A 115,343-nucleotide genomic window follows, 5' to 3' on the forward strand; every position below is an offset into this window, starting at 1 on the left:
TATTTTCCGGAACAGATCGTTCAGGTCAATAACGGCGGGCTTGTTATGTGTGTTCTTTTCATTCATAAGGTGGCATCATTTACTGAGAATAACAATAGTGGTGATCAATGAAATGGTGGAGAGGATAGCCGGCAAAAGCTGCAGGAGCCTGGACGTGGGAAACAGCTTGCCGGGGCCGGGCTTTACATAGATCACATCATTATTAACCAGGTAGTAATAAGGTGAGGAAAGCATTTTGCTATCATTCAGATTAATGGAGGTATAATTTTTTACACCATTCACTTCCCGTATGATCATAATGTCGTCTCTTTTGGCGGTCACATTCAGGTCGCCTGCCATACTCAGCGCATCCAGCACAGAGGCCCGCTCAGCGCCTATCCTGAAGGAACCGGGGCGGGCCACATCGCCCAGCACCGATACCTGGAAATTAACCAGCCGGGTAGATACATAGGCGTTCTTAATTGTTTTTTCCAGCTCCCGCGCTACCTGGTCATTAATTTCGGCAGTAGTTTTACCCTGCACATTCAGCTTACCGGCCATGGGTAAGCTGATATTGCCGGCGCTATCTACCAGGTATCCCTGTTCCATGCCATTGCCGGAAATGCCGGGCGTGCTTACCTGGTTAGGGTTCAGCAGCATGGATACCTCTTTATCATACGTTGCAATGGTGATCTGTAAAACATCGCCGGGTTGTATGCGCATTTGCGGCAGGCGGCTTGCAGCATCGGTTCCGGTGGCAGCTGCAATGTCATTAAAATAGGTAAGCTTCCTGTTTGTACTACAGGCGGACAATATTACAATACATAATATAGCCAGTGCCATGTTCAATTGTAATCTCATAGATTAATCTATCAATGCTGTTAAAGTTGGTATTATTGGCTTATGATCGCTGGTTCTGCTATGCTAATGGGTTGTTTTGCCTTTCTGAAAAGCCGGCTCCTCAGTTTTTCCTGAACAGGATATTCAAAACCATAGTGTGCGGCAACGCTTAAGGGCAACAGTATGGTAAAAAATAACAGTATGGTGTATGGAGAGTGGTAGACGGTTCGGCTGATACCATAGTAATCCGTGATGAGCACAAAAGTTATTTGCAGGGGAAAATGCAGTAAGTACATGGCGTAGCTGCTACTGCCCAGCCATGCCCATCTTTTCCCGGACCCCTTGCTGCCGGCGCCCCACAAGACCAGGGTTAATATAATGAGGGGAGCTATGATGCTTCGGAAAAAAACCCGGCCTGCAATAACAGGTGCAGAAAGGTAGAATGCTTCATCACGGCCGGGGGCTACCTGTTGCAACAAGCGTATTACTATTTGCGAAAGGGGAGAAAAATTACCGGTCACCAGCAATCCCGTAAATAATAATATAGTAACGGCAGCTATCCACGGCAGCTGCTGCCGGATCCTGTTCTCTTCCACAATCCACTTATAGGCATAATACACCAGCGCCCCCTCGAAGAAAGAAAAAATACCTTTGCCCAGCAGATCATAAAAGCAATAGACCAGCAAACCGGCCGGCATCAGCAATGCCAGTACACCCAGCCTGCGCTGCAAATGCAAACGGCAGGTAGTAAAAAAGATGATATAGAGGAATACCTCTACTGATGCGGACCAGGAAGGACCGTTAAAAGAAGGACCTTTTTCCAGGCCCCAGTTTTGCATAAATAAAAGGTTCAGGAAGAAATGGTATACATCATTATACTGGATAATGAAGTAATGGCCTGCGTTACGCAGCATGAGGAACTGCAGCAGGGCTACCAGGAGCAAACTAACAAAATGAATTGGATAGAGGCGGGTAATGCGGAACCACATGAACTTGCCAAAGCTTATCTTACCGCTGCTAACCTTTTCCGCATACAGCCAGAAGAATATAAACCCTGATAGCAGGAAGAAAAGATCCACCACCACCATTGAATGGTCATAAATAAGAGACAGCCATTGGTACCCGGGTAAAGCTGCAGGATCATATCCGTTCTTTGTATATACATCATTCGTATAATAAAAGAATTGCCAATGAGCAAATATTACTATAAAGGCTGAAACAGCTCTGATAATGTCTAATGTGTAAAGATATACAGGCTGCGTTTTCACGGGGTGCAGGCTTAGCGTTTTCATCATATTGGATCTGCGAAACCGTTATTTAGGGCGTTCGTTCAACAGCAGCCAATTTAGATATAATAACAAAGTGATAACAAAACTGCATCAGGAATGAATAAAATGGATAAGATGATTTAAAATAAATAAAAAGACAGGGTGCATCCTTATACGGACACACCCTGCATTACCTGTGTTATAGATGATACTTATTTGCGATAAATGAACTACCTGGCAGCGGCTTCTTCCAGCGCTTTAATGTCCAGCTTTTTCATTTTCATTACTGCGGCCATTACCTTATCTGCCTTAGGGCCTCCCATCAGATCGGCCAGCGCCCGCGGCACTATCTGCCAGGATAAACCAAACTGGTCTTTAAGCCAGCCGCAGATCTGTGCTTTTTCATCACCACCGGCTGAAAGCTTTTCCCAGTAATAATCCAATTCCTCCTGGTCATCACAATACACCACAAAGGAAACGGCTTCGTTGAACGTAAAGACCGGACCTGCATTCAATGCTAAAAAGGGCTGCCCGTCCAGCTCAAACTCCATGGTCAGTACCGTACCTTCCGGCAGGCTATGCTCATCATCCGATTTGCCGTAATGCGTAACACGGCCGGTTTTGGAGTTCTTAAAAACGCCGGTGTAAAATTGAACGGCTTTTTCTGCGTTCCCACCGAACCATAAGCAGGGTCCGATCTTTTGTGCTACTATTTTGTTTGCCATAAAATGAAATTTTTGTTGTTGCTTTTATTACTTCAAAGGTAGGTGGCTGGGTGTTATGCCAGCGTGTGTGAAAGCGACATATTAAAGGGGGAAAAGCGTCATCCTAAAAAAATAAGGGCCGCTCTGTGCAGAGCAGCCCTTTATCATGATTTTATAATATACTTACTTAACTAACCTCATTTTATCGCGCAGCGTTTTCATATAATAACCGCCCACTACGCTACGGGCCTGGAAGCCTACCATTTTACCATCCTTGGTCTCATGCCAGTCAGATAAGGGCACGCGGGAAGGTGTTTCCTTTGCGTATTTGTATACGGGCGCCAGCAGGGCATCAAAATCGCTCTTGTTATCGGCCATGGCAGCGGTCCACAGGATCCAGTCGGATTTAGTGTAGGTTTTACGGCTATCCAGCGGCAGGCCATATTCATTCTGGTGCGACAGGTAATATTTTATTTCCGTGTCGTACACCTTTTGCGGGAACAGGTTTAAGTGCAGCACTTTATCCCATACCATATTATACTTCTGGCTCCAGGTATTTTTATCATCAAACACCAGGGCGTAATGGTCGCCTGCATCATCTTTAGCTACCCATTTCTGCGCCATATCAGCAGCCATTGCTTTATACTTAATGGCGGCCTTACCAATAGCAGTAACGGGCTTGCCCAGCTGCTCCGCCATCTGCGCATAAGCGCCAATAGCTACAATGGCTTTTACAGACAGGTTGGCGTTGTGCGCCAGGTGGCCTGCAAAATCATCCGTGCAAAGCTGGTTACCGGGATCAAAACCGGCCTGCGCCAGGTAGTCTGTCCAGATGGTGAGCGTTTTCCAATGCTTTTTAGCATAGGCCGGGTTGTTCTCTGCTTTTACAATAGCAGCGGTGAGTATGATCATGTTACCGCATTCTTCCACCGGCATATCCTCCCCGTAGGTTTGGCCATTGGCCAGCGGATAAGTGCCTAAGTCATGCGCAGCAAAAGGCTTTTGCCATTTACCGCTTTCACTGTAATAGAAGATGCCATTCAGCATACCTTTTAACAGCTGGGGATTATAGGCCAGGTATAAAGGTGCGGAAGGGTATGTTACATCCACCGTATTAATAGAGCCGTTGCTGAAGTTCTCTTTGGAAAGCCACAACAGGTCGCCCTCCGGGCTTTTTACCAGCTGGTGGGCGGCTATGCTCTGGCGGTAAGCCATTACGCACAGCTTAGCATAATCTTCACCACCTGACCTAACGCCATCTGCATAGATCTGCTGATCTGTTTTGCTGCATACGGCCATCACCGGCTCATAGTTGTTGGCGGCATTTTCCAGGATGCCTTCTATGGTTGCACCGGCCGTGTTACGCCACCAGGGCCGCAGGTTGGTACCAAAGTATTGAATGGAATAAATATCATCATACCCTATCATCAGGTATTTAGACTGCGGTGTGCTGCTTACGCTGCCAAGGGGAATAATGCTGTTCAGCATCAGCGACTTACCGGTAACGCCGGTATCGCCTTTTTGCCCCTGCATAAAAGCGCTGATGGCGTTTGCTTCTGTGGTAATATACTGCTGTATGCCGGTGGGCGCCGGCGCGGCTGCATATACATAGCCCCAGTCTATACGCAGGTTATCCCCTTTCTTTTGCAGCACCGGCTGCTCTGTAGTACCGGCCCGCAGCACCTGCTGGCCGTTCTTCAGGTACGCGGATGCATGTACTTCCTGTGTGGGCTGGTTCACTGCCACGTTGGATGATACCCCCTGGTAAACGATTACGTTGTGGGGCTTTCCATCAGCAGATGTAGCTTTATACGTAATGTAGGATACCGGTGTAGCCAGCAGCGCCAGGTCAGTAAGCACCAGCGGGGAGGTAAAGGTCACTTCCAGGTTCACCGCACCGCAGGTAAAGCTGTACATGGTTTGTGTAGCCGTTACCTTTAGGTTGGTTTGCGATGCTATTTTTAAACCGGCTTCGCTGTTATTCACCAGCTGTTCTGTTATACCGGCATCTATCCAGGTGCCGCCGCCGGTATTGTTACAATGCACGGCCAGCACATTCTCCCCTGCTACCAGCTTTGAGCGGATGTCATCTGACAGCGGTATCAATTCATAATCGCCATTAGCGCCGCCCTGTTCTGTGATCTTTTGCCCGTTCAGGTACACTTCTGCACCATCGTCATGAAACAGGCGCAAAGCCAGCTTGCCGGTGGGTATGGTTGCCAGCTTAAATTTGCGGCGCATCCAGATGTCTTTGCCGGTCCATTTGGTGCCTGCTTTAGCGCGGTCGTCGCCAAAGGGTGCTGCGCCGGTCTTCCAGGCATTATCATTAAACTTTGCCTTTTCCCAGCCTGCTGCCGGCGCGGTTTCCATCAGGTACTTACAGCTGTAGGCCTGCTCATCGCCGGCCGGTAATACCGCTTTATATTCAGGGGTGGTTTGCCCCATAAAACGGTAATAATCTCCATCTACTTTCAGGATGCCCAGTAAAGCCTGTTCCTTACCGGTCCAGTGCCGGGTAGCGGATGATGTGAGCGTATCTGTGTTGGACCAGATACTGAAATACGGGTTGTGCGTGATTAACGGATAGGCAGGCATTTTTTCCTGCGCGTAAAGATTGGTTCCAATTGCCATTACGGATAGCATACCATGGGTACAGATCCTTTTAAACAGTCCATTCATGAGCGTGAAGTTATTTGCGCTTTTTATGTAAACAATGTGGTTCGTCTACTTTTGTTTTTTACCGGGCTTCGGAAATACCTTATGTGTGCTGGCCCACTGTTGCCACAGGGTTTGCAGCTCGCGTACCTTAGCGGGGTACTGCGCTGCCAGATCCATGGTTTCTGTTCTGTCAGTGGCCAGGTTATACAAATGCCAGGTACTGTCGTTGCTTAAAGATACCAGCTTCCACGTGCCCTGCCTTGCATAGCGGGCGCCAAAATGTTCGTTGAACAACGCTTCGTGACCGGGTGTTTGCAGGTTGCTGAAAGAGGGCACCAGGCTAATACCAATAGTAGGCTGCACCGGGCGTCCGTTATACACTTCAGGGTATTCCGCACCTGCTAAATCGATAAAGGTACGCATGAAATCCATAACATGTCCTACGTGGCCGTTAAAACTTCCTTTTTTAGCGGTAATGCCTTTGGGCCAGAAAGCGATCATGGGGGTGTGGATACCGCCTTCATAAGATTCTGCCTTCCAGTACTGGTAGGGTGTATTGGCTACATTGGCCCAGCGCTGCCCAATGGAGGAGTAAGTGGTTTCCGGGCCGGGCATGGCTTGTTTTTTAGTGGCATATACAATTTCGCGCCCATCGCGGGTTTCATTGGGCCGGTCAAATCCGGGGCCGTAGGCGGCACAATTCTCCGGGCTGGCGCCATTGTCCGACAGGAATAAGATCAATGTATTATCCAGCTGCCCGTTCTTTTTCAGGGCGTTAATAATGCGGCCAATGCCCTGGTCCATCCGGTCTATCATAGCGGCATGCACGGCCATGGCAGCAGCATCCCATACGGTATCCGGGTTGTTCTTCCATTCCAGGTCTGCTTTCCAGCGGGCGGGAAGTTTGGTTTTTGCCGGGTCTATAAGGCCGATTTCCACCATTCTTTTATACCGCGCTTCGCGGATGGCCTGCCAGCCGGCCTTATAGGTGTTCTTATATTTGGCAATATCTTCCGGCAGCGCATGCAAAGGCCAGTGCGGCGCATTTTCCGCTACGTATAAAAAGAAGGGTTTGTCTGACCCCGCGTAACCGTTAATGTAAGCTACGGCCGTATCATTAATTGCATCTGTATGGTAATAATTCGCCGGCACCTCTTTTATAGGTTCCGTACCATTTACCAGGCTAAAGGGATCAAAAAAATCCACCACCCCCCAGATAGTGCCGAAGAATTTTTCAAAACCCCTGCTTGTGGGGTACTGACTGATGGGCGAAAACTCATTATACACTTTGTGGTGATTGAGCCAGTTCAGCTGCTCCTGCGGAGTGGCCTGTCCGTTAGTGTTGGACACATGCCACTTGCCCGACATAGCGGTGTGATACCCGGCGGATTTTAGTACTTCCGCCAGGGTTACTGCGCTATCTGTCAGGTGGCCCAGGTAGCCCGGCTCGTCCTCCGCATCCGTCATTTTACCAATGCCGGCCTGCTGGTTGTATAAGCCGGTAAGCAGGGAAGCCCTGGTGGGGCAGCAACGGGAGGTATTATAAAACTGCGTATAACGGAGACCGTTATGCGCCAGGAAGTCTATATTAGGCGTATGAATTTCCCCGCCATAACAGCCCAGGTCTGAAAAACCCATATCATCGGCCAGGATCACTATAATGTTGGGCCGTTTGGCCTTTGCCGGCGGGTTTTCCGGGCTCTTATCCTTTTTAAACGCGCTGAGTGTCAGCAGCGATGTTGTGCTCAGCAATGCCAATCCAATTCCGATATAAACGGCTCTCTTTTTCATCTGCATAATTGTTGTGTTTAAAGCTATGGTCCGCGGATAGTGATCTGCGGACCACTTATAAAATGCTTACCAGTTAGGATTTTGCACCAGGTTCTTATTTAAGATGATCTCCTGCTGTGGAATAGGCCACAGGTAATCACGCTGGGGGTTGAACGAACGGATAAAGCTGCTGTTCACCACCGTTGTTAACACCCCGCCTTTTACATACGTGATGCCTTTGATAGGGCCGGGATAAATAGTTTCGGCTGTTTTCCAGCGGCGGATGTCAAAGGTGTGCAGGCCTTCAAACTCCAGCTCCACTGTACGCTCATGCCGCACGGCTGCACGTAGCTGTGCCTGTGACTGGCCGGCTGCTATAGGCGGCATATTTACATCCGGGCGGGCACGCACCTGGTTAATCGCATCATACACGCTTTGGTCCAGCTGGTTCAGCTCAATCTTTGCTTCAGCATAGGTAAGCAGCACTTCGGGGTAGCGGATAATAATAATGTTGATGCCGGAGTTGCCGGGGGCCGACAGATCCTCCGGGTTAATGTATTTACGTACATTATAACCCGTGGTGGTGGCATACAGGTTACCACCGCCAATAGCATCTGCCGTACCGCTGCCGGGTATAGGATTGTATACCTTGCCATTCACCAGCGTATCGCCCGGCGTATAAATGCTGTAATGCAGTCGGGGATCACGGTTGTCGTATGGGTGGTACGGATCAAAACCGCTGGCAGGGTCTGTAATGGCTTTACCGTTGGCCATTTCAAATTCATCGGCCCCCTGTTTGGTAGGCACTACCTGTGCCACGGACGAGGCCAGGGAAGCGGCGGCCATGGAGCTGAAAATGTTATTGGAATAAATGTCCTTTACAAACTGCTTATCCATGATCACTTCACTGTTATTCTCTGCGGCATAGGTAAACAATTGTTTGTAGGCCGGGTACAGGGAATATACATTCAGGTCCATTACGGCTTTGGCTGCAGCGGCAGCTTCGGTATAACGGCCGGCATACAGCATGGCCCTTGCTTTAAGCGCCAGTGCAGCGCCTTTGGTAATGCGGCCCTTATCTGTTTGCGTATTGGGTAGCAGGGTGGCTGCAGTATCCAGCTCCTTACCAATATAGTCGTAAATAGTGGCTACGTCTGTACGCGTTAGCTGGGTGCCTTCATCAATAGTAATGTTGCTGGTTACCAGGGGCACAGCGCCAAACCAGCCTGCCAGCTTTAAATAAAAGTAGGCGCGCAGCGCTCTGACCTCGCCCCGGCGGCTATTCACCAGCGTGGCATTGGTAACGGTTATACGGTCTACATTCGCCATAAAATTATTTACGGCATTAATGCCTTTGTAGCAAGTGGTGTACTGTGCGGCAAACTCCCCGTTCTGCGCATCGGCCACACCCTGGTCTATGGGTGCAAAAGCAGCGCCGGTAGTATTAAAGTGCCCAATGTCCGACAGGCCATCCCAGAAAACCAGGTTCACACCATCCATATACGTGTATACAGCATTAGCTGCATTGGTGGCATCTACATCTGTTTTCCAGTAAATGCCGGTTGAGATCCTGTCTGTTGGTACGGTTACCAGCAGGTCTTTACGGCAGGCGGCCAGGCTTATAATACCTGTTATAAGAAAAGCCGCTTTGTATATATGTTTAGTATTCACTGCATCCATCATTTAAGCGTTAAAAATTAATATTGGCGCCCAGGGTGTACACCTTTGTTTGCGGGTAATAGTTAGCCCGGCCGGTAGGGAACTCAGGATCAATGCCCCATTCATTGGCTTTTGAGAAGGTGAGCAGGTTAGTGCCGCTCAGGTATACCCGCGCTTTTTTAATCTTTATCCTGTCTGTTAAGGATTTGGGAAGATTGTAACCCAGCTGCAGGGCTTTTACGCGTACATATCCCATGTGTATCACCCAGAAATCGGAGATCTGTGCATTCTTGTCTGTAAACTTCTGCGGGCGGGCAAAACGGGCATCTGTATTCTCAGGTGTCCAGTAATCATTTTCAATATCTATTACAAAGCCCTGGTTGTTGCCGGCATCTGCAAAAGCGCCGGAGATACGCGCATCCTGCTTTACAGCGCCCTGGAAAAATATGTACAGGTCAAAATCACCATAGTTGAAATTGGAGGTAAGGCCAAAGGTGTAGTGCGGGAACGGGTCGCCGATCATGGTGCGGTCATCTGCCGTGATCTTACCATCGCCCGTCAGGTCCACATACTTAATATCACCAGGAAAAGTATTGGTGTCGTACTTGGGCGATTTGGCTACGTCATCTGCATCCTTATAAAACCCGTTTGTTTTAAAGCCCCATAGCACCCCAATAGGCAGGCCCGCCTGGTTAGCATACAAACCATCGTTGGTGGAGCCGGTGATGTAAGGGCCGGTGCCTTTCAGGTCCACGATGCGGTTAATGTTGTTGGAGATATTAAAGTTAAGAGAGTAATGCAGCTTGTGCGACATATCCCTATAGTTCAAACCCAGCTCCCAGCCCTTGTTGGATACTACGCCTGCATTCTGCACCGGTGCATTTAAGCCAATGGCGCCGGGTATGGCCAGGCTGAGTAAGATGCCGGAGGTACGTTTGTTATAATAGTCAAACGTTACATCCAGCTTATCATTTAAAACAGTGGCATCCAGGCCAAGGTCCAGCTGTTTGGTGGTTTCCCATTTAATGGCGGTATTGGCGTAGTTCAGCAAAGCATAACCAGTGGCCGCGCCGCCGCCAAATGTATAATTGAGGGTATTCAGCGCTTCATAAAAACTATAAGCGCCTACGGTTTGATTACCCGTGGAACCATAAGAGCCGCGCAGCTTAAACTCAGGTATAATGGCTGTTAACGGCTGCCAGAAATTTTCGCGGGATACGCGCCAGCCTGCAGAGAAGGATGGAAAAAAGCTGTACAGGTTATCGCCGGTGAAGTTGGAGGAACCGTCATAGCGGCCGTTTATTTCCAGTAAATATTTATCGGCAAAATTATAGTTGAAACGCCCGAAATAAGAGCGCAGACCGGATTCCAGGTCCCTGCCGCTATTATCTTTAGAGCTGGCTGCGCCGGCGGTAAGGGCCTGTATATCGTTATTATAAAAAGTGTTGCGGAAACCGGTTAAGGTATCGCCACGGGAGTAGATCTGCGAATAACCGCCCAGTACACCAAAGTTATGCTTACCCAGCTGCAGGCGGTATTCCAGCAGGCTGTTAATGGTTTCCTGGTAGTTATTAAAGCGGTTCTCATTCAGCTGGTTGGTGGCCTGTGTTTTAGTGCGGGAGGGGTTGTTCTCATCTACTACCGCATAGGTGTTGCGGAATATCTTTACTTTTTCCGCATTGCTTACAATTGCGTACTGGGTTGAGAATTTTAAACCTTTTATGATATTCCATTCCGCGCGCAGGTTAACGGAAAACGTGTTAAACCAGTCGTGGTTATAACCGGACAGGTCGCGGCTAATGAGCGGGCTGTTACCCTGCGTGCTTACGCCATAGCCGCCATCCGGGTAGCGGGGCGTTACAAACTGTGCGCCGTGCAGCGTGTTGTAAAATACGTTATCCGCATCCTGCGGGGCGGTAGTGTACAGCTGCCGGTAGTTTACATCTGCGCCGAACTTCACTTTATCAGAAGGCGTGAAGTCAGTATTGATCCTTACTTCCCGCGCATCGTTGCTGAAGTTATCCGTAATACCTTCCTGTTTCATATACCGTACACTGGCCAGCGCTTTAAACTGTTTGCTGCCGCCGCTTACCGTCAAGTTATTATTAAACTGCGGGGCTGTTTTATACAGTATATTGTACCAGTCATTCGCCAGCGGGTATTTGATCTTATCCGGGCTGTTTACGTACATGTTAATGTAATCTTCAGTATAAGGCGCAGCTTGACCTGCATTCACATAAGCTACATTTTGCTGGCGCATATATTGCTCTGTGCTCATGCTTTTGGGATGATTGCCTATTTGCTGTAAAGCGGCATACCCGCTGTAGCTTACATTCAGCTGCCCTTCCTTAGCGCGTTTGGTGGTAATAAGTATAACGCCGGTGGCGGCACGGGAGCCGTAAATAGAAGTGGCGGCGGCATCTTTGAGCACTGATACGTTCTCAATATCTTCCGGGTTAATATTGTTAATACCCTGCTCAATACCATCTACCAGCACTAAAGGATTGTTACCACTTAAAGTGGTGATGCCGCGTATACGTGCTGTTACATTAGCACGGCCCGGGGCGCCGCCCTGGTCCAGGATGGTAAAGCCCGGGGATAAGCCCTGGAAGGCCTGCACGGAGTTGTTCACCGGCCGGCGGGCAATATCATCTGCCTGAATTACGCTTACGGCACTGGTAAGGCTTACCTTTTTCTGGGTGCCGTAACCTACTACCACTACCATATCCTTCAGGGTTTTAATATCATCCTGCAGGGTAATGTTAAAAGTGGTTTGCCCGTTCAGTGGCACCTCCTGTGTTACGTAACCGGAATAGGAAATGATGAGCACTGCATTATCTTCTATTCCCTGTAAGGTAAAGTTGCCGTTTGCATCAGACTGGGTGCCTTTTTGCGCATCCTTTACCCGGATGGTGGCGCCAATAAGCCCCTGCCCTTTGGCATCTGTGATCTTACCTTTAACGTTCACCGGCGGGTTGCCCGCCGCTTTGGGCGCATCGTCCAGGGAGGTGATGGTGATCACCTTATCTTTTATTTCATACCCCAGCTGCTGTTTGCTGCAGATGTTAGTTAGTACGGTGGTTAGCTCCTCGTTTGTTGCATCAATAGTAACCGGCTTTGCTTTCTGCAAAGCATCTTTATCAAAAATGAAGTAATAGCCGGTTTGTTTCCTGATGGCGTTCAGCACCGTTTTCAGATCACTGTTCTGCTGGTGGATGGTTACCTTTTGTGCATAGGAAGCAGCGCTTACCTGCAATATTGCTACGAGTAATATGAGCCCTGTTATTTTCATGACCAGGAAAAAATTTCGGATGGATCTTGGTAGCTGACGGATAGCATTGCCGCTACCACCGTGCATAGCAGTAGCTTTACAAAGTACCTTTTGTTTCATACATTTGTATTGTTTATTGGTTAGGATAAATCTGGTACCATTGGTACCGTGTGGAATTTTCCTGCATAACCAGAACATATAACTTACCGGCCGCAATCCGGTAAGTTTTTCTTTTTATGAGGAAGTGTGTTGTAGCAGTGTTTTAATTTTTCATAACATTTACTTGTGTTGTTTTTTTGGTTAATTACGCTGTTTAGCTTTTTGTACCGTAATAATATCCCCCTTTACGGTAAAGGAAACCCGCCTGGTGGATGCGAGCATATTCAGGACTGTATTTACATCCGTGCTGCGTGGTAATACGCCGGTAAAGGCTACATCCGGCTGAGGGCCGTTGTAGATAATGGTGGCATTGTACCAGCGTTTTATATCGTTCATAGCGCTTTCAATATTGGTATTGTCAAACAGGAACAGCCCTTCTTTCCAGGCCATTACTGCATCTATATTTGCCTGTTTAACCTGGATGGCGGCGCCGGTGCTGTTTAACACGCTGGCCTGCTGGCCGGGTGTTATCTTTTGTGTTTGTGCGCCGTGCGTTACCTGTACCGCGCCTTCCAGCAGGGTAGTTTCCTGGTTAGGTGCATCGGGGTAAGCCATTACATTAAAATGGGTGCCCAGCACTTCAACTACCGACCCGTTTGTGCTTACAAAAAAAGGCATACGGCTGTTATTGCGGCTCACTTTTGTTACTTCAAAATAGGCTTCGCCGCTTAGCTGCACGCGCCGCTCCTGCCCGGAGAATACAGTTGGGAAAGTAATGGAGGATGCGGCATTGAGCCATACTTTGGTACCATCCGGCAGTGTGATCTGGAATTGCCCGCCCGGCGGTGTGGTGAGTGTATTAAAAGTATTGCCGGCTTGTTGGGCTGCGGCGCCGGGCTCATATACCAGCTCCCCTGCTGCTGTTTTTTTAATTTGTGTGCTGCCCTGCATAGCTACTACACCGTTGGCTGCCTGGTTTAATACAATAGTTTGCCCATTGGCCAGCTTCAATAATGCTTTATTGCCACCGGGCTGTAATACCGGCGCGGTTTGTTGTGCCCTCTGTGCGGGCGGCTGCTGTACGTGCGTATTGGGCAGGTTAAAGTAGATCATGCTGCTGACAACTAACACCGCTACAGTGGCTGCCACGGCTATCCAGGCATGGATGGCGCGCACTTTTGGCCGCTGCTGCGGGAGCGTATCCATTGTTTTTAATAAGCGTTGCAGCATTTTTTCTTCTACCTGTTCCTTTATGCCCATGAGCTGTTCATCCCAATCCTGTGCGGCCGGAAAGCTTTCCAGGAATTGCATGACCTGCTGCTCTTCTTCCAAAGAAGCAGTGCCAGCGAGGTATTTATTAACCAGCTGTAAAAATTCGTGTTTCTCCACGATGAGGGTGGTGTTTAGTGGTAAGAGTAAAAAGCGGGGGGTATCCCCTATGTCCGGGAAAAATATTTTACTTATTCAGCCAGGATAACATTACCAATGTAATGGTAAACAGCTGCGACAGGGATACGCGTAAAAAGCCCAGGGCTTTGGTGAGATGGTTCTCTACTGTTTTGGGAGAGATGTTTAAGCGGTGGGCGATCTGCTTATGACTGAGCTGGGCTTCGCGGCTCAGCTTATACACTTCTTTACACTTTTCCGGCAGGCGCTCTACAATGGCTACTACGCGGGATTGCAGCTCCCTGTATTCTATTTCTTCCAGGGCGGGCGCCGCCGGCACCTGTTCTTCCATATGCTGCAGGATGGCCTCATTTACACGGCCGGCCTTGATCTGCCGCAGCATTTCATACCGTACGGAGGCAAACAGATAAGCGTTGAGTGATACTTTTACCTGCAGCTGCTGCCGGTTGGTCCATAGCTGCAGGAACAGCTCCTGGATGATATCCTCACAGGCCTGGGCATTTTTTAACAGCCCAAATGCGTGTAAGTACAGTTTTTGCCAGTATTTGCGGTAGATGAGTGTCAATGCGGATTTGTCCCCTTCTTTCATACGGGCCAGCAGTTCTGTATCTTCATCGTGGCTGTGCGGGCGCATTTGGTTTTGATTGACGGGACTAATATAGAGCGTTTGTGGAATAAGTCAAAACATTTTCTCCCCTCACTCTGCCCTTAAACTCTTTAACGGGTTGGCCAGCGCTGCTTTGAAAGCCTGCAGGCTTACGGTGATGAGCGTGATCATTAATGAGGCCACACCCGCCAGGGCAAAGATCCACCAGGGAATAACCGTACGGTATTCATAATGCTGCAGCCAGCTATGCATGGCCCACCAGGCCAGCGGAAATGCAATAGCACAGGCTATTGCTACCAGCTGCACAAAATCCCTGGATAATAAACCGGCCAGCCCGTTTGCAGAGGCGCCCAGTATTTTACGGATGCCAATTTCCTTGGTACGCCGTTCTACCGTGTAGGCGGCCAGGCCAAACAATCCCAGGCAGGATATAAAAATGGCCAGTGCGGCAAAGAGGCCTGCCAGCTTACCTATCAGCGTTTCAGTAATGAACAGCTTATTGAAATCATCATCCACAAACCGGAACTCAAAGGGAAAGCCGGGGTTATTAGCCTGGATAACGGCGCCCGTCTTTTCCAATGCTTTTGCCAGGTTAACACCAGGTTTAAAACGTATAGACATTAAAGTGGCGCCGCCCGGTGTACAAAAGAGCAATGCCGGCATGTTAGAGCCATACATATTGTTATATACAAAATCCTTAACCACCCCTGCTACCTGCAGGTGAAATGTATCCACCTGCAGCATGCCGCCGGGCTTTCCTTCCTTACCCATTATTCTGGCCATGCTTTCATTGATAATAACCTCATGCTGGCTCAAACGGGCATCGCTATAAAAATCCCTTCCGCTAACCAGCTGCATATGCATGGTGGAAACATATTCCGGGCTTACTGCATTGGAGTGAATAAATTCTTTGTCGCTAAGATCTTTACCTGCCCAAGTATAGCTGTCAGAGGAGCTGTACAGGTGCAAAGGATCATGCAGGCTTAAAGCGGCGTTTTCTACCACGCCTGTTGCCAGCAGCTGCTCTTTTACAGCTGCAAAATGTTCTTTCAGGCCGCTTTGCAGGTTTATGATCACCAGGTTGTTCTTATTAAAACCCAGGTTACGGTGTTTGATATGCCGGATCTGAAGATAAATGATAGCAGTGCAGATAATAAGGGTAATGGAAACTGCAAACTGGGTGATGACTAATCCCTTGCGGATGAAGATAACACCGCCTGCCGTTCTTATTTTCACGCCTTTAAGCACGCTAACCGGGTTAAAGGACGACAGGTAAAAAGCAGGATAGCTGCCGGCTACTAAACCTGCTGCAAAGCCAATACCCAGTAAATAACCCAGGTGTGAAAAGCTGAACAGGTCCGGGGACAGATATTTACCCACCAGTAAATTATAAGCTGGCAGTAAAATGCACACCATAGCTATTGCCAGCAGCACGGCTAAGAACGACATGGACATGGATTCCCCGATAAACTGGCTGATCAACCGGCCCTTGCCTGCACCCATTACCTTTCTTACGCCTACTTCGCGGGCGCGCTGTTCTGAACGCGCGGTAGACAGGTTCATGAAATTAATACAGGCGATCAGCAGGATGATACCTGCGATCAGTGAAAACAGCTTTACATATTTTATATTGCCGCCGTCTGGTTTTCCATCCGTAAAATGATCGCGCAGGTGCCAGTCGTTCATGGAAAAAATAAAACAGTCCGGCGCAGCTGCATCACCGGTTTTAGCGCGGAGATAACCTGCCAGCTTTTTATTGACCATAGCCGGATCAGCGGCCGGATCCAGCTCTGCCAGCGTTTCCGTAAGGTTGTTGCTCCAGGGCTTCAGCCAGGTGTTCTTATCTTCAAATACAATGTAAGGCGAGATCCATTGGCAGGCGCTGTAGGAAGCATTGGCCGGCAGGTTCTTAAAAACGCCTGTGACCATGAAAGAACCATCTACACTATAACTTTCCTGTGCATTCATTTTAATTATTTTGCCCACCGGATCACTGTTACCAAATAATTTTGCTGCCAGGGTTTCATTGATCACTACTGACTGTGGTTCTTTAAACGCAGTGGCGGGGTTTCCATATATAAAATGAAACGTAAGCATGGAAAAGATGGCAGGATCGGCATAGATGCCCTGCTCCTTTACAGACTTTTCGCCCAGCACCATTACCTGGTCCATATTCCAGCTCAGGCGGGCGGTATTTTTCACGCCCGGTATATCTGCTTTCATGGCCTGCGCCAATGGACCCGGCGTGCTGCCGGAGGTGGAGATCGTTCCTTTATCCACCGCATTTTTCATTACCCGGTATAGCTGATCCCTTTTTGTAAAATTGTGGTTGAAGGTAAGCTCGTCTTCTACCCAAAGAAAAATAAATGCCGAACAGGCAATACCAATTGCCAGACCGGCTATGTTGAGGAAACTAAAGACCTTGTTTTTCCAGAGATTGCGGAACGTGGTTTTGAGATAAGTCCTGAACATGACAGCTCTTTAAAAGGGAACGCCAAAAGAAGTGCCATCTCTCAGAGCAGTTATAAATCAATAATTTATATAAGAGGGCGGTATGAAAATGTCCGGTTATGATACAACCGGTGTGCGCTTATAATACATGCTGCTTACGGTAAGCGGTAGGGTTTTGCCCCTTGTATTTTTTAAAAATACGGTTCAGGTGACTTTCATCCGTAAAACCAAATTCATATGCAATATCGCCAATACGGTTATCCGTAAAACGCAGGCGGGTTTCTATAAGCTTTAGCCTGTAAGTGGTAATGTATTGCTGCAGCCCCTCTCCTGTTATTTTTTTAAAATATTCGCTGATATAGTTGGGTGAAATGTTGAAGTGCGCGGCCATCTTCTCTGCCTTTAATCTTTCCGGGTCATAGATATGTTCATGAATATAATTCAGCAGGGGCAAAGCGGGGCCGGGTATTTGTTTTTGAGCAGCGGCGTTTCCCTGCAGGGTAATGTTGCGGGCCGCCAGCGTAATGATGGTATTCACCAGCTGCGCCATTACGAAACTACGCTGCGGGTGCTCACTACCGGTTTCCCGTATCAAAGCCTCTATTATAGCACGCACCAGCGGCTTATCGGTAATTGTTTTAAGGATGCAGCCGGGCAAATGGTTATGGGTATGGAAAATGAACTCCATTTTCTTTATCCATTCAACAGACTGGCTTTTCAGGTAACTATCATTGAAGCGGATAAAAAAGAAACGCGTGGTTTCCTGCACCTCAAATCTGTGCAGATCCTCCGGGAACATCAGGAACAGCTTGTCAGGCGAATAGGGCAGCTGGTGCTGGTTAATGTGCTGTATGCCTTTACCTTCCAGGATGAACGCCATTTCAAAGAAGGTTTTTTTATATGCCCTGGCAGGATAGCTGCCGGTTTCCAGCAGCTCCAGCTCATACAGCTGATAAAGGTTCCTGATCTCCATATCCTGTAAAGATACAGATCATACCCTTAAATGTACAGGACGGGGAATCTGCTGATCATGACCTTTGCACTACCAAAAAAATAACACCTTATGAACACGGTCTCTTTCTTATTACTGCGTTTGGCTATTGGCGCCAGCTTTTTCGGACATGGGCTGGTACGGCTGCCCAAGCTGGCGGCTTTCAGCGGCTGGATGACAGGCACCTTTAAAAAGTCTATGCTGCCGGAAATGCTGGTAATTCCTTTCAGCTATGCGCTGCCGGTTGCTGAATTTATAATAGGGCTGCTGCTGCTCAGCGGCCTGTTTACCAAAGCGGCGGCTGTTGCCGGCAGCATAGTGATGCTGATACTGATCTTTGGCACCTGTATGATAGAAAACTGGGAGGCCCTGCCTTCACAATTTATACATATTGCATTCCTGGCGGCCCTGCTGCAGTTTATACAGCACAACAGCTGGGCACTGGATGAAATGATGAGGGGGAAGTAGGATATGGGAAGTGTATTATCTCCGGCTCCACTCCTCATGCAGCGGCTTGCCATCGGAGCTTTTACCGCTATGGTCCCATTTATTGCCATTCACACTGCCTTTAAAGCTCAGTGAGGCGCCTACCCGGTTATTATCCCGTGAAAAATATTCTATCTTCTCCGTATACACGTTATTTTCAAACGTGTAGCTACCGCCGCCGGTGCCAAAGAACTCGCCCGTTTCCGTATTAATGGCCACCCACTGAAATTTGGTGCCGGTTAATATTTTAATGGTTTTGCGTGCGCCGGAAGGCATGCTGTTCATTTTACCATTGGCTTCGCGGGCTGTGATCTGCCAGCGGCCAGCCAGTGCGGCAATACCATCATCCACCCTGGTAAATACAAGCTTTTTGCCGCCCAGGGTAAGGGCTAGCTGATCGCCTTCAAAAGCGGCTGCAGCATCCGGATGCTGGCCCACCTGCGACTTATCGGCAGAATTAAATTCTATAGTAGTGCTGGCATTGCCCTCAGAGGTGGCCTGCCAGGTGCCGCCCATAGTAGATACAAAAGCAGTGGGTGTGTAGGTAGTAATAGTAAAATAGTCAGGGGTAACCAGCATGACGGTGGTAGTGGAATCTGTTTTCACCTGCCAGGCCCCTTCTGCCGATTGTGCTTTTAACTGTTGTATACCCAACAGGAACAGCATAAACAGCATGCCTGTTTTTGCAAATATTTTCATGAACGTGAATTTGCAAATGAATATACGAAAATAAGATGGCCTAACCTGTAGTCCAAAATAGCTATAGCTGGCCGCCTGTTTCTCCGAGGCAGCGCTTAATAACCGCCAGCAGGTTGGCAGAGGTGAACGGCTTTTCTACCAAAGCAGTTGCGCCGCATTGTTTGGCCATCACGTCCATATTACGCGTACCGGAAATAATGATCACCGGAACATCTTTTGTGAGCGGGCCGTTCTTAAGATGCTGGCAGATCTCACACTCATTTAATGTGAGGAAACGGCTGTTGATGATGAACAGGTCCGGTATATGAAAATCGTATTTTAATAACTGGCTATCGGATGATACATGTTCTATTGCATAGCCGTGTTCCGGCAGTAATTTCCTGTAAAAGAAAACCGTTTCAGTATTCCGCTCTATAATTAATATAGTTTTTTCCATTGCAGTAATCCCAGATAGTTATCGAATATAAATCCCCCCTAATGATGCATGTTACCGGCAGGTATACCGGTAAAGACTTGCTGGCAAAGGCCTGGTGTTGTAACGTATAAAATAATGACTGCCACAGCCAGATCCCTGGGGTATCTGTCAGTATCCAAACAATTAAATGTACAGCGGGCGTATCATCTGATCAGGGAACAATGGAGTAGAAAGATCTTCTCCGGTTTGTAGCGGTGAGTTAAAGTGAGAAAGAAATCGAGGGATAAAACAGCACAGACCGTAATGCCTGTTAAAAAGAAAATGAGGGGTAATAAAAACAGTTTCCTGGCAAAAGCGTACCGGTTACCTTCAACGGCTGCTTCGCGTTTATGAGAGGTCATATGATGCCCCGGCTCATCACTCCTTTTCCGTTGTTTGATGATCAGCCGGCTCCAGTTCACATCTTCATTCATCACATTCGCCCAACAGATATTGTGAGACGCCAGGGTAAGGAACGTCCCTATTATCAGTATTTTGAATGCAAAGGCTGATAGTAAAATATAGTTATGAAAAATTTTCCAATTGCTCATAGTCTGTTTCCAACGGGCTCTAAAAATAAGGAAATATTCATAAAATATTCAAAATCCCCATGCCACAACAAAAGTGCCGTTTGTAAATACCCATAAATTTGGACTAATTTCAACACCATGAAAATGTATCAGCAAACACTGGAATTAAGCGCAAAGCCCCGTGGTTTTCATCTTATTACCCCGGAGATCGCGCGTGCCATACCGGAGATCAACACGTTTCACGCGGGCATTTGCCAGGTTTTCATACAACATACTTCTGCATCGCTCACCCTGAATGAAAATGCAGATCCTACGGTGCGGAAAGATTTTGAAACCTACTTTAACAAAGCGGTTCCGGAAAACGATCCTGACTTTTTACACAATGACGAAGGCCCGGATGATATGCCGGCCCACCTGAAAGCGGCCCTGCTGGGCAGCTCTGTAATGATCCCTATACATAACGGGCGCTTTGCGCTGGGTACCTGGCAGGGGGTATATTTATGCGAGCACCGCAACCACGGAGGCAGAAGAAGGATCGTTATTACGGCCTGGGGAGCCTGATTCAGCCGGTTACCGTGCCGGTATTGGCAGGCTCCCGCCTTTTTTGCAGCCAGGAGTTAAAGATGGTATAAAACACCGCCAGTATAATAGCGCCTTTGAACATACCCGTAAAACCCCAGGCTGCCAACCCGCCTATTACGCCCAGGAACAATACCAGGAAGGGCAGCTTACCACCGCTTTTGGCAATGAGGATGGGTTTTAAGATGGCATCAATTACCAGTAAAAAGGCTGCATAGATGGCCAGGAATATGGCCATGCCGGTATGCCCCTGCGCTGCCGTCCATATGATCAGCGGCAGCCATACTATCAGCGGGCCTACCTGTATCAGCACCAGGAAAAATACCAGTGCAGACAAGGCCAGCTTAAAGTGCAAACCGGCAATGGTAAATCCTATCCAGGAAACAGCGGTAGCAATGAACGCAGTGCCCATCACCCCAATAGACACTCCTTTGATGGCATGCGAGGTAGCTTCCATCATGGTTAAACCATCCCGCCTGCCCAGCAGGTGCTGCAGGGTAGTTTTAACGGGCTGCAATACCTGCTCCCGGCTTACCAGCAAAAAAGCGGAAATAATAATACCCAGTATAAATTGCAGCGCAGTGCCTAAAATGCCGGCCCCGCTCAGCAAAACATGGCGCAGCGCCAGCCGCAGCTGTTGCTCATAACCGGCCAGCGTTTCCCGGGGATTGTCCTGCAAATGCTGCCAGAAAGCGCTGATGGCATCCCCCACCAGCGGCAGCTGCGCAATATTATCCGGCAGGGCGGGCAACCCGTTTGTCTGTATATCTGTGATAATGCGTAAGCCTTCTTTTACATGCCTGCCCAACGATGCAATGAGGTACACCAGGGGCAGCGCTACAATAACAATGAGCACAATGGAATATATGACAGCGGCCAGCTTGCGCCGGTTGCCCAGCACCCGGGCCAGCCATTCAAAAGGCGCCTCAAACGATACAAAAAAGATCAGCGCAAAAGTGAACACACCAAAGAACACCTGCAGCACCTCATACAGTGCATACAATAATGCCAGCAGTAATAAAAGCACCAGTACAGTTTCAATAATACTACGCGGCGTGCGTGGATTAGAGATACGCATAAGTTTGATTTAATATCCAGGAAATTGGGGGATGTAAACGGTACCGTAATATCAAATGATCTCTTACTAATGTAACGCATATTCCCGAATGCACAAATGCGGGGTATAATACCCCCGCGGTTTTTATTTATGCCGTTGTGAGCTACTTAACACTTATTATCGGTACCTTTAGGCTCTAAGGGAATACACACCAAATTCTTTTCTATTCTGCTTTCCAGCGTCCCCACTCTTCCTGGCAGTCTTATCATCGAATTTTCCATGTTGTTCCTGGTCATATTATCATGCAATTATTTAAACCTACAACTATAAGATTACGCTTTTAAAGGGGCTTTATCATAAGCCCCTGGCAGCTGTTTTACTAATTTTTAAATTTATTTATTATGAACTTATACGTATCTAATTTAATGTCGAACGTTACAGAAGACAATTTAAAGAAAGAATTTACTGCTTATGGACAGGTGGCTTCCTGCAAAATAATTATGGACAGGGCTACCGGCACTTCACGCGGTTTTGCATTTGTAGAGATGCCGCAGCAGGCAGAAGCTGAAAAAGCTATGAAGGAACTGGATGGCAAAAACATGGATGGCAAAGGTATTTCTATTACCGAGGCCCGCCAGCGTACGGACCGCCAGGCTTACTAAAAGCCCTGTGCCGGGTAACTGACATACCGTACTGTCTTCCTTAGACTAAACTTAACATATGAGCAACATCCTGATAGTAGATAATGAGATTAGTATTTGCATGCTGTTAAGAAAGATCCTGAGAAAGCAGGGATTTACGGTAGATACGGCCTTATCCGGCAGTACTGCTCTGCGAATGCTGAAAGAAACAGCGTATGATATTATATTCTGTGACTACCAGCTTAAAGATAAAGAGCTGAACGGTGGTATGCTGATGAATAGTATTCATAAGCTGCATCCGCATGCTGCAGTGGTCATCATGTCGGCCTATCCCAATGTGCGGGTGGCTATACGGATGATCAAAGAGGGCGCTTATGATTACCTGTTAAAACCCTTCAGCGTTGCAGCAGTGCTGGCGTTAACCGGTAAGATCATAAATGATACCAAGTATCCTTTAAAGGATGAGCGCCCTCTTTCCCTTAACCACAATGACCAGTACGTGTATGGGGAAAGCCCTGTTTCCAAAGAGCTATATCACCAGATAGCCATGGTAGCCCCGACCAACTATAGTATTATTATTCTTGGGGAAACGGGTACCGGTAAAGAGGCAGTGGCCAGACTCATACACCTGCAAAGCAAGCGGGCGCACCAGCCTTTTATTGCCCTTGACTGCGGATCCCTTTCTGACGAGCTGGCGTCCAGCGAACTTTTTGGTCATGAAAGAGGCGCTTTTACCGGCGCCGCTACGGAACGGAAAGGCGCTTTTGAGCTGGCACAGGGCGGCACCCTGTTCCTGGATGAGATCACCAATCTTAGCTATCCTATTCAAACTGCTTTATTACGGGTGATACAGGAGCGGGTAGTAAGGAAGGTGGGCAGCCTGAAAGAAATACCGGTAGATATCAGATTGCTGGCAGCCTCTAATGAAAACCCGGTTGTTGCTGTAGCGCGGGGCGCATTCCGGCTGGATCTGTTTTACCGGCTGAATGAATTCAGCGTTTCTGTACCCTCGCTGCGTTCCCGCCTGGAAGACCTGCCTTTATTTATAGCCACCTTTATGCGCGATACCGCAATAACATTAGGTAAAGAAACGGGCCATTTTTCAGCGCAGGCGCTGGCATGCCTGCGTAACTATTCATGGCCGGGCAATATCCGGGAATTGAAGAATGTGATCCGGAAAGCATGCCTGTTAACTACCGATGTACCGGAATGTGATATAACCTCTTTACCTGAAGAGATCATTAATGCCTATAACCCTGTAACGATGGCCCCGCATAGGTTACCGGCCACCAGGAACCATCTGAGGATAAAAGCCGGGAAAACAGCACTCCCGAAAATTATGGTTACTAAAAAACCGGCCGGGGATAATAAAACAAAAGCAGCAGGAGCGCTGCATTTAGACCGCAAAACATTGTGTGATAAACTTCAACTGCCTGATACGCTGAGTTAGCGGATCATTTTCTTCCCAACAACTTCAACATGCCGGCATGCCGGTAAAGCGCCTGTAAAAAAGTACGCTGCTCATTATAGGGTAATCCGTATTCTTTAGCAGTAGCTTTTACTATTGGCGCTATTTTTCTATAATGTACATGGCATACACCGGTAAACAAATGATGTTCTATCTGATAATTGAGGCCGCCTATAAACCAGGACAGTATACGGCTACGGGGGGCATAATTGGTAGTATTGACCAGCTCATGGATCGCCCATGAATCTTCCATACGCAGCGTACCATCCACATTTACCGGTAATGAAAAGGACGATTCCTCCATCACATGCGCGGGCTGAAAAACGCAGGAAAGGAATAATCCCGCTGTAAAGTGCATTAATAAAAATCCAAACACTATTGTATACCAGGGCTGCCCTGATAAGAAAAGGGGCAATACCACGATATATCCGTAATAAAAAACCTTATACAATGTAATGCTGGATATGGCCTGTTTGAGTGATACCTTTTGCTTGATGAGCAGGTTGTGGTGTTTGTAGCGGATAGCCTGCATATAATCCTTTACCGTCATCCAGAACAGGGTCATGATCATATAAAAACCCCAGGCATAAATATATTGATACCGGTGAAACCAATACCGGGGCTGCCGGGGGGAAAAGCGCAACAGGGTAATGCTGTCAATATCTTCATCCAGGCCCGTTATATTGGTGTAGGTATGATGCAGGATATTATGCTGGATCTTCCAGTTCACAGAGTAGCCGCCTATCATTTCCAGGAGATAACCAATGAAACGGTTCACTTTTTTGTGGGAAGAGAAAGAGCCATGATTCGCATCGTGCATAACTGCTGCGCCAATGCCGCACATTCCCCATCCCATCAGGAACCATAAACCCAGGAAGATCCAAATATTATTTGCACCTATACCGGTTACCAGTAAAACGTAAGGCGCTGTGTACAGCAGCAGCATGACGAAGGCCTTTATCCACATGCCGGCGTTAGCGTAAGGGGAGATCTGCTGTGTTTTGAGATACGTATTAACCTTAGTTAATACTGTTTCATAAAAACTATTTTTGCCGCGGGGCGCAAAACGAACTATATCCAGATTTTCCGGCACCATATAAATTAAGATCTGTTAAATGTTAGCACAAAAATTGTACCCCGATCTTAATTACCGGTATATATTCACAATTACTTATTATCAGCGCCATAACATTAACCCGCTGCAGGCTGCAGCACGGTTCTCCCCTTTTTCTATAACCGGTACCACGCGGTTGTCTGCCCCTTCATTTACATTATACAGCTGACCGTCTGCCGGGATGATGACCATATACCAGATATGGCCGAACGGGCCGGTGGTCTGGTACTCCCTGCCCAGCAGCAGGTATTTGCTATCCGGCGAAAAGGTGGGGTATGCTTCTTCGAAATCGCTGTTTGTTACCTGTACCAGGTTCGTGCCGTCTGCATTCATCATCCATACATGATTGCCTATTGTTAAGGCGATCTTTTTCCCATCGGGGCTTGGCGCAAACCCGCCCCAGGAATCATAATTCAGGGTTCTTACCGCATTAGCCTGCGTAAAGGCTGCATTGGTGCGGTACAGGGTTTTATCCATCCTGAAGAGGATGGTATTATCCGGCATCCAGGCAATACTGCCTTCTATTTTCTTTCCCTGGAAAGAGGCGAGGTGGTGCAATACCTGCCCTTTCATGTTCATGATCACAATACCGTCATCAAAGGTTGGGTTTACGGCTATCAGGGTTTCATCATACGACAGGTTGGGGATGGTATAATCCCCATCTGTAGGGTAATATTCAAACTGACTGATGATGGCGCCATCGCTGACGTTCTTAAATGTATACAGGTTAGCATCGTAATTATCCCGCGCATCGCCGGATACGATCATGCGCTTGCCATCCTGGCTGATATCTACCCCATTAACACTGTTATCGTCCGGCAGCACGGTGCTTTTAACATGGCTTTGCAGGTTTATTTTCAGGATGCCTTCCGTTGCCCAATCGTAGATAATTTCACCGGGAAATTGTTGTGCGGGTGGGTTATTGGGATTATTGGGGTTGTTGGGATTATTGGGATCGTCAGGGCCATTATTATCTTTTTTACATGCAGTAAAAATAAACAGCCCCAATAATACCAGGCAATACTGCAGCTTTATTACTTTCATGGTTACACGTTTATTTGTGATGTTCTGCTGGTTGTAATAATATGGTGGTAACAAACAACAGATGTTTTTTGGTAGCGCTAAGTTCCAACCAAACCAGCCGCCGGACAATCCTCAGAAACACAGATTTTTTTCTAAGGGTTTTCCGGTATTTTTCAGGGGGCATAAACAGAAAAGTAACAAAGCGCTTATATTTACTCCAGGGGTAAAACACTATCATTTGCGTTTAGGCATCATTATAACAGGTTTGTTCCTGTCCATTGTAATATTGAATGGATCTGCACAACAGCGCCCTTATACGGATAGCCTGCAGCAGCTTTTGCAAACAACCGGCACTGATACTGCCAAAGCCAGCCTGCTTTTCCTGCTCTCTGATCACTGGGCGGATAAAGACACTACAAAGGCTTTGCAATATGCCCGCCAGGCCTTAAAGCTGGCAAAAGGCGATCTTTATTACGAAGGACTGGCGCACTTTTACCTGGGGGGCGCTTATTTTGATATTAATGTGGCGCGCAGCCAGCAGGAATATTTGCTGGCCGATAAATTACTGGCGCCTTATACTACCCAACGCGCTTACTGGTTCCGCTCCCGCGCATGGCATAACTACGGTGTGCAGGAACAGAAAAAAGATAACAGCAGGGGATTTATGAACATACTGCTGAACAAGTCCATACCACTAGCCATCCTTTCCGGCGACAGTGTAAAGATGGCCTGGAACTATATGGATGTAGGCCTGGTGCTTTCCAATTATAACGATTATAACAAGGCATTTTTCTATTACAATAAAGCGCTGGCTCCTTTGCGCCGCATACAGCCACATTCCGAAGAATTAGCGGATTGTTATATGAACATGGCGAAGACCAGTCTCCTGGGCAACCATACCGCGCGCGCCAAACCATTGCTGGACAGCGCTTTCTGCATCCTGTCCCTGCATCCGCTATCTACCTACCTGCCTGTGTACTACCAGATCGCCGGTATGTATTTCCGGCATAACGGGGAATGGCAAAAGGCTATTGACACCCTGAACAAAGGGCTGGCGCTGGCCGCACAGCTGCACCGCAGCTATGACGCGTTCAGCATTCAATATGAGCAGTACGAGGTATATAAGCTGCAGCACAATTTTCCGCTGGCTAAAAAAGTATTGCTGGCATTATACCAGCAGCACAATGAGCTGCCGCTGAACCACAACAAACTACGGTTCCTGTACGAGCTGGCCGCTACAGAAGCCGCTTTAGGCAACATGAAAGCAGCCTATGAATGGCAGCAGCAGTACAGCATATTGTCCGACAGCCTGCATGCCGCCAAAACAGAAACGGATATTGCGGCGCTGGAAGCCAGCTACCAGTTTGCGCAAAAAGAAAAGGAAGTGCTGATCCTGAACAACCGTGCCCGCATACAACAGCTGCTGCTATGGGGTGGTGGTATACTTTTTATAGTAACGCTGCTGTTCTTTATTTACCTGTTCAAACAACGGAAAATTAAAACCACACAGCAGCTAAAGCTGTTACAGCAACAGCAGCAAAATGCCGTTACGCATGCTTTGCTGCAAGGCGAGGAACGGGAACGGCGGCGCCTGGCCCGCGACCTCCATGATGGCCTGGGCGGCATGCTGGCAGGCGTAAAGATCAACTTATCAGAAGTAACTTTTGATACACAGGCCAGGGACAACAGTACACTGCTGCATAAGATCAGCGGGCAGCTGGATAATTCAGTTACAGAGCTGCGGCGCATTGCCCGTAACATGATGCCGGAATCATTATTACGTTCCGGGCTGGAAGCCGCCCTGAGCGACCTTTGCCAGTCTGTTAGCACAGACAAGTTAAAGGTGGACCTTGCTATGCTGAATATAAATGCAGCCATTCCCAAACAGGTACAGCTGATCATTTACCGGATTATACAGGAGCTGCTGGCCAACATTATGCGGCATGCAGGCGCCACAGAAGTATTTATACAATGCAGCCAGCACGATGAGCTTTTTTATATAACGGTAGAGGATAATGGCAAAGGTTTTGAACCTGCTCTTTTAACAGATCAAAAGGGGCTGGGATTAGCCAATATCCGGCACCGGGTGGATTTCCTGCAGGGGATCCTTGAAATAGATTCCGCACCCGGTAAGGGAACGGTTATAAATATTGAAATAAATGTTGCAGAAAAAAACTGATATAGCGGTAGTGATCGTAGAAGACCATTCTATTGTAGTAGAAGGCTTGTGCAGTATTTTGCAGAACGCGGAAGGCATCCGTATCAGCGGTACTTTTATGGATGGCGGATCTGCGCTGGCATTCCTGGACGCCAATGCAGTGGATGTAGTGCTGCTGGACATCAGCCTGCCGGAAATGTCGGGAATAGAGGTTTGTAAAGCTATTAAAGCCAAACATCCGGACACCCGGGTAATTGCGCTTACCAACCACACGGAAAAAAGCGTGATCCGGGAAATGCTGGAGAACGGGGCTGATGGTTACCTGCTGAAGAACACTTCCAAGAAAGACCTGATCAGCGCCATTTTCCAGGTGCTGGACAACCAGTTCACCATGAACAGTGAAGTGCAGAAAATACTGTTTGCCCCTTCTGCCAAAAGCACGGATGTACCGCGGCTTACTAAAAGGGAAAAGGAAATTCTGCAGCTGGTAAGCGAAGGCGCCACTACGGCGGCTATTGCAGCGCAACTGTTTGTAAGCCCGCAAACCGTTGAAACGCACAGGCGGAACCTGATGCAGAAGTTTAAAGTAAATAATTCATCCGCGCTGGTGCGCAAAGCCATTGCACAACAGATCATTCAATAATAACCCGTTTTAATGCTTGCCTGTCGTACCTACAACTGCAGCCCTCCGCCTTCAGCGCGGAGGGTTCTTTATTTATTGCTGATCCATGATCTTCAATGCCTCCCCATCCTTATACTCCTGTATCAGCTGCCGCAGCTGCTGTTTTAAAGTAGCGGTAACCTGTTTATAAGCTGCCTGCCCGTACAGGTTATGCATTTCCTGCGGGTCTTTTTTCAGGTCATAAAGCTCCCAGGTATTGGTTTGATCATAGAACCGTACCAGGGTATATTTTTCTGTACGGATGCCAAAGTGCGGGTATACATGGTGCGGCTGTGGAAACTCGTAGTAATGATAATAGGCCGCTTTGCGCCAGTTCTTTGTATCTCCTTTCAGTAAGGGCAAAAAAGAGGCGCCCTGCATTTCTGCAGGCGCGGGTACACCGGCTATATCTAAAATAGCAGGCGCCCAGTCAATATTCACCATCAGCTGCGGAATAGTAGTACCCGGCTGTACTACGCCCGGGTAGCGGATTACAAAGGGCGTGCGTAAAGATTCTTCGTAAATAAAACGCTTATCAAACCAGCCATGTTCTCCTAAATAAAATCCCTGGTCAGAGGCGTAGATCACTACCGTATTTTTTGATAAGCCGCTTTGATCCAGGTAATCCAGCAGCCGGCCAATGTTACGGTCCAGTGAGCGGGCGGTGGCTAAATAATCTTTCAGGTAACGCTGGTATTTCCATTTTACCAGGGCATCACCGCTTAGTTTTTTCGCATCAAATTCTTTGCTCACCTTACCTTCATAATAATCCATGAAGGCCTTTTTCTGTTCCGGGTTAAAACGGTTGTAGATGCCGCTTTTTTCATAATCGGCATGCACTTTCAAATCTTCTTTCAGGCGCATGGTATTCGCAATGGTCATGTCCTGGTTCTGCGCGGCTATGCGGCCTTTATAATCATCTTTAAAATTAGCAGGCAAGGGAAAATCAACATTATCATAGGCGCCCAGGTCCTGAAGATCCGGCAGCCATTCGCGGTGAGTAGCCTTTTCCCCTACTACCATAAAAAACGGTTTGCTGGTATCCCGCTGCTGCAGCCAGTTAATGGAAAATTCTGTTATAAGGTTGGTTACATAACCGCTGGCACGGGAAGTATCGCCGCCAATTTTTATAAAATCAGGGTTGTAGTACTGGCCCTGGCCGGGCAAAATATTCCAGTAGTCAAAGCCTTGCGGCAGGCTTCCCAGGTGCCACTTCCCTATCCAGGCGGTCTGGTAATTATGCTGCTGCAAAATGCGGGGGAACAGCTCCTGCGATATATCGAACTTCTTTTCATTCAGCGTATAACCGTTCAGGTGACTATACTTGCCGGTAAGCAGCGTAGCGCGGCTGGGGCCGCAAATGGAATTGCCTACCAGCGCATTTCTGAAAAGAGCGCCACCCCGCGCAATACGGTCTATGTTGGGCGTTTGAATCAGCTTACTTCCATATGCGCTAATGGCCTGGTAAGCATGATCATCTGACAGGATGAAAATGATATTGGGCTGCGTGGTTTTCTTTTGCGCATAGCTGCTGATGAACAGCAATAACAACGCGGGCAAAAGCTGAACAAACTTTTTCATATAATTATTTATCGGTTATCTGTTTCCTACTACCGGGAACTGGGCTATGCGCAGCTGCGTACAGCCATAGGGCACCAGTATAATGTCTTCCGGGTCCTGCGCAGCTTCCATATGGTAGGTAACGCTGAAGGGAATAGGACCTGTCATATCGTTATACAATTGCCAGGATGGTATACGCCGGGCTTTTGTTTTCAGGATCACCGGTGCATTTTCCAGGTCCCAGGGGTAAGTGGCTACCCTGTTTTGCTTTTCCACGCTAAAGCTGGCTTCCAGCTTATCATCCGGCACCTCTATCAGCCCATAGTTCCAGGGCGTAGTGGGATGCACTTCGTAATACTCCGCACCATAATCTACCGGATCCTTATCGTTCTTTACCTTTTTTATGGATGTTCCAATTTTTAACGCATAGGTTAAAGGGCCGCGCTCTACCGACATAGAATTTTCATACCAGTTCTCTTTAAAAATATGCATGGGCAGTGCCAGCTCCACCACATCGCCGGAAGTCCAGGCGCGGTTGATCTTTACTATCTGATTGCTGTTAGCTTCCTGTAATACCTTGCCATTTACTTTTACAACAGCTCTTGTACACCATTTGGGTATGCGCAGGTGAAGGGGGAAATTAACGGTCCCTCCCTTATCTGTAGTAATGGTGAATTGAATAGCTTCTTCAAAGGGGTAATTAGTGGTTTCCTTTACCGTAACTTCCCGGCCATTGGCTACGTGGGCTTTTACCTCGCAGGGTGCGTACAGTAATGCCGCCAAACCCTTATCAGCAGTGGCATACCAGAGGTTTTGGGTAAACTTTGGCCAGCCCTGGTGCATGTTGGAAGTACAGCAGGGATAGCCGGAGAGCAAACCATAACATACATCTGTACCATCATGGTTAATATCAAAATTGCGGATGTGGCGGGAGATCATAACCTGGTTGGCCTGCTGAAAATACTGGCGGTTCATACAATCTGCCGTTACCTGTGTGGGTAATGCATTAAAGGCAATTTTTTCAATATGGTCTGCATACGCTACGCTGCCTGTAATTTCCAGCATGTTTTCCAGCGAAAACATCATTTCCACAGCGGAGCATAATTCAGAGCCCTGTGTGGGATTGTTGCCGTGCAAGGCTTCATCGCCCCCATACATACCATTGGCCTGCCCGTTAAATTTACGCAGGTCCTGTAATCCTTTATCCGTTGCCGTTATATACTGCTGCTGCGGGTGCTGCTGGTAGTAAATGAGCGGCTCTTTCATGCCCTGGGCCAGGTTTACGCCGTGAATGCTGCCGGGAGTGGCTAACAGATCGCCCTGCAGGAAAGCGCTGGTATAATCAAAGGTTTGTTTGTGCAGCAGGTCGCCCAGCTGCAGCAGGAATTTATCGCCGGTGATGTTGTATAACCAGTATACCACCATCAGGTTATCGCCGCCACGGTAGCGGGCCCAGAACGACCAGTGATCCAGCGGTTTTTGTGGCAGCTCCTTTAGCTGGTACTTAAAGTAGCGGGTCATTAAGGTGATCACGCGCGGGTCCTGCGTGGCCATATAGTATTGCTTCAGCACTTTCAGCATCACCATTTTAGGCCACCAGTCGCGGCTGTTATCGCGGTTCAAACCTGCTTCGTAGGGGTAATCCTGAGAGGGGCCAAAATAACCGTCGGGCTGCTGGCTTTTGATAGCCCATTCCACCCAGGGTTTTACTTTTGCGATGAGCTGCTGATCATCCAGAATATAGGCCAGCGGCAGCAATCCATCTATCCAGTAAGGGCCCCGCTCCCACTGGTCGCCATCGCCACCCAGCCAGCCGTTGCGCTCATTCATTACCAGCGGGTACAGCTCATCCAGCTTACCCGTCATGCCATTTTTTTGCCGTACCAGCATTTCCTTTAACCAGCCCTGTGGCTTAATGGCGCCCAAAGGCAGCTCTATATAAGGGTTAGGGCGCAGGGGTGCGCGGTTGGTAATATAAGTTTTATCCTGTGCATGGGTGTGCAGGGTAATGAACATGAGTACCAGTGGAATTAGCTGTCTTATTTTCATCCTGTTCAACGGGTTTGAGGATGAACAAGATAGAAAAATTCCCTAAATATTGATGCTGCGTTCCGCTCTAATGGTATTTCACAGTAGCTCAGCTGGTGTATGTAAGCGTTCACGCCTTTTGTATAAGCCGTCAGCGCCTCTTTGGTAAGAGGATTGGCGTTTATTACTTTCAGCGGTTGTTTGGCCGCTTCCGGGATGTCTATCCTGGAAGCGGCTGGTTCTTCCATCAAAATACGCGTGTTAAATTAGTTTTATTTCAAACCAATTATCCGTACCTTTGTTTCCGGGTGAGCCTGGCAGCTGCCCGCCCCCCTAACTGCAAAAAGCAATAAATTTGTTTGTATGAACACTACGAACAATATTACCGAACTGGCGCGTGACCTCACAAGATCTGTCCGGGAAATGCGCTCCATTATGCGGCTGCATATACAGGCCAAGCTCCGGGAATACCAGTTTGATATTTCCTTTGAGCTGCTGGAAATACTGGCCTATTTATGGCGGCAGGATGGGGTGAACCAGCAGGAAATTGCAGACATTATTATTAAGGATAAATCCAGCACCACTTACCTGATCGACAACCTGGTAAAGCGAAACCTGGTAGTACGTACAGCGGATGAAAACGACCGGCGCAATAAGCTCATCTTTTTAACCAAAGAGGGGAAACAGCTGCAGAAACAATTTAACCCGCTGATCACTGAAATGTATGAAACCGCCACGGCTGGCATATCTTCCGGTGTAATGGAAAAGGCAATTGTGATGTTAAATAAAATGAATGACAACCTGAAACAAACATTATGAAAACATTACTCATCCCTGTAGACTTCACCGATACTGCGGAGAATGCGGTGAACTTTGGCGCAGCCTGGTGCAAACGGTACGACTATACGCGCATTATACTGCTGAAAACTTTTTATGACAATATATTTGACCAGATCGTACTATCGGCGGAATATGCGGTGAACCAGGATTACCGGCAGCAGGAACGGCAGGATGTGCTGGACCACCTGGAATCCCTGCGCCAGCGGGTAGCTTCCAGGGTAGATAAGGATGTAGCCATACTCACCGTTGTAAGCGAGGTACCTATGTTACGCGCCATCCTGGATACGATACGCGATGAAAAAGCAGATACCCTGCTGCTGGGCAGCGATAACTACAACTATTCCAGCGGCAGTATTGTAGCCGGCCATGTGGTAAGCATTGCCAAAGTAAGTCCTATTAAAGTACTGGTGGTACCGGCTGGCTATACCTACCAGCCTGTTGAAACCGCGCTGGTTCCGGTAGACTTTAATGCGCTGCAGCCTTTAAGCCGGTTTAGCCATGTACAAACCTCTCCAACCTGGGGCGACACTAAATTACTGGTGCTGAATGTTGACCCGGAAGAAACCTATTTACACCCGGATGAAACCTTCCGCGAAAAAGAAGAGAACCTGCATACCTACCTGCAGGATTTTTCACATGAGCTGCATTACAGCAATGAGCCGGACCTCCTGAACGGAGTACGCCAGTTCATACAGGCGCACCCGGTACAGCTGGTAATAGCCCTGCCGGGCAAGCACAGCTTCCTGTATTCCCTTACCCATAAAAGTATTTCCGAAGCCATTTACAAAAATGCACAGGAGCCGGTATTGATCCTGAAGTAGTGACCATTTGTTATAGTTGAGCCGTTACAGTGAAAGGCTGTAACGGCTTTTTCTTTTTGCCAGCTTGGGATAAGTGATTAAATTGATAATGAAGAATGAATTATTAATAATCACAAGGCAGGCATTCGTAAATGGAAGTGCTTCGTATTGATAATGCAGGAAAGTTAATAATTAACTGTACCCTATCATTATCTGTACGAAGCACTTCTATTTCTCGTATACTTACCCTACGATTACTAATTATTCATTCTTAATTATTAATTCTTTATCTCGGCCAGCATCTCTTTCACCGCTGCTTCCAGCTGCGTATCCTTACCAGCCAGGAAGTCTTCATATTTCAGCGGTACGCGTATATCCGGCTCTACCTGCAGGTTCTCTGTAGGGCGGCCTTCCTTACCGATGGTAGCTACCATCGGGATACCAAATACAATGGTAGGATCTATTTGCTGCTCCCACCAAACGGCCGTACCGGTACCTGCCACAGGCATACCAATTAATTTACCAATATGCCCCTGTTTATAGATGTAAGGGAAAATAAACGCATCGCTATAATTCCCCTCGCTCATCAGCACACAACTGGGCTGTTGCCACTGGCCTTGCGGCTCGCTGCCTTTTACCTTCTCGCTTTGCGGAGCAAACTCAAGGTATTTTTTACCGCTTAAAAAGTTGTACAGGTCATCATGCAGCCAGCCACCGCCATTAAAGCGGGTGTCTACGATCAGCGCCTGCTTGCCGCGGTTCTTACCCATTACTTCATCATATACAGAGCGGAAGCTGGCATCGTTCATGCTTTGTACATGCACATAACCCACTTTGCCGTTACTGAGCTTGTCCACCATTTTACGCGTGTTCTGTACCCAGCGTTTATACATCAGCGTATTTTCTTCACCGGCGCTGATGGCTTTTACGGTTTCTTCCCAGCGTTTTTGGGTAGCCGGGTTGTACACGCTTACCAATACATTATTACCGGCTTTGCGGTTTAACAGTACCGACCAATCCATTTGCGGAGTAATGGTAATGCCATCTATCTTTTCAATGATGTTGCCTTTTTCCAGCTTACTGCCTGAGCGGTCAAACGGGCCGGCGGGAATGATCTCATCTACCTTCAGGCCATCTTCCCTGTAAGTTTCATCAAACAGTAAACCAATGGAAGCGGTGTTATCGCCATCCGGGCGCTGAGGCGAATAACGGCCACCGGTATGGGAACCATTCAGCTCGCCCAGCAGCTCGCTCAACAGCTCCTGGAAATCGTAGTTGTTGCTGATATGCGGCAGAAAACGGGCGTAGTTATCGTGGTACATTTTCCAGTCCAGGCCACGCAGCGTAGGATCATAGAATTTCTCCCGCACCTGTTTCCAGGTATGTTCAAAAATATAGGCGCGTTCTGCGGCGGCATCCAGCACCAGCTCTGTTTTAATGTTGATGGGGGTGATCTTCCCCGAAGCAGTTTCCACTTTTACCACGCTGCCGTTGTTGCTTACAAATAAGTTATTACCATCTTTGCTCAGCTCTATGCTACCGGGGCTGCCACCCAGCTTGGCAAGGATCTTTGTATCGCCGGTGCGGGGCTCTGTAACCCACAGGTCGTATCCTTTTTCAAAGGCGGCAGTGTAATACACTTTGCTGCCGTCTTTATTCAGCACATAATCACTAATGGATGCGCTGTTAATGGTAAGGCGCAGCTGCCGGTTCTCAAGGTTCTCAAAATCGGGTTTAAAAAGCGTTTTTGGAGTAGTGGTGTCTTTACCCTTAGCGGTTGAATCCTTGGCTGTTTTTTTATCGCTTTCCTCTTTTTCTTTCAGCAGGTTAAATTCATCTTTCGATAATTTAAAACGGTCGTATGTTTCCTGGTCAAAGAATACTGCGTAAATATCTGTTTCACGGCTACCCTGCCGGGCCAGCGATTTACGGCCTTCCCTGCTGGTTTCCCAGGTGAGCATTTTACCATCGCTGCTCCATTTGCTGTTGCCTTCTCCAAAGCCGCTGTTAATGGGGAACACCGGCGCTCCTTTTCCATCCTGCGGCAATAAGGCTACGTTCCGCACACCAAAATACCCCTGTTGGTCGTCCACGGCAATCCACTTGCCATCCGGGCTCCAGGTAAAGCTCCAGTCGCCATCGGAGTAAGAGTGGTTCTGACCTGCGGGCAGCAGCGTGCGGCTTTTAGCGGATGCCAGGTTATACACTTTCAGCACATTCCGGTTCTCTATATAGGCAATCTCTTTACCGTCCGGTGAGAACACAGGCTGAAATTCCTCTGCTGCCGTGGCAATCAGCGGCTCTTCTTTTAAGAGGGTAGCTGCAAAGAAATAAGGTTCCTCTTTTCTTACAATAGTGCTCTGGTAAATATCCCAGTTGCCGTTACGTTCAGCGGCATACACCAGCCGTTTACTATCCGGCGACCATTCTACCATGCGCTCCTGCTGCGGGGTATTGGTAATGCGTTTGGTCATATTGCCTTCCACGCTGCTTACAAATACTTCTCCGCGGGCAATAAAGGCCATCTCCTTGCCATTGGGGCTCATGGCAAACGCAGTGATATTGCCGCTTACCGGTACAAATTTTTCAGTAGCTGTGCGGCCGTCGTTAAAGATCTTCACATTTACCTTTTGCGGCTGCGCACCTTCTTTCAGCGTATAGATCTCACCGTTATAGGTAAAGCATAAGGTATTATCGCCTGACCTTGACAAATGCCGTACCGGGTGTTTATCAAAATGGGTAAGCTGCTGCGGCTTGTCTTTATCTGCCAGCGCAGCTTTGAACAGGTTCTGTGAGCCGCCGGCCCTTTCGCTCAGGTAATACACCGCATCATCTCCCGCAAAAACCGGCTCACGGTCCTCTCCTTCAAAGGAGGATATTTGCTGATAGCTTTTTTTATTAAGATCATAGATCCAGATATCGCGGGTTACCGAAGATGTATGGTGTTTACGCCAGGGATCCTCATACCCTTTGCGGTCCTGGAATACCAGCTGATCGCCTTTTGTGTTGTAGTGCGCATATTCTGCGCCGGCAGCGCTTAATAATACAGAGCGTCCGCCGGTAACCGGTACGGTGTACAGGTTGTTAAACAGGCGCACATTAAAACGCACACTGCCTGCAGGCGCATTGCGCGGGCTGCCAAACAATACCTGTTTATTGTCGGGTGTAAAATCGTAAGGATAATCTGCCGTGCTGTTAGCTGTTAGCCTCACCGGCGTGCCGCCTGTGGCGGGCATTACAAACACATCAAAGTTGCCATAACGGTCGCTGGCAAAGGCCAGGTATTTGCCGTCGTGGCTCCATACCGGCATCATGTCCTGCGCTTCGTGAATGGTAACCGGTACGGCTACGCCTCCATTCGCATCCACCCGGTAAATATCTCCTTTATAGCCAAAGGCAATGGTTTTACCATCCGGGGAAATAGCGGGGTATCGTAACCATAAAGCATTGTCCTGCGCATAGGTAAGGCCCGCCAGGAGTAGGGCGGCAGCCGTAAAAAGGTACTTGTTCATAAGTTGCTGTAAACAGATTTTGTTGATGGCAATGGGTTGTGCATTGCATTTGAAATGACGCTGAACCTGCAAAATAAAGAAACCGGGCTTTTCCCAAACCGTTAATTGACAAGTGGCTTTAAAGGGGTAACAAAGGCAAGGCGGCGGTTTTTGAACGTCCCATAAAAAAGTTATCTTACCATATAAATACCCCTGCTATGGAAAAACATACCGTTAAAATTATTGGCATACAGCAAGTGACGCATGACGTAAAATGCTTTCGTGTGGAAAAGCCGGCCGGTTATACGTTTGTACCCGGGCAGGCCACAGAGGTATCCGTTAATAAACCCGGCTGGGAAGAGGAGGCGCGGCCTTTTACCTTTACGGCCCTGGAAGATGCGCCCTGGCTGGAATTTACCATTAAAGGGTATGCGGATCATAACGGGGTTACCCACCAGCTGCACCAGCTGGCGGAGGGAGATGAGCTGATATTGCGGGATGTATGGGGCGCCATTGAATATAAAGGCCCCGGTTATTTTATTGCCGGCGGTGCGGGCATCACTCCGTTCATAGCCATTTTGCGCATGCTGCATAAAGAAAATAAGATCGCAGATAACATCCTCTTTTTCTCCAATAAAACAGCTGCTGATATTATTTATGAAGATGAGCTAAACCAGATCTTAGGCCGCAATGCGCGTTTTACCCTTACCCGTGAAAAGAAAGAAGGCTACGAGAACGGTATTATTAACCGCGCTTTCCTGGAATCCAGGATCTCCGATTTCAGCAAACACTTTTATGTATGCGGGCCCGATAAAATGATACAGGATATTAATACGGCGCTGGAAGCGCTGGGCGCTAAACCAGACCTGCTGGTGTTTGAGAAATGATCGTTGTGGCTTTCCCGTTAGAGCAATGTTTCCAGCTCATCTAAAAAAGCGGCTTGCCGTTCATTCATCATTTGCCTTGCCTCTGATAAGGTAAACCAGGCGGCTTTATCCACTTCCGGGAAGCTGCGTTTTTTACCGCTGCGGGGCGGCCATTCCAGCTCAAAGGTATTGCTTACAATGCCTGCCGGGTCCAGCTCCCCGCTTACGGCCCAGCATTGCACCACCTTACCTCCCTTTTGTTTAATGGCTTTCAGCGGAATGAATTTGCCGGAAGGCCGGTAACCGGTTTCCTCTTCAAACTCACGGATAGCGGCATCCAGCGGAGCTTCGCTTTCCGGATACTCTCCTTTGGGAATGGTCCAGCTGCCGGCGTCTTTCTTAGCAAAGAAAGGGCCGCCGGGATGTACCAGCAATACCTGTAGCTGGGATGCCTGTTTTCTGTATAATAAGATACCGGCGCTTTGTTTAGCCATAACATAGTTGTTAACTGCGTAAAGCTACGGCAAATGTTGGACCGCCTACTTTTTTGCGTGCCGGGTTTTTAAGAAAACTTCCAGCTGTTTCAGCTGTTTAGTCCAGTAGGTTTCAAAAAAGCTGATCCATTCCTTCAGCTCATCAAAGCCCTGCTGCTGCAGCTCGCAGTACCGCTCCCGCCCCTGTGTGGTAATGGTAATAAAACCGCTGTCGTACAACACTTTTATGTGTTTGGATACCGCGGGCCGGCTGATGTTGAAGTTATCTGCAATAGCGTTAATGTTCTGCTTTTCTTTGGTAAGCATCATTAAGATCTCCCGCCGGTTGGGGTCAGACAGTGCCTGGAAACAATCCACGCTGTATTTACCTTTCGCCATAGCTGTATTGTTGCAATGCTTTTTCCAGTCTTTTGATCACCTTGTTCTTCCAGCCCATTTCCATAATAAAGCTGGCAAAGATATTCCTGGCGCCTTTAAAGCCGGTATGATGCAGGTGCAATTCTGTACCATCATCTTTGGGCACCAGCTTCCAGGTTACCACGGTATCCAGTGTTATTACACCTTCCGAAGGGCCACCCCTGAAAGAGTACGCCAGCTTTTGTAAAGGCACTACTTCCAGCACTTCAAAATACGTTTTACCATCCCATTTCATTTTAGGACGGGGCGGCTGTACCATCATCCACTTAAAACCAACTTCCGGTTTAAAATCACCGGCATTCAGCGACCACTGTTTCAGCAATGATGGTTCGGTTAAGCATTCCCAGATCGTTTCCAGGGGGTATGGATAAAACCATTTGATGTGAAGATCCCTTTGCATAATATGTAACTTTTGAGTTACCCAAATGTAATATGTAACTTTTGAATTACGCAATTTTTTTACGGAAAATTTTAAAGATCGCGGCATTATTACTGGTAATGAAGGGATTGGTAGTAATTCCACAAAGCTGGGAAAGGGATGCCACAGCGCCCCTGGCTGACCCTGCTTAACGTAGGGTGGCGGCCATTTTGGCCTGTTATTTGGGCTATTTAATTGTAATAGAAACGATCATTCGTTCACCTTAAAAAGTAAGGATCATGACACAGAAAGAAAAGGATAATAATAAGGGATACAATCAATTCAGGAAAGAAAACCTGACCGGGAAAGCAGAACAATCTGAAGCTGCCATTGAGCAGACAGAACGTGAACGGCATAATAAGGGGGCAGATCAGACACGGCCTGACTTAACCAAACAGCAAGATGAACTCAAACACACAAAAGAGAGCCGTAAACATTCCCATTAAATTTCAGTTTTTATTAATCAATAATCTTTCCCGGAGGTTGCTGTAATGTACAGCAGCCCGATGTTAAAAGGGCGCAGACATTTACCTGCGCCCTTTTTTTGTACCTGCTAAAATTGGATAGCTGCTGCAAAAAACATAAATTGATGATCTAACCAAATGCAATCGGCGTCTAATCCGTTAACCATGAAAAAAGTATTTCCACTTATATTACTGGCTTGCCTGGGCAGTATGCTTACCTTATTACAGGCCCAGACCAAAACAACCGCTGCTGCACCGGCCGTGAAAACAGCCAATGGCGTTCTTACCGGTATCATTGAAAAAAGCGGGGTGCGTGCGTATAAAGGCATTCCCTTTGCTGTGCCGCCGGTGGGCAATTTAAGATGGCAGCCGCCACAGCCCCCTGCTAACTGGACGGGTATACGAAAAGCAGATCACTTTGCGCCGCGCACCATGCAGGCAGCTGTTTTTGGCGACATGGGTTTCCGTTCCGATGGCATGAACGAAGATTGTTTATACCTGAACGTTTGGACGCCTGCACGCAAAAGCAAAACATTACTGCCGGTGCTGGTATATTTTTATGGCGGCGGCTTTGTAGCCGGCGATGGTTCTGAAGCGCGTTATGACGGCGAAAGCATGGCGCAGAAAGGTATTGTAGCGCTTACGGTGAATTACCGTTTAGGCGTGTTCGGTTTCCTTTCCCACCCGGAGCTTACAAAAGAATCGCCCAGCCGCGCTTCCGGTAATTATGGCCTCATGGACCAGTGGGCTGCATTAAAATGGGTACAGGAAAACATAGCGGCTTTTGGCGGTGATCCCAAAAGAGTGACCATTGCAGGCGAATCCGCCGGCTCCATTGCCGTAAGCGCGTTAATGGCCTCTCCCCTGTCAAAAGACCTGTTTGCAGGCGCTATTGGTGAAAGCGGTTCCGTACTGGGCGCTTTGTCTGCCATGCCCCTTTCAAAAGGTGAAGCAATAGGCGAAGAATTTGCAAAAAGCATAGGCGCTGCCTCATTGGAAGCGCTGCGCGCATTACCGGCAGATTCATTACTGAAGTTAGCCACCCGCTTTGGCACATTCCGTTTTCCGGTTACGGTAGATGGTTACTTTTTCACCAAAGATCCTTACCAGGTATATGCTGCCGGAGAGCAGGCGCATGTGCCGCTGCTGGCCGGCTGGAACTCGGAAGAAATGGGGTACCGCGCTATGCTGGGTAACCTGCCCCCTACCAAAGAAAATTTTGAAAAAACAGTACAGAAGCTGTACGGCCATGGAGAGGTGAGCGCAGCATTGCTGAAATTATATAACCCTGCTACTGATGCAGACGTAGAACAGGTAGCCACCGACCTGGCCGGCGACCGCTTTATCAGCTTCAGCACCTGGAAGTGGATAGATGAACAGGTAAAGACCGGTCAGCCGGTGTACCGCTATTTGTATTCCCGCCCGCGGCCCGCCATGAGGGCATCTATGGGCAATGCCACTCCGGGATTGGCCGGCGGCGTTATTAAAGATAAAACAACCGCTGCCCCTAAACCACCGGCTGCCAAAGGTGCCGTACATTCTGCTGAAATAGAATATGCTATGGGTAACCTGCCATTGAATAAGGTATATGCGTGGACGCCGGAGGACTATAAAGTATCGGCCATTATGCAGGCTTACTTTGCCAACTTTATTAAGAACGCTGACCCTAACGGCCCTGGATTACCCAAGTGGCCGGCTATAACGGGAACGGATACTGTGCCGGTAATGCATATTGATGTGCGCACACGTATGGAGCCGGATCAGCACCGGCAGCGTTACCTGTTCCTGGACGAGCAGGCGAAACACCCTAAATAAGCTGGTTGCTTAATGAGTGAGCGAGGCAGTAATGGGTTGTTGTAATACATACCCTTTACTGCCTTTATACACATAACACTGTTCCAGTGTGAAACGCGCAGTTTTTTTGCCTTTAACCAGGTTACGCAGCTCTTCCGGTAACCGCTCTGCATCCGGATCTGTGCTGCGGTAAGTACCTTTGGTGGTGATGATGATATCGCGGAAATATTTTTTATCGCTGGCCGGCACTTTATATTCACTGCTCCAGAAAGAATATCCTTCTTCGGCAGTAGTTTCTGTTCTTTCAATACCATAGGCGGCCATAATCTGCTGGTAGCTGCCGTTTAACCCTGCTATTAAATAATAGTCGCCATCAAAAGGGCCGCCGCCAGGGCCGTTCAGGTGTTTCAGTATAAACGCAAACTGGTCTTTCCCTATTTGCAGGAGCTTAGGAGCCGGGCATTGGGAAAAAGCGCCGTAGGCTGCTACTGCGGGCTGAAAAGCTACCAGGTCCCAGCTGCTTTCATGCTGCTCAAACTTAGCCAGCCCTAACAGGCCGCCGGTAAAGCGGGATACCTGCATACCTTCCGGATCATATTCAGAGTGGTTAAAACAAATGACCTTAAACTGCCGGCCGGATGAATCCTGGTAGCTGATCTCGTTAATTAAACGGGTGGCTACGCCTTCACTAAAAGGAAAATCACCTGCTGCATCTTCATTCACATCCGGGTACTTTTTAACTGCGCAGGTTTTACAATCCCAGTTAATGAGCTCATTTTTATAATTGTCTTTACTAAGATTGTAGTACTTACCGGGAAATAGCTGCTGCAGCGCCTTTTGTGCATTAAAGGGCGATGGGACCGTTAAGGTGCGGTGCTGCAGGATGGTATCGCTGATGGTCTTCTTTTGCAGGTCTTCACCGGATTGCGCCTGTACGATAGTTTGTAAGCCGATGGCTAATAACAGAAAGGAAAATAATTGTTTCATATAAAGGAATGAGCAGGCGCAAAGATAGCTGTTTATGTGATTAATGCGCACCGTAGTTACCTCTTGTAACTTTTGCCTATGCAGCCCGTTCTACTTATACCAAAGTTTAAATCTCACCCTTATGAAAAAAATGCTACCCCTCCTGTTATTGTTACTGAGCATCCATGGCATACAATGTAAAAAGGATCATAATACGCCTGCTGTAGTAAAAAACTTACATGCCCAATGCCCGGATTGTGAAATTGAAATATGCAGCTATAATAAGGACATGATCTACGGCTTAACCATTTTAGCCATGGATGCAGGAACTACGCTCTATAACGGCAAAGGGGAAAAGATCGGTGAATGTAATTATGCCTGGGGTCCGGTAGACTCCTTATGTAAACAATTAGATGGCTGCCGTGTCATTTACCGGCCAAAGAATTTTATGGAATTACCGGTGGTGGATAAATACGGTTTGGATGATTAATGCGCCGGCTGGTGATGCATAAGCTCCTCTATTGCCTGCTGTAAAGCGGTGGCCTGATCTGTTAATTCAAGCAAGGTAAATTTATTGCCGGGTATAAGTGTATCCGTACCATCTTTTTCTATCCGCAGGTTCACCTCACGCGTCTTAAACCAGGGATGTATGCCCCGCACAGCCGCAAATACCGCTGTTTGGTCCCAGCTCATACGGCCAATAGTATCCTTATCTTTTGTGAGGGCTATTTGAAAAGCATCCTTTACCGGGCTGTTATGAATGGTATTATTTTTAATCAGGGGAATGCCGGTGCGTACCTGCTCCCCTACTTCAAACGGGCTTAATATTACCGGCGTTTCCCATTGCGCAAATACGGTTTGCGATGCTGCTGCATCTATATAAACATTGTATTCCCGCCCGCTGGTTTTACCGGGTGGTAAGCTGGTGGCCATGGCTACCAGCTGTTTTACCTTTTGTTTTACCAGCTGCCGGCCATTAAGCGCAGAGTACTGATCTGCTTTTGAATTTAACAGGTCGGCCAGGTTAGTGAAAAATCCGATAGTGATAAGCGTTACCGAATGGTCCGGCTGTTGGGCCAGTATACGGCGATACAGCGCCACCGCTTCCATAGCCTGCTGGTTGGAGCGTATGCTATGTGGGTATTTGGCAATAATAGCCTGCGCCCATTGCTGCTGGCAAAGCTCATTGGGCTTTGCACGTTTGGTAACGCCAATGGGTATATGCGGTTTTTTAAAGTAGGTATTCAGCACACTAATGGTGGGCACGGTGGTTTCAAAAGCGTTAGAGGAAATGACGGCCAGTATTTTGGCTTCGCCTTTATCTGCAAAAGCGTGTAACAATGCCATTGCGCCTACATCATCATAATCGCCTGCAATATCGGTATCCAGGATAACTGGAATGGGATGCTGCTGCGCGGAGAGTTGCGTTGTCATCAGCCATAAAAAGATAAATGGTAAGGAGAATTTGCGTGCCATGGTGATGAAGTTAGGTAATATGGGCGATATGTGCAATGCCGGGAGTATATAACTACTTAACCTGCTTAAGTATGATTTACTAACTTTTTTACGATCTTGTTTGAAAATCGTGCTCCTCTAAATTATTACTCTTATGACACGCCAGGAAATGATCGCTTTTAAAACCAGCCTGAAAAAAGCCGGAGAGCGGCTTATTACAGAACGGATTGCAGTGCTAAAAACGGCAATCGATAATGCACAGGAAGCGGCTAACAGCGAAGACAAAAGTTCGGCAGGAGATAAATACGAAACCGGAAGGGCCATGGGCCACCTGCAAAAAGATATGTATGCACATCAACAAACAGAAAATACCAGGGAGCTTGAAAACTTACAGAAAATTAATACGGATATCATCTATACCTCCGCTCAAACAGGCGCTTTTATCCGATGTGCAGATCATTCCTTTTTTATTGCAGCCGGACTCGGTAAACAGCTGATAGATGATCAGTCAATATTCTTTCTTTCACCCAATGCGCCACTCGCAAAATTATTGCTGCACAAAAAAGCGGGAGATCATTTTCTTTTTAATAAACAAGATACCCTGATCCTTGAAGTTTATTAATGAACCTGCAGCCATTCAAACGAACCCCTCTCTGCTTCCAACACATCCGGCCCATCTTTCACTGATTTAAATTGCAGCCCGATAACCGCCGTAGCACGGGGCGAAACGCGATCATCCGAACGATGTGTATGCAGCACGTATTTCATCTTCCCGTTTTTATCAGTGAACACATCACCATGGCCCGTTCCGTTCTGTCCAATGGTATGCCGGCTGATGATGGGGTTACCTGCATATTTTTTCCAGGGTCCCAGGGGGGAGCTGGAAGTAGCATATCCCACTGCATAATCCTTGCTGCGGAAATCATTGGCGGAATAGATCAGGTAATAAACGCTTTTATGCATTAATACGGTTGGTCCCTCTGCTACCGGCCACTTTGATACGGCTGTGTTTTCCCATCCTTCGGCGCTTGCAATACATTCCTTCTCTGTACCAGGTACTACATCAGACAGATCGGACTTCATTTCCGTTACATAGATACGGTTACCATTTTGCAGCTTTACATGATACAGATATATTTTACCATCTTTATCGAAGAACAAAAACGGATCGATCTGTTTGCCGGTGCCGCCCAGGTGGGCAAACTGATCCTGTTTGAACGGACCTTTAGGGCTGGATGCTTTTGCAATCGCTATCTGTTCATCTGCTGTATAGGCCATGTAATAGCTACCCTTGTACTGCACTACCTGCGGCGCCCAGAAACCGCCATTGCCGAAGGATTGGCCGCGCTGCAAGGCAAAGCTGTCCTGCGGCTGGCTCCAGGTTTTCAGGTCTGCAGACTCGTACACCTTAAATCCCCGGTTGCTGCTGGTGCCGTAGAGGTAATACGTTCCCTTATCAGCAAAGATGGTAGGATCCGCCAGGAAGATAGCAGGTTGCTGCCCCATGCTTTTCAGGCCTGTTGCAATGAGGGCCGCCTGAAAGATAGTTTTTAGATAAGCCATAGTGGCGAAATATAGATAATTCTCTTGTTCGGTAGCATACCGTTTGTACAATATTACCAGCAACAGGGGCTGACCCGGCGATAGCTTGGATTATAGTACGATATTTGAAAGAGTAAAGCATAAAAATATGATTGCCATGAAAAGCCTATTGATCATTTCCGCAAGCCTGCTAATATTTACCTGCTGTCAGCAGCAGCCCCGTACCACACAGGAAACAGACACGGCCACAACAGCTGTTCAGCAAACTGTTATTCAGGATACAGCTACCGCGGCTACGAACACGCCTGCTATATCATCCGAAAAATTGGTGACTGCCGGCAAAGGCATCGGCAAAATAAGCCTGGGCAGTAATGCTGATAAGCTGGAGCAATTACTAGGCAAACCGGATTTCTCCGATGCCGCTATGGGCAAAGCCTGGCTTACCTGGTACAGTAAGCGCAGGGATGAGCATAATAACCGGAATGAACTGAACATCTTTACTACCTATGCAGACAGCACCATGCGTACAAAAACGGTAAAGCAAATACGGGTAACTTCTCCTTTTTATATAACGGCAGACAGCCTGCAGGTGTATAATGATCTTGCCCGCATCCGGGAAGTATATCCCGACCTTGTCTCCGAAGGTACCTACAAAGAACAGAAGGGCGGAAAAACGATCCACCTGTATGACGCCATTGCCCAAGGCATTGCTTTTGAAATAGCAGAGGCGAATGGGCAGCAGATCTGTATTAGTATGATCGTACATGAGCCGGGCAAAAAAGTAACGGATATATACATCACCTTACACCCGGATCTGAAAAAGTAGCCTTACCGCCCCAGCCTGAACCCGGCCTTTACGCTGAACCCAAAGTTCACCGGCGATGATTCCATCTGCACGCCATCTTCATTAGGCTCCCAGTCTGTAAAAGAAGTGCCTATCAGCCCGAAATGAACTGCCGGGGTAATGGTAACGGATCCAAACTCAAAATTCACGCCTGCTGCGCCGTTGAACAACAACACATATTCATTCCAGCCTTCTGTATAGCTGAAATAGTCACTGGAGGCAAACTCACCTGCATCTTTACCATTATTGTGCAAAAAAGTGAACTGCGGGCCTAAACCTACAAACGGCGCAATCCCCACTTTACCGCCTACCGGTATGGGATATACGGCTTTAAGCAGTACATTGATACCAGCTGCTTTGCCTCCGCCTGAAATTACATCATCATTAGGCAACCATTCCCCTTTTGCCTTGCCGGTTATACCCAGCAGCAGGTCGCCATTGAGATCAAAATGTACGGGGCCTGCTTTGAACAGCGACCTTTTTTCAATCGACAGCGTGATCATGTTACTGTTAATGCTGTGAATGGGATAATTATCGTACCGGGGATTACCGTCAAAGCGGTGATAGTACCAATTGGTTTTGTAATGCATGCGCGCAAAGCCGATACCGGCGTACCATCCACCGCGGTTATCTGTTTGCGCCTGCAATGCAAAAGGAAAGAGTAAAAGCAGAAGGAAGAAGACCGGTTTCATATGCTGGGTTTAAAAAGTTTTGATGGTTCAAAACTACCCAGCGGGCAAAAGCTGTACAATAGAACAATGGTTATACGCTATTTACGAGGCTGCCCAAATACTTTGTTCAGCGCCTCTGTACGGTTCTGCACATGCAGGCGTTCGTAAATGTTGTGTATATGCTGGCGCACTGTGCCGGTGCTAATGTGCAGCTGCTCTGCTATCTCTTTATACAACAGCCCTTTGGCTAAAAGGGTCAGCACTTCCATTTCGCGGGGCGAAAGGGGGGCAGGTTCCGGGCTGCGATGAAAAGAAGCTACCACTTTGCGCGCTATGCTGATGCTCATGGGCGATCCGCCTTCGTGCAGCTCTTTCAGCGCAGCAATGATCTTGTCCGGGGCGGTATCTTTTAACAGGTAGCCGCTTGCGCCGGCTGCCAGCGCTTCAAATACCTGGTCGCTGTCTTCATAAATAGTGAAGATCATGAACTGCATTTTAGCGCCGGCTGCTTTTAGCTGCCGTATGCAATCCACGCCGGTAGCGCCGGGCAGCGCAATATCCATGATCACCAGGTCGGGCGGGTCGGCTAACAGGCCTTTACCTGCTGCTTCTGCGTTGTCGTATACAGAAAGACAGCTGAAGCCTGGTGTTTGGTTCACCAGGAAGCGCATGCCTTCGCGTATTTCCGTAATGTCTTCCACTATACTTACCTGTATTGCTTCCATGTTATAAAATTGATCTATTTACCAGTATCCTGGTATATAACAAAAGTTATAGTGCCAGGGGCGCCGTTAAATGTACGGTAGTGCCCTCATGGTTCATTACCTGCAAAGCGCCGCCTATTTGCTGCATGCGCCGGTCCATGTTCTTTAATCCATTGCCAAAGGGGCGGTCTGCTGTAGCATCAAAGCCATGGCCATCATCCTGTATAGTTATAGTAAGGCGGTTGTTAACGGTGATGGTTATATGTACTTCCGTGGCGCCGGCATGTTTTATTACGTTATGCACTGCTTCCTTAGCGGCCAGGTACAGGTTACGGCGCAGCTCCTGGGGAATGTTTATTGCGGGAATATTTTCCGGCATATGAAAATGGTAGGCTAATCCTGCGTTTTCCAGCGCTTCTGCAGTGTTCACCCGGATGTATGCAATAAGGCTGTCCAGGGAGTTCTGCTCCGGGTTCATGGTCCAGATGATCTCATTCATTTTGCGAACCAGGTCTGCGGCCGTACGCTGAATTTTAACGGCGGCTGTTTCCGGCTCACGGATGCTGCGGCTCAGGAATAACATAGCGGTTAACCCGGATCCCATATCGTCATGCATTTCCTGGCTAATGCGCTGCCGCTCCTGCAGCTGTCCTTCCAGCAAGGCTTTCAGGCGCACATTTTCCTGCCCGGCCTGCAGCACCTGCTGTTTTTGCCGGTAATAGCGGTACGTGAGCAGCAGCAATAAGCATAAAATAAGAATGCCTGCAATGGCGGCTATTAACCACAAACGCTGCCGCAATGCCTGCCGGTCTTTTTCCAGCAGCTGGTGCTGCTTTTTCTCCACTTCGTATTTGGTTTCCAGCTCCTGGATATTCTTTTGCAGGTTATCATTCATCAGCGCATCGCGGGTAGAATCGTACAGGTAGCGGTATTGTCTTGACAGCGGTTGGTTGCCCAACGCAATTTGTATATCAGACATCAGCAGCAGCAACCCACGTGTTACTTCTTTCTGGTCATGCGCCTTTGCATAAGCCAGGGCCGTATCTGCGCTGATAGCGGCCTGCCTGTATTGTTTTGTCCAGTACAGGCCTTCTGTAATTCCTTGCATGGCAATAGCCTGCCCATTTACATCATCCAGCATGCGGGCCAATGGCAGCGCCGATCTGAAAGTGGCTAAATACTGATCGTAATGATTGGTTCTTTTATAACTGTTGCCCAGGCTCATAAGCGCTGATTCCTGCAAAGTAATATCATCCAGCTGCTTACCGGTGTTATAGGCGCGTTGTGCATAATGTACGGCAGCGGCAGTGCTGTCCAGATCCTGCAGGGAATTGGCCAGGTTACTACAGGCCGCACCCACGGCGTATTCATTACCACTCTGCTCACCGTACTGCAGGGCCTTACGGGCGTATTGATATGCTTTATCCAGCTGGTGCAGGTTACGGTACATGCCACATAAATTACCGTACATAAGGGACAGCATGCCAAGATCGCCGCTGCTTTCCAGCAGTGGTAAGGATTTCATGTAATAGTCTGCCGCCCTGCCATAATCTTCTTTATACTGGTATACCACACCGGTATTGATCAACACTTTTACCAGCAGCTCCTGTAACCCGTAGCGGCGGCAGGTATCCACTGCCTGCAGATCCAGCTTCAGCGATTCATTATACCGGCCCTGCATGTTTAATACAGCAGTATAGTTATTCACATACCGTACAAAACCGGCGGGGTAATGCAGCTGCACGCTCAGGCGCTGCGCCTGCTCATAGTAATACAAAGCGGAATCGGGCATGTTGTTCTCATACTGCTGCCCCAAAGTAATGAAGGTCATTACCTTATTGGTATCTGCAGGCAGGGCATGGAGCACACGCCGCAGGCTGTCGCGGTTAAGCCCTGTTAACATTTGCGCCCGGGTATCCGCCATGCGCAGGGTTAACAGCATTACCAGCATGCATATATGCAACAACGGGCGGGATATATGTTTCATGGCCTTTGTATTAACGGGGATGTACGCAATACAAGATAGGTATTTATAAAATAAAAATTCCCCGGCACTACGGTACCGGGGAATCATACATAAATTAAGTTAAATCAGCGGTTTATTTGCCGTTCAGCTTTTTAATAAGGTTTACTTCATCCTGGCGGTACGGGGTGCCATCCTTATCAAAAATATCATGGAACCATTCTATTGGCTGGCTGCCATCCGGTAAGGGAGTATCCCAGGCATAGATAGTATTGGTTTTACCATTTACAAAACCCCAGTTAATAGCGCCTACCTTTTCTTTTTTAAGCAGGGGCAGGGTGTTGGAAAAACGGCTGTTGCGTGTGCGGGCCATGTATTCTGTACAGATCAGCGGGCGGCCATTGGCTTTTAACAGCTCTATTACACGCTGATGCCATTGCGGCTCTTCATAATCATGATAGGTAACAATATCGGAATGGGTGAGCTGGAAAGTATTCAGGTTTTCCAGGCCCCAGGACCATAAGCCAGCGCTGATGGGCTGATCAGGATTTACTTCCCTTGCCCATTTAAACACGCTGGTCAGCAGCGCCATGGAAGAATCGCCCTTTTTATTATTACCAGGTTCGTTATACAGATCCCACAGCAGAATGCGTTTGTCGTGCGCAAAATGGGTGAGCACATCTTTCACATATTTTTCCAGCGGCGGAAAGTTGGCCGGGTCGGAAGAAGCGGGCTGCCCGGGATCCTGCATCCAGCCGGAGTTATGAATGCCTGGTTTAACATCCGGCTGCTTACCTGCTTTGGGTTCTTTGTTCCAGCAATCGTCAAAGAACACCAGCAGCGGCTGAATGTGATGTTTTTCTGCAATGGCCAGGAACTCGCCTACCCGTTTTTTAAATCCTTCCGGATCCTGCTGCCAGGCTACGGAATGCAGGAATACGCGCATGGTGTTAAAACCGATATTTTCTGCCCAGCCTAATTCCTTATCAATAGTGGCAGGGTCAAAAGTAGCTGCCTGCCACATTTCCAGCTGGTTAATGGCATTGGCAGGAATGTAATTGGCGCCGGTTATCCAGGGGTGCTCACTGTACCATTGATTGGCTTTTTCAACAGACCATTGCTGGCCCGGTGTAGCTGTTTCCGTTTGCTTTTTCTTTTGTGCATTTGCATTGCCTGTTACTACAGACAATAGAAGCAGGAGTGTCCAGTTCTTTATTCGCATGGGTGATTAATTTTCAGTTCCAAAACGTGGTTTAATGCGTATAAAGATAATGTTTGTGGATATTTCATTTGTATCAATATGTATGCAAAACATCTCAAACTTATCAATACCATCAACCTGCTTTTTTACGTACTTTACTGCTATGCTGAAAAAAATAGGACCGGATAAGTGGACGCATTTTTATGTGGGCATCCTGATGGGCGCCCTGCTGCAAAGCATGGCCTGGTACCTGCTGCCGGGCAGGCCCCTGCTGGATACGCTGCTTACTTTTTTGGCCGTAGTGGCCATCAGCTATGGTTTTGAGGTAGTATCGCTGGTAACAGGCAAAGGACACTACGAGGTAATGGATGCCATTGCCGCTGTTATAGGCGGCATTATTGGCATGGGCATAGGCGGCATCTTTATTTATGTATTAGAGCACCAGCTGAGCGTGTAGCCGTTGCAAAGCAAATTCCGGATCACTGCAAAAACCGGTATGCACGCGGGAGGTTTGTAAAATGGTGCTGCGTGTAGCCGTGAGCCAGCGGAAGCGCAAAGCCACTTCCAGCTGCCCTATAGGCCCGCTCTTAGCGCCTCCGCAGCAGATCTGCTCAAAGGCGCGCAAATAATCCCTTACTTCCTGCACATCGGTACCGGGGCCTATCACCCGTAACTTTTCTTCATCCAAAGTAAACACCGCCTGCAGGAACTTACGCTCCTTGCAGTAGAGAATAACGCCTACATTGATGAATTCCTCCCGCTCCACCCGGGGTACGATGCGGATAACGGCGTATTCAAATAAGACTTTCCCTTGCATGTTGTGCGGCTTTTACAAAAATTTCTGACGATGCGATGCGTGTGGTTAAAAACTGTATATATACTTCCCGGCGTTCATTGGCGTCTCCTGCCTCCTGTGTATCTGCCAGCAGCCATTCATCCGGCACCAGCGATACAATAGCGCGGATACGCTCCTCCGTAAGAATGGCGCGGCCTGCCAGATCTGCGGAATCCAGCTGGGAGGCCTGCGGCAGCAGCACATGATCCTTTACCTGGGCAAAGGGCCGCAGCGCATGCTCCTTCCAGTTGGTCCAGGTGTGGTGAAAATATAAAGAGGCGCCATGATCTATCAGCCACAGCTCCCGCCCCCACATGAGCATATTGGTGTTACGCGCCGTACGGTCCACATTCGTGATCAGGCAATCCAGCCACACGATCTGCGAGGCCAGCGAGGCATTGATGGTATATACCGCAGGATCAAAAGTAATGGAGCTTTCCAGGTAATGCAGCCCCAGGTTAAGACCTACACTGGCTTTCAGCAGGTCCTGTATTTCCTCATCAGGCTCTGTACGGCCAAAGGCGGTATCCAGGTTAGCGAATACTATTTCCGGCACTTTCAAGCCTAATGCCCGGGCCAGCTCCCCGCCTATCAGCTCTGCTATCAGGGCCTTAATTCCCTGCCCTGCGCCCCTGAATTTGAGCACGTATAAAAAGTCGTCATCTGCTTCTGCAATAGCCGGCATAGAGCCACCTTCACGTAAAGGCGTTACATACCGCATTACATTCACAAACCGTATGGGTGATGTAGTGTTGTTCATACCAGGGGGAAAGTTAACACCTTTTTATTTTTTGTTAATGAATTTGAAGGCAAGCGCGCAGCTGATACATACAATAATAAGCGTGATCCATAAAGCATTGTAACCCCATGTTTGCGTGATCAGCGCGCCACCACCCGGTCCCAGCACCTGCGCGGCCGACCAGGTTACCGCAAAAGCAGCCGCAAATTTACCGCGGTTATGCTCATTTGCTTTGCTCATGATCACCGTATTAATAAAAGGTAAGGCCATCATTTCCCCCAGGGTTAAAAAGATCATGGAGCCGGCTGCAGCTACCATGGGCGCCATACCCGGCACTACCAGCAGCGTGTAGCCCAGGGCGGTAGCTATAACGCCTGAAATAATATAATAAATGGCAGAACGGCGGCTTTCCCAGTAACGTACCAGCACCATTTCAAACAGGGCAATGATAACGCCGTTGAGGCCTAACAGCATACCAATAGTGGCTTCATTAATGTGCAGGCTTTCTTTCCAGTATACAGGGGCCAGGCGGAACATGATCATAAAACAGCTCATGTAAATGATCACTACCATTAAGAATTTTAAGAGATAGCTGTTTTTCCAGGGAGAAGATTGTTCCGGCGCTTTTTCCGCTACTACAGCGGGCTTTACCGGCTGCTTAACGGCCGGTAATAAGGTGAGCACCAGCCCCCCAACGATCATATACACCACCCCTTCCACCCAAAACAGCAGGTGATAATTAATAGCGGCCAGTATACCGCCAACAGAAGTGCCCAGCGCCCAGCCAATGTTCATGGCCAGCCGGTTCAGGGAGTAAGAGCGGGTAAGGTTCTGCGGGGTGGAATAAGCGGCTACTGCAGCGGCATTGGCCGGGCGAAACGCCTCTACCACAAAACTAAGCAGCACTGTCATTACACACAGCAGGGAAAAATCCTGCACATAGCCGAACAACAGGAACAACAGGCCGCCTGCTATGGCGGTAAATACCTGTACAGCGCGGAAGCTGAACCGGTCTATAAAATAGCCGCTTACACTGGAACCCGCTACTGCACCGGCGCCGAACAGGGTAATGATCAACCCTGCATCTGCAATGCTGCGGTGCATGCTTTGTGTAATATACATACTCATAAAAGGCGCTACCATGGTGCTGGAACGGTTTACCAGCAATACAAGGCTTAGCAGCCAGGTTTCCCGGCTCAGATCACTGAAGGAGGACCTATAGGTGTGTGCAATTTTAAGCAGCATAGCATGTTTGTTTTCAGGTACGGTACAAAGATGCTGACAAGCTGGTACCCCTGAATAGTCCAGATTATACAAAAGCAGTAGGCCAGGGAATGGTCCCTGGCCTACCGTAGTAATGTGATATCCCTACGCTAAGGAAACCTGCTTTTCCGGGATGCCGATGATAAAGGTGGCCCCGTCGTTCAGCACACTGGTGGCGGTTATGAAACCGTTGTGCTGCTCCATGATCTTTTTGCAGATGGAAAGGCCTATGCCCGATCCTTCAATTTCATGGTAGCTGTGCAGGCGTTTGAAAGGAATGAAAATATCGTCCAGGTACTTGGCTTCAAAACCAATTCCATTATCTTTTACATAAATATTGTAATACAGCTGCTCACTGTTCCCATTCTGGGGTATCAGCGGGGCCTCATGCCTGGCATAAATGTGCACTTCCGGCGCTACGCCCTTTTTGCAGAACTTAATAGCATTGGCAATCAGGTTATGGAATACCTGCTGTATCAGGGTGGGGATCACCAGGGTAGATGGCATTTCATCAATGGTGATACGCGCATCCACATGCTGGATCTTCAGCTCCAGCTCCTTTATTGCTTCACGGATCACGGTGCTGAGGTCTGTATGCACAAAATCCCCTTTGCTTACAGAATGCCGTGAAAACCGCAACAGGTCGCTGATAAGCTGCTGCATGCGTTCCGTGGCGTTGGTAATTTTCTGCACATGTTTATCCATCTCCCCTACGTTGCCTTTTTTCTGCACGATCAGGTCACTGAACATACGGATCTTGCGCAGGGGCTCCTGCAGATCGTGCGAGGCTATGTAGGCAAAGCGGTCCAGCTCTTCGTTGGCTGCTTTTAAGCGCTGATTGTTCTGCATCAGCTGGCGGTTCAGCTCCCGTACCCTTTGCTCGGAGGCTTCCCTTTCTTCGATCTCTTTTTGCAGGGAGGCGTTAATGCTCAGCAGCTTTTGCTCCTGTGCTATCAGCGATTGTGTTTTCTGGTACAGCTCTACAAACACACCTACCTTCATGCGCAGCAGTTCCGGGTTCACCGGCTTATAAATAAAATCTACCGCGCCTACTTTATAGCCTTTGAACATGGTTTCCTCTTCATGACTATAGGCTGTAATAAAGATGATGGGAATATTCTTTAACCTGTCACGCTGATAAATGAGAGAAGCGGTTTCAAAGCCGTTCATGTCCGGCATCTGCACATCCATCAATATCAGGGAAAAGTCATATTCCGTGAGCAGTATTTTTAATGCTGCCCGCCCGGAGCTGGCTTTGACCGTGACATAATTTTCCCGCTCCAGTATGGTGGAGATGGATAATAAGTTATCCGGCCTGTCGTCTACCACTAATATTTTTATTGGATCATTTTCCTGCAACCGCATATAGTTTTAAGTATCCTTTTCTTTTACCTGTATAGCCAGATGCGCATCAGAGACAGCAGCTGGTCAATTTTCAGAGGTTTGGTAATGTAATCGGAGGCTCCTGCTTCCAGGCATTTCTCCCGGTCCCCCTTCATGGCTTTTGCGGTGACGGCAATAATAGGTAATGCGCTGTTCTTATGCTCCCTCCGTATCTTCTGCATGGTTTCATACCCATCCATTTCAGGCATCATAATATCCATAAGCACAATATCTATGTCGTTGTTCTCCGCCATAATGTTAATGGCCTCCCGGCCGCTTTCCGCCGTGATGGTATTGATGTGATACCGTTCAAAGGCAGTGGTAAGGGCAAACAGGTTACGCACATCATCATCCACTACCAGCACATTTTTATGCAGCAGCACATCTTTCTGCGAGCGCAGCTCTTCGATCATACGCCGTTTTTCCGGCTGCAGCGCGTTGTGGTTCAGATGCAGCTGCATAACAGTTTCTTCCAGCAGCAGCTCCAGGGAGCTGGCGCTTTTCAGTAAGATCTTGTTTGCATACTGTTTCAGCCGGTTTTTTTCCTTGTTGGAAAAATCTTTGGCTGAATATACGATCACCGGCGTGGTATTGAGCTTGTTGATGGTATAAATATTCGTTATAAATTCTACGCCATCAATATCCGGCAGCATATAATCTGCAATAATGCAATCGTAGGCGGTAGTATTAATATGTTCCAATGCTTTTTTACCATTGGGCGCTACCTCAATCTCTATCAGGTCTTCATTATCCAGCACACCGGCTATCTGGGAGGCTTCCAGCTCATTATCCTCTACTACCAGCACCCGTTTGGATCTGCGGCCATCCTGCTCAATTATATTATTAAACAATACGGTGAGCGCTTCTGCTTTCATGGGCTTCAGGTTAAAGCTGCGCGCGCCGCGGTGCATGGCCAGCATACGGTTCTCCTCACCGGAAATGAGGTGAATGGGTATATGCCGCAGGTTCACATCGTTCTTAAACAGGTCCAGCACACGCCAGCCGCTGGCATCCGGCAGCTTTACATCTAAAGTAACGGCAATGGGATTGTATTTATTGGTCAGGTCAAATACTTCTCCAAAACTGGTAGCTACCACAACTTTCAGGCCCATTTCGTGCGCCTTCTCCTGCATGATCTTGGCAAAACGCACATCGTCTTCCACAATCAGCATCACCTTGTCCGTTTCAGTTATATGTGTGCGGTCGTCCCCGATCTCGTTAATGATCTCGTTCAGCCCTTCCAGGTCGCGGGTATCCGCGGTTTTCACGGTAGGTACGGACTGGATCACGGCACTATCATCGCCCTCTGATAATTTATACTCCCCTACTTTCAGCAGGTTGCTTTGTTTTTCTTTTTTGATGGCAGCCGGGTTATACTGCAAGGGCAGGAACAGGGTAAAGGCGCTTCCTCTTCCGGCCTCGCTTTCCAGCTCAATGGAACCACCCAGCAGATCGGCCAGGCCACGGCTGATGGACAGCCCTAAGCCGGTACCGCCGTATTTGCGGCTGGTAGAACCTTCTGCCTGCTGAAAGGCTTCAAAGATAATATTCTGCTTATCCTTGGAAATGCCGATGCCGGTATCCCTGATCTCAAATGCCACTACACGGCCTGCATTATCCAGGCTGGCATTGGCGGTTTTCCAGTTGCGTGTGGCTTCATATATCCGTAACCGTACTTCGCCCTTTTCTGTGAACTTGAAAGCGTTGGACAACAGGTTCTTCAGGATCTGGTTCAAACGCTGCACATCCGTTTCCAGGCTTTGCGGCAGCTGTTCATCGATCGTAATACCAAAGCGCAGATTCTTGCTTTCGGAGATATGCTTGAACGTAGTTTCCACAAAGGCCACCACCTCACCAAAACGTACATTGATAAAGTCTGTGGAAATATAACCGGATTCAATCTTGGACAGATCCAGGATATCGTTGATCAGCTGTATCAGGTCGTCCCCGCAGCTATGGATGGTTTTGGCGTAACGTACCTGTTTTTCGCTCAGGTTACCTTCATGGTTCTCATACAGCTGCTGCGCCAGTATGAGTAAGGAGTTCAGCGGTGTGCGCAGCTCATGCGACATATTGGCCAGGAACTCTGATTTGTACTTGGAAGTAAGCTGCAGCTGTTCCGCTTTTTCTTCCAGGGAACGGCGCGCTTCTTCCACCTCCATGTTCTTTTCTTCCACTTCCTCCTTCTGTTTTACCAGCAGGTGGGCTTTATCCTGCAGCTCTTCGTTGGTTCTTCTCAGCTCATCGGCCAGTGACTGGGACTGTTCCAGCAGGGCCTCTGTACGGGAGTTGGCCTCAATGGTGTTTAACACAATACCGATACTTTCCGTTAGCTGGCTTAAGAAGTCGAGGTGGGTTTGGTTAAATGTATCAAAAGAGGCCAGCTCAATCACAGCCTTGATCTGCGTTTCAAACAACACCGGTAATACAATGAGGTTTAGCGGCCGGGCTTCTCCCAGGCCGGAGCTTATTTTAATATAATCACCCGGTACATTGGTAAGCAGGATCTGTTTCTTTTCCACGGCGCACTGCCCTACCAGGCCCTGTCCCAGCGAGAACTCACGGCTCAGGGTTACTTCATCGCCGTAAGCATAGGCTGCAAACAGCTTCAGCTTGGGGTTGGCCGATTCATCTTCCAGGATATAGAACATCCCTTTCTGCGCATTCACCACCTGCGCCAGCTCAGAAAGGATACGGCGGGTTACCGTGTTCAGGTCTTTCTGACCCTGCAGCATTTGCGTGAACTTGGCCAGGTTGGATTTCAGCCAGTCCTGTTCCTGGTTACGCAGCGTGGTTTCCTTCAGATTGGCGATCATCTGGTTAATGGTATCTTTCAGCTCTTCCACCTCACCTTTGGCTTCCACACGGATCATTTGCGTAAGGTCACCTTTGGTTACGGCAGATGCTACCGCGGAAATGGCTCGCACCTGCGTGGTAAGGTTCTCTGCCAGCTGGTTCACGTTCTCCGTAAGGTTCTTCCAGATACCGGATGCGCCGGGCACACTTGCCTGGCCGCCCAAACGCCCTTCCACACCCACTTCACGGGCCACGGTAGTTACCTGGTCGGCAAACACCGCCAGGGTATCGATCATTTCATTAATAGTTTCTGTTAACTGCGCCACCTCACCGCGGGATACGATGGAGAGCTTTTGTTTCAGGTTACCGGTAGCCACAGAAGTTACTACTTTGGCAATACCGCGCACCTGGTTGGTAAGGTTAAAGGCCATCATGTTCACGGAGTCGGTAAGGTCTTTCCAGGTACCGCCCACACCCTGCACTTCGGCCTGGCCACCCAGCTTACCTTCCGTACCTACTTCACGCGCCACACGCGTTACCTCAAAAGCAAAGGAGTTCAGCTGATCCACCATGGTGTTGATGGTGTTCTTCAGGTCTAATATTTCGCCCTTTACGTCAATGGTCACTTTTTTAGACAGGTCACCGGAGGCCACCGCCTTGGTTACTTCCGCAATGTTACGCACCTGCGAGGTAAGGTTACCCGTCATCTGGTTCACAGAATCTGTTAAGTCCTTCCAGGTACCGGCTACACCAGGTACAAATGCCTGGCCGCCCAGCTTACCATCCGTACCCACCTCACGCGCCACACGCGTTACTTCGGAGGCAAATGCGCGCAGCTGCTCCACCATGGTGTTGATGGTATTTTTCAGCTTCAGGATCTCGCCTTTTACATCCACCTCAATCTTACGCGACAGGTCACCGTTGGCCACCGCGGTTGTTACTTCCGCAATGTTACGCACCTGCGAAGTAAGGTTGGAGGCCATGATGTTCACGGAATCCGTTAAGTCTTTCCACAGGCCTTTTACCCCCGGCACATCGGCCTGGCCGCCCAGCTTACCTTCGGAACCTACTTCACGCGCCACGCGGAATACTTCGGAACCAAATGCATTCAGCTGATCCACCATGGTATTGATGGTATTTTTCAGCTCTAATATTTCTCCCTTTACATCCACCGTGATCTTGCGCGAAAGGTCGCCTTTGGCCACGGCGGTGGTTACTTCTGCAATGTTACGCACCTGAGCCGTGAGGTTGGATCCCATCTGGTTCACGGAATCTGTTAAGTCTTTCCAGGTACCGCCCACACCCTGCACTTTAGCCTGGCCGCCCAGCTTACCTTCCGTACCTACTTCCAGCGCCACGCGCGTTACTTCAGAGGCAAAGGAGTTCAGCTGATCCACCATGGTGTTAATGGTGTTCTTCAATTCCAGGATCTCCCCGCGCACGTCCACGGTAATTTTACGGGAAAGGTCACCCAGCGCCACGGCGGTGGTTACATCTGCAATGTTACGCACCTGCGCGGTGAGGTTACCGGCCATCTGGTTCACGGAATCGGTCAGGTCTTTCCATACACCGCCTACCCCTTTTACCGTGGCCTGGCCGCCCAGCTTACCTTCTGTACCCACCTCACGCGCCACGCGCGTTACTTCGGAGGAGAAGGAGTTCAGCTGGTCCACCATGGTGTTAATAGTATCTTTCAGCTCCAGGATCTCTCCCTTCACATCTACTGTGATCTTTTTAGACAGGTCGCCACGTGCCACGGCGGTAGTTACATCTGCAATGTTACGCACCTGCGCTGTCAGGTTATCCGCCATCTGGTTCACGGAATCCGTCAGGTCTTTCCACACCCCGGCTACGTCTTTTACCTTTGCCTGGCCGCCCAGCTTACCTTCAGAACCTACTTCCAGCGCCACGCGCGTTACTTCGCGGGAGAAGAGGTTCAGCTGCTTCACCATCCCGTTCACCTCTGTTGCAATACGCGCAAACTCACCCTGCAGCAAATGGTCTTCTATCTGCAGGGTCATTTCCTGCGACAGATCGCCTTTGGCCACGGAGCTGATCACATGCGCTATTTCAATGGTGGGATGCACCAGGTCGGAGATCAGGCTATTGATGGAGCCTACCGCTTCATTCCACGCGCCTTTGGCCGTGCGGGGCATGGCTACACGGTGATTGAGCTTTCCCATTTTACCAATGGTATTACGGGCCAGCAGCAGCTCCTCTACCAACGTTTCATTAAGGGTAATGATCTCATTCACGGTATCACAGATCTTACCGCTCAGCCCAATATTATCAACGGGCATGCGTACACTGAAATTACCCCCCTTTACTTCGGAAAGCACCTGTAATAGCTGGCGGCTGTCCAGCTCATCGTGTAACTGCTGAGATACAGTAGCGATCTTTTTACTTTTTTCAGAGGCAGGTATGGCTTTTTTTGATGCACTCCTGGCCGGCGATGCAACGGGTCCGGCACTTTTCTTCCTGGTATTCATTATTGCGGCATTAGAGCGATTAAAAAACTCAATTATGAAAGTTAAGACTTATCCAGCACCGTACTAAAAATTATTAGGATACGCATGTGTAGCTAATCCCCATGGAAGAGGCTGCCACATTGACGATACCATGCGTTTGGTCTTTCAAAATAAAGATAATGTAATATGTTTACAAAGAGTAATATTTTAAGCCACTCCTACACGTAGTGCTTTGAGCCCGCTAAGGCCCTGCAGGTCTTCCAGCTCCAGCTCTTCCAGGTCGTTTTGCAGCACGCCTGTTTCCTGCATGTATTGCAGGTACGGTAAATAGTCGTCTATATCTTTCCGGTTAAAATAAATGAGCGCGATCTTATCTACCTGGGTTAAACGTTCATCGGTATTGCGGATATGCACTTTATCGATCCGCTTTTTGATCATCTGGTAGCGGATGTTGTAGGTGCCTTCTACATCAAACCTCCTTTCATCTGCGCGGAAGCTGATATCAATGGTATGGTTATGGGCAAAGATCAGCTGTGTGGTACGCAGCTGCTGCGGCATATCCGGCAGCAGGGAACGGGTAAGCCTGGTAATGGCTGCCATGGAGGAAAGCTGCCACAGGCGCAGGTTCTTAAGATGAAAATGATCAAACACCCGGTTAGGGGAAATAGACTGCCCTATGTAAATATCATATTCAATACCATCTGTACGGAACTTTTCAAAGTAGCAGGGATAGGCTTGCTGCAGCTTATCTTTTTCCGTTTCAAAATAATTGTTGATGGCGTTATTGATCATTTGCATGGATGCTTCCAGCGCATTCCGGTTCTGCTGTACAGCCTCCCCGTTCCCCTGCAGTAATTTCAGATAGCCTTCAATATCATTGCGGGTAGTGGGTTCCTGCTGGGCAAGGTGTTTTAGGTAAGGCAGCGTGCCTTCTGTTAAAAAGTGATTCAGGTTGCTTTCATCCGTAGCATCCCATTCCTCCTGCTCCAGCACCTGCTGCCATTTGTTGCAGTTAAACAGGGCTTCTTCCAGCAGGGACGACGGATGTTCATGCTGCACTTTCACCAGCATTTCGCATAAAATGTGCAGGTGGTTATCCAGGTCGGCACGTACGGCCTTATTCCTTTCTATAGTAGAGTTGCGGATATCAATAGCGCCATATAAGGGGTATACATCATTGAAATGTACATTCTGCACTTTGGCGGGCAGCTGTTTCTTCCGCTGCTGTAAATAGTGCCAGGCAGCTTCGTTAAACTTCCATTGCACAGCAGGTTGCAGGGAAGTGAACTTTTCCATTACAATGTTCTCTATTTCCAGGTTAAACTCATCACGGTACACCTGCAGCAGCTGCCCGATGGCGCCAATGGCGGGTTCCAGCAGGGCCAGCGTTTTTTCATCAAAGGTATCATCGCCCCAGGTATGCATCCCCAGCACCCCTACGGGTGTACGTTCCAGGAAGATGGGCATTAGCGCCAGGGAGCGTACGCCCAGCTTGCGGAAGTCGTCCAGGAATTTATACTCTTCCTTTACTTCTTCCAGGAAAATATCCTGGGAGAAAAAGAAGCTGGGATTGGCGGCATAAGACTTTGCCTGGTCCCGGAAATCTTCCGGGGATAAGGTTTTCTCTCCCCATACAGAGAAAAGGATGCCGGTACCTGTTTTCTCAAAACCGTATACCGGTTCATCATTAATATGTACAAAGGGAAAAAGGTCGAACTCTATTTTGCTATTGCGTACCAGTGTTTTCAGGGACTGGATCACGGTATTCTGCGCGGTGGAATCTGTCCCGGGTTTGCGGTTCAGGCGCACCTTGCGGATATTATCTACCGCCTTATAGGGCGTAATATCCGTTACCGTTAGCATGGCCATGCCGCGGAACTCAAACATATCCAGCGGCAGCATATTTTCCATGATCTCGTAGCTGGCGCCTTCGCTCAGGTGCATGTACAGGCGGTTACAGTCCAGCTCCGGCAGCTCGCCTTTGGCGGTAACGGAAATAAAATCGGTATTTATATTTACACTGTAGTATTCCAGCAAACCGGTGGTTGTGCTGGTACCGGCATGGTATAAACCTGCTTTTACAGGCGACTGGAAATTATACAAACGTTTGAGGATAAACGAATAAACCAGCTGCAGGCGTTCCCGGCGGTAATCATCCGGGGTTTGGGTAACCTCGTACTTCTCATCTTTCTGGGTTAGCAGCGTAAACAGCAGCTCCGTACCATAAAAAATATGTGGCTGAAAGGGAAAGCTGAGACCCCAGGCCAGCTGCTGCTCATCTGCCACGGGCGAGGTATTACAGGCGTATATATACTCAAGCAGGGGCTCGTACTGGCTTATATTTTCCAGCGTGAGCGCTGTGCCGTTCTGCTGATAACTTTCAAACTGCTCCAGGACCTTTTTAAAAAATGCTGCCTTAACAGTAGACTCCCCTTCTGCCCGCTTTTTCAGGTATTCGATAAACGGGTCAAAAGAAAGCGTGGCATTCACAGGTAGTGAATAGGCCTGCTCCCCGGCTGCATTCAGTGTGATATTCTTCATGTTCGGAAATTCCCCCGGAAACTACACCGGTTTTTAAATTCACTGGTAAATTTAATGGTTTCCAGCATCTGTTATAAGTAAAAAATTAAAAAGCAAAAAGTAAAAAATGGAGGCGCATATGACACCTAACAGATGTTTTATATCGCTGATGCATTTTACTTTTTGCTTATTCGTAGTACCAGTGTCCTTTTTTAATTTTTACTTTTTTACTTTTTACTTTACCCGTAGTACCAGCATTCTGTTAAGTAAAAATTAAAAAGCAAAAAGTAAAAAATGGAGGCAGATATTACACCTAATGCAGATGCTTTATACCGCTGATGCATTTTACTTTTTGCCCTTTACTTTTACTCGTAGTACCGGCATTCTACTTTTAACTTTTACTTTTTTACTTTTTACTTTACCGTAGGGTCAGCATCCGGCTTTTTAATTTTTACCTTTTTACTTTTACTTTAACTTCTGCAGCATTTCTGTAGAGAGCGGATCGGACGATACCCCGTAACCGGTTACCAGCACACCCTTTTCCTTACCATCGTTTGAGGCAATGGCGTATACGGCAGCTTCATCTGCCGGATCGGTATTACCCTCGTAACGGTACACATCTACAATGGAAAAATCATCCAGGTGTAACCGGTTCTTTTCACTTACCAGGTAATTGCCTTCTATATTAAAATCTGTTGTAAATCCCTGTTTGCGCAATGCCTCAATGGCATTGGATACGGTATCATAATGTACTTCCATTTCACTTGGTTTAAAAGGTTACTGTAGCGGGTGCTTATCGAAGTTAATAAAATAAAAACCAATCCTCCCCTGTCATTGCCGCAAAAATAAAGCCGCCCCTGTTTAAAGCAGAGACGGCTGAGTAAATGATGACGTGGATATAGATGAATTGATGTAAGAAGCTATGGATGCACTACTACCAGTTTTTGGGTAACTACCTGCCCGCCCCGGTTAATGCGCAGGAAGTACACGCCACCCGGCAAATCGCTCACCGGCAGCGTGGCCTGCCCACCTTCGATATTGATCACCTGGTGGCCAATTACCCCGCCCGTAGCAGTTAAAATGCTGAGGTAACCCACCCCTTTCCAGCCATTGCTGAATTTAAGGATGGCCGTATTGCTTGCTGGCTGCGGGTATACCTGCAATAACCTGCTTTGACTGCTGCTTAGCGTTTTGTATACACTATCTGTAAACTGTGCAGGTACGGCGCTGCGCAGGGCTGAAGCGGTATCGCTGATCACAATATCATCTATGTAGGTTTTAAAGGTGCCGGTATCTGCGCTATGATCATAGGCCACCATAATACGGTCAATGGTTTTGCCATTTAACCAGGCGCCAATGTTACACAAAATGCGCTGCCAGGTATTTACTGTACCGTGCCCTGCGCCCGGATGCATGGAAGTACCGTTTTGGTCGGTAGCGCCAATGTCGCGCAGGGTAGTTCCGTCTGTCATAATCAGGTCTACGCTCACATAACGGGAAAGGTTATTGGTAGGAAACGTGCGGAAGCTGAGCTTTGTGCTGCCATTCACCGGTATGTTCACATCAAAGGCGCGGAAGTAATAATAGGAGCCGCCGCTGGCTGCATTATCCCTGCCTGCTGCGCGGATGGCGGAAGGACCGGTATAGCTGGTCTCGTTACTTACAATACCGCAAACAGGCGTGCTTACATTGCGGGGCACAGAGCTGGGATCCGCGCTATCCGTCCAGGTTAGCGTGGCATCATAACCAGGCTCCATACTGGTGCGGAACCACAGTGGTGCGCTGGCATAGGGGATGGTAACATTCGTGGTAAGGGGCGCGGTGCCTTTCAGCACTTTGGTGGCCTGCCCTGCCAGGCGCAGGTAAAAGTCAGGGCCAATAAAAGTACCGTCTGCGCTGGTAGTTAAAAAGTACTGGTTGTTAGGGATGGCAAAATAGCTGTCGGCCATTTTAGCGAACACGGTGCCTTCATCATATTCATCAAACATAGCGATGTAGGATGTGTTAAAGCCCAGGTTCTTAATGTTGTACAGCTGGCGCCAGAAGAACTCACCTTTGTTACGCGGGATCTGGTTGCGCGTACCCCCGTTCCAGTTACTCCAGGCAAAACCGGGAAACAATACAGGCTGGTAAGCAATATTATTGGTGTTGCAATAGGCCAGGTCCGGCGCTATGAGATTAGCGGCAAAATTATCGGCGCCGTTATTATCGCCAAAGCGCCCTACCGACCAGGGGGAGATCATATCAAAGGCATTGTATACCTGCGTGTAACCGCTCCAGGAATCGTTGTTGCCGGTGCGCCAGTACGTGGGTACCCCGCCTACCACATAATATCCTTTCCCTTTTAACCAGTTTATGATAGCCAGGCTGGCAGCAGGCGCATTTACGCGGCTGTTAAATCCAAAACCCCAGATGCATACTACCGGCTTGCCATTCTGGTGGGCATAGTAAGGCGAGTTGGTCACCTGCAGATCGTTTTCAATATGCAGCCAGTCATTCTTAAAAAAGGTGGTATCATCGGCGCTCATATCATACATGATATAAAAAATGCGCTGGTACTTTTCTGCTGCGCGGCGCATACGTACCGCAGTGCTATCGCGCTGGCTTTTAAAAACGCCGTCGCGGGTTTCGCCCAGGAAACGCTGCAGGGCTACGCCGTCAATCCCGTTCTGCTGCATCCATTTAAAATGCAGATCTACTGTTTCATAAGGGTAAGAGGTGAACAGCTTGGCGGGCCGGCCATCATTTAAATTTCCCAGGTTGGTCTGGAACAGCTGGGTGGCGGGGTATTCCGTTACATCCGGATAGGCTTCAAATGTAACGGCATTGGGCGCAGGGCTGCCGGTATTGGAGTTATACTGCCCGGCAGACCAGTGCCGCCAACGGGCTACGGGTGAGCCATCGCCATAACAGTTAAACCATCCCTGGTAACCACAAATGGTTTTACCAATAATAGCCTGTGCCGGAGTAGCCACCTGCGCGCGGGAAAAATTAGGGCCGGAGAGCAGGGCCAGTGCAAACAATATTTGTAACCATCTTTTCATAGCTGATATGGAATTTGATGAGGTTACAAAGTAGCCGGGGAGGATTAACAGAACACTTAATAATTCACTAATTGCCGCATGATCCGGGAAATATGCGGAGAGTTTCCGGGAAAGGTACAGGAAGCGCCATGAAGCTTTATGTTATTACAGCAACCTCCTGCCCTGCCCGGATATATATGCCAGTTGAAATAATGATCTTATACTACAGCCATTCTATGCGCTACCAGCCCGGCGTCCAGCATCTCCAGCAATTCGCTCAGATTGCATTTAAGCCCGCCTGCGGAAATAGCAATGGGTGATCCAAAATGCTTAAAATTATAGATCATGCCTTTTTTCTTAATTGCATTATGCTGTTCGTTGATGTAATGCTCCGGGTTATTAACCACTATGACCAGGAATTGCTGGTTCATGACCTGTGTGGTTACCACCCGCGTAATGTTCATCCATGGAATACGGCCCACAGCAGCGGCGCTTGAGTTATCAAAAAGGCCCTCATCATCAATGATCAATCCGGGTTTTTTGTCGGCCAGCTTCCGGGAGAAATAAATAATCCCGTACCCAAAAAAAAGGATGCCTGCAACCGCTGCTCCGTATTTCAGCAAGGGATTATCAAATACCGGATTGTTTACTGTTGGCTGGTATACAAGGAGCCAGCAGCTGGACAGCACAAATAATAAAGCGCCAATAAGGCCTTTTGTTAATTTGCTTTTACTTAAAGGAATGCTGATGCTTTGCTTGTTGGGCATAGGTAAAGGTTTGGTCATAGGTTGATGCTATTTATTAAGGGCGCCAAAGATACTTAACTTGCGCACACATTAAAACAAACAACAACCCATACCAATATCAGATGCAGCACATTACAAACTGGCATTCATGGGGTTAACGGTTGTGCGATTATAAAAATTTCCGATCCTTGCTGTCAATAATCAGATCATTGATAGAGGCATAACGTTTCTGCATGAAGCCATTGGCGTCAAACTCCCATTGCTCATTGCCATAAGAGCGGAACCACTGGCCGGCTGCATCATGCCATTCATATTCAAACCGTACGCTGATGCGGTTGTCTGTAAAGCTCCACAGCTCTTTTTTCAGTTTGTAGTCCAGCTCTTTCTCCCATTTTTTTGTAAGGAATGCCTGCACTTCTGCGCGGCCGTTAATGAACTGATCGCGGTTACGCCATTCGGTATCTATAGTGTATGCTAAAGAAACACGCTGCGGATCGCGGGTATTCCAGGCATCTTCTGCCATTTGTACTTTTTGCAGGGCGGTTTCACGTGTGAAGGGAGGTAGCGGATGTTTTTGTTCCATATTACAAGCAGCTTATAATGACCTGCCGGGGCAAAGGTAAAATGAATTACGTTAAGTACGCTTGGTTATAAAACTAATGCGGCCATTGGTTTCCATATAGGCTTTTTCTATTACTGCTAGTGATTCCTGTTTAGTTTCCAGGCGCAGGCTTTGCATCAGGTCTTCCTCACTTAAAGCAGCAAACCTCATATTTTCCCATACAATATTGCCTGATTCATATAATACCAGCGCTTTGCCCTTGAGCAAATTATTCATACGGCTGCTTTTGCCCGATAACCAGGATAATAAACGGTGTACTGCTATCATAACGGAAGAAGCGGCTACGGTATCCCAGTAAGGGGAAGCGCCTACCACTCCCCTGGCCAGCACGGCGCCCAGCATAATAATGATAATGGTATCAAAGGCCGATTTTTTTCCAAAGATGCGCATGCCGCCGATCCGCACCAGGGTAAGCGCAATAAAGAACATTACAAATGCGCGCACAGACATTTGCAAAATGGTGATGTTTTCCCCTTCCCCCCAGAAAGTACCCAGTATATCCATAACGTTTGTTTAAAAGGCCTACCTCAAAAATCAAACCGGTTGTGAAAATAATTACTCAATTACCGCCTGGGAGCTGCGTGATAGCGCTTTCATAAGGGCTGGCATGATTTTATGGCCTGTTATAGAATGGCCCGCAACCACACAACCATTTATGCAGCGCTGGTAGCCAACCTGCTGATCGCTGTTATTAAATTCATTTCAGGTTTTGCAACCCGCAGCTCCGCCATGCTATCAGAAGCCGTGCATTCCCTGGTGGACACTGCCAACCAGCTGTTATTGCTGCTGGGCATCCGCAACAGCAAACGGAAGCCGGATGCCAACCGCCCGTTTGGTTATGGGAAAGAGCTGTACTTCTGGTCTTTCATTGTTTCTATCCTCATTTTTGGCGTGGGCGGCAGCGTCTCTATTTACCAGGGTATTGTGCATTTGCGGAATCCGCCGCCGCTGGAAGATCCCACCTGGAATTACGTGGTGCTGGCGCTTTCTTTTTTGTTTGATGGCAGCTCTTTAGTAATAGCAGCCAGGGAGTTTAATAAGGTACGGGGCGATAGCTCCTGGTGGATGGCTATACGCCGCAGTAAAGACCCGGCCAGCTTTGTAGTGTTGTTTGAAGATAGCGCTGCGGTAATTGGCTTGCTGGTAGTAGCGGTGTTTGTGTACCTGGGCCACCTGTTCAATAATCCGTATTTTGATGGTATTGCTTCCCTGATCGTAGGCGCACTGTTAACCCTTGTATCTGTGCTGCTGGCGCGGGAAAGCCGCAGCCTGCTGATGGGTGAAGGTATCAGCAATGATACGCAAAAGCAGATCATTCAGCTGGTGAACAAAGACCCGGCGGTGCAGGGTGTACAACATATTTTCTCCACCTACCAGTCGCCGGAAGAAGTGATGCTGATGATAATGGTGTCCTTTAAACCGGACCTGGACACGGAGGATATTTATGACGCCATTGAGCGCATCCGCGCAGCGGTTAAACAGGCTTACCCATTGGTGCATTACATTATTATTCAGCCGGAAGAAGCTGCCGTGAAAAAATAAATTGTATAATAGCGTGCAATGCGCTATTTTTTCCCCGTAAATGTGCAAAACGCCGGCCACCTGCTATGTCTGATCTGTTCAAAAAAAATACACCATCCTCCCTTGCCGGACCTCATGCGCTTATACTTTCCAGATTGCGGAACCGCCTGTTTGATACCAGCCGGCGTAACCGTTTGCTGTATTACAAAAGCGGCAGCCGTTTTGTAAATCTTACCACAGGCAGTGTGCCCCTGGCATTAAAGCCGGAATATATTTCCGCTGCTGCCCTGCTTAGCTGGAACAACATCAGCAAAGCTGTAAAAGGTGAAAAAGACCTGCTGCTGAATGAGCTGCTGCATTTCCGGGAGCATCCTTACCTGCAGCCGCAGCTGAATGGCATCCGCCAGCAGTCGGAAAGCGATGAACGGGAATATGGCTTTAGCCAGCTAAAGCTGGTGGTGGCTTTTTTACACTGGCATAATTTAACCATCGATAACAGTACCCGCATTCAAAGCCCCTTATTGCTGCTGCCGGTAAAACTTAAACGCAGCAAAGGCGTGCCGGACGACCGGTTCACCTTAGAGCTGCAGGATAATATGGCCACTGTAAACCCGGTGCTGGCGCAGTACCTGCAGGAGCTGTATGGCATTACCTTACCGGAAACGGTGGCATTTGAAAAAGATACCATGCAGGCGTTTTACGAAACAGTAAAAGCGCTGATCGAAAATGCAGGACAGCAGGTACAATTACATTTCAGCGAACAGCCGGAAGTAACTTCACAATATTATACCGCACAACAAACCCTTATCACCTACCTGAAACGCTTAGGTAAAACACCTGATATAACGGAGATACCCGCACCAGTTGTAATACAGGACCCACAGCACTGGGAGCTGGATGTATGTAACCTGGTGCTGGGAAATTTCAACTATAAAAAAATGAGCCTGGTAAGTGATTATAACCAGGCATTAGAACAAGCCAGCGCGCACCCGGTATTTGCAGAGCTGTTCAGCGAACAGCCCAAAGCACCAGTACTGGCGCCTGCCAGCCATTCCCCGGCCGACTGGTACCATGTGATCAGCGCCGATCCTACACAAACCAATGCCATCCTGCAGGGCAGAACAGGGCGGAGCTATATTATACAGGGGCCACCCGGTACCGGTAAAAGCCAAACCATCACCAACCTGATAGCAGATTATTTAGCGCAGGGCAAAACCGTGTTGTTTGTTTGTGAAAAAAGGGCTGCGCTGGATGTAGTGTATCACCGCCTGCAGCAGAACAAGCTGGCAGAGCTGTGCTGTTATATTCACGATAGCCAGGCTGATAAGAAAACATTTATCCAGGAGCTGAAAACCGTGTATGACGATTTTCTGCGCTCCAAGATGGACCTTACCCACCTGACCTTACGGCGGCAAATAGCCGTTGAACATTTGCAACGGCAGCTGCAGGTATTACAAGCCTATCATGCCCGGCAAAATAACCAGTATGAAAATACCGGGCTGCCTACCCGGGAGCTGATAGCACGGCTGGTAGCGCTACAGCCGCATATGCCCATGCTGGATGCGCAACAGCAGGCCGGTATGCCCGGTTACAGCCAGTGGCTGGAATTTGGCGATACCCTTCAAGACCTGGGCCGCGTGCTGGAACAGCAGGGCGCTGATGCTGCATTTGCAAAACACCCCTTTCGTAATTTAGGTAATGCGGTGATCCTCTCTGACCAGGCTTTTACCCTGGTGAATAACATGGCCTCACACGCGCAGGGCGCTATTGATCATATTGTACGCATCATTACCACCAACCACCTGCCTTATGAGTATACGGAAAAACTGGTAAGCATTATTACGCTGGTGAAAACAGCCGCTGTACTGGCGCCGCTGGCTGAGAGCAGTAATTTACAGCTGGTAGATCCTTCGCATAAAGAAGCCAAACGTTTTGAAAAAGCTTACCGGCAATACCGGAAATTACAAAAGGCTTATAAACAAACGGTAAAGGCTAATAGTAAATGGCGGCAGAAATTCAGCGCACAGGAAACCAAACATGGCTTAGCCATTGCGCATAAATATGAGCGGTCTTTTTTCCGCTTCTTCAGCCCTTCCTGGAAACGCTTAAAAAAAGAGCTGTTACGCGCGTATGATTTCTCCGGCCACCAGCTGCCACCTGCCTACAGCGACGTGCTGCAGCAGCTGCAGGAGGAATATGCCGCACTTGAAAAAGCGCAGAAACACCTGCAGGCCACGCAGCAAAAATACCGGGTAGATAACCTTCAAACCATTCACATAGGTATTGAAACACTGCGGCGTAAGCTGGGCAACGCGCATGTTGATTACCTGCTGCAACACCCGGCGGCCAATGAGCTGGTGCTGCAGCTGAATGCATTGAACAATACCCTGCACCAGCTGGAGCTGCAGCTGCAGCAATCGTTGTACCGGTATGAACAGAAATCACTGTTACAGGTAAACGAAGAGCTGACCGCCATCAGCAAAAATGCAGGAGCCGTACAAAAACTGCTGCCCGCATTGCAGGCCTTTGCCGCATTGCCATTGCCTTTGCAGGAAGTGATCCGCCATATTCCCTTAACGCCGCAGCAGGCGGAGGCAGCCATGGCGCATACTTCCCTGCAGCTGATCCTGGACCATCACCCTGCTTTTGCGGCCACCACCCATGCAACCCTGCAACAAGTGGTAAAAGAAATAGCGCAAACCTACCAGCACTTACTGGTGCTGAACAGTGATTATATACGCGCTACCAGGCGGCAGCAGTTCCTGCAGCATTATGCCATTAGCCATACGGCCGCCAGCCATCTGAAACCGGAACAAAGAATATTAAAGAAAGCCTATGCTGAAGGCCGGCGCATCCTGGAACATGAAATGAGCAAAACCATGCGCTTCCGCAGCATACGGGAAATGGCATCCTATGAAAGCGGTTTGGTGTTAAAGGATATTAAACCGGTATGGCTCATGAGCCCATTAAGCGTGAGTGACAGCCTGCCCATGGATGCCGGTTTATTTGACGTGGTTATTTTTGATGAAGCCAGCCAGATACCGGTGGAAGAAGGAATACCCGCACTTTTCCGCGCGCCGCAAACCATTATTGTGGGCGATGATAAACAGATGCCGCCGGGCCAGTTCTTCCAGCACCGCAGTGCAGACGCAGAAGATACAGATCTGCCGGAAGCGGAAGCAAGCTACCCTACAGATGCAGAAAGCCTGCTGGTGCAGGGCGCAGGCAAATTACCGGGCACTATGCTCAGCTGGCATTACCGCAGCCGGTATGAATCGCTGATCAGCTTTTCCAACCACGCATTTTATGGCGCGGAGCTGCTCACCATCCCGGATCATAGCACCCCTGCACAGCAAACACCTTTGCAGCAGGTGCTGCAACCGGAAGAGGGAACTGCCAACGCAGCACAGCTGCTGCAAAACAGCATCAGCTACCATTACCTACCGGAAGGCATCTACGAAAACCGCCGCAATACAGCTGAAGCGGGGTATATTGCTTATATTGTAAAACAGCTGCTGCTGGATAATGTGCAGGACAGCATTGGCATTGTAGCATTCAGCCAGGAACAGCAGGGCGCTATTACAGATGCGCTTAGCGCGCTGGCTGCTACGGACCGGGAATTTGAAGCGCTGCTGGAAAATGCATATAACCGGGAAGAAGGCGGACAGTTCACCGGCCTGTTTGTAAAAAACCTGGAGAATGTTCAGGGCGATGAAAGGGACATCATCATTATAAGCGTTTGTTACGGGCCTGACCGGCAACGGGATATGCGCATGAACTTTGGCCCTGTGAACCGCCGTGGGGGCGAGAAAAGACTGAACGTAATATTCAGCCGGGCCAGGAAACATATGGCGGTGGTGAGCAGCATACAACACCACCACATTACCAATGAGCATAATGACGGCGCACGTTACTTTAAACGCTTTTTACAATATGCGGAAATGGTAAGCACCGGCAATATGCAGCAGGCACGGGAAATACTGGATAGCCTGGTGCTGCCGGGCACCCGGTCTTCTATCACTGCTGACCAGAACAATATTGTAAGTGAGCAGATCAGAACAGCGCTGGAAACAGCCGGTTATACGGTAGATGTAAATGTTGGGCAAAGCAGCTTTAAATGTTCCATAGCTGTAAAACGGCAGGCTAGCGATACAAACTATAGCTTAGGCATTTTACTGGATGATGCCACTCATTATCATAACAACAATCTTATAGAACAATATTATCAACGCCCCGCTATTTTACAGGCCTTTGGCTGGAAAACGGTGAATGTGTATGCAAAAGACTGGCTGGAAGACCGGGAGAAAGTGATGGGGATGATCTTAGGAATGCTGAAATAAGAGAAGAATGTAAGATTATGAACAGGCGCCTTTTTAATTTTTACTTTTTCACTTTTAACTTTTCACGATGGAAATAATATATGTATTACTGGCAGTGATATTATTACTGCTGGTAGTAGTGCTGGTAATGATGAATAAAGCCGCCAATACCTCCCGCCAAAATACCTTACAATATAAAACAGATCAGCTGCTGGATAGCCTGCACCGGCTGGAAGCCGCTGTGAAGCAGGAAATGGTGACCAACCGCGCAGAAACCAATGAAGCGGCAAAGAACACGCGTACAGAAATGACAGCCTCCCTGCAGGTATTTGGCGGCCAGCTTTCCGGCGCTATGAAAAACACCAGCGACCTGCAAAAGAACCAGCTGGAAACTTTTTCTACTAATCTGAATATGCTAACCCGCAGCATGGAGGACAAGCTGCAGTATTTAACCAGCTCGCTGGACAAAAAGATCACGGACCTGCAATCCGGCAACGAGAAAAAGCTGGATGAGATGCGGGCCACCGTAGATGAAAAGCTGCAAAAGACACTGGAAACACGCTTAGGTGAATCGTTCCGTTTGGTAAGCGAGCGGCTGGAAGCCGTGCACAAAGGATTGGGCGATATGCAGCAGTTAGCCACCGGGGTAGGTGATCTGAAACGTGTGCTCACCAACGTAAAAACCAGGGGCATCTTAGGTGAATACCAGCTGGAAAATATGCTGGACCAGCTGCTAACACCGGAGCAATATACCAAAAATGTAAAGACCAAAGCCGGCTCCAATGCGCTGGTGGAATTTGCGGTAAAGCTGCCGGGCAAAGACAAGGAACAGGTATTATGGCTGCCCATTGACTCCAAGTTCCCAAAAGAAGATTTTGAGCTGCTGATGGAAGCCTATGATAAGGCTATTCCGGAAGCGATTGAAGAATGCCGCAAGAACTTTATAAAAGGCATTAAAAAATGCGCGGTTGATATCTTTAGCAAATACATTGATCCGCCTAACACTACCGACTTTGCTATTTTATTCCTGCCCTTTGAAAGCCTGTATGCAGAAGTGATCCGTACACCGGGTTTGTTTGAGGCCATACAAAGAGAATCCCGCATTATTATAACAGGGCCCACTACCCTTTCCGCATTGCTGAATAGCCTGCAGATGGGCTTCCGCACCCTGGCCATTGAAAAACGTTCCAGCGAAGTATGGCAGCTGCTGGGCGCCGTGAAAACGGAGTTCGGCAACTTTGGAACTATTTTGGATAAAACACAGAAGAAATTACAGGAAGCCAGCAATGTAATTGATGAAGCAGGACGCAGGTCGCGCTCCATAGAACGCAAGCTGCGCAATGTGCAGGAGCTGCCTGCTGAACAGGTGAACTTATTATTAGGCGATACAGCTACCCCTACTGTTGCAAACGATGATGAAAAATAATACCTTGTTACAATTGTAAACCTGTTTTTTTTATTGTAAAACCCAAATCTTCCACCCGTATGAAAACACCTCTCCTGTATGCTATAGGCGTATGCCTGTTGGCAGGCGCCTGCGCCAAGAACAATGCAGCCAATGATACTGCCGGTAATGGATTAACTACCAAAAGCAAAGCCACTGCGCTGGCAGCGCCCTCTGACCCTACCCGCGCGGAGCTGCGGCATATTATTGAAAACGTAACAGGCGCTGATGCGCACATTTACAATGCAAAGGATAATGTAGGTCATACCATGGACTGCGCAAAAATTATTGCCAATCCCAGTGGCGGATTTATTGCTGTATACCACACCTATGTAAATGGCCAGGCAAAGGTGAACCTGGCTTCATCCACCGATGTATTACACTGGACCTGGATCCGCGAGCTGGCCGGCAGCAATACGGGCAGCGCATCGCAGCCCACCATTGCCGTTGCAGCCGACGGCGGTTTTGTAATGGCCTGGGAGCAGGAGCCTAATAACCATTTAAAGTTTGTGTATTTCCGTAACTGGACCGATCTGCAGAACGGCGCAGTAAATAAAAGCTTTAATGCGCCGCAAACACTTTCCTCCTGCGCAGAAGGTACGCCTAACCTGTATTATGCCAGCAGTACCCGGCTGGATGTAGGCCATCATTTTTATTCCAATTGTGATGTGGACCGGCAGGCCCGCGGCACCCTCACCAACTTTAATACCTGGACCACCAGCAAGCAGCCCAACTTTGACAATGCCTTATTGTACTGGGGGGTAAAAGGCAACATTGGTGACCGGGATGCCACTGTTTACAAAGGTTACAACTTTGGCGTAATTGAAGGCCAGGGCACTAAAGGTGATTTTGGTACCTGGCGTACATATTTATACGATTACCAGACCGGCAATGCAGACACGCTGCATATTGTAACGGATCATGGCAGCAAGGCATTTGCAAATCCTACCATTACCAATACGGTGATCAACGGGCAGCAGGCGATATTAGTAACCCTGTTTGTACCCAGCGAGAATAGTGGCAGCGGGGAGGCCGGAGAGCTGATCTACTATAAGAAGTATTAGGAGAATGTAAAATAAAATTTGCGTAGTTAAATAACTACATTTAAATTTGTAGTCAAATAACTACACAATAATTTAAAGAATTGTATAGTTTGGCGGTAAGGCATGCGGATTTTCCGCTGTCACGTACGTCCAGTCTGTAGCATCATGTATTTCAGGCCTGCAGACAAAAAGCTTATTTCAGTTAACTTTAATAAATGAACAACATGAATCCAAAGGTTGATTTCTACTTCGCTAAATCCGAAAAGTGGCCAAAAGAGCTGAAGCAGCTGAGAACTATCGCGCTTGAGTGCGGGCTCACGGAAGAATTGAAGTGGGGCTGCCCTTGTTATACACATCAGAACAGTAACATTGTTTTAATACATGAGTTTAAAGAATACTGCGCGTACTTATTCTTCAAAGGTGTGCTGTTAAATGATACCAATGGCATTTTAATCCAGCAAACAGAGAATGTGCAGTCAGCGCGCCAGATCCGGTTCACCAACGTGAAGGAAATAGTGGAAATGAAGGACATCCTGAAAACCTATATTTATGAAGCCATTGCAGTAGAAGAAGCCGGCTTGAAAGTAACTTTAAAAAAGACGTCGGAATTTAATGTTCCTGAAGAATTTCAAAAGAAGCTGGATAAGATGCCGGCCCTGAAAAAAGCTTTTGAAGCATTAACCCCTGGCAGGCAGAGAGCCTACCTTTTTCATTTCTCTCAACCCAAACAATCCAAAACCCGGGAGGCAAGGGTTGAAAAATATCTGAAGCAAATACTCAGTGGAAAGGGATTAGATGATGAGTGATCGTTAGCTTTTAGCTGTTAGCCTTTAGCCTTTAGCGTTTAGCGTTTTTCTCCCGCTCATCCTTCCCTCTTTGGATTTTAATAATACTTCCCGTACGTTTGCATTCGCATTTGGTGCCTGGTGTAAAAACCGGGCTTAAAAGGGAATCCGGTGCAATACCGGAGCTATCCCCGTAGCTGTGATCCTGCTCCCAACTTGTTGGGACGTTTTTCCGGAGTAACTGCATGCCACTGTTCAATAAGAATGGGAAGGCTGCCGGAAAAGCAGGAGAGCCAGAAGACCTGCCAAGGTGCAATCAGTCATTCAGCGCTTTCGGGTGAAAGGCCAGGAATGTAAGCCTACCGGCATTATATTCTTTTTTACTGTATCGTTTTTACCCATGGCGTGTAGTGCTGGTGCAATAATTCCAGTACTTATTACAATTGTTTTTTTCCGGGCTGCTGGCCCGGTAGGCATTGTATGTCCCTGTATTTTTAAACCCATACGATCATATGAAAAAACAACTATTGCCCCTTTTGTTATTGGGAACCCTGACTGTTTTCTTTGCAGCCTGCCAGAAAGAAGATGCGCTGCAGCCGCTGCAAAAAGAAGCAGCGGAGCTTGGAAAAGTTAACGCCACAAACACCGCGTTATTAGCGAATTATGCCAATGGCTTTTTTATTGCCAATGAAGGCTGGTTTGGCCACGGTACCGGCGACCTGCATTTTTATTCCTACAGCGGCGATAGCCTGGACCTGAACGTGTACCATCAGCAAAACCCCACCGGCACGCTGGGTACTGCTACCAACACCCTGCAGTACGCTACCATTTTTAATGGCAAAATGTACATTGTAATTAAAGCAGGCGGCCCCATGGTAGTAACAGACGCCAACACCATGGTGGAAAGCGGCCGTGTGGCCACCCTGCCGCAGAATGATGGTCATGCGTTCATTGGTATTGATGCTACGCATGGTTTGCTGAGCGCTAAAGATGGCGTGTACCCGGTAACGTTACCCAGCCTGGCTATTGGCACTAAGATCAGCGCAGTAGCCGGTTATACCGGCGATATGCTAAAAGCCGGCAGCTATTTATTTGTACTATCGCAAACAGACGGTATTGTAGCTATCAACAGCAGCACCTATGCCTGGGCGAAGAATTTCGGCCCAGCCAACCTGGCTTTTGCATTAGGTAAAGACGGCGCTGTATATGCTACCAATGCGGATTCCCTGATCCGTATTGATCCTGCTACGCTGGGCCGTACCGCGCTGAAGCTGCCTTTCAGCGTACCCTCTCTCTGGGGTGCGTGGCGGCATGCAGCCATCACTTCCTCTACCCAGGAAAGCACAGTGTACATAGTGCGTAACAATGGTTTTGCCGGTGGTACACAGCTGTACCGTTATGTAATTGGTAACGCGGCTTCTTTAACTACGCCTTTTATTACCCTGCCCAGCGGCCAGTTCTTTTATGGCGCAGGCGCAGCGTATAATAAAGACAAAAATGAGCTGGTGCTGACCACCATTAACGGCGCCTTTACCGGCGATACCAATCGCATACTGATCTATGACGCTACCACGGCAGTATTGAAAAAGACATTAACCTATACAGGCTGGTATTTCCCTGCTATGCCTGTATTCCATTAATTATGCAGCAACCGGCTTTTATCCGTAAGTATGTTCACCTGTTAAGCAGTGCCAGCCTGTTATGGGCCGGCGCTGCTTATGCTCAGGTAAAAGACACTACCACTTTACAGGAAGTACGGGTAGATGCCAAACGCCTGCCCGCAGGCCTTAACCCCGTTACTGCCATGCAGGTATTATCCGGGCCAAAGCTGCAGCGGTTAAACAGCCTGTCTGTGGCCGATGCAGTACGGTATTTTTCCGGTGTGCAGCTAAAAGATTACGGCGGCATAGGCGGTTTAAAAACCATTAATGTACGCAGCATGGGTACCAACCACACGGCGGTGAGCTATGACGGGCTAGTGCTGGGCAATGCGCAGAACGGGCAGGTAGACCTGGGTAAATTTTCCTTAGACAATATTTCCGAAGTAGCCCTGTATAACGGGCAGCCCCCTACGCTATTACAGCCTGCCAGGGCTTTCTCCGCAGGTAATGTATTAGCCCTGCAATCCCGTACCCCACAATTTTCAAACAATGAACAATGGCATGGTAAAGTAAGCCTGAAAACCGGTTCATCCGGTTTAATTAACCCCTCGCTGTTATGGCAGCAAAAAATTACATCCCGCATATATAGTACAGTGAGCACAGAATGGATCAATGCCAATGGGCGGTATAAATTCCGTTACACCAATGGCAAGTATGATACTACAGCCCTGCGGCAGAATGGCAATGTGAATGCCTGGCGCGCAGAAGCCGCCTTAAATGGCCTGCTGGCCGATAGCAGCGCCTGGGCGGTGAAGTATTACCGCTACCAATCTACCCGCGGTTTGCCGGGCGCTATTGTGGCCAACCATTTTAATTACGGGCAGCACCTGGAAGACCGCGACCAGTTTGTGCAGGCAACCTTTCACAGCGATCCGCACAAACGGTACCGTTTGTTAGCCAATGCTAAATACTCCGACCTGTATAGCCGGTATATTGATCCCGAATATCCCAACGAACAACATTTGCTGGATAACTATTATCACCAGAAAGAAGTATATGTATCCCTGGCAAATGAATATACAATTACCCGCTGGTGGGAAAGCTCGCTGGCAGCGGACTTTATATCAAACACGATGGATGCAAACCTGTACCGCTTTCCCTACCCTACCCGCTATACCACGCTGGTAGCGCTGGCCAGCCGGCTGCATTTACCACAGCTGGAAATACAGGGCAATTTACTGGCCACCATTGTGAATGAAAAAGTACAAATCTATGAAAGCGCCGGCCCTAAAAGGGAATACACCCCTTCCCTCTCGCTGGCCTGGAAACCTTTTGCACAGCAGCATTTGTGGCTGCGTACTTTTTACAAAAACATTTTCCGCCTGCCTACTTTCAATGACCTGTACTATACTTTCATTGGCAACAATAACCTGAAACCCGAATACGTGCAGCAGTATGATGCCGGTTTTACCTGGCAGCAACCCATGCGCGGACGCTGGCTCTACATTTTCCTGCAGGCAGATGGTTATTACAATCATGTAAAGGATAAGATAGTGGCGGTGCCTTCTGATAACCTCTTTGGCTGGTCGATGATGAACCTGGGGCGGGTGGATATTAAAGGGATAGATGTAGTGCTCACCACTGCCCTGCAGCCTTTTAAAGAGCTGCTGGTAAATGCAGGTATCAATTACACCTATCAAAAGGCGCAGGATGTTACTTCCGGCAAAGGCGGGTTTAACTATGGGCAGCAGATCCCCTACACGCCCTGGCACAGCGGGTCTTTTACGTTGGGGGCCGACTGGCGCTCCCTGGCGCTGAACTACAGCTTTATTTATACCGGGGAACGTTACAGTCAGAAAAGGAACATACCCGTGAATTATGTGCAGCCCTGGTACACCAGTGACCTTTCTGCCTCCTGGACCCTGGCGCATCGCTCATTTACAAATAAGCTCACGTTTGAGGTGAATAATTTATTAAACCAGTATTACGATGTGGTATTGAACTTTCCCATGCCAGGCCGTAACTACCGGCTTACTTTAAGCATTAGCCGCTGATCATAAACTATGATGTCTGTGAATTATTTATACCGCTTTCTTTTATGCAGTCTTTTACTGCTCACGGCCTGCCGTAAAGATCTGGTGCTGCCGCAGGTTGACAGCGTGGATATAGCCGGCTACAGCCGCCCGCATGATGTTACGCCTACTGTGCAGGGCCTGTATGTGCTGAACGAGGGAAACATGAACATGAACAAGGCTTCGCTGGATTACCTGGATCTTACCACAGGCCGCTACAGCCGCCGCCTGTATGAAGCCTATAACCCTGAAGTAACCAAAGGCCTTGGGGATGTTGGCAACGACATACAGATCTACGGCAGCAAAATGTACATTGTAGTAAACAACTCCAACAAGGTAGAGGTAGTGGACGCCGCCACTGTAACCCGCATTAAACAGCTGAACATACGGCAATGCCGGTACGTAGTTTTTTATAAAGGCAATGCCTATATCACCTCTAACGACGGTTATGTATCGGTGATAGATACTGTTTCCCTCACAGAAACCGGGCGTATTAAAACCGGCCGTAACCCGGAGCAGATGGCCATTAGCGGCAACAAGCTATATGTAGCCAACTCGGGCGGCTATAGCCCGCCTAATTATGAGCGTACAGTATCCGTAATAAACCTGGACACGCAGCAGGAGCTAAAGCGTATTGATGTAGCCATTAACCTGGACCGCCTGGCGCTGGATCCTTACGGCGACCTGTATGTAAGCTCCCGGGGAGATTATTATACCATACCCTCCCGCCTATACGTAATTGATACGCATTCAGATACGGTAAAGAAACGGTTTGATATAGCCGCCAGCAACATCTTTATCCATAAAGACCTGGCCTACATTTACAGCGTGGCATGGAGCTACATCACCCATTCCAATACTATCAGCTATGCATTGATCAATGTAAAGGCTGATACGCTGCTTAGCACCCAATTTATTACCGACGGTACAGATAAACAGATCGTAATACCCTATGGTATACTGGTAGACCCGGATACCGAAGATGTGTATGTATCCGATGCGCTGGACTATGTATCGCCCGGCATCCTGTACTGTTTTGATAAAGCCGGCAAAAAGAAATGGTCTGTTGAAACAGGGGATATTCCCGGCCACTTTGTATTCCTTAAGAAAAATTAACACTTCGATATTATGCAATTCACAAGATTTACCCGGCTTACTTTTTTATCTGCTGTACTGCTGCTGGCGGCCTGCTCCAAGGATGCAGATGAAACACCCACACCGGAAGAACCGGACCATTTCCGGCCGGCTACTTCATCCAGCAGCGCATATATTAGCCAGGTGTTTGAATACCTGCCGGCGCCCGGCCAGTTTGTAAATGAAAATAATTTAGGCGATACTGCCGCCGCTAAAAAGATCATTGGCGGCAGCGATGCATTGCTGTCACTGGGCAGCTACGGCGGCTATGTGATCTTTGGATTTGATCATTCCATTGAGAATAAAGACGGCGATGATCTTGGCATCTTTGGCAATCCCTTAACCAATGCCGGCCAGGAATGGTCAGAGCCTGGCATTGTGCTGGTAATGCAGGATAAGAACGGTAACGGTAAGCCGGATGACGGCGAATGGTATGAGCTGGCCGGCAGCGAATATGCAAAAGCCACTACCATAAAAAAATACCGCATCACATATTACAATCCTAAAAAGGAAGAAGCTACAGATATATTGTGGAAAGATAACCAGGGCCACAGCGGTTATGTGCTGGCCAACTATTTTCACACACAGCCCTACTACCCTTCTTTTGCAAACCCTGATTCTATTTCTTTTGAAGGCACTTTGCTGCCCAGCACCATCGGCAAAAAGTATGATCCTGTTTACCAGACCGACCTGGTGACCAACCAACCTTTTGACTGGGGTTATTCCGATAACGGATCGGCGGATGTGCTGCAAACCATCAACGATGAAGGGCGTGGTTACAATAAGCTGGAGATCAGCAATGCCGTAGATGCTAATGGTAAAAGCGTGATCTTAAAATATATTGATTTTGTGAAAGTGTATACCGGCCAAAGCTGCAATGGTAATACTTCTACTGACCCGGATAACCCGGACCGTTTCCTGGGAGAGGTCTCTACGGAAATATCCGGCGCCATAGATATTCATATTAAGCCCTGACTATTTGCAATACACCACCTGGTTTTTGAACCAATCCTAGTAACACCTGAAACAGCGGCGGGGAGCAATCCCTGCCGCTTTATTTATACATATTTTGTAAGCAACTGTTTGGTAACCTTACTTAGTCCATCGTTTAATGACCAGGCCTGCAGCTGTTCCCTGATCCATGCTGTTGTTATAAGGGAATGGTTAATGGATAATACCTCCATATATATTTCCAGCAGCTTCTTAAGGTTTTTAATAGGTTCTTCGGGTAAATGGGCCAGTAAGGAACCGATCATCTTTTCAAGTTCCCGGTTATGCTGGTCTGACAGGCGTATGAGGTTATTCATTACCAGGTCTGTAAAGCGCTTTAACGGCGTGAACTCCACTACCTGGTGCTTACCTATCACTTCGCCCAGCTGGTGGCTATTGATCAAACCTCTGGTAACCCCATTGATCCATATTTCTGCTGCAATTTGCGCAATGGTCTTATCGCTGCTTACTAAACAGGTGGCTATAAATAAATGGCCCATGCTGCTCCATGGCCGCTGCAGGCCATGCAAAGTCTGTATGGTATTCAGCACCACTTTTTTAGCTGTTTCATCCCAGAACTTTTCATATTGCAGGCAGCGGCTCACCACATGCGCCAGCAATGGCTCCGGATTATTGGGTGTGAAGAATAACATGCGTTGCATATCATTCGGCGCTGTAAAGAGGGATCCGGTATCGCCCAGTATTATATATTCATACAACAAATGCGGCGTTGCTGCCTGCACATCCTGCTTATTGATGCCAATTACCTGCAGCTCTTTATGCAGGTATGCCTGTTTAACATTCTTCTTTTTTTCATAATCATATTCATCAGTAAAGCGTTCTTCTGCAATAGTTTGCCAGGCATATTGCCCTGTAAAGCGGCTGCGGGCCACTTTGTTGTATGGAAAATGCTCAAACTCCGGGTAAATAACCAAGGGTGTTTTTGCCAGTGCAGCTATCATCCACCAGGAAGCATGCTGGAACGGCGGCTGCGGGCGGGCATCTTTTTCCAGTATAAATTGCATAATGCGCAGGTACTCACCAGTGAGCTTTTCAGCGGCATAAGAGAGGCCCGGTGCAGGCGTATCCAGCACAAGCCGTGAAAGCGCCATCTGCAGATCCATTTCATCCGGCGCTGTATTTGCCTGCTGGTATTGGTATAAGCGCTCTGTTAATTCTACAGGCGATAACCAGCCAGGGGCATGTGTGGGAGTACATAATAAGGGCAGGGTATCACCGCTTGTTATTTTATCCAATGCGGTTATTAAAAAGAACAGGTACACGCCACACAGATCTCCTTTGTATCCGTTACTCCATTCCTTCAAAGTGCGCATCCTGCGCGTATACCATTTAGGGTACTGTTGATGGAACGCTTCATCCTGTTTAACATTACTTTCATGCATGCTGCGGATGGATGCTGTTTCTCCCGGGAACTGCTGCACCAGGTAACGGCCATAGTCTATCCAGAAAATTGCCAGCAGCACATCCAGCTCACCGGCGGATGCAGCGCCTTTCATTACCAGCTTATATGCCCGCTGAAAGGCCGGCTCCAGCTTTTTTACCTGCTCTCCCGTTATATCAGTGTGCAGCTTGATCAATGCGGCCGGTAATAAATAAATGTGATAAGGCTGGTTGTTATCAAAGGCCTGGCTGGCCAGGAAGATGAGCTCATCAAAGCCAGAGATGTCTTCAATCTTTACCTGCTCATCCAGCAGGTTATATGCTTCCGGCACTTCCAGTATATTTCCGGGTACAGGCGTTCCCGTTACAGGCTCCATAAAATCCGGCAACAGGCTACGCGCGCTTACCATCATGGTTTCCCGGTACTGCGCTATTTGCTCCCGCAGCGCGGGATCTGCAGCATTGCCATACTTCTTTAGCAGCTTGGCCGCACGGGATTGTACATCATCATCATTATTCATAAATACCTGGCAAAGGGCGGCACATACAGCCGGCGCCAGCTGCTTATCCTGTTTCAGCAGCTTTTCCAGCACGGCCAGGGTATTGGTTAATACGGCTTTGGTGGTAGATGAAAGCAAAATGCCTGTATGATCCAGGAAACTACCTGTATCCAGCTGCTTTTCATCTGCCAGCTTTTTCAGGCACTGCAGGGCTGTGTTCACCGGTTTGGTATGCGCTGCGCTTAACGCTACCAACAGCTCCGGCTGCAGGGTTTGCAATTCAGCTATAGCAGGCTCCATCTCTGTAAACAATTCAGCGAACCAGCCGGATAATGTTTTATTAAATCCCCGGTTGGAAGCCAGGAGCGCTTCTTTTAAGATACGCTGCCTGTCCAGCTTTCCTGCTGCTGAAAATTCCCTGAACACATCTATCCAGGTCTTTTGTGCAGCGTCTGTAGCCAGGTAACGGCCCGACCAGTTGACAGATGATTCAAACTGGAACAGGTACCAGATATGCTCCGTAAGAGTAATGTCATATATCAGCAGGTTGCTAACTGTAAACTGGTAGCTGCGGTTGGGCCCTTCATAATTATGTATAACCATTGGCAGCTGCCTGGCTATTAAAGCGGGTACGGGATCTATATGTCCCTGCTTCCACAACTTCACTAAGCTAAGATAGTTAAGGGGTATATGGTCTCCCTTAAGGTCATTTACATAAGCATTCAGCCAATCGGGGCAATACCAGTCTAACACCTGCTCCAATATTTCTTCATCCAGTATACCAAAGAAGATCTTTTCTATTTCCTGCCGCGTGCAGCATACAAACCCGGCAGCTCTTAATATTTCCCTTTGTACCGGTGTAGCCTTTTGCATGAAAATGCTGGATTGTGATCCGCTTTCCTTTACCTCCCGGTAATCCAGGTAATCCTTTGCGGTTGTTTTCAGGAAAGGTGTGAATGCTTTTTTCTGTGTTTGATCCAATCCTTTCAGGAAAGCCCATACTTCATCTTTCCTTTCTTTTTCCAGGATGGTTGTAAATTCCTGCTGCAGATCCATGTGATAGCTTAATTGGTTAACATCTTTTTTACTGCCAGTATATGTTTACAGGCGCCTCTTTCGCCCTGGTGGCGGCTAAACCAGGTACAGGTGCAGCGTTCCTGCTCAGCATCCAGTATCACGGTATGCTGTACCCCGCTGCCTGCTACCTGCGCCTCTACCCTGGTGGCCTGGCGGGATAGTATTTCAACTTTATTCTCTGCCAGCAGTTTTTCGGCATCCTTTAAACGCGGGTTCAGGCTTAAAATGCGGCTTAATTTAAACGGCAGGCGCCTGTAGAAAAAATGATTGGCGTCAATATCAAAACCTAACAATCCCATTGCAGCCAGCCTGGCAGTAATATGGTCCAGCTTTTCCAGCTGAATGCCTTCTTCTACTGCCAGTAACGCGGGATTAAAGACCTGGTTGGCATAGCTGTATTTATCCACGGCATCTATCCAGTTATCCGGCACTTCCTCTATTAATGATTCCAGCGCAGCACCTTCGCCTGAAAAGCCCCGCCAGCAATCGCGTGAAAGCGACATACTGAAACAGAGATTGCCAAAGTACAGCTGCCAGGTGGTAGACTGCATATCCGGATGTGGAAATACTTTCAGCTGGTCGGCCAGCGGCAGCAAAGGTTCCATTAACTTTAAGCGGTGCACGCCACCCACACAAATACCATTGGCTGCTTTTATTGGAGAAAATAATGGTTTACTGCCCCGCATCACCAGGTAAAAATCTGCTTTAGGCTTGCCGGTGGGAATGCTCTGAAACAGCTGTAAGGCCTGCATCCTGTTAAAGGTAAATCCCTGCTCTGCTGCGGCCATGTAAAGCTGTACCGTGGTTAACCCTTTGATCCATTTTACAGGCAGCGGTACTTTTCTTTCCACTACTTTACCACTACCTTCTTTTTGCAGCGCTACTTCCTTTTTACCAACGGAAAGCACTACACGCTCCTGCCGGCTAATGCTGCTCAATGCTGAGATCATAGGCTGGTTAAAATCCACATTGGTGGTACCGCTTTCCGGGAACTCACCATCATACCCGCCGGGCAGCACATCTACCCGTGCGTATACGCTGCAGCAATGGGAAAATCCTTCAAAGCGGATCTTTTCATTTCCTGCGGTAACAATGGGATCTTTTAATAAGGCCAGCTGAAAAGGCGACAAATTAAAGCTGGACTGCACCACGTTAGACAGTGTAACCAAACAACGGGCGGTAATATACGGATCTGTAAGCCTGCCCCAGAAAAAGCAGGGTGCATCTTTCTTTTGTACTTCACTGTATTTAGCCAGGAAAAGCTCATCCTGATCCCCCGTTTTATTTAATAATGATGGAGTGGTGTACTGATAGGTAATTGTTTCTGACATATAACAAACATATGGTAGGTAATAGGAACCGGGGAACAAAATAAGCAACCGCTGCCAGAATTAAAAATTCCTGCTGATAAACCCAAACGCCCGCCGCTCTGACCAGTAAAACGTGCCGCCAAATGTTACAAAACCTACATGTCCGCCATGGCTGGGCGTTTCCAGATAAAAGTGAGGATTCCGGGCAGCTGCTTCGTAAGGGAAGCTTCCTTTGCCTAAAAAGGGGTCGTCCAATGCATTAACGAGCAAGGTAGGGATGCGGATGTTTTCCAGGAAAGGTTTGGAGCTGCAGCGGTCCCAGTAAGTGAGCGCATCCGGGAAACCGTGAATGGGCGCGGTGTAGCGGTCATCGAACTCCCTGAAGCTTTTGATAGTGTGGTAATTGTCCAGGTTGATCATACCGGGAAAACGCTGTGCTTTTACCTGCAGCTTTAAACCCAGCTCGCGGATAAAGCGGCGCATGTAGATCGTGTTATGCTTTTTCTCTAATTCAACAGAACTATCCTGCAGGTCGCAGGGAACGGAAAAGGTTACGGCAGAACGGACGGAGGGATGAATATCAGCGCCCTGCTCACCTAAATATTTAAGGGTCACGTTGCCACCTAAAGAGAAACCTACCAGGTGAATACTCTCGTATTGATCTAATGTGATAAGGTGATCTATTACCTGCCCCAGGTCGCCCGTCTCACCACTATGATAAAAACGCAGCAGCTGGTTAGGTTCCCCGCTGCAGCCGCGGAAGTTCATGGATACCGTATCATAGCCGCCCTGGTTAAAGATGTGCACCATGCCTTTTACGTACTGGCGGGTAGTATTTCCTTCCAGCCCGTGTAAAATGAGCACGATCTTTTTACTGCCAATGCGGCTGAAATCCAGGTCCAGGAAATCCTGGTCAGCAGTGATAAATCGTACGCGTTCATAATGCACGCGCGGCAGCTTACGGAATAAAGCGGGATAGATCGTCTGTAAATGACGATGCCGCAAAAAGAATGGCGGTTTGTAACCAGATGACTGAATGACCGGCATATATGCGGCAAGATACTGCGGATGCGGGAACTTTAGCCCTTAAACTGATCGATCACCCCTTTCAGCTCCCGGGCATTCATTACACCGCTTTGCCGCCATTTTACCTCACCGCCACGGAACACCATGAGGGTAGGCACGCTTTGTACCTGGTAAGCTGCTGCCAGCTTGGGATTACGGTCTACATCCATTTTCAGGATCACCACATCATCTCCCGTCATGTTCTTCAGCTCTTTAAGAATGGGCGGCATCATTTTACATGGGCCGCACCATTCTGCGGAAAAATCTACCAGCACCGGTTTATTACCATTTATAAGCTCACCAAAAGTTGGTTGCGCATTTTTAGTTTCCATAGTCCCTTTTCCTGTTGTTCATCAAAAATAGGGCCGTAGGCCAGACTGGCAGATACTGCTGCCGTTAGTTCACATCCTTGCCTGCAGTGAGCTTATCAATAGCGGCTTGCACCGTGGTTTTATTGATCTGGTCGGGCGCAAGGGATAAGGCCTGGCGGGCATACTTCAATGCCGACTTATAATCCCCGGTGGCGGAGTATCCGCGGGTTAATCCCATAAGGGTAGTGAACTCGCTGGGATGTTTATCAAAATTCTGCTTAAACACTTCCAGCGCTTCTGCAGGCTTTTTCTGCTGTACCAGCATGCGGCCGTACTGGTGCATTTCGTTCATACCGGCCAGGGGCAGCGATTTTTTCATAACAGCGGTGGCTTCATCGTTACGTCCCAGCTTATTCAGCACCAGCGCTTTGGTGCTCCAGGCCGGGAAGCTGCGATCACCGCCAAAATTTACGCTGGTAGCGGAATCGGACCACAGCAGGGCTTCCTCTAAATTGGTATTATGCTGCACACACCACTGGGCGGCCTGGTTCCAGCCCTGCCAGTTAAACCCCTTGTCTGATCTTAATTCACGGCGGAAGGAGGCGATCTGATCTTTTACATAATCAGTTTCAACAGTGAAGGGGATACTGACCTTTTCCCATTCCAGGGCCACGGTAGCGGTGTTCTCTGTTTCGTTCATGAACTCGTATTTCAGCCATTCCACGCTGTTATCCAGCGCCACGGGTTTTACTTTTACCCGCAGGGCATCTTCCTGCTCATTGTAATAGAACTGGCCCCATGAACTGGAGTTCTTAGAAAAAATGAGGGTGCATTCATCAGGCCCATAGGCCACAAAAAATCCGTATTTGCCGGCGGGTAAAGGCTGGCCGGCTATCTTTACATCATTGGTAAACTCAAAAGTGGTGTTCTCATTGGCGCCGGCCCTCCAGGGGGCAGCTTTGCTGCTGCCAAAACCAGGGTCTGTAAAACCAACGGGCACCAGCTGCCCCCAGATCTTACCTTCCCTGCCTTTTACGCCGGGGCGGTCGTAGTGAATGGTTACATCCGTTAAACCAATACGTTCGCTAACAGATGCTTTTTTATTATTACCACTGGGCGCAGTGGTTAATTGCGCGGATGTTATGCGTGGTAAAAAGATGATGATGGCTGCCAGACAGATTAATGCTTTCATAATGGGATTATTTACCCGGAAAGCTACCGAACCTGGCAGAGGCTGCCAATTAAATTATGAAGGAGGCTGTAAATACAGGGATGGGAGGCTGCACTATTCATGTGCAGCACGCCATGCTCGTAACAGTGGTGTCATTTCAGTTATTAAGGTATAGGTACGCTTGTGAAATGCCGCAAATATAGCCCATAATATCAATATATTATACCCTTATAACGAATTTACAACGAAAGTTTTATGCGGCTTTTTAAAAAACTTAACATTGCCGGGGTTATATAATTGTTAACTTTATGTTACCACACATTACTCATAATTTATAAACAAACAATTTTCAATGTCTGAAACTAAGAAGGGACCAGCATCCAGTAAGGATACCCGTAAAACAATTGAACAGCAGTTTGAAACACTGCTTACCAATTGGAAGGAACAATTGGGAGAGAAGAAATTTAAGAACCGGGTGAAGAAAGCAGCTAAAGCCTTCAGCAAAGGATTACCGCTGGTTAAAAAAGAAGCACCTGTTAATAAGAAAACTGCAAAAAAAGCCGCAGGTGGCAAAAAAGCCATTGCTGGTAAAAAGGTAAAGAAAGCCATTGCAGACAAGAAGGTAAAAGTGGTTGCTGATAAAAAAGAAGCGCCTAAACCGGCTCCTGAAAAATAGCCGCGCAACGCCTGTTATTACCGCTTACATTTGTTTAAACCGGTAATAACAGGCGAAACCTTTTAGATAAAAGATCTTCCGCAGCAGCTAATAAGAATGCAGATCAAATATATTGTTGTTAAAACCCAAACATTTCACCTTCCGCTTATTTAGAAATCTTTTCCACGCTAAGAAACAATTAACCGCACCGTGCTTTCACACGCGCAATGCTGCACAGCAAAGCTATGCCTGCAGGCCGGTTTTAACGAGCCTGTCAATTTATAAGATACTATAAGCGGTATAGCGGGCAGTTGCCTTTCCTGTTCAGGAAGGCGTAGCGTGGTTAGCGCCGTGCAGGTCTGATTCTGGTTGTATGGTTGGTGTTGCTATGCGTTAGGCGATGGCATTCTCCCTGGCGTGTTCCATGATCTTACGCAGGTTCATAATGGCATAACGTACACGGCCCAACGCGGTGTTAATGCCTACATTCACCACCTCTGCTATTTCTTTATAACTCAGGTCGGCATAATAGCGCAGTATCAATGCTTCCCTTTGTGTGGCGGGCAGCATATCCAGCATGCCATGCAGCTCCTGCTGCCGCTCCCGGATAATAAGGCGCTGCTCTTCGCTGGGCTCTATGCCTGCAAAATTTTCGGAGAGCTCTTCCCTGTAGCCCAGCACTACCGGCAGCGACACGTGTACTTTCCGGAAGTGGTTAATGCTGCAGTTATGCGCTATGCGCGCCGCCCAGGCTACAAAACGGTGATTATCCGTATAATGCCCGGCCTTTAAAGCATTCACGATCTTTATAAAAGTCTCCTGGAAAATATCTTCTGCCAGGGTACGGTCTTTTACCAGCAATACAATGGTGGTAAAGATCCTGTCTTTATGCCGGTACACCAGGCGCGTAAAAGCGCTGTTGTCGCCGGATAAATAACGCTGTATTAATTCTTCGTCGGTAAAGTCACAATATCTGTTCATAAACACTGTAATAGAGGTTCCCAAAAAAGGTTAAGATTAATAACAGGCTGCCCTGAAAAGGGCAGCCCTTTTCCTATAATCTAATCTGTGATGGAGTTATTAGTAGATCAGTCTTTAGTCTTTTAAATGCAACCAGGCTTTTACCTGCTTGTAGTTATTCCAGTCAATACCGGCTGCGGCCTTGCGGGCGCTGGTACCGCCGGGGATCACGATGTAACGTGCCTGCTGGTACTTAACGCCGTTATCATCTACCACGGTTGACAGGTTGCCGTTAGCCAGCAGCCCTATGAGGCCTTCCACAAAACGTACGTTAATGATGTTCTCACCATCAAAGTAAGGCAGCGGTGCTACCAGCGGCTCTGCAGCAGAGTTCAGGTTCATGTACACTTTTATTTCACCTCCTGCTAATACTTCGGGTGTGATCTGCGGTGCATCCAGGCTGGCTATCCAGGTGCCGGTTGATGTATCCTGCTCAAAAGTCACATCCAGCCAGCCGGAATAAATTACGTTGGCGGTACCGGTATCTCCTTTAGGGCCGGTATCCCCTTTAGGACCAGCAGGGCCATTTGGACCGGCCGGACCGGCGGGTCCGGGATCACCATCCTTAGAGCAGGATATTGCTGTAAACATTACAGACATTACAAGTACACAGGGAATAAACCATGATGCTTGGAAAAAACGTTTCATAAAAACTCTTGTTTGTATTGGTTGAAAAATGAATAAACTGTTTATTGTTATTACCATACGTTACGCGGGCACAGATCGCCATAGCGGTTACCGATCAGGATCCCTACCAGGATCTCATGCGAGCCACGGCTTACGGTGTTTAAGGAAGATCCGGTGTAATCATAGGAGTACCCGATGTTGAAGGTAGAGCTGATATTCACGCCCAGCATAGCTGCCACACCATCTTTGTAGCGGTAAGATGCGCCTGCCCATATGCGGTCGCGGTACTGCACCTTGGCATTTACATCAAAGCTTACCGGCGCCGCTGTTATGTATTTCAGCATTACGGAAGGCATCAGCGTAACATCTTCCGATAACCACAAGCGGTAACCGGTGGTGAGGAACAGGTGCGGGATCAGCTTACCACGGTACACGGAATCGCCTACTACCTTGCCTTCATCAAAACCCAGGTTCATGGGAATAATGTTCTGGGCCGATAAACCAATGAAGTAATCTGCGGAGTAGAGCCATAAACCGGCGGCTACTTCGGGCTTCCAGGTGTTCAGCAGCGAGCTGCCGGCTATTACAGGATCATTGGGGTTCTGCAGCTCCAGCTTGCTGGCATCCAGCGTAATGGACTGCATGCCCAGTGAGATACCTGCGCTTAAGCTGGTGCGGGGCGCCAGGCCTATATGATGTGCATAGGTGCCGCTGAAAGAAACGCGGTTTAAGGGGCCGGTCCTGTCATTCAGCAGGGTGAAACCCACACCGGGGTGTGAAGGCGGCGCTTCATAGTCGGCCCAGTAGGCCCTGCCGCGCGGGTTAGTACCTTCTATTTCAAAACCCGTTGGCGATGCCTGCGGATAATCACTTTTACGCAACGGGCCATGCACGGTTAAATATGTAGTTACCGGCGAACCGTTGAGCCCTGCCCACTGGTGGCGGTGGCTGGCCTTTACATCCCAGTAGTTCTCTATACCTGCCACGGCCGGGTTAATAATAAACGGGTTCATGATGTACTGCGTGTAATGCGGTTGTTGTTGCGCACTCACGGAATGCACCCCCATACAGATCATTAAAGCAACCGCCATGCATCTTTTAATAGATATCTGCATAACATTTGTTTTAAGGTTACCGGACGCTCCGTGCCGGAACGCCCGGTACCGATTTTCATTTATGGCCGAAAAAGATCACTTCAGCACTTTAAACTCTGTTCTTCTGTTCTTCTGCCTTCCTTCAGGATTATCTTTTCCATCCGGCGTGGTATTAGGCGCAATGGGCTGTGTAGCGCCATAGCCCTTATATTCCAGCCTTTCCTTATCCACTCCTTTGCTGATCAGGTATTCCACTACGTTCCGGGCCCTTGCTTCAGAGAGGCGGGCGTTCAACGCATCAGATCCCTTACTGTCGGTATGCGCGCTGATCTCAATGCGCAGATCCGGGTGCTGCTGCAGCATATTCACCAGCACATCCAGCGCAGGATATGATTCTGTTTTCAGCGTTGCTACGTTGAAATCATAATACACGTTCTGCAGTATGGTGGGTGTTTCAACTGCCGGTGGTGTTACTTCTTTTACTACCGGCGGCAGGGCCTTGATAGTATCCGGCGGTACGGGAATATTTTTGCTGAGGGCAAATAATTCCAGGCAGCATTCTGCTGCGCGGTCAGAGCCTATCCACACATTTTCCAGGATATTTTTTTCTGTGCCTTTGCTGGCAAAGTAGATATCGTCTTTTACGGAATTCACCGGGTAGCCGAAGTTCACAGGCGTTTCCCAGTTATCCAGGCTGCCTTTGCTGTAAAAGAAATCGTAACCGCCCATGCCTACGCCACCATCGGTAGAAAATACCAGTACGCCGCTGGGTGCGTGATAGTAAGGTGCCTGCTCATTATCAGCGCTGTTGATGGTGCTGCCCAGGTTGCGGCTGTTCAGGGGTTTACCATCTACATCCAGGTCGGCACACCAGATATCATAACCACCGTAACCACCTTTGCGGTCGCTGGCATATAAGAGGTGCTTGCCATCCGGCATTACAAAAGGCTGCTGTGCATTGTAACCGGCTGCATTCACCTGCTCATCCAGGATCAGCGGCTCACTCCAGGCATTGCCGTATTTTTTACTGCGGTATATGTTGGCGATCTTTTTACCATCTTCTATTTTCCAGCGGGTCAGGAATAAGGTGTTACCATCCGGTGCAATGCTGATCACACCCTGGTGTATATCCCGCGGCTGCGGCAGCTCCAGGCGGGTAATATTGGAGGCGCTACCTTCCGCTACAGCGGCCTGGTATACCCGGTTCAGGTGCACATGGTTCTTATCTGTAGCGCTATCCGGGCGGGTGGAGGTGAACAGTAAAGTACCGTCGTTCAGCCATACGGGCGCATAGCTGGCGCCAGTGGCATTAAGGCCGGTGGCGCCTTTGTGCACGGAGTACTGTGAAAGATCGCTGCGGTGCAGCTGCTCCTGTATGAACTGCAGGTTCTTTACTTCCCGCTCTGCTGCTGCGGTATATTCATCTTTTGTTTCGTGGATGCTCAGGAAATAGGTGAAGGCTTTTTGTGCGGCTTCATATTTTTCCAGCGCGCGCAATGCAGTGGCGTAGTGATAGGCTGCCAGCGGGAACTGCGTTTTATCAAATTCCAGCGCTTCTTCATAATACGGCGCTGCCTTTACATAGTAATGCAGCTGGCGGTAGCTTTCTGCCAGGTAATAGATGGCCTGCTGCTCGCTGCTTACCGGGGTTACCTGTTTTTTGCTGAGCGTACCGGTTGTATAAGGGTTATATGATGCGGGACGGATAATGCTTTTGCGGGAGGCCAGGTATTTTTCATAATACTGTGCGGCAGAATTGTAGTCGGCCTTTTTATAGTAAAAATCACCGGCCTTCAGGTAGTCGTAGGTGAACTGCGCCTGTGCTGCCATGCCCATTAACACTACCGCTGCAACTAAGAATATTCTTTTCATGAGTTTTCTTTGAATCGTGTTATTATAATCTTGGACAAACAAATTCTACTTCCTGCGCCTTGTATTTCTTACGGCCAATGAAGGTTAAGGATACTTCAAAGCTGTTGGCGCCTTTTACCATTTTGCCCAGGTCAGAATTATTGATGTCGTAGCTGGCGCCCAGTGTCATGGTCTTATAAATGAAACCGGCGTATACGGAGATGGCATCTTTAACACGGTAGTTAGCGCCCAGGAGAAAATCAGTGTTCATGGCAGCATTCATTTGCCCGTAAGCGCCAAACATTTTTTCAGAAGCGGTGCCCTGGCGCATGTACATGGCGTTAGGCGTTAAGGTAAAACCCTGTCCCAACTGCAGTCTTACACCGGCATGGCCAATGTAACGCATGGGGATGCGGGCATCGCCCTTATCGCTGAACTGGTCTTTGGGGCGGGTAAGGTGCGATACGGAGAAGCCGCCGAAAATGTTGTAGTTCTTTCCCGGTTCTGCATCGTAATACAATACGCCGGCACCGGCATCAAACGACATGGCGGAGGTTTTGTTAAACACGTCTGCGGAGCTGGTGCCCGGGTTGTAACCGGTGATGGGATTCCACTGGTCACCGAAGGTGAGCTTGGAGGGATCAAACTTGCGCTGTATAAAGCCCAGCTGCATGCCAAAGGCCAGCTGGTGTGTTTGCATAGCGCCAAACTTTACACCGGTGTAGGCTACGTTAGCATAGGCGGTGGTGTAGTTGTAGCCGCCATCACCGGCTGACTGGTTCAGGATACTGGCGCCAAAGTTGAAATTCTTGTCGGTGGTAATGTCCGCTGCTGCACCAAAGGTGGAGAAGGGACTGCTGATATTACCCCACTGCGTGCGGTAAATGGCCGACAGGCGGTAATCACCGTCAAACGCGCCGGTTAAGGCGGGGTTTAACCAGGAGGGGTACACGTAGTATTGGGAAAAGTGCGGATCTATCTGCGCCCGTGTGCTTAAGGCGGAGAGTGTTGCTACGATCAGCAAACCCAGGGTTCTGGTAAAGCGTTTCATGCGTACAATTTTTATTTTTTGGTTGACCACATGGCACCTCACTGTGTCCATGTGCGCGTTGGTTAATGTCCTCAGATACGGTTGCATGTGAATTGTTTTTATTGTTATCTCAAAATGGTTACGTTGCCGGTGAGCGGCGGGAAACCGCTTTGCAGCTTAATTACATAGTAATAAGTGGCCAGCGGTAATGCTTTACCATTCCAGGTGCCGTCCCATGCTACGTTGTAGCCGTTGGAGGTATACACGCGCTGCCCGTAACGGTTATACACATCTACTGTGGCGCCGGGATAATCGGCCAGGTTGGTAATGACCCATTGATCGTTAATACCATCGCCGTTGGGGGAAAATGCGTTGGGTACCTTTACGGGTTTCAGCACTTTTACGGTTAAGGCATCCACGGCGGAGCAGTTGCCCTGCCCTGTTGCGGTGAGGGTATACGTTTCATCACGCATGGCCTGCAGGTAGGGGCGCAGGATGGTAGGGTCCGGGAAATCGCCGGAAGGCGTCCAGCGGAAGGTAAGCACAGAGGAATCATTGGCCGTTGCATTGAACTGCAGCATAGTGCCTTCCGGTACTACGAAGGAGGGGCCTGCATCTATTACAGGCTGCAGGTATACCAGCACTTTGTTGGTGAAAACATTGCTTACACAGCCAATAGCATTCGTAACCGTGAGCCTTACATCATAGTTGCCCGGTGCATCATACCGTTTAACCGGGTTACGGGAGGTAGCGCCGCTACCGTCTCCAAATTCCCAATCCCATTTAGTAATGCTGCTGTTAGGCGCGGTACTTTTATCGGTGAACACATTGTCTGTACCCTGGCACAAAGTATCCGGCTCTACCAGGAAGCTGGCAACAGGTTTGTTATAGAAAGCGCTCAGCACCTTAGCAGTATCACTGGTACAGCCGTACGCGGATTTAGTAATCAGCTGCACGGTGTAGGAGCCTGCGCTGGCATATACATGCTTAGGATCTTTTACCGTAGAGCTAGTAGCATCGCCAAAGGCCCACTGGTAGGTTAATGTAGAATTATCTGCTACGGTGGTAAGGTTGGTGAATGCGGCCTCACCTTCCGGCATACAGATAGCGGCTGGCAATTTAAAGTCAGCTACCGGTAACGGATGAACGGCAATAGCATGTATAGCGGTATCGCTTACACAGCTGTTATCGCTCACGGCTACCAGCTTCACGTTATAGGTGTTACTGCCGGCATAGGTGCGGGTAAATGCATTGCCATTGGTATATGTGGCGCTGCTGCCATCTCCAAAGCTCCATTTCCAGCTGGTGATGTTACCGGAAGGAATGGTGGAATTATCTGTAATGGTAGCTACCTGGCCCTGGCAAAGGCTGGCGGTGGCGGCAAAGGCAGCTACTGGTTTGGGATATACGGTAATGGTTTTTGAAACAGAATCCTTACAGCCGGCATTGGTGGTGAACACATACCAGATGGTGTGCGTGCCGGGGCCCGCAGCTGCGGGATTAAAGTTGCCCACGGCATTGGTGCCGGGTCCGCGATAAATACCGGTACCGGTTACACCGTTGGTTACGCTGCCTTTTGCAACTGATACCGGCGTTTTCACATTCTCGCACACAGCAGTAAGCGCGGAGAAGGCCAGGGCCGGCTTCAGGTTAAAGGTGGCGGAGACGGTAGTATCCTTCGTACAACCGTTGGCGGTAGTAGCGCTGTATTTGATCTTATACACACCGTAGCGGGTATAAGTATGTGTTGGGTTGGCTACGTCGGAAGTATTGGGATTGGCCGGTGTGGCGGTGCTGTCCCCGAAGTTCCAGGCGTAGGTGCCGATGGTTTGCCCGTCCGGTGTGATGGTGGTGCTGTTAAACTGCACAATACCATCAACCGGTAAACAGTTCAGCGGGTAGGTAAAGCCCAGCTGCGGCTTGGCATATACGGTTACGGTCTTTGTGGCTGTGTCGCTGATACAACGGTCGCTTACTTTTACCACGTGTTTAATGGTATAGGTATTATACCCTTTGTAGTTAGCTGTTTGCGCAGCATTGGTGGTAACGGAGCGCGTGGTATCGTTCCCAAAATCCCAGTACCAGGTTTTAATGGGGGCCGGGCCGCCAAAGGTGGAGGCGTCTGTAACCTGTATGCTACCACCTTCACACACGGCATTGGTAGCGGTGTTGAAGCTGGCTACGGGTTTAGGACGGATCACAATGGCAATGGTAGTATCGCCCACGCAACCTTCTTTTGAGATAGCGGTCAGCTTTACATTTTGCGTGCCGGGTGCAAATACCCGCTGCACCATTTGCCCGCTATCCTGCACAGGCCCGGGGTACTGCCATTTCCAGCGGTCTATTTTGTATGCATTGAGGCTGCTGGTATCTCCTTTAAGATATACAGTATCCAGCGTACAACCGGTATGGGTATACGTAAAATTAGGCCGTGGTTTTCCTTTCACGATCACCCTAAACTTCACCTCTTCCGTGTTGTTACAATTCTCTATGCTGGGGTGCGTGGAAAGGATGGGCACTTCAAATGTATCTATGGTATTAAAGGTGTACTGCTGCGGCAGCGTATACTTATAATACGGTACCCCATCTACCAGCACCGTGCCTTTGCTTACCGGCGCATTGTCCGTTACATCTGCATTAGGGGTTACTACCCCGCCCAGCTGGCTTAGCTTCCACACCATTTTGGTGGGCTGGTAGGCGATGAGCACAGACAGCTCTACCGGTGTATTGTTACAGGTAAAGTCATTGGTGGCGGAAGATGAGTCCAGCGAGTTGTGGATGGCACCTAATACGTTCAGGTTGTTGATGAGCGTACCGGCGTTGTAACCATAGCTTTCCACACTGCCCAAGCCATAGGTAACGGCCGTGAAAGCGGAATCACTTTTCACAATACACTGCGCCTGTGCGGCGGTCCAGCGTTTTACCACTACCGTATACCCGGGACGGTTAGCATGCGGATAGGTGAAGGAAGCGGCATTGAGCGCGCCGTCTATACTAAGGGAGGGCACGCCGTTGGTAGGAATAATGAGGGTGAGGTAGTTTACATTAATACTCTCCTCTGTGTTACGGTAAAAGCCTATCTGGTTAATGGCCTGTGCCAGGGGGCTCAGGTACATCATTTCCGGATCGCCCAGGCCACTGGTATTGGGGCAGCCGCCTGTGGACGACATGAACTGCGCTACCAGTATGGGTTTATCGGCTTCTATTACATCGGCTGTATTACTTTCAAACTCGTAAGATGAGCTGGCAGGGATAAAACCGCCTAATACGATCCCATTCTTCTTTACTACCGTGGCTGGATCTTTTACCAGCACTTTATAAATGTTGGTATGAAAGCTATTGGCTTTATCGCTGGTGGAGGTGGGCGCTGTTAAGTATAGCTTACCCCATGCCTGCGAGGGGAAGATCTGCTGTATGTTGTTATCGCCACCACCGGGGGAACCGCCGACACAGTTAATATAGGTGCGGCTGCTGCCGGAGAATACGGCTATGGGAAAGCAGTTGCCGGCGGCATTGCCAATGGATTTCACCTTGGTGCCGGTGAGCACATTACCGGCACCGCCGCCTAAAGAGGCGCCTATAAGCTGGTATACCTGTCCTTTGTTTAACACCTGTGTAAAAGGCACACCTGGTACACGGCCGTTACGGCTGGGTACAGAGGGCGTGATCTCTATCATAGTATTATCATCCTTTGCTATTACATACAGCCAGGAAAAACAGTTATCTGAATATTCCTGCTGGCTGTTGAGGGATGCATAGGAGTAACCCCATGTTTCTGTTGGCATCAGCATGGTGGCGCCGGATGAGGCGCTGCCATAAATGTGGGCATAGGATACAATGGGTACATTACTTACAATATGAATGCCTTTGTTGGTGAACACCCCTTCCCCACCGGTACCGCCAAAGGATGGCGGCGGTGAATACAGGCGGGCATCATAGAAACCTGCTTTGGGTATTGGCTCTGTAGCTATTACCGTATTGGCAGGGATGTTATAGGTTCTTGTCCAGGCCGTGCCGAAAATATTTACGGTTACGGTGGCGGGTTGTTCCGCACTCAGGTATAGCACCATTTCCTGGCTGTTGTCCATACCGGGTTCCATGAACTGGTGATGGCCGTAAGCCACCCAGAACTCTTTCCCTTTGTTGGAAAGGTTCTGGGTGTGGGCTGCTGTGTTTATGAACAGCAGCCCGGCCAGGCAAATGAGCGTTTGATAGGTTATGTTCTTCAGCATGGTCGTCAGTTTTACATTACCGGATCAGGTTGATGGCGCCTTTCTTTTCTACCATGGTTCCATCTGTCAGCTGCAGCTTGCACACATAGATGTATACACCTGACGGTTGCGCTTTGCCTTTGTACACGCCATCCCAGCCTCTTGTCTGCGTATTTGTTTCAAATACTTTCTCGCCCCACTGGTTAAAGATCATGAAGTGAATGTCCTTGATGATATAACCATACACGCGCAGCACATCGTTCAAACCATCACCGTTCGGTGAGAAGGCATTGGGGATGAAGATGCCGTCCGGCAGGGTTTTACCGCTTACCGGTGCGGAGATCTTGTCTTCACAACCTTTGGCTTTTACGATCAGCGTTACTTCCTGTGCAGGCTGTAAGCCGGATACGGTGTGTGTTAAGCCGTTAGGTCCGGAGGAAGGCTGCGTCCAGTTTGAACCGGCATCTATGGACACTTCATAACCGGTGGCGTTAGGTACGGCCGCCCATTTGAAGCGGATCATATTTACGCCGATGGTATCTATTTCCGCTACCGGTGTAGTGAGCTGCGGGAATACGGTTACGAATGCACGCTTGCGCGTGGCGCCCGTACAACCATCTTTTACGGCTTCTACATAATAGCTGTTGGTGGCGGTGATGTTGGGTATTGTTAAGCTGGTACCACTGCCCAGGAGCGTGCCGCCGGTTGCGGCGCTGTACCAGTTATAAGTGGCGTCTGCATCCGGGTTCTGTACATCAAAGGTTACATTGGAGCCGGCGCATACGGTGAGGCTGTCTTTTACCAGCGCTACAGCAGGTGCTGCATTTACCGTTACCGGTAAGGTGGTATCGCCTATACAACCTTCTGCGGCTATGATGCTCAGCTTCACATTGTAAGTGCCCGGTGCATTGTATTTCTTCAGCGGGTCTTTTATGGTAGCAGTATCGCTGTCACCAAATTCCCATTTCCAGGAGCTGATGCCTACGCCGTTGGCGGTGGTAGCAGTACCACGGAACTGCGCGGTATCACCCACACAACCGGAGTATGCTACGGTAAAGTCAACCACCGGTGCAGCTATTACCTTAATGGGCAGTATGGTTTCCAGGCTGTTGTTACAGCTTTCTATGGTAGGATCCGTCATCACAATGGGCACATAATAGGTACCCGGCGCGCTGAATACATAGTTACTGTCTACCACAAAGCGGAAGTATTTACGGCCGTTCACGATAGAAGAATCAACCGGCACAGGGTTCTGCTGCGTTACATCCCTGCTGGAGGTAAGGTTAGCCACCTTGCTGAACTGCCAGGTTAAAGTGGCGGGCTTCAGCGATAACAGCATAGAGAAGCGGAACGGTGTTTTAGCGCAGGTATAATCATTGGCTATGCCGCTGCTGTCGTATACGTTGTTAAAGGATGGCCTGCTGTTCAGGTTCTTCACCAGCGTACCGGCATTAAACCCATAGCTTTCCACGCTGCCCAGGCCATAGGTGATGGCGGTAAAGGCGGAGTCGCTGCTTACCGTACACTGGGCCTGTTCTGCATCCCAGCGTTTTATTACTACCGTATAGCCGGGCCGGTTAGGATGCGCATATACATGGTCAAAGATATTGTTGCCATCTATGAGCAGGCTGCTTACGCCGGCAGTAGGTATAATGAGCGTTAAATAGTTCACTTCAATTGATTCCTCTGTATTGCGGTACAGACCTACTTTATTAATACCCTGCTCAATGGGGCTTATGTAGATCATTTCCGGATCGCCCAGGCCGCCGGTATTATCGCAACCGCCTGTGGACGACATATACTGTGCTACCATTACCGGCTGATCGGCCGTAATGTAATCGGCACTGTCGCTATAGTATTCGTAGTAGCGTTTGTTGATCAAACCGGTGAGGGTTACGCCATTCCTTTTTACAATGGTGGCGGTATCTTTTACCAGCACGCGGTAAATATTGGTCATGAATGTGGCCGGATCATCATCTGTGGATGTGGGTGCAGTGAGGTAATTCCTACCCCATGCCTGTGACGGGAAGTTCTGCTGGATGAGGTTATCACCACCACCTTCCGGACCGCCGCAACCAAAGCGGGTACGGCTGCTGCCGGAGAACACCGCTACCGGGTAACACTTACCTGCGGAGTTGGATACGGATTTAATATGGCTGCCGCTAAGGTCATAACCATCAGAGCCGGATTTCAGCGCGCCTAATACCTGGTACACTTCACCTTTGTTCAGCGTTACGGTAAAGGGCACATCTGCTACACGGCCACCCAGTGAAGGGTTAGAGGGTGTGATCTCTACTGCGGTGTTATCATAATCCGCTATTATATAGAACCAGGAATAAGTATCTGTTCCATAGTTCTGTTTAGATTCCAGCGTGTAATAATCATATGCATAGGTACCTACCGGTAACAGCATGGTGGCGCCGGATGATGCGCTGCCATAGATATGCGCGTAGGCTACAATGGGCACATCACTTTCTATGCTGATGCCTTTATCTGACCAGCCTTCTGATAACAGGCGGGCATCTGACAGGCCTGTTTTGGGGATCAGGTCACTGCTGATAACTGTATTAGCCGGTATATGGTATTGTTTTTCCCATGAGGTGCCGTTAATGCGCACCACTACATTGGCGCTGTCTTCTGCGCTCAGGTACAGCACCATATCCTGGCTGTTATCACTGCCAAAGAACTGGTGGTGGCCATACCCTACCCAGAAGCGGGTACCCCTGTTGGAGCTGTCTGCAGGCTGTATCACTGACGGCGGATCAGGCAGGTGGCCTTTAAGACCGGTGAACTTGTTCAGGTAATTAAGGCTGGTATCTGAGATAATGTTGTAGGCATCTATCACTTTACTGCTATCATTCACCACCCAGGTATTGGAGGTATCCACGGTTCTGCCTAAACGAATATCTGCCTGCTTCTTAAAGCGGCCCTGCCAGGAATCCACGTAGTATTGCTGGATGCCAAAGCTATAAGGCTGCGGCGCGGCAATTTCTGTATAGAAGTACATGAACTCTTTGGAGGTATCTACCTTGGGCGGTATTACGCCGGAGTACCTTCTTACGGAAATGGTATCCGGTACAGTGGGGCCCCAGGTTACTTTAGTTACGGTATCGGTACCGAACATAAAGGTCTGCGTTACACCGGGCGCCGGGGCGGCAGGTGTGGCAGGCAATACCGGCGGCAGTACCGTGGGTAAAAATTCATATGCACCCATATCCGGTACGCCTCCTATGAGGGTAGTGGGACGTGGTTTGTAATTAATATCACGGTCGTTGCCGGGCACCTGTACACCGCGGCCATGTATGGCCCATACATCCGGTACTGTGATGGCAGGCGTCAGGGTGCTATCGTCTGTAAAGGCGGGTTTGTATACAATGGAGCTTATATCAAGGTCCGCGTCATCGCGCCATTGCTGTAAGGAGCTGTAATCCGTGCCCGCGGACACCAGTGTTGCACCAGTGGTGTACAGGGTATTGTAATCGCTGTTGAAGTTATCCGGGTCATACGGGAAGTACATGGCTTTACCGCCGGCGATGTGCGCAAAAATGTTGTTGCGCGCTTTCACGGCTGCATTGGGGCTAAAGTATGCTGCAGCATTGGAGCTGCCGGTGCCGGCAGATGCGTTCTGTACGCTGTTGTTGTAATAGTTAACGTATTCATCACCATAACCATACAAGCCATAGGCAGTGCTGGCAGTGGTTTTAATACTTACTACGTTGTTCACAGCATCTATGTAACTGCTGTAATAGTTTTCCAGGCCGTACAACGAACCGGTGTTGCCGCTAATGGCTTTTATTTTATTGCCGGTTACTTTACCTGGCTTCAGGGAAGTACCATCACTATAGTAAGTATAAATACCGTAAGTACTGGTAGTGGTGCCGCGTATGTTCACCGCGTTGTTGCTCACTTCAAAGGCAGTATCGCTGTAAGCGGTATAAATACCGTAGGAAGTGTTGGCGCGGGGTGCTGTAATGTTGATGGTATTTCTATTCACCTTTACACTGTTGGTGTAATAAGTGTAAATGTTATACTGGTAAGCGTTATTGACTGTATTGCTGTCTATTACCAGGGCAGATACATGTTCTGCATCGGAGGTACCGGAGATCCAGATACCGCTGCTGCCGTTGTTGATAGTATTGCCTTTGATCACGGTTTGTACACCTTTCAGATCATCTGCATAAATACCCACCACACTGGTAGTGCTGCTGGTTACAGCGGGCGCTGTTACAATACAGTTCTTAATGCTGTCGTAAGAGCTGGTGCTGGCCAGCTCTATGGCACGGCCATTGGTAGTGCCGTTTGATTTTATAGTGATCTCCTTATAGGTAATGTAATTGGCGCTGTCCAGCTTCAGCACATAGTTAGCGGAGCTTGTTCCGTTAAACGTTAAGGTCACGGAAGCGGCTGCATGGTCGCGGCTCTGGAAAGTAACGCGGCTGGTATCTGTGGCGCCGGGTACTTTGTGCATGCGCACCTGTTCTGTGTACGTGCCGGGGTAAGCGTTAAAGGTTACCCAGCCGGCTATACCGCACTCCAGGGCTGCTACGGCCTGTGTAAATGACTGGAAGTTGGTAGCGCTTACCGGTGCTGCCGGGTTAATGGTATAGTTCCCGGACAACAGCGGTGCATTCATGTTCACGTGTGCGGGTATGGAGTAAGCTGTATCCCCACCGCAGATCACCAGGCAACGGAAGTAATTCTCCATTGTCAGCTCGGTCTTGTACTCTTTCACATAGCGGGTTTCGCTGATGGCGCGCCATGGGCCGGTGGTAGTTTTACCGCTCTGCCATACATACGTTTGTCCGCCACCGGTAGTGTTACCGGTGAGTGTGAGGGCGATAGTGGCGCCCATACAAACATTGGTTGCGGGGTTGGCTACGGCTGTTCCTGCATTGGGTGGCGCTACGCAAGGCGGTATGGTTATTTCATACGCGCCCATATCAGGCTTGCTGGTGCTGCGCACAACCGCCAGTATGTCGTTGGTAATGCCTACCGGTGTGCCGGTATTATCCAGCGGGGCTATTACCGGGGCCAGGTTACCGTTCGGCATATCGGCATATACCGGGTCTATGCTAATGGAATGCTCATCCTGGAAGTTAGCGGCTTTCCAATCGGCCAGCGTAGCCTGATTACCATTGTAGTAAGCAAAGTAATTCTGGCTGCCGCCACCTTTCACATAGATGTCGTTATAGTCGGATGTAAGATCTGTATTGGTGCCGCTTACATAAATACCATGCTTGGTGCCGTTACCGCCACGGGTAATGGTGATGATGTTATCGAAGAAACGTACTCCGGCTACATCACCTGCTATATAAAAACCTCTTGCAGCATCGCTGGTAGTAGCGGCAGCGTTATCCAGCGACACGGTATTATGGTAATAGTAAGTATTGTCTGTATAGTAGTTGTTAATACCGTAAATGTAACCGTCATGGTTAATGCCGTACACTACGTTATTGGATACCATGTTCTCTGCTCCGCCATTGGCATTGGTGTACTGGATATACAGGCCATGGAAATCGCTGGTGCTACCGGCATCGCCACCAAAGGGGTTAAAGATGCGGTTACGGGTGATGAGCAGCTTGTTGCTGGCCTCATAGGTATTGATACCACTTACGGTATAGCTGCTGTTATCGCGGGTGGGGCGGCTTATGCTGTTAGCTTCTACCAGCGTATTGTTGGTATAGCTGATGCGGATACCGGCTGCGTAATAATCCTTCACCGTGTTATTGGTGATCTTGTTATTCAGCAGCATCAGGTCCTCATCACCTACCAGGGTAATACCGTAATAACCACCGGTGATGGTGTTGCGGTCAATTACGTTGGCATCGCAAAGGGTGGCGCCGGAAGTGGTGGCATCATCATCTGCTGCATTGATCACAATACCGGCATAATCTTCATAAGAGCTGGTAGTGGAGGTAATGATCTCGCACTTGCGGATGGTGTTGCTGTCGGCATTGCTGATCAGCTGTATACCATAACCGTACTCGCCGGTGCCGGTGGCATCCACCTTCAGGCTATCAAAGATCACATGATCTGTACGGCGCAGCTTGATCACCGCTCTTTCATCTGTATCATCAGAGCTGAAAGCGATGGTGTTGCCATTACCTTTAAAGGTTACCGTGTTAATGGCTGATGCACCGGGAATAGAATCCAGGATCAGCTGCTCGGTATAAGGCGTGCGGCCTGCTACCACATTAAAGATCACCGGGCCTGCAATACCACATTCCAGTGCGGATTTGGCGGCTGCAAAGCTCAGGTAGTTCTTGGGCGTGTTGGCAGGGGCTGTTTTATCAATGGTGTAGGTATCGCCGGGTAGTGCCTGCGTTACGGTTAACAATACGGATGTTGAATAAGCCGTATTGCCGCTACAGGTTACTGCTACCCGGTAATAGGAGGTAACAGATGCTACGATGATGGTATCCGGGTTGGTAAGCGGGCTGCCCAGGTTCGTGAACGGACCTGCGGCTGCATTGCCTACCTGCCATTGGTAAGTTTGTGTTAAACCAACGGAGTTACCGGTGAGGCCCAGGGCCACGCGGCTGTTCACGCACACCGGTGTGGCGCCTACTGTGGCGGTACCTGGTGTGGGCGGCACGGTACAAGGCGGCGGCGTAAATTCATACGCACCTACATCCGGCGTGGTGGCGCTACGGGCTGCATTATTAATATCGATGGTAATACCAACCGGCATACCCTTGTTATCAATAGATGCATTTACCGGGCTGTAATTGCCGGTAGATGTGGACGCATACATGGGATTAGAGGCCAGCGAACCGGCATCCTGTGTGCTGGCAGCCTGCCAGTTGGCCAGGGTGGCCTGGTTGGCGGAGAAGTAGCCGGTGAAGGCATTGGCTACGCCCGGTGCAATAAACAGGTCGTTCTTATCAGATACCACCGTGCTGGTAGTATTGCCAAAGTACAACCCGTGTTTGGGACCAGGGCCGCTGCGCGTGATGGTGATAATGTTGTTGATGAAATTAATACCATCTATACGGCTGGAAGTAACGTTAAAGCCCCGGGTTACATAAGAGCTGCCGGAGGAGCTGCCATCCAGCGCCAGGGTGTTGTGATAAAAATATACGTTATCGGAGCTGCTGTTATAGAAACCAAATACACTGCCGCTACCGCTAAGGTTATAGATAAGGTTATTGCTAACGATGTTTTCCAGGGAGCTTAATGCATCCACACTGGACAGGTACACGCCGTAAAAATCATCTGTGCTGGTGGGGGCTCCGCCAAACGGATCGGTGATACGGTTCCTGCTGATGCTATCCTTGGTATTGAGGTTGGTGAGGTAGATCCCGTAAAAGTCCGACACATCCGTACGTGCGGGGCGGGAGATAGTGTTACCACTGATCAGCGCATTAAAGGAATAGCTGAGATAAAAGCCATAGTTATAAAAATCCTTAATGGTGTTGCCGGTGAAACGGTTATTGCCGTTGGCAAAGCTGTTACTGCCTACCAGGGTTACACCGTAATAGCCACCGGTAATGGTGTTATTGCTGAAGGTGTTGCCATCGCATTTGGCATCGCCGGTGCCGGTGGCATCGGAAGCGGAAGCGCTGACAACTATACCTGCAAAGTTCTCTGAGCTGGAAGTGGTGTTAATGTTGATGGTACAATTATTCACCACGTTGGAATCAGCGTCGTTCAGCAGCTGCACCCCAAAGCCATATTCTGTGGAGGTGCTGCCGGCTGCGGTGATGACCAGGTCATTAAAGATGATATGATCCGCCCCATCGAGCTTGATCACTGCACGCTGGTTACCGTTGGTGGAGGTATATGTAAGCGTTTGCCCGTTACCGTTAAAGGTAACCGTGGCATTGGCGGATGCGCCGGGTACAGGGGTCATGTTCAGCTGCTCCGTATAGGTGCCGCTGCCCGCTGCTACGTTAAAGATCACATTGCCGTTAATGCCGCACTTAATGTAGTTATAGGCATCGTTAAAAGAGTTAAAGTTATGCGTTCCCGTAGGATCGGTGGGTTGGGCTTTGTTAATGGAGAAAGTGCCGGATACCAGTGTGGGCGATGCTACCTGCACACTGGTGGAATTGGCGGATAAGCCGCTGTTGGCGCAGGTTACTACGCAACGGTAATACGTGCTGACGGTTTGTTTGGCGGTGATACCGGCGGTGGTATCATTGGGAATATTTGTCCAGGTGCTATTGTTAGGAGAAGACTGCCATTGATACTTTAACCCGGAAGCCACGGTGGCGCCGGTTAAGCTCAGGTTAAAGCTTTCATTTAAACACACGCTGCTTACGCTGGTTACCGCGGTACCTGCATTGGGCGTACCGGTACAGGCGGATGCAGGCGTCCAGGTGAAAATGATGTTCGGACGGGTGGTAGCTGTGCCGGATGTATTGGTGGTAGTGGTGCCGCACAGGCTACCCAGATTGTCCGATACATAGGAACGGGAGCCATTGAAGGACAAACCGGTTGTCCAGGGAATGCTTGGGTTGGTGGTGTAGTCATCGCCGCCGTTACAGGCTTCTACGATGATATTATCTGTACCATTCCAGAAGAAACCACTGGTAAATGTAAAGGCGTTGATACCGGTTATGGGCTGATAATCTACCGGACCGTATACCGGGCTGCCGGTATTTTCCCAGCTGGTGGTGCCCAGGGTGGTAATGGTAGTAGCAGCGATCTTAAGCGCATACTGTTCTACAATGCCTGCACCATTTAAGTCCGTTACGTTAAATTTTACGGCGGAGATCATACCGGGGCCCATACCTGCGGCTATCAGCTCAGAGGCTCTGTACAGGTATTGCGCACGGCTGCCTTCATAATAATCCTGTATAGGGCAGGGATAAGAGTAGCCGGAACCATTGCCGGTGGTGCCGGTGCCAATGCTGATATCTGTTTGCGCCACAGACCGTGAGGCGAGCAACAGCAGGCAGCAGAAGAGCGGTGCTATTTTAAACAGCGGTGTAAAAATGTATTTTCTCATAAAGCAAGTTTTTCTCAAGATGATTCAGGTTGATAATGCTTATAAGTTTGAGGGTTATATGGAATAGTTGTTTGTTAACGAAACCAGCTTATCCAGGCCTTACCATCCTTTGCACTTACCATATCGTAGGCTTTTGGGCCTGTTTGTACCAGGTAAAAGCCGGCGGCATCCGTCATCTTGCGGAGGGTGCTCACCAGGGGTGTGGGATCTTCCGGAAGATTGCCATAGGCGTCTAAAAATGTGAAATTGACGCGGCCGTCAGCAGCAAAAGCGGGTTTGCTAAAAGCGAGGCCGTAGCTGAGCTGCGACTGTGTAGCACCGGGCGGCAGGGTTACGATGCCCTGGAAGTCAGGAGTTCCATTAATACCGGAAAAAGCCGGCCAGTAGCCCATAAAATAAAAGTCGGGCAGCTGCGTGATCTGGTACGCATCATCTACCCCATTGTCATGGAAACCATCCGGGCTAATCCAGTATTCCTGGTCCAGGCCCTGCTGCCACCAGCGGCGTGCAGCGGTGCTGTCTATTACCAGTGGTTTGGCAAAACCGGCAATAGTAAAGTCAGTACCTTTCAGCGTTTGTGTGCTCTCGTTCCATACAATATTTTCCAGGCCGGTAATGGTATTAACGCCATCTGTAAATGCAGGTGAGAATGCAATGCCGGTGGCCGTGTAGTAAAAACCTACTTCCACGCTTTGCAGCACGCCATTGGCATCTTTCCAGGTGAAGGTGATGGTATGCGCGTAGATATTCACCTTTATCTCATACTGGGTGCTGCCAACGCTGATGCGTTTAAAGTAGGTGAGGAATCTGGTGATGTTCTCAAAAGCACGGTTCCGTTTAAGGTTGTAATAATCCTGCTGTTCCTGCTGGGTAGCTTTTATGAGATAGGCTTTGCTTTTATTAAAGCGGCCGGTTAATAATACGGTATCACCGGACATACCATTCAGCGCAAACTCAAAATCAGAGCCTAAGCCCTGGCCATATGCGCCGCCATTTACACCGCCATCCGGATCACTGAGCACATGGATGTAAGAGTAGGTATCAAATAATAAGCTGGGCTGCTGTAATGCTTTTAAACGGTAGCTGCTTTCCTTTAACGTGATAGAAGAGGTAGCGTCAAAGTCAGAGAACATGGCTACGCGGTTGGAATCATTAAACCGGCAGTAAAAGCTGAATACACTGTGCGGTATGCCAGCCGGGTAGATCAGCACTTTCCAGCCGTAAGGCGCGCCGGTTAAGGTTTGCTGGTATTTATTAAGCGTATCGTTAAGCCTTTCATCCGGTGATTTTGGGAAAACGGGATCGTCCTCCTTTTTACAGGCGGTGAAGGTGGCGATGATCAGGAAGAGATATAATAAATATTGTTTCATAATGCTTGGTTTATGTGTGCCTTAGTACAACAGCTGGTCAATGGCTTTCCGGGTTTTGGTTTGCAGGCTGTAGAAATCTATTTTCCATACTGCTTTAAAGTAGTCTACTACCATTGCTTCCTTTTTACGCAGGCGGGCCTGGGCTTCTTCCTGCGGAATGCCGTTAATGCTAACACCGGGCGGAATGCTGTTCACGATCTTTGTAAAACCTGCATTACCTTCTACCAGCATGGTGGAGATCATTTCCACAAAATCCTCATCGTAGGCCGACATGGCATAAGCGGTTACAAATCCGTCCCGGCGGGCATCGTAGTCGGAAATATTGTTCCAGTTACCGGTATATAAACCGGCTGTAATGCGCCTGAACTCCTGCGGGTACATAGTGGTCTGGTGCAGGATGTGCCCGAACTCATGCTCTATTACATGGAACATTTGTTTTACTGTGGCGGAATCGCGGGGTACATAACCGGGCATGCCTTTGGTGCGGAAATCATTCAGCAGGTATAACACCACTTTACGGCCGCCTTCTGCGGTGCCGAGTGTTATAGTGCCGTTCTCATTCCAGCTGGCGCTGCCGGAGAGGATGAAGAACTTAGGGCTGTATTTTTTGAAGAAGATCTCTCCTGCTTCATCCATGTAGGTATCTATCCATACTTTCTTAATGGCCGACATTACGGGTATCACCTTTTCTTCCTTGGGCGGCACCAGGGTTTTGTTCAGCTCAAACTCAAACTGGTCCCATTTATACTTTACGGCAATGTTGTAAGGTTTGGTGATCGTATCATACAACCATTGATCCAGCGGGCCTTTTACCCAGGTATCGCCACCCAGGCCGGGTATATCGTCTATGGTACTCAGGTCATCTTTCTTGGAGCAGGCTGCCAGGAAAGCGATGGAGGCGAAGAGCGCGAGTATTTTTATTGATTTCATTCTTTATGCGTTTATGTGTGGCACACGTTTACCTTGGATTTAATGCAATACCGGAGCTGGTGGCAGATTGCGGGATCTGCAGCACACGGCGTTTATCATCTGCAGTAAGCACCAGCGTTTGCCCGGTGACGGTATAATGCGTTACCGGCATTTTGTAGCGCTGCAGATCAAACCAGCGCATGCCTTCCTGTATGAACTCTGCCCGCTTGAAATCAAGAATGGTCTGGATCAGCGCGGTCTTTACATCACTGATGCCATAGTAGTTCCTGATCTTGTTAACGGTGAGTATGTGGGCGGAGGAATTGTACTGGCTGATCCTTTTGCTGGCAAACAGGTTCAGATCCTGCAGCACGGCATTGTTGTTTCCCAGATAAACATTGGCTTCTGCCCGGTTGAACAGCACTTCCTCTGTGGTGAACAAAGGCGTCATTACATAGGGGTCGCCTATTTCTGCGTTCACAGATGCTTTTACAAAATATTCGCTGAGCTTAGGTACAAAGTAGTCCTGGTTGCCGTAGTAGTATACGGGGTATATATAGCGGCCGCCGGTTACATTGTAGGTAAGTATATTGATCTCATGCGCATAGTCAAGCCCATAACGGTAACGGGCGCCGTAACGGCCGTAAATGGATGCGGTTTCTGCCAGCAGCAGGTTAGCATTTTCCGTGGCCAGGGTATACTGGTTCCACAGCTGCTCCGGCGACATGCTGGCGTAGGTAGTGTTCCAGGGCCGCAGGTTAGGCCCAAAGTTGTTATTGGGAAATACCTGGTTGGCGTAGCTCAGCACCTTTTCATAATCTTTCTTAAACAGGTAAAAGCGGGTGGCAAAAGCGTAAGCGGCAGCCCGGTTGAAGTGATAACGTGGAACTGTATAGGCATCATCGCTGATAAGGGGCAAACCTTCCAGCAGGTCTTTTTCTATCATCTCATAGACGTAGGCCACCGTCTTACGCTCATATTGTTTAGTCACTACGGTTTCCGGCACCGTTACATAAGGTATGCCCGGGTCGGAAGCGGCTGTAGCAGCATCATAAAATTTAGAGAAGAAGGTTACCAGCATAAAGTGGGCATAGGCGCGGGCTACCAAAGCCTCGCCACGCTGGCGGCGGTAGGCTTCTGTATTGCCGGCTTTATCGCAGGCTTCCAGCGCCAGGTTAGTGGCGGCAATGGCTTTATAACAGGCCATCCAGTATGCTTCCGGCGAATCTTCCTTATCGTTGCGTACATCCTGGAAAAAGAAGGGATCTTCATTCACCCGTTCTGTTTGCCCCACGCCCTTGTCGGCTACATTGTCCGACATGGCTTCGCAAAAAGTGATGTAGCTGGATTTCGGATAGGCGGTACCTAACAGGCGTGTTACCTTTTCAGGTGTGCTGAGGTCCGTCCACGTGCTGTCCGGCACCTGCTCCAGGTATTTCCTGCAGCTGGTGAACATTAGCAGGCCGGCTATCACAGATAAGATTATACGTTGTTTTATCATCTTGTCCTCTTTTTATATTCCGACTTTTAATGAAAGCGTAAATTGTTTTTGTATAGGCTGCGCCACCCCGCCGGAGTTAAAGAATTCCGGGTCCTGCCCTTTCAGCTTCTTATCTGCATAAATGAGCCAGGGATTGATGGCAGCGGCAGTGATGGCGGCATTGCTTAAGCCAATGCGCTTGATCAGCGGCTGCGGCATCTGGTAGGTGAGCGATACTGTTTTTAAGCGGATGAAATCACCTTTAGCTATTCTTTCTGTTGAATAGTTGTAGTTATTGTAAGGGTGAGAGCCGCTGAACACCAGCTGCTCAAAAGCATCTGCAATGGAGGGCACCTGTGTGGCCTTCTGATCGCCGGGCATTACCCAACGGTCATAAAATTCCCTGGGCATGGCATCCAGGTCAGTGTAGGTGGATTTAAAGGCCGGGTACAGGCGGATCTTGTTACCCCACTGGTACGTGAAAAATATATTCAGGGAAAGCGCTTTATAATGGAAGGTGTTGGAGAAACCACCGTTCACCGGCGGATCTACCGGGCCCGCATATACGAGGTATTGCGTGTTCAGGTCCTGCAGGTATACATCTGATTTATTTTCGCCATGCTCATTCACGAAGGTGGGCACGCCGGTATTGCTATTCAGGCCGTTGTATTGCAGGGAGAATAAGCTGCGCACGGGATACCCTTCCTTATTGCCGCCTTCTGCTACTACCAGGTCAAAAATGGAGGGTATGTTCTTCGCATTGGTGATCTTGTTGGTGTTGTAACCGAAGGTCACGTTGGTACGCCAGCCCCAGTCTTTGCGGCGGATGATCTCCCCTCCTACCATCAGCTCCACACCTTTGGAGCTCATATCTGCGTAGTTAGCGGCCTTCATTGTTTCGCCGCCTATACCGGAGGTTTTGATAATGCTGATGAGGTCAAAGCTGCGGCGGGTGTAGAGGTCCAGGTTCACGGATAAACGCCTGTCAAATAAACCTGCATCCAGCCCCAGGTTGGTGGTGTATAATTTCTCCCAGGTAAGATCATCGTTCTGCAGGTGCGATAAAGCGATCACGGATTCCACTTCGTTCAAATGCGGACGGTTGGTGTTAACGGTTTGGTATACGATATTGGAGTTGGTGGCAGGCCCCATACTGGCCGTCAGGCCGTAACTGGCTCTCAGCGTCAGGTAGTCAACCACGTTTACCCTTTGCATAAAAGCTTCCCTGTCCACATTCCATGAGCCTGCCACGCTCCAAGTAGGTAACCAACGCGCCTTGCGGGACTGCCCAAGGCGGTTAGACCCATCGTACCTTGCCGTGCCTGTGAGGTTATATTTACCATCATAGGCATAAGTACCGGTTGCATAAAAAGCCGCAAAGCGGTCATAGTCTTTGCTCATGCCGTAATAAGGAAAATTTCCTTCTATGGTTTGTTTCAGGATACGGTAGTCAATGAAGGGTACACCTCCGTTGTTGTACTGGTAGCCGTAACCGGTGTTGGATGATGCCTGACGGTCGGCATACTTCACCTGCTGGCCTACCAGCACATTCACGTTATGCTTATCTGAAAATGTATTGGTGTACGTTAAGCTGTTGCGGAAATCGTAGTTCACCAGCTGATCTTCCGAACGGTTGTAAAAGCCGCCATAGGGCAGCACTACAATAGGCTGACCGTCCGGATTATCCGGATCGCGGTACAGGAATTTGTTGCTGGCTGCAATGGTGGCATTGCCGTTAGCGCGGTAGGCATTGGCCATGTTGGCATTTTCCGTGATCTGGTGCTCACGGGATGACTTTACATACCGTAACGCACCTACGAACTCATAACGCAGGTGATCATTGAGCTTAAAGGCCAGATCGCCCTGCAGGCGCAGATCGATCATGTTCAGGCTCAGGTAGTTGTTCTGCAGCTCGTTAATGATGTTGAAGGGGGCAAAGTTCCTTCTGAAATATTCCAGGTTGCCCTGCTCATCATAGGCAGTTAAGGTACGGCTGGTATTCAGGGAATAGCTGAAAGGGTTAATATCAAACTCACGGTCATACTGCCCTTCTACCGGGTTGCTGGTGCGTGACAATGCACCGGGAGCACGTTGCTGGCGTACAGAACCTAAGGTGGAGAAACCGGCTGAAAGCCGGTCAGAAAATTTATAGTTATTGCGGTAGTTCATGGTATACCGGGTGACCTTATCCCCAATAGTCCAGCCGTTATCACTGTAATAGCTGGTGGAGAAATAGGACTGCGATTTTTCCGTACCGCTGGAGATGCTGATGGAGTGTTCCTGTATAAAGTTGTTCCGGAACAGGAGGTCAAACCAATCGGTGTTGGTTTTGCCGTAGCGCATTAAAAAGGCGCGCAGGGCTTCCGGGGTATTTTCCAGCGGAATGTTGCCGGCATCGTCCCCGTTCAGGCGCTCGTACATTTTGCCGAACACGCCAACATCGCCCCGGGAAAGGATGTTGGAGCTAAGGATGCCTTTGCGTTCCAGCTCACCCAGCACAGACATTTGCTGTGCGGAGTTCATGATATTAAAATTGCTGTAGGTAGGTTTCAGCTGTGTGCTGAAGTTGCCCGTGTAGGTTACTACGGGTTTGCCTACACGTCCTTTTTTGGTGGTGATCACCACTACGCCGTTCATGGCGCGCGCGCCATATAACGCCGTAGCGGCGGCATCTTTCAGGATGTCGAAGCTTTCAATATCATTGGAGTTAAGGCCTGCAACGGCGGAGCCCAGCAAGGTGGTAGGGTCACCGCTGGACAGCTGATCATTGGATATGTTCACCACATCTTCCAGCACCACACCATCTACTACCCACAGGGGTTTGTTATCCCCGTTAATTGAGGTTGCGCCGCGTACGCGTACTTTAGGCGCAGTGCCAAATGTACCGGACACGTTCTGGATGGCCACCCCGG

Annotated in this window: 84 protein-coding genes and 1 riboswitch (2 of these 85 running past the window's edge); of the genes, 25 read left to right on the forward strand and 59 right to left on the reverse strand. The window is 48.7% G+C overall.

The window, feature by feature from the left end; all coding sequences use genetic code 11:
* The 12 genes from BMZ54_RS18650 to BMZ54_RS18705 all read right to left on the reverse strand — a co-directional run.
* Positions 1 to 66: the 5' end (the start) of a GumC family protein gene (locus BMZ54_RS18650; protein ID WP_089915260.1), read on the reverse strand. It extends 2,295 nt beyond the left edge of the window; the window shows 66 of its 2,361 coding nt (coding positions 1-66); its start codon is at positions 64 to 66; its stop codon lies off the left edge, out of view.
* A gap of 9 nt (positions 67 to 75) precedes the next feature.
* The gene (locus BMZ54_RS18655) at positions 76 to 840 is read right to left on the reverse strand and encodes a polysaccharide biosynthesis/export family protein (protein WP_089915263.1); all 765 of its coding nucleotides are present in this window, start codon (positions 838 to 840) and stop codon (positions 76 to 78) included.
* 32 nt (positions 841 to 872) lie between these two features.
* Positions 873 to 2,114: an acyltransferase family protein gene (locus BMZ54_RS18660; RefSeq protein ID WP_089915266.1), complete on the reverse strand. Its 1,242-nt coding sequence runs from the start codon at positions 2,112 to 2,114 to the stop codon at positions 873 to 875.
* A 203-nt stretch (positions 2,115 to 2,317) separates the two neighbouring features.
* Positions 2,318 to 2,812: a VOC family protein gene (locus BMZ54_RS18665; RefSeq protein WP_089915268.1), complete on the reverse strand. Its 495-nt coding sequence runs from the start codon at positions 2,810 to 2,812 to the stop codon at positions 2,318 to 2,320.
* Positions 2,813 to 2,974: 162 nt separating this feature from the next.
* Positions 2,975 to 5,470 (reverse strand): glutaminase family protein, encoded by a 2,496-nt coding sequence (locus BMZ54_RS18670; protein ID WP_238386617.1) that lies wholly within the window; start codon positions 5,468 to 5,470, stop codon positions 2,975 to 2,977.
* A gap of 45 nt (positions 5,471 to 5,515) precedes the next feature.
* On the reverse strand, positions 5,516 to 7,240 hold the full coding sequence (locus tag BMZ54_RS18675) for an arylsulfatase (protein WP_089915792.1): 1,725 nt from the start codon (positions 7,238 to 7,240) through the stop codon (positions 5,516 to 5,518).
* A gap of 66 nt (positions 7,241 to 7,306) precedes the next feature.
* Positions 7,307 to 8,890, reverse strand: a complete 1,584-nt coding sequence (locus BMZ54_RS18680) for a RagB/SusD family nutrient uptake outer membrane protein (RefSeq protein WP_238386618.1) — start codon at positions 8,888 to 8,890, stop codon at positions 7,307 to 7,309.
* Positions 8,891 to 8,909: 19 nt separating this feature from the next.
* Positions 8,910 to 12,269: a SusC/RagA family TonB-linked outer membrane protein gene (locus BMZ54_RS18685; RefSeq protein ID WP_162277603.1), complete on the reverse strand. Its 3,360-nt coding sequence runs from the start codon at positions 12,267 to 12,269 to the stop codon at positions 8,910 to 8,912.
* Positions 12,270 to 12,449: 180 nt separating this feature from the next.
* Positions 12,450 to 13,637, reverse strand: coding sequence for a FecR family protein (locus BMZ54_RS18690; RefSeq protein ID WP_089915276.1), 1,188 nt, complete (start codon positions 13,635 to 13,637; stop codon positions 12,450 to 12,452).
* Positions 13,638 to 13,704: 67 nt separating this feature from the next.
* Complete coding sequence (locus BMZ54_RS18695) at positions 13,705 to 14,289, reverse strand: RNA polymerase sigma-70 factor (protein WP_089915279.1); 585 nt, start codon at positions 14,287 to 14,289, stop codon at positions 13,705 to 13,707.
* Positions 14,290 to 14,352: 63 nt separating this feature from the next.
* On the reverse strand, positions 14,353 to 16,734 hold the full coding sequence (locus BMZ54_RS18700) for an ABC transporter permease (RefSeq protein ID WP_089915282.1): 2,382 nt from the start codon (positions 16,732 to 16,734) through the stop codon (positions 14,353 to 14,355).
* A gap of 118 nt (positions 16,735 to 16,852) precedes the next feature.
* Complete coding sequence (locus BMZ54_RS18705; protein WP_089915285.1) at positions 16,853 to 17,686, reverse strand: helix-turn-helix domain-containing protein; 834 nt, start codon at positions 17,684 to 17,686, stop codon at positions 16,853 to 16,855.
* Between the two features lie 90 nt (positions 17,687 to 17,776).
* On the opposite strand from BMZ54_RS18705, the gene BMZ54_RS18710 reads away from it, so the two are divergent.
* Positions 17,777 to 18,172, forward strand: coding sequence for a DoxX family membrane protein (locus BMZ54_RS18710; protein WP_089915287.1), 396 nt, complete (start codon positions 17,777 to 17,779; stop codon positions 18,170 to 18,172).
* A 15-nt stretch (positions 18,173 to 18,187) separates the two neighbouring features.
* Here the strand turns inward: BMZ54_RS18710 and BMZ54_RS18715 are convergent, their stop codons facing one another.
* The 3 genes from BMZ54_RS18715 to BMZ54_RS18725 form a co-directional block, all read right to left on the reverse strand.
* Positions 18,188 to 18,889 carry a hypothetical protein gene (locus BMZ54_RS18715; protein ID WP_202909287.1) on the reverse strand — a complete coding sequence of 234 codons (702 nt, stop codon included), beginning with the start codon at positions 18,887 to 18,889 and terminating at the stop codon, positions 18,188 to 18,190.
* A 61-nt stretch (positions 18,890 to 18,950) separates the two neighbouring features.
* Positions 18,951 to 19,325, reverse strand: a complete 375-nt coding sequence (locus BMZ54_RS18720) for a response regulator (RefSeq protein ID WP_089915290.1) — start codon at positions 19,323 to 19,325, stop codon at positions 18,951 to 18,953.
* A 182-nt stretch (positions 19,326 to 19,507) separates the two neighbouring features.
* Positions 19,508 to 19,894, reverse strand: a complete 387-nt coding sequence (locus tag BMZ54_RS18725) for a hypothetical protein (RefSeq protein ID WP_089915293.1) — start codon at positions 19,892 to 19,894, stop codon at positions 19,508 to 19,510.
* A 117-nt stretch (positions 19,895 to 20,011) separates the two neighbouring features.
* Between BMZ54_RS18725 and BMZ54_RS18730 the strand changes: the two genes are divergently transcribed.
* Entirely contained in the window at positions 20,012 to 20,434 is a 423-nt protein-coding gene (locus BMZ54_RS18730; protein WP_089915296.1) for a secondary thiamine-phosphate synthase enzyme YjbQ, read from the forward strand.
* Between the two features lies 1 nt (position 20,435).
* Here the strand turns inward: BMZ54_RS18730 and BMZ54_RS18735 are convergent, their stop codons facing one another.
* Positions 20,436 to 21,530, reverse strand: a complete 1,095-nt coding sequence (locus tag BMZ54_RS18735) for an AI-2E family transporter (protein ID WP_089915299.1) — start codon at positions 21,528 to 21,530, stop codon at positions 20,436 to 20,438.
* A 380-nt stretch (positions 21,531 to 21,910) separates the two neighbouring features.
* On the opposite strand from BMZ54_RS18735, the gene BMZ54_RS18740 reads away from it, so the two are divergent.
* A complete protein-coding gene (locus tag BMZ54_RS18740; RefSeq protein WP_089915303.1) occupies positions 21,911 to 22,171 on the forward strand; it encodes an RNA recognition motif domain-containing protein in 261 nt (86 codons plus the stop codon).
* Positions 22,172 to 22,229: 58 nt separating this feature from the next.
* Positions 22,230 to 23,600, forward strand: coding sequence for a sigma-54-dependent transcriptional regulator (locus tag BMZ54_RS18745; RefSeq protein ID WP_089915306.1), 1,371 nt, complete (start codon positions 22,230 to 22,232; stop codon positions 23,598 to 23,600).
* Between the two features lie 4 nt (positions 23,601 to 23,604).
* Here the strand turns inward: BMZ54_RS18745 and BMZ54_RS18750 are convergent, their stop codons facing one another.
* The gene (locus BMZ54_RS18750; RefSeq protein WP_202909288.1) at positions 23,605 to 24,714 is read right to left on the reverse strand and encodes a fatty acid desaturase family protein; all 1,110 of its coding nucleotides are present in this window, start codon (positions 24,712 to 24,714) and stop codon (positions 23,605 to 23,607) included.
* An 81-nt stretch (positions 24,715 to 24,795) separates the two neighbouring features.
* A complete protein-coding gene (locus BMZ54_RS18755) occupies positions 24,796 to 25,776 on the reverse strand; it encodes a TolB-like translocation protein (protein WP_143081064.1) in 981 nt (326 codons plus the stop codon).
* Between the two features lie 217 nt (positions 25,777 to 25,993).
* On the opposite strand from BMZ54_RS18755, the gene BMZ54_RS18760 reads away from it, so the two are divergent.
* Together BMZ54_RS18760 and BMZ54_RS18765 are read left to right on the forward strand one after the other, a co-directional pair.
* Complete coding sequence (locus BMZ54_RS18760; protein WP_162277604.1) at positions 25,994 to 27,934, forward strand: tetratricopeptide repeat-containing sensor histidine kinase; 1,941 nt, start codon at positions 25,994 to 25,996, stop codon at positions 27,932 to 27,934.
* Positions 27,915 to 28,556, forward strand: coding sequence for a response regulator (locus tag BMZ54_RS18765; RefSeq protein ID WP_089915314.1), 642 nt, complete (start codon positions 27,915 to 27,917; stop codon positions 28,554 to 28,556). The genes BMZ54_RS18760 and BMZ54_RS18765 overlap by 20 nt, the downstream gene beginning before the upstream one ends.
* Positions 28,557 to 28,628: 72 nt before the next feature.
* On the opposite strand, the gene BMZ54_RS18770 is transcribed toward BMZ54_RS18765, so the two are convergent.
* Genes BMZ54_RS18770 through BMZ54_RS18780 form a run of 3 tightly spaced genes read right to left on the reverse strand, consistent with a single transcriptional unit; the run spans position 28,629 to position 32,410 of the window.
* A complete protein-coding gene (locus tag BMZ54_RS18770) occupies positions 28,629 to 30,155 on the reverse strand; it encodes a sulfatase family protein (RefSeq protein ID WP_089915318.1) in 1,527 nt (508 codons plus the stop codon).
* A 15-nt stretch (positions 30,156 to 30,170) separates the two neighbouring features.
* Complete coding sequence (locus BMZ54_RS18775) at positions 30,171 to 32,183, reverse strand: beta-L-arabinofuranosidase domain-containing protein (RefSeq protein ID WP_089915321.1); 2,013 nt, start codon at positions 32,181 to 32,183, stop codon at positions 30,171 to 30,173.
* Positions 32,184 to 32,188: 5 nt separating this feature from the next.
* Positions 32,189 to 32,410, reverse strand: coding sequence for a penicillin acylase family protein (locus BMZ54_RS18780; RefSeq protein WP_089915324.1), 222 nt, complete (start codon positions 32,408 to 32,410; stop codon positions 32,189 to 32,191).
* A 115-nt stretch (positions 32,411 to 32,525) separates the two neighbouring features.
* Here BMZ54_RS18780 and BMZ54_RS18785 point away from each other — a divergent pair, with 115 nt between their 5' ends.
* Together BMZ54_RS18785 and BMZ54_RS18790 are read left to right on the forward strand one after the other, a co-directional pair.
* Positions 32,526 to 32,981: a MarR family winged helix-turn-helix transcriptional regulator gene (locus BMZ54_RS18785; protein ID WP_089915328.1), complete on the forward strand. Its 456-nt coding sequence runs from the start codon at positions 32,526 to 32,528 to the stop codon at positions 32,979 to 32,981.
* A complete protein-coding gene (locus BMZ54_RS18790) occupies positions 32,978 to 33,823 on the forward strand; it encodes a universal stress protein (RefSeq protein WP_089915331.1) in 846 nt (281 codons plus the stop codon). The genes BMZ54_RS18785 and BMZ54_RS18790 overlap by 4 nt, the downstream gene beginning before the upstream one ends.
* A gap of 257 nt (positions 33,824 to 34,080) precedes the next feature.
* Here BMZ54_RS18790 and BMZ54_RS18795 read toward each other — a convergent pair whose 3' ends face one another.
* Positions 34,081 to 37,314, reverse strand: a complete 3,234-nt coding sequence (locus BMZ54_RS18795; RefSeq protein WP_089915802.1) for a S41 family peptidase — start codon at positions 37,312 to 37,314, stop codon at positions 34,081 to 34,083.
* Positions 37,315 to 37,511: 197 nt separating this feature from the next.
* Here BMZ54_RS18795 and BMZ54_RS18800 point away from each other — a divergent pair, with 197 nt between their 5' ends.
* On the forward strand, positions 37,512 to 38,180 hold the full coding sequence (locus tag BMZ54_RS18800) for a ferredoxin reductase domain-containing protein (protein WP_089915333.1): 669 nt from the start codon (positions 37,512 to 37,514) through the stop codon (positions 38,178 to 38,180).
* Between the two features lie 17 nt (positions 38,181 to 38,197).
* Here the strand turns inward: BMZ54_RS18800 and BMZ54_RS18805 are convergent, their stop codons facing one another.
* The 3 genes from BMZ54_RS18805 to BMZ54_RS18815 are packed head-to-tail and all read right to left on the reverse strand — an operon-like array spanning position 38,198 to position 39,470.
* Entirely contained in the window at positions 38,198 to 38,653 is a 456-nt protein-coding gene (locus BMZ54_RS18805; RefSeq protein ID WP_089915335.1) for an NUDIX hydrolase, read from the reverse strand.
* A 45-nt stretch (positions 38,654 to 38,698) separates the two neighbouring features.
* Positions 38,699 to 39,031, reverse strand: a complete 333-nt coding sequence (locus BMZ54_RS18810) for an ArsR/SmtB family transcription factor (RefSeq protein ID WP_089915339.1) — start codon at positions 39,029 to 39,031, stop codon at positions 38,699 to 38,701.
* On the reverse strand, positions 39,018 to 39,470 hold the full coding sequence (locus BMZ54_RS18815) for an SRPBCC family protein (protein ID WP_162277605.1): 453 nt from the start codon (positions 39,468 to 39,470) through the stop codon (positions 39,018 to 39,020). The genes BMZ54_RS18810 and BMZ54_RS18815 overlap by 14 nt, the downstream gene beginning before the upstream one ends.
* A gap of 257 nt (positions 39,471 to 39,727) precedes the next feature.
* Between BMZ54_RS18815 and BMZ54_RS18820 the strand changes: the two genes are divergently transcribed.
* Positions 39,728 to 39,934: a hypothetical protein gene (locus tag BMZ54_RS18820; RefSeq protein WP_089915344.1), complete on the forward strand. Its 207-nt coding sequence runs from the start codon at positions 39,728 to 39,730 to the stop codon at positions 39,932 to 39,934.
* Between the two features lie 183 nt (positions 39,935 to 40,117).
* The gene (locus BMZ54_RS18825; RefSeq protein ID WP_089915346.1) at positions 40,118 to 41,767 is read left to right on the forward strand and encodes a carboxylesterase/lipase family protein; all 1,650 of its coding nucleotides are present in this window, start codon (positions 40,118 to 40,120) and stop codon (positions 41,765 to 41,767) included.
* 9 nt (positions 41,768 to 41,776) lie between these two features.
* Here the strand turns inward: BMZ54_RS18825 and BMZ54_RS18830 are convergent, their stop codons facing one another.
* On the reverse strand, positions 41,777 to 42,733 hold the full coding sequence (locus BMZ54_RS18830) for a hypothetical protein (protein WP_089915348.1): 957 nt from the start codon (positions 42,731 to 42,733) through the stop codon (positions 41,777 to 41,779).
* Positions 42,734 to 42,854: 121 nt separating this feature from the next.
* On the opposite strand from BMZ54_RS18830, the gene BMZ54_RS18835 reads away from it, so the two are divergent.
* Positions 42,855 to 43,202, forward strand: coding sequence for a hypothetical protein (locus BMZ54_RS18835; protein ID WP_089915351.1), 348 nt, complete (start codon positions 42,855 to 42,857; stop codon positions 43,200 to 43,202).
* Here BMZ54_RS18835 and BMZ54_RS18840 read toward each other — a convergent pair.
* Positions 43,199 to 44,188, reverse strand: coding sequence for a nucleoside hydrolase (locus BMZ54_RS18840; RefSeq protein ID WP_089915353.1), 990 nt, complete (start codon positions 44,186 to 44,188; stop codon positions 43,199 to 43,201). The genes BMZ54_RS18835 and BMZ54_RS18840 overlap by 4 nt on opposite strands.
* A gap of 133 nt (positions 44,189 to 44,321) precedes the next feature.
* Between BMZ54_RS18840 and BMZ54_RS18845 the strand changes: the two genes are divergently transcribed.
* Positions 44,322 to 44,789, forward strand: a complete 468-nt coding sequence (locus BMZ54_RS18845; RefSeq protein WP_089915356.1) for a hypothetical protein — start codon at positions 44,322 to 44,324, stop codon at positions 44,787 to 44,789.
* Here BMZ54_RS18845 and BMZ54_RS18850 read toward each other — a convergent pair.
* Positions 44,786 to 45,730, reverse strand: a complete 945-nt coding sequence (locus BMZ54_RS18850; protein ID WP_089915359.1) for a glycoside hydrolase family 43 protein — start codon at positions 45,728 to 45,730, stop codon at positions 44,786 to 44,788. The two genes, BMZ54_RS18845 and BMZ54_RS18850, sit on opposite strands and share 4 nt — an antisense overlap.
* Before the next feature lie 136 nt (positions 45,731 to 45,866).
* Here BMZ54_RS18850 and BMZ54_RS18855 point away from each other — a divergent pair, with 136 nt between their 5' ends.
* Complete coding sequence (locus BMZ54_RS18855; protein WP_143081066.1) at positions 45,867 to 46,535, forward strand: hypothetical protein; 669 nt, start codon at positions 45,867 to 45,869, stop codon at positions 46,533 to 46,535.
* 2 nt (positions 46,536 to 46,537) lie between these two features.
* Here BMZ54_RS18855 and BMZ54_RS18860 read toward each other — a convergent pair whose 3' ends face one another.
* The 4 genes from BMZ54_RS18860 to BMZ54_RS18875 form a co-directional block, all read right to left on the reverse strand.
* Positions 46,538 to 47,245: a hypothetical protein gene (locus BMZ54_RS18860; protein ID WP_089915364.1), complete on the reverse strand. Its 708-nt coding sequence runs from the start codon at positions 47,243 to 47,245 to the stop codon at positions 46,538 to 46,540.
* 77 nt (positions 47,246 to 47,322) lie between these two features.
* Positions 47,323 to 47,949 carry a response regulator gene (locus tag BMZ54_RS18865; protein ID WP_089915366.1) on the reverse strand — a complete coding sequence of 209 codons (627 nt, stop codon included), beginning with the start codon at positions 47,947 to 47,949 and terminating at the stop codon, positions 47,323 to 47,325.
* A gap of 46 nt (positions 47,950 to 47,995) precedes the next feature.
* Positions 47,996 to 49,915, reverse strand: coding sequence for an ATP-binding protein (locus tag BMZ54_RS18870; protein WP_162277606.1), 1,920 nt, complete (start codon positions 49,913 to 49,915; stop codon positions 47,996 to 47,998).
* 112 nt (positions 49,916 to 50,027) lie between these two features.
* Positions 50,028 to 51,113, reverse strand: a complete 1,086-nt coding sequence (locus tag BMZ54_RS18875) for a glycoside hydrolase 5 family protein (protein ID WP_089915372.1) — start codon at positions 51,111 to 51,113, stop codon at positions 50,028 to 50,030.
* Between the two features lie 82 nt (positions 51,114 to 51,195).
* On the opposite strand from BMZ54_RS18875, the gene BMZ54_RS18880 reads away from it, so the two are divergent.
* Positions 51,196 to 51,549: a hypothetical protein gene (locus BMZ54_RS18880; protein ID WP_143081067.1), complete on the forward strand. Its 354-nt coding sequence runs from the start codon at positions 51,196 to 51,198 to the stop codon at positions 51,547 to 51,549.
* On the opposite strand, the gene BMZ54_RS18885 is transcribed toward BMZ54_RS18880, so the two are convergent.
* From BMZ54_RS18885 to BMZ54_RS18935, 11 genes are all read right to left on the reverse strand, one after another.
* A complete protein-coding gene (locus BMZ54_RS18885) occupies positions 51,526 to 51,909 on the reverse strand; it encodes a DUF3037 domain-containing protein (RefSeq protein WP_089915378.1) in 384 nt (127 codons plus the stop codon). The genes BMZ54_RS18880 and BMZ54_RS18885 overlap by 24 nt on opposite strands.
* Positions 51,887 to 52,687, reverse strand: coding sequence for a HipA family kinase (locus BMZ54_RS18890; RefSeq protein ID WP_089915381.1), 801 nt, complete (start codon positions 52,685 to 52,687; stop codon positions 51,887 to 51,889). Before BMZ54_RS18890 ends, BMZ54_RS18885 begins: the two co-directional genes overlap by 23 nt.
* Before the next feature lie 24 nt (positions 52,688 to 52,711).
* Positions 52,712 to 53,911 (reverse strand): MFS transporter, encoded by a 1,200-nt coding sequence (locus BMZ54_RS18895; RefSeq protein ID WP_089915384.1) that lies wholly within the window; start codon positions 53,909 to 53,911, stop codon positions 52,712 to 52,714.
* Between the two features lie 123 nt (positions 53,912 to 54,034).
* Positions 54,035 to 55,294: a sensor histidine kinase gene (locus BMZ54_RS18900; protein ID WP_238386619.1), complete on the reverse strand. Its 1,260-nt coding sequence runs from the start codon at positions 55,292 to 55,294 to the stop codon at positions 54,035 to 54,037.
* A 23-nt stretch (positions 55,295 to 55,317) separates the two neighbouring features.
* The gene (locus BMZ54_RS18905) at positions 55,318 to 60,597 is read right to left on the reverse strand and encodes a HAMP domain-containing protein (protein WP_089915387.1); all 5,280 of its coding nucleotides are present in this window, start codon (positions 60,595 to 60,597) and stop codon (positions 55,318 to 55,320) included.
* Between the two features lie 186 nt (positions 60,598 to 60,783).
* Positions 60,784 to 63,117 carry a GAF domain-containing protein gene (locus BMZ54_RS18910; protein ID WP_089915390.1) on the reverse strand — a complete coding sequence of 778 codons (2,334 nt, stop codon included), beginning with the start codon at positions 63,115 to 63,117 and terminating at the stop codon, positions 60,784 to 60,786.
* Positions 63,118 to 63,561: 444 nt separating this feature from the next.
* Positions 63,562 to 63,855: a hypothetical protein gene (locus tag BMZ54_RS18915; protein WP_089915393.1), complete on the reverse strand. Its 294-nt coding sequence runs from the start codon at positions 63,853 to 63,855 to the stop codon at positions 63,562 to 63,564.
* 161 nt (positions 63,856 to 64,016) lie between these two features.
* On the reverse strand, positions 64,017 to 66,140 hold the full coding sequence (locus tag BMZ54_RS18920; RefSeq protein WP_089915396.1) for a T9SS type A sorting domain-containing protein: 2,124 nt from the start codon (positions 66,138 to 66,140) through the stop codon (positions 64,017 to 64,019).
* Between the two features lie 197 nt (positions 66,141 to 66,337).
* Positions 66,338 to 66,904: an STM3941 family protein gene (locus BMZ54_RS18925; protein WP_089915399.1), complete on the reverse strand. Its 567-nt coding sequence runs from the start codon at positions 66,902 to 66,904 to the stop codon at positions 66,338 to 66,340.
* Positions 66,905 to 67,034: 130 nt separating this feature from the next.
* Complete coding sequence (locus tag BMZ54_RS18930) at positions 67,035 to 67,448, reverse strand: nuclear transport factor 2 family protein (protein WP_089915402.1); 414 nt, start codon at positions 67,446 to 67,448, stop codon at positions 67,035 to 67,037.
* 51 nt (positions 67,449 to 67,499) lie between these two features.
* Positions 67,500 to 67,991 (reverse strand): DUF421 domain-containing protein, encoded by a 492-nt coding sequence (locus BMZ54_RS18935; protein ID WP_089915405.1) that lies wholly within the window; start codon positions 67,989 to 67,991, stop codon positions 67,500 to 67,502.
* Positions 67,992 to 68,102: 111 nt separating this feature from the next.
* Here BMZ54_RS18935 and BMZ54_RS18940 point away from each other — a divergent pair, with 111 nt between their 5' ends.
* The 9 genes from BMZ54_RS18940 (at position 68,103) to BMZ54_RS18980 (ending at position 82,381) form a co-directional block, all read left to right on the forward strand.
* Complete coding sequence (locus tag BMZ54_RS18940) at positions 68,103 to 69,029, forward strand: cation diffusion facilitator family transporter (protein ID WP_238386620.1); 927 nt, start codon at positions 68,103 to 68,105, stop codon at positions 69,027 to 69,029.
* Between the two features lie 65 nt (positions 69,030 to 69,094).
* Positions 69,095 to 73,348 (forward strand): AAA domain-containing protein, encoded by a 4,254-nt coding sequence (locus BMZ54_RS18945; RefSeq protein ID WP_089915410.1) that lies wholly within the window; start codon positions 69,095 to 69,097, stop codon positions 73,346 to 73,348.
* A 67-nt stretch (positions 73,349 to 73,415) separates the two neighbouring features.
* Complete coding sequence (locus BMZ54_RS18950) at positions 73,416 to 74,753, forward strand: DNA recombination protein RmuC (protein ID WP_089915413.1); 1,338 nt, start codon at positions 73,416 to 73,418, stop codon at positions 74,751 to 74,753.
* Between the two features lie 59 nt (positions 74,754 to 74,812).
* Positions 74,813 to 75,835: a hypothetical protein gene (locus BMZ54_RS18955; RefSeq protein WP_202909289.1), complete on the forward strand. Its 1,023-nt coding sequence runs from the start codon at positions 74,813 to 74,815 to the stop codon at positions 75,833 to 75,835.
* Positions 75,836 to 76,038: 203 nt separating this feature from the next.
* Positions 76,039 to 76,620: a YdeI/OmpD-associated family protein gene (locus tag BMZ54_RS18960; RefSeq protein ID WP_089915809.1), complete on the forward strand. Its 582-nt coding sequence runs from the start codon at positions 76,039 to 76,041 to the stop codon at positions 76,618 to 76,620.
* 94 nt (positions 76,621 to 76,714) lie between these two features.
* Positions 76,715 to 76,923: riboswitch (cobalamin riboswitch) on the forward strand.
* Between the two features lie 188 nt (positions 76,924 to 77,111).
* On the forward strand, positions 77,112 to 78,239 hold the full coding sequence (locus tag BMZ54_RS18965; RefSeq protein WP_089915416.1) for a DUF5074 domain-containing protein: 1,128 nt from the start codon (positions 77,112 to 77,114) through the stop codon (positions 78,237 to 78,239).
* Positions 78,240 to 78,241: 2 nt separating this feature from the next.
* Positions 78,242 to 80,254, forward strand: coding sequence for a TonB-dependent receptor plug domain-containing protein (locus BMZ54_RS18970; RefSeq protein ID WP_089915422.1), 2,013 nt, complete (start codon positions 78,242 to 78,244; stop codon positions 80,252 to 80,254).
* Between the two features lie 9 nt (positions 80,255 to 80,263).
* Positions 80,264 to 81,388 (forward strand): YncE family protein, encoded by a 1,125-nt coding sequence (locus BMZ54_RS18975; RefSeq protein WP_089915426.1) that lies wholly within the window; start codon positions 80,264 to 80,266, stop codon positions 81,386 to 81,388.
* Between the two features lie 12 nt (positions 81,389 to 81,400).
* Positions 81,401 to 82,381, forward strand: a complete 981-nt coding sequence (locus tag BMZ54_RS18980; protein ID WP_089915429.1) for a hypothetical protein — start codon at positions 81,401 to 81,403, stop codon at positions 82,379 to 82,381.
* A gap of 83 nt (positions 82,382 to 82,464) precedes the next feature.
* Here BMZ54_RS18980 and BMZ54_RS18985 read toward each other — a convergent pair whose 3' ends face one another.
* The 5 genes from BMZ54_RS18985 to BMZ54_RS19005 form a co-directional block, all read right to left on the reverse strand.
* Positions 82,465 to 85,353 (reverse strand): DUF6493 family protein, encoded by a 2,889-nt coding sequence (locus tag BMZ54_RS18985; protein ID WP_089915432.1) that lies wholly within the window; start codon positions 85,351 to 85,353, stop codon positions 82,465 to 82,467.
* An 8-nt stretch (positions 85,354 to 85,361) separates the two neighbouring features.
* Positions 85,362 to 86,705 (reverse strand): SWIM zinc finger family protein, encoded by a 1,344-nt coding sequence (locus tag BMZ54_RS18990; RefSeq protein WP_089915435.1) that lies wholly within the window; start codon positions 86,703 to 86,705, stop codon positions 85,362 to 85,364.
* Between the two features lie 60 nt (positions 86,706 to 86,765).
* Positions 86,766 to 87,689 (reverse strand): YheT family hydrolase, encoded by a 924-nt coding sequence (locus BMZ54_RS18995; RefSeq protein WP_202909291.1) that lies wholly within the window; start codon positions 87,687 to 87,689, stop codon positions 86,766 to 86,768.
* A gap of 74 nt (positions 87,690 to 87,763) precedes the next feature.
* Positions 87,764 to 88,081 carry a thioredoxin gene (trxA, locus tag BMZ54_RS19000; RefSeq protein WP_089915441.1) on the reverse strand — a complete coding sequence of 106 codons (318 nt, stop codon included), beginning with the start codon at positions 88,079 to 88,081 and terminating at the stop codon, positions 87,764 to 87,766.
* 64 nt (positions 88,082 to 88,145) lie between these two features.
* A complete protein-coding gene (locus BMZ54_RS19005; protein ID WP_089915444.1) occupies positions 88,146 to 89,252 on the reverse strand; it encodes a DUF2911 domain-containing protein in 1,107 nt (368 codons plus the stop codon).
* A gap of 331 nt (positions 89,253 to 89,583) precedes the next feature.
* Between BMZ54_RS19005 and BMZ54_RS19010 the strand changes: the two genes are divergently transcribed.
* Positions 89,584 to 89,907, forward strand: coding sequence for a hypothetical protein (locus tag BMZ54_RS19010; RefSeq protein WP_089915448.1), 324 nt, complete (start codon positions 89,584 to 89,586; stop codon positions 89,905 to 89,907).
* A gap of 372 nt (positions 89,908 to 90,279) precedes the next feature.
* Here BMZ54_RS19010 and BMZ54_RS19015 read toward each other — a convergent pair whose 3' ends face one another.
* The 11 genes from BMZ54_RS19015 to BMZ54_RS19070 all read right to left on the reverse strand — a co-directional run.
* The gene (locus BMZ54_RS19015) at positions 90,280 to 90,867 is read right to left on the reverse strand and encodes an RNA polymerase sigma factor (RefSeq protein ID WP_089915451.1); all 588 of its coding nucleotides are present in this window, start codon (positions 90,865 to 90,867) and stop codon (positions 90,280 to 90,282) included.
* 114 nt (positions 90,868 to 90,981) lie between these two features.
* Positions 90,982 to 91,554 carry a collagen-like protein gene (locus BMZ54_RS32785; protein ID WP_143081068.1) on the reverse strand — a complete coding sequence of 191 codons (573 nt, stop codon included), beginning with the start codon at positions 91,552 to 91,554 and terminating at the stop codon, positions 90,982 to 90,984.
* A 50-nt stretch (positions 91,555 to 91,604) separates the two neighbouring features.
* Positions 91,605 to 92,648 carry a PorP/SprF family type IX secretion system membrane protein gene (locus BMZ54_RS19030; protein ID WP_238386621.1) on the reverse strand — a complete coding sequence of 348 codons (1,044 nt, stop codon included), beginning with the start codon at positions 92,646 to 92,648 and terminating at the stop codon, positions 91,605 to 91,607.
* A gap of 75 nt (positions 92,649 to 92,723) precedes the next feature.
* Positions 92,724 to 94,499, reverse strand: a complete 1,776-nt coding sequence (locus BMZ54_RS33525) for an OmpA family protein (protein ID WP_089915460.1) — start codon at positions 94,497 to 94,499, stop codon at positions 92,724 to 92,726.
* Between the two features lie 22 nt (positions 94,500 to 94,521).
* Complete coding sequence (locus BMZ54_RS19040; RefSeq protein WP_089915463.1) at positions 94,522 to 95,529, reverse strand: PorP/SprF family type IX secretion system membrane protein; 1,008 nt, start codon at positions 95,527 to 95,529, stop codon at positions 94,522 to 94,524.
* A 104-nt stretch (positions 95,530 to 95,633) separates the two neighbouring features.
* The gene (locus tag BMZ54_RS19045) at positions 95,634 to 99,740 is read right to left on the reverse strand and encodes a PKD domain-containing protein (RefSeq protein ID WP_089915466.1); all 4,107 of its coding nucleotides are present in this window, start codon (positions 99,738 to 99,740) and stop codon (positions 95,634 to 95,636) included.
* 16 nt (positions 99,741 to 99,756) lie between these two features.
* The gene (locus BMZ54_RS19050) at positions 99,757 to 108,672 is read right to left on the reverse strand and encodes an Ig-like domain-containing protein (protein ID WP_089915470.1); all 8,916 of its coding nucleotides are present in this window, start codon (positions 108,670 to 108,672) and stop codon (positions 99,757 to 99,759) included.
* A gap of 74 nt (positions 108,673 to 108,746) precedes the next feature.
* Positions 108,747 to 110,042 (reverse strand): DUF4302 domain-containing protein, encoded by a 1,296-nt coding sequence (locus BMZ54_RS19055; protein WP_089915473.1) that lies wholly within the window; start codon positions 110,040 to 110,042, stop codon positions 108,747 to 108,749.
* Positions 110,043 to 110,063: 21 nt separating this feature from the next.
* Positions 110,064 to 110,972 (reverse strand): zinc-binding metallopeptidase, encoded by a 909-nt coding sequence (locus BMZ54_RS19060; RefSeq protein ID WP_089915476.1) that lies wholly within the window; start codon positions 110,970 to 110,972, stop codon positions 110,064 to 110,066.
* Positions 110,973 to 111,000: 28 nt separating this feature from the next.
* The gene (locus tag BMZ54_RS19065) at positions 111,001 to 112,452 is read right to left on the reverse strand and encodes a RagB/SusD family nutrient uptake outer membrane protein (protein WP_089915480.1); all 1,452 of its coding nucleotides are present in this window, start codon (positions 112,450 to 112,452) and stop codon (positions 111,001 to 111,003) included.
* A gap of 12 nt (positions 112,453 to 112,464) precedes the next feature.
* Positions 112,465 to 115,343, reverse strand: partial view of a SusC/RagA family TonB-linked outer membrane protein gene (locus BMZ54_RS19070; protein ID WP_089915484.1) — the 3' portion only. Its footprint extends 787 nt past the window's final position; 2,879 of the gene's 3,666 nt are visible here — the last part of the coding sequence; its start codon lies off the right edge, out of view; its stop codon occupies positions 112,465 to 112,467.

It is taken from the genome of Chitinophaga rupis, from assembly GCF_900109685.1.
Classification (GTDB): Bacteria; Bacteroidota; Bacteroidia; order Chitinophagales; family Chitinophagaceae; genus Chitinophaga; species Chitinophaga rupis.

Coding starts and splice junctions, on each gene's coding strand:
- BMZ54_RS18750 (WP_202909288.1), bottom strand. CDS start 24,714: ATGGTGCCGGAAAATCTGGATATAGTTCGTTTTGCGCCCCGCGGCAAA.
- BMZ54_RS18810 (WP_089915339.1), bottom strand. CDS start 39,031: ATGGCGAAAGGTAAATACAGCGTGGATTGTTTCCAGGCACTGTCTGAC.
- BMZ54_RS18770 (WP_089915318.1), bottom strand. CDS start 30,155: ATGAAAAAGTTTGTTCAGCTTTTGCCCGCGTTGTTATTGCTGTTCATC.
- BMZ54_RS18865 (WP_089915366.1), bottom strand. CDS start 47,949: ATGGAAGCAATACAGGTAAGTATAGTGGAAGACATTACGGAAATACGC.
- BMZ54_RS18890 (WP_089915381.1), bottom strand. CDS start 52,687: ATGAACAACACTACATCACCCATACGGTTTGTGAATGTAATGCGGTAT.
- BMZ54_RS18845 (WP_089915356.1), top strand. CDS start 44,322: ATGACACGCCAGGAAATGATCGCTTTTAAAACCAGCCTGAAAAAAGCC.
- BMZ54_RS18850 (WP_089915359.1), bottom strand. CDS start 45,730: ATGGCTTATCTAAAAACTATCTTTCAGGCGGCCCTCATTGCAACAGGC.
- BMZ54_RS19050 (WP_089915470.1), bottom strand. CDS start 108,672: ATGAGAAAATACATTTTTACACCGCTGTTTAAAATAGCACCGCTCTTC.
- BMZ54_RS18720 (WP_089915290.1), bottom strand. CDS start 19,325: ATGGAAAAAACTATATTAATTATAGAGCGGAATACTGAAACGGTTTTC.
- BMZ54_RS18745 (WP_089915306.1), top strand. CDS start 22,230: ATGAGCAACATCCTGATAGTAGATAATGAGATTAGTATTTGCATGCTG.
- BMZ54_RS18815 (WP_162277605.1), bottom strand. CDS start 39,470: ATGCAAAGGGATCTTCACATCAAATGGTTTTATCCATACCCCCTGGAA.
- BMZ54_RS18940 (WP_238386620.1), top strand. CDS start 68,103: ATGGCCTGTTATAGAATGGCCCGCAACCACACAACCATTTATGCAGCG.
- BMZ54_RS18675 (WP_089915792.1), bottom strand. CDS start 7,240: ATGAAAAAGAGAGCCGTTTATATCGGAATTGGATTGGCATTGCTGAGC.
- BMZ54_RS18870 (WP_162277606.1), bottom strand. CDS start 49,915: ATGAAACATATATCCCGCCCGTTGTTGCATATATGCATGCTGGTAATG.
- BMZ54_RS18830 (WP_089915348.1), bottom strand. CDS start 42,733: ATGAAACAATTATTTTCCTTTCTGTTATTAGCCATCGGCTTACAAACT.
- BMZ54_RS18725 (WP_089915293.1), bottom strand. CDS start 19,894: ATGAGCAATTGGAAAATTTTTCATAACTATATTTTACTATCAGCCTTT.
- BMZ54_RS18705 (WP_089915285.1), bottom strand. CDS start 17,686: ATGGAGATCAGGAACCTTTATCAGCTGTATGAGCTGGAGCTGCTGGAA.
- BMZ54_RS18885 (WP_089915378.1), bottom strand. CDS start 51,909: ATGCAAGGGAAAGTCTTATTTGAATACGCCGTTATCCGCATCGTACCC.
- BMZ54_RS18965 (WP_089915416.1), top strand. CDS start 77,112: ATGAAAAAACAACTATTGCCCCTTTTGTTATTGGGAACCCTGACTGTT.
- BMZ54_RS33525 (WP_089915460.1), bottom strand. CDS start 94,499: ATGAAAAGAATATTCTTAGTTGCAGCGGTAGTGTTAATGGGCATGGCA.
- BMZ54_RS18735 (WP_089915299.1), bottom strand. CDS start 21,530: ATGCGTATCTCTAATCCACGCACGCCGCGTAGTATTATTGAAACTGTA.
- BMZ54_RS18935 (WP_089915405.1), bottom strand. CDS start 67,991: ATGGATATACTGGGTACTTTCTGGGGGGAAGGGGAAAACATCACCATT.
- BMZ54_RS18785 (WP_089915328.1), top strand. CDS start 32,526: ATGAACACTACGAACAATATTACCGAACTGGCGCGTGACCTCACAAGA.
- BMZ54_RS19060 (WP_089915476.1), bottom strand. CDS start 110,972: ATGAAATCAATAAAAATACTCGCGCTCTTCGCCTCCATCGCTTTCCTG.
- BMZ54_RS18660 (WP_089915266.1), bottom strand. CDS start 2,114: ATGATGAAAACGCTAAGCCTGCACCCCGTGAAAACGCAGCCTGTATAT.
- BMZ54_RS18925 (WP_089915399.1), bottom strand. CDS start 66,904: ATGACCAAACCTTTACCTATGCCCAACAAGCAAAGCATCAGCATTCCT.
- BMZ54_RS18700 (WP_089915282.1), bottom strand. CDS start 16,734: ATGTTCAGGACTTATCTCAAAACCACGTTCCGCAATCTCTGGAAAAAC.
- BMZ54_RS18895 (WP_089915384.1), bottom strand. CDS start 53,911: ATGCTGCTTAAAATTGCACACACCTATAGGTCCTCCTTCAGTGATCTG.
- BMZ54_RS18950 (WP_089915413.1), top strand. CDS start 73,416: ATGGAAATAATATATGTATTACTGGCAGTGATATTATTACTGCTGGTA.
- BMZ54_RS18860 (WP_089915364.1), bottom strand. CDS start 47,245: ATGAAACCGGTCTTCTTCCTTCTGCTTTTACTCTTTCCTTTTGCATTG.
- BMZ54_RS18980 (WP_089915429.1), top strand. CDS start 81,401: ATGCAATTCACAAGATTTACCCGGCTTACTTTTTTATCTGCTGTACTG.
- BMZ54_RS18905 (WP_089915387.1), bottom strand. CDS start 60,597: ATGAATACCAGGAAGAAAAGTGCCGGACCCGTTGCATCGCCGGCCAGG.
- BMZ54_RS18975 (WP_089915426.1), top strand. CDS start 80,264: ATGATGTCTGTGAATTATTTATACCGCTTTCTTTTATGCAGTCTTTTA.
- BMZ54_RS18695 (WP_089915279.1), bottom strand. CDS start 14,289: ATGCGCCCGCACAGCCACGATGAAGATACAGAACTGCTGGCCCGTATG.
- BMZ54_RS18820 (WP_089915344.1), top strand. CDS start 39,728: ATGACACAGAAAGAAAAGGATAATAATAAGGGATACAATCAATTCAGG.
- BMZ54_RS18915 (WP_089915393.1), bottom strand. CDS start 63,855: ATGGAAGTACATTATGATACCGTATCCAATGCCATTGAGGCATTGCGC.
- BMZ54_RS18955 (WP_202909289.1), top strand. CDS start 74,813: ATGAAAACACCTCTCCTGTATGCTATAGGCGTATGCCTGTTGGCAGGC.
- BMZ54_RS18805 (WP_089915335.1), bottom strand. CDS start 38,653: ATGGCTAAACAAAGCGCCGGTATCTTATTATACAGAAAACAGGCATCC.
- BMZ54_RS18775 (WP_089915321.1), bottom strand. CDS start 32,183: ATGAAAATAAGACAGCTAATTCCACTGGTACTCATGTTCATTACCCTG.
- BMZ54_RS18795 (WP_089915802.1), bottom strand. CDS start 37,314: ATGAACAAGTACCTTTTTACGGCTGCCGCCCTACTCCTGGCGGGCCTT.
- BMZ54_RS18740 (WP_089915303.1), top strand. CDS start 21,911: ATGAACTTATACGTATCTAATTTAATGTCGAACGTTACAGAAGACAAT.
- BMZ54_RS18880 (WP_143081067.1), top strand. CDS start 51,196: ATGCAAAACATCTCAAACTTATCAATACCATCAACCTGCTTTTTTACG.
- BMZ54_RS19005 (WP_089915444.1), bottom strand. CDS start 89,252: ATGAAAGCATTAATCTGTCTGGCAGCCATCATCATCTTTTTACCACGC.
- BMZ54_RS19065 (WP_089915480.1), bottom strand. CDS start 112,452: ATGATAAAACAACGTATAATCTTATCTGTGATAGCCGGCCTGCTAATG.
- BMZ54_RS18665 (WP_089915268.1), bottom strand. CDS start 2,812: ATGGCAAACAAAATAGTAGCACAAAAGATCGGACCCTGCTTATGGTTC.
- BMZ54_RS19045 (WP_089915466.1), bottom strand. CDS start 99,740: ATGCTGAAGAACATAACCTATCAAACGCTCATTTGCCTGGCCGGGCTG.
- BMZ54_RS18835 (WP_089915351.1), top strand. CDS start 42,855: ATGAAAAAAATGCTACCCCTCCTGTTATTGTTACTGAGCATCCATGGC.
- BMZ54_RS18715 (WP_202909287.1), bottom strand. CDS start 18,889: ATGAAAATATTTGCAAAAACAGGCATGCTGTTTATGCTGTTCCTGTTG.
- BMZ54_RS19010 (WP_089915448.1), top strand. CDS start 89,584: ATGTCTGAAACTAAGAAGGGACCAGCATCCAGTAAGGATACCCGTAAA.
- BMZ54_RS18655 (WP_089915263.1), bottom strand. CDS start 840: ATGAGATTACAATTGAACATGGCACTGGCTATATTATGTATTGTAATA.
- BMZ54_RS18710 (WP_089915287.1), top strand. CDS start 17,777: ATGAACACGGTCTCTTTCTTATTACTGCGTTTGGCTATTGGCGCCAGC.
- BMZ54_RS18910 (WP_089915390.1), bottom strand. CDS start 63,117: ATGAAGAATATCACACTGAATGCAGCCGGGGAGCAGGCCTATTCACTA.
- BMZ54_RS18990 (WP_089915435.1), bottom strand. CDS start 86,705: ATGTCAGAAACAATTACCTATCAGTACACCACTCCATCATTATTAAAT.
- BMZ54_RS19040 (WP_089915463.1), bottom strand. CDS start 95,529: ATGAAACGCTTTACCAGAACCCTGGGTTTGCTGATCGTAGCAACACTC.
- BMZ54_RS18900 (WP_238386619.1), bottom strand. CDS start 55,294: ATGCGGTTGCAGGAAAATGATCCAATAAAAATATTAGTGGTAGACGAC.
- BMZ54_RS32785 (WP_143081068.1), bottom strand. CDS start 91,554: ATGAAACGTTTTTTCCAAGCATCATGGTTTATTCCCTGTGTACTTGTA.
- BMZ54_RS19055 (WP_089915473.1), bottom strand. CDS start 110,042: ATGAAACAATATTTATTATATCTCTTCCTGATCATCGCCACCTTCACC.
- BMZ54_RS18945 (WP_089915410.1), top strand. CDS start 69,095: ATGTCTGATCTGTTCAAAAAAAATACACCATCCTCCCTTGCCGGACCT.
- BMZ54_RS18825 (WP_089915346.1), top strand. CDS start 40,118: ATGAAAAAAGTATTTCCACTTATATTACTGGCTTGCCTGGGCAGTATG.
- BMZ54_RS18790 (WP_089915331.1), top strand. CDS start 32,978: ATGAAAACATTACTCATCCCTGTAGACTTCACCGATACTGCGGAGAAT.
- BMZ54_RS18970 (WP_089915422.1), top strand. CDS start 78,242: ATGCAGCAACCGGCTTTTATCCGTAAGTATGTTCACCTGTTAAGCAGT.
- BMZ54_RS18920 (WP_089915396.1), bottom strand. CDS start 66,140: ATGAAAAGATGGTTACAAATATTGTTTGCACTGGCCCTGCTCTCCGGC.
- BMZ54_RS18840 (WP_089915353.1), bottom strand. CDS start 44,188: ATGGCACGCAAATTCTCCTTACCATTTATCTTTTTATGGCTGATGACA.
- BMZ54_RS18780 (WP_089915324.1), bottom strand. CDS start 32,410: ATGGAAGAACCAGCCGCTTCCAGGATAGACATCCCGGAAGCGGCCAAA.
- BMZ54_RS18755 (WP_143081064.1), bottom strand. CDS start 25,776: ATGAAAGTAATAAAGCTGCAGTATTGCCTGGTATTATTGGGGCTGTTT.
- BMZ54_RS18985 (WP_089915432.1), bottom strand. CDS start 85,353: ATGGATCTGCAGCAGGAATTTACAACCATCCTGGAAAAAGAAAGGAAA.
- BMZ54_RS18765 (WP_089915314.1), top strand. CDS start 27,915: ATGTTGCAGAAAAAAACTGATATAGCGGTAGTGATCGTAGAAGACCAT.
- BMZ54_RS18930 (WP_089915402.1), bottom strand. CDS start 67,448: ATGGAACAAAAACATCCGCTACCTCCCTTCACACGTGAAACCGCCCTG.
- BMZ54_RS19030 (WP_238386621.1), bottom strand. CDS start 92,648: ATGCAGATATCTATTAAAAGATGCATGGCGGTTGCTTTAATGATCTGT.
- BMZ54_RS18855 (WP_143081066.1), top strand. CDS start 45,867: ATGAAAAGCCTATTGATCATTTCCGCAAGCCTGCTAATATTTACCTGC.
- BMZ54_RS19015 (WP_089915451.1), bottom strand. CDS start 90,867: ATGAACAGATATTGTGACTTTACCGACGAAGAATTAATACAGCGTTAT.
- trxA (WP_089915441.1), bottom strand. CDS start 88,081: ATGGAAACTAAAAATGCGCAACCAACTTTTGGTGAGCTTATAAATGGT.
- BMZ54_RS18800 (WP_089915333.1), top strand. CDS start 37,512: ATGGAAAAACATACCGTTAAAATTATTGGCATACAGCAAGTGACGCAT.
- BMZ54_RS18685 (WP_162277603.1), bottom strand. CDS start 12,269: ATGAAACAAAAGGTACTTTGTAAAGCTACTGCTATGCACGGTGGTAGC.
- BMZ54_RS18875 (WP_089915372.1), bottom strand. CDS start 51,113: ATGCGAATAAAGAACTGGACACTCCTGCTTCTATTGTCTGTAGTAACA.
- BMZ54_RS18670 (WP_238386617.1), bottom strand. CDS start 5,470: ATGAATGGACTGTTTAAAAGGATCTGTACCCATGGTATGCTATCCGTA.
- BMZ54_RS18960 (WP_089915809.1), top strand. CDS start 76,039: ATGAATCCAAAGGTTGATTTCTACTTCGCTAAATCCGAAAAGTGGCCA.
- BMZ54_RS18730 (WP_089915296.1), top strand. CDS start 20,012: ATGAAAATGTATCAGCAAACACTGGAATTAAGCGCAAAGCCCCGTGGT.